Source organism: Flavobacterium sp. HNIBRBA15423 (genome assembly GCF_052655965.1).
This window is the reverse complement of record NZ_CP199751.1, coordinates 115,344-230,686: the sequence shown is the minus strand read 5'-3', so window position 1 is coordinate 230,686 and position 115,343 is coordinate 115,344. Positions and strand designations below refer to the sequence as shown.

102 protein-coding genes, 1 tRNA gene and 1 pseudogene (2 of these 104 cut by a window edge) are annotated in these 115,343 nt (G+C 29.9%); 49 read left to right on the top strand and 55 right to left on the bottom strand.

Translation table 11 applies throughout. The features are described 5' to 3' along the window. From ACULEV_RS00980 to ACULEV_RS00955, 6 genes are all read right to left on the bottom strand, one after another. Positions 1 to 295, bottom strand: partial view of a polymorphic toxin type 23 domain-containing protein gene (locus tag ACULEV_RS00980; RefSeq protein ID WP_445456826.1) — the 5' portion only. Its footprint begins 641 nt before the window's first position; only the first 295 of its 936 coding nucleotides appear in the window; the start codon lies at positions 293 to 295; its stop codon lies off the left edge, out of view. Positions 296 to 301: 6 nt separating this feature from the next. Then, a complete protein-coding gene (gene tssD, locus ACULEV_RS00975) occupies positions 302 to 697 on the bottom strand; it encodes a type VI secretion system tube protein TssD (RefSeq protein ID WP_445456825.1) in 396 nt (131 codons plus the stop codon). Positions 698 to 794: 97 nt separating this feature from the next. Continuing rightward, positions 795 to 1,181, bottom strand: coding sequence for a type VI secretion system tube protein TssD (tssD, locus tag ACULEV_RS00970; protein WP_445456824.1), 387 nt, complete (start codon positions 1,179 to 1,181; stop codon positions 795 to 797). Positions 1,182 to 1,323: 142 nt separating this feature from the next. Then, entirely contained in the window at positions 1,324 to 2,688 is a 1,365-nt protein-coding gene (locus tag ACULEV_RS00965; RefSeq protein WP_445456823.1) for a DUF5458 family protein, read from the bottom strand. A gap of 15 nt (positions 2,689 to 2,703) precedes the next feature. After that, a complete protein-coding gene (locus ACULEV_RS00960; RefSeq protein WP_445456822.1) occupies positions 2,704 to 3,168 on the bottom strand; it encodes a type VI secretion system contractile sheath small subunit in 465 nt (154 codons plus the stop codon). A gap of 25 nt (positions 3,169 to 3,193) precedes the next feature. After that, the gene (locus ACULEV_RS00955; protein WP_445456821.1) at positions 3,194 to 4,174 is read right to left on the bottom strand and encodes a PKD domain-containing protein; all 981 of its coding nucleotides are present in this window, start codon (positions 4,172 to 4,174) and stop codon (positions 3,194 to 3,196) included. 197 nt (positions 4,175 to 4,371) lie between these two features. Here ACULEV_RS00955 and ACULEV_RS00950 point away from each other — a divergent pair, with 197 nt between their 5' ends. The 12 genes from ACULEV_RS00950 (at position 4,372) to porT (ending at position 16,936) form a co-directional block, all read left to right on the top strand. Beyond that, a complete protein-coding gene (locus ACULEV_RS00950; RefSeq protein ID WP_445456820.1) occupies positions 4,372 to 5,118 on the top strand; it encodes an electron transfer flavoprotein subunit beta/FixA family protein in 747 nt (248 codons plus the stop codon). Positions 5,119 to 5,151: 33 nt separating this feature from the next. Further along, entirely contained in the window at positions 5,152 to 6,120 is a 969-nt protein-coding gene (locus ACULEV_RS00945) for an electron transfer flavoprotein subunit alpha/FixB family protein (RefSeq protein WP_445456819.1), read from the top strand. A 253-nt stretch (positions 6,121 to 6,373) separates the two neighbouring features. Beyond that, positions 6,374 to 7,003: a bifunctional nuclease domain-containing protein gene (locus tag ACULEV_RS00940; RefSeq protein WP_445456818.1), complete on the top strand. Its 630-nt coding sequence runs from the start codon at positions 6,374 to 6,376 to the stop codon at positions 7,001 to 7,003. Positions 7,004 to 7,016: 13 nt separating this feature from the next. After that, positions 7,017 to 8,675 (top strand): NupC/NupG family nucleoside CNT transporter, encoded by a 1,659-nt coding sequence (locus ACULEV_RS00935; RefSeq protein WP_445456817.1) that lies wholly within the window; start codon positions 7,017 to 7,019, stop codon positions 8,673 to 8,675. Positions 8,676 to 8,711: 36 nt separating this feature from the next. Beyond that, a complete protein-coding gene (locus ACULEV_RS00930; protein ID WP_445456816.1) occupies positions 8,712 to 9,536 on the top strand; it encodes a thymidylate synthase in 825 nt (274 codons plus the stop codon). Between the two features lie 10 nt (positions 9,537 to 9,546). Then, on the top strand, positions 9,547 to 9,987 hold the full coding sequence (locus ACULEV_RS00925) for an energy transducer TonB (RefSeq protein WP_445456815.1): 441 nt from the start codon (positions 9,547 to 9,549) through the stop codon (positions 9,985 to 9,987). A gap of 96 nt (positions 9,988 to 10,083) precedes the next feature. After that, a complete protein-coding gene (locus ACULEV_RS00920; RefSeq protein ID WP_445456814.1) occupies positions 10,084 to 12,531 on the top strand; it encodes a zinc-dependent metalloprotease in 2,448 nt (815 codons plus the stop codon). Positions 12,532 to 12,813: 282 nt separating this feature from the next. Further along, positions 12,814 to 13,509, top strand: a complete 696-nt coding sequence (locus ACULEV_RS00915; protein ID WP_445456813.1) for a DUF547 domain-containing protein — start codon at positions 12,814 to 12,816, stop codon at positions 13,507 to 13,509. Positions 13,510 to 13,597: 88 nt separating this feature from the next. Beyond that, positions 13,598 to 14,959: an aldehyde dehydrogenase gene (locus ACULEV_RS00910; RefSeq protein ID WP_445456812.1), complete on the top strand. Its 1,362-nt coding sequence runs from the start codon at positions 13,598 to 13,600 to the stop codon at positions 14,957 to 14,959. A 22-nt stretch (positions 14,960 to 14,981) separates the two neighbouring features. Then, positions 14,982 to 15,467, top strand: coding sequence for a dihydrofolate reductase (locus tag ACULEV_RS00905; protein ID WP_445456811.1), 486 nt, complete (start codon positions 14,982 to 14,984; stop codon positions 15,465 to 15,467). Between the two features lie 40 nt (positions 15,468 to 15,507). After that, positions 15,508 to 16,239, top strand: a complete 732-nt coding sequence (gene ubiE / locus ACULEV_RS00900) for a bifunctional demethylmenaquinone methyltransferase/2-methoxy-6-polyprenyl-1,4-benzoquinol methylase UbiE (protein ID WP_445456810.1) — start codon at positions 15,508 to 15,510, stop codon at positions 16,237 to 16,239. Position 16,240: 1 nt separating this feature from the next. Then, entirely contained in the window at positions 16,241 to 16,936 is a 696-nt protein-coding gene (gene porT, locus ACULEV_RS00895; protein ID WP_445456809.1) for a type IX secretion/gliding motility protein PorT/SprT, read from the top strand. A gap of 3 nt (positions 16,937 to 16,939) precedes the next feature. Here porT and ACULEV_RS00890 read toward each other — a convergent pair whose 3' ends face one another. Then, complete coding sequence (locus ACULEV_RS00890) at positions 16,940 to 17,662, bottom strand: TrmH family RNA methyltransferase (RefSeq protein WP_445456808.1); 723 nt, start codon at positions 17,660 to 17,662, stop codon at positions 16,940 to 16,942. 13 nt (positions 17,663 to 17,675) lie between these two features. Between ACULEV_RS00890 and tamL the strand changes: the two genes are divergently transcribed. From tamL to ACULEV_RS00870, 4 genes are all read left to right on the top strand, one after another. Then, a complete protein-coding gene (gene tamL / locus ACULEV_RS00885) occupies positions 17,676 to 20,252 on the top strand; it encodes a translocation and assembly module lipoprotein TamL (RefSeq protein WP_445456807.1) in 2,577 nt (858 codons plus the stop codon). Positions 20,253 to 20,297: 45 nt separating this feature from the next. Continuing rightward, positions 20,298 to 21,365, top strand: coding sequence for a class II fructose-bisphosphate aldolase (gene fbaA / locus ACULEV_RS00880; RefSeq protein ID WP_445456806.1), 1,068 nt, complete (start codon positions 20,298 to 20,300; stop codon positions 21,363 to 21,365). Between the two features lie 127 nt (positions 21,366 to 21,492). Next, entirely contained in the window at positions 21,493 to 22,347 is an 855-nt protein-coding gene (gene accD / locus ACULEV_RS00875) for an acetyl-CoA carboxylase, carboxyltransferase subunit beta (protein ID WP_445456805.1), read from the top strand. A 132-nt stretch (positions 22,348 to 22,479) separates the two neighbouring features. Further along, positions 22,480 to 22,561: transfer RNA gene (locus tag ACULEV_RS00870), tRNA-Leu, on the top strand. A gap of 425 nt (positions 22,562 to 22,986) precedes the next feature. On the opposite strand, the pseudogene ACULEV_RS00865 reads toward ACULEV_RS00870, so the two are convergent. From ACULEV_RS00865 to ACULEV_RS00835, 7 genes and pseudogenes are all read right to left on the bottom strand, one after another. Further along, positions 22,987 to 23,121, bottom strand: a pseudogene (locus tag ACULEV_RS00865) (RHS repeat-associated core domain-containing protein); the annotation flags it as partial. Between the two features lie 26 nt (positions 23,122 to 23,147). Next, positions 23,148 to 23,555 carry a hypothetical protein gene (locus ACULEV_RS00860; protein WP_445456804.1) on the bottom strand — a complete coding sequence of 136 codons (408 nt, stop codon included), beginning with the start codon at positions 23,553 to 23,555 and terminating at the stop codon, positions 23,148 to 23,150. Beyond that, positions 23,548 to 24,051: a hypothetical protein gene (locus ACULEV_RS00855; protein WP_445456803.1), complete on the bottom strand. Its 504-nt coding sequence runs from the start codon at positions 24,049 to 24,051 to the stop codon at positions 23,548 to 23,550. The genes ACULEV_RS00860 and ACULEV_RS00855 overlap by 8 nt, the downstream gene beginning before the upstream one ends. A gap of 4 nt (positions 24,052 to 24,055) precedes the next feature. Further along, positions 24,056 to 24,208, bottom strand: coding sequence for a hypothetical protein (locus tag ACULEV_RS00850; protein WP_445456802.1), 153 nt, complete (start codon positions 24,206 to 24,208; stop codon positions 24,056 to 24,058). 216 nt (positions 24,209 to 24,424) lie between these two features. Then, positions 24,425 to 24,937, bottom strand: coding sequence for a hypothetical protein (locus ACULEV_RS00845; RefSeq protein WP_445456801.1), 513 nt, complete (start codon positions 24,935 to 24,937; stop codon positions 24,425 to 24,427). Between the two features lie 11 nt (positions 24,938 to 24,948). Beyond that, positions 24,949 to 25,461 (bottom strand): hypothetical protein, encoded by a 513-nt coding sequence (locus ACULEV_RS00840; protein ID WP_445456800.1) that lies wholly within the window; start codon positions 25,459 to 25,461, stop codon positions 24,949 to 24,951. A gap of 12 nt (positions 25,462 to 25,473) precedes the next feature. Continuing rightward, positions 25,474 to 27,243 carry an RHS repeat domain-containing protein gene (locus ACULEV_RS00835; RefSeq protein WP_445456799.1) on the bottom strand — a complete coding sequence of 590 codons (1,770 nt, stop codon included), beginning with the start codon at positions 27,241 to 27,243 and terminating at the stop codon, positions 25,474 to 25,476. A 161-nt stretch (positions 27,244 to 27,404) separates the two neighbouring features. Between ACULEV_RS00835 and ACULEV_RS00830 the strand changes: the two genes are divergently transcribed. Continuing rightward, complete coding sequence (locus ACULEV_RS00830) at positions 27,405 to 27,734, top strand: helix-turn-helix domain-containing protein (protein WP_445456798.1); 330 nt, start codon at positions 27,405 to 27,407, stop codon at positions 27,732 to 27,734. Between the two features lies 1 nt (position 27,735). Then, on the top strand, positions 27,736 to 28,554 hold the full coding sequence (locus tag ACULEV_RS00825) for a lysostaphin resistance A-like protein (RefSeq protein WP_445456797.1): 819 nt from the start codon (positions 27,736 to 27,738) through the stop codon (positions 28,552 to 28,554). A 34-nt stretch (positions 28,555 to 28,588) separates the two neighbouring features. Here the strand turns inward: ACULEV_RS00825 and ACULEV_RS00820 are convergent, their stop codons facing one another. The 17 genes from ACULEV_RS00820 to ACULEV_RS00740 all read right to left on the bottom strand — a co-directional run bounded on the left by ACULEV_RS00820 (position 28,589) and on the right by ACULEV_RS00740 (position 53,331). Then, on the bottom strand, positions 28,589 to 29,725 hold the full coding sequence (locus ACULEV_RS00820) for an RHS repeat domain-containing protein (protein WP_445456796.1): 1,137 nt from the start codon (positions 29,723 to 29,725) through the stop codon (positions 28,589 to 28,591). A 264-nt stretch (positions 29,726 to 29,989) separates the two neighbouring features. Continuing rightward, on the bottom strand, positions 29,990 to 30,559 hold the full coding sequence (locus ACULEV_RS00815; RefSeq protein ID WP_445456795.1) for a hypothetical protein: 570 nt from the start codon (positions 30,557 to 30,559) through the stop codon (positions 29,990 to 29,992). 53 nt (positions 30,560 to 30,612) lie between these two features. Beyond that, positions 30,613 to 30,969, bottom strand: a complete 357-nt coding sequence (locus tag ACULEV_RS00810) for a hypothetical protein (protein WP_445456794.1) — start codon at positions 30,967 to 30,969, stop codon at positions 30,613 to 30,615. Positions 30,970 to 30,984: 15 nt separating this feature from the next. Continuing rightward, positions 30,985 to 31,248: a hypothetical protein gene (locus ACULEV_RS00805; RefSeq protein ID WP_445456793.1), complete on the bottom strand. Its 264-nt coding sequence runs from the start codon at positions 31,246 to 31,248 to the stop codon at positions 30,985 to 30,987. Positions 31,249 to 31,346: 98 nt separating this feature from the next. Then, positions 31,347 to 31,970, bottom strand: a complete 624-nt coding sequence (locus ACULEV_RS00800; RefSeq protein WP_445456792.1) for a hypothetical protein — start codon at positions 31,968 to 31,970, stop codon at positions 31,347 to 31,349. A gap of 5 nt (positions 31,971 to 31,975) precedes the next feature. Further along, entirely contained in the window at positions 31,976 to 32,359 is a 384-nt protein-coding gene (locus ACULEV_RS00795) for a hypothetical protein (RefSeq protein WP_445456791.1), read from the bottom strand. A 134-nt stretch (positions 32,360 to 32,493) separates the two neighbouring features. Beyond that, positions 32,494 to 33,030 carry a hypothetical protein gene (locus tag ACULEV_RS00790; protein ID WP_445456790.1) on the bottom strand — a complete coding sequence of 179 codons (537 nt, stop codon included), beginning with the start codon at positions 33,028 to 33,030 and terminating at the stop codon, positions 32,494 to 32,496. 12 nt (positions 33,031 to 33,042) lie between these two features. After that, positions 33,043 to 34,254 (bottom strand): RHS repeat domain-containing protein, encoded by a 1,212-nt coding sequence (locus tag ACULEV_RS00785; RefSeq protein ID WP_445456789.1) that lies wholly within the window; start codon positions 34,252 to 34,254, stop codon positions 33,043 to 33,045. Between the two features lie 384 nt (positions 34,255 to 34,638). Beyond that, complete coding sequence (locus ACULEV_RS00780; protein WP_445456788.1) at positions 34,639 to 34,965, bottom strand: hypothetical protein; 327 nt, start codon at positions 34,963 to 34,965, stop codon at positions 34,639 to 34,641. Position 34,966: 1 nt separating this feature from the next. After that, positions 34,967 to 38,413 carry a DUF6443 domain-containing protein gene (locus tag ACULEV_RS00775; RefSeq protein WP_445456787.1) on the bottom strand — a complete coding sequence of 1,149 codons (3,447 nt, stop codon included), beginning with the start codon at positions 38,411 to 38,413 and terminating at the stop codon, positions 34,967 to 34,969. 6 nt (positions 38,414 to 38,419) lie between these two features. Further along, entirely contained in the window at positions 38,420 to 41,836 is a 3,417-nt protein-coding gene (locus tag ACULEV_RS00770) for a hypothetical protein (protein WP_445456786.1), read from the bottom strand. A gap of 11 nt (positions 41,837 to 41,847) precedes the next feature. After that, the gene (locus ACULEV_RS00765; RefSeq protein WP_445456785.1) at positions 41,848 to 43,470 is read right to left on the bottom strand and encodes a T9SS type A sorting domain-containing protein; all 1,623 of its coding nucleotides are present in this window, start codon (positions 43,468 to 43,470) and stop codon (positions 41,848 to 41,850) included. A 729-nt stretch (positions 43,471 to 44,199) separates the two neighbouring features. After that, positions 44,200 to 44,670 carry a hypothetical protein gene (locus tag ACULEV_RS00760; protein WP_445456784.1) on the bottom strand — a complete coding sequence of 157 codons (471 nt, stop codon included), beginning with the start codon at positions 44,668 to 44,670 and terminating at the stop codon, positions 44,200 to 44,202. A 91-nt stretch (positions 44,671 to 44,761) separates the two neighbouring features. Then, positions 44,762 to 47,605, bottom strand: coding sequence for an alpha-amylase family glycosyl hydrolase (locus ACULEV_RS00755; protein ID WP_445456783.1), 2,844 nt, complete (start codon positions 47,603 to 47,605; stop codon positions 44,762 to 44,764). A 52-nt stretch (positions 47,606 to 47,657) separates the two neighbouring features. Beyond that, positions 47,658 to 48,752 (bottom strand): SusE domain-containing protein, encoded by a 1,095-nt coding sequence (locus ACULEV_RS00750; protein ID WP_445456782.1) that lies wholly within the window; start codon positions 48,750 to 48,752, stop codon positions 47,658 to 47,660. A 27-nt stretch (positions 48,753 to 48,779) separates the two neighbouring features. Continuing rightward, positions 48,780 to 50,375 carry a RagB/SusD family nutrient uptake outer membrane protein gene (locus tag ACULEV_RS00745; protein ID WP_445456781.1) on the bottom strand — a complete coding sequence of 532 codons (1,596 nt, stop codon included), beginning with the start codon at positions 50,373 to 50,375 and terminating at the stop codon, positions 48,780 to 48,782. Positions 50,376 to 50,385: 10 nt separating this feature from the next. After that, a complete protein-coding gene (locus ACULEV_RS00740) occupies positions 50,386 to 53,331 on the bottom strand; it encodes a SusC/RagA family TonB-linked outer membrane protein (RefSeq protein ID WP_445456780.1) in 2,946 nt (981 codons plus the stop codon). 226 nt (positions 53,332 to 53,557) lie between these two features. Between ACULEV_RS00740 and ACULEV_RS00735 the strand changes: the two genes are divergently transcribed. From ACULEV_RS00735 to ACULEV_RS00690, 10 genes are all read left to right on the top strand, one after another. Continuing rightward, on the top strand, positions 53,558 to 54,580 hold the full coding sequence (locus tag ACULEV_RS00735) for a LacI family DNA-binding transcriptional regulator (protein ID WP_445456779.1): 1,023 nt from the start codon (positions 53,558 to 53,560) through the stop codon (positions 54,578 to 54,580). Between the two features lie 203 nt (positions 54,581 to 54,783). Further along, positions 54,784 to 56,310 carry an MFS transporter gene (locus tag ACULEV_RS00730; protein WP_445456778.1) on the top strand — a complete coding sequence of 509 codons (1,527 nt, stop codon included), beginning with the start codon at positions 54,784 to 54,786 and terminating at the stop codon, positions 56,308 to 56,310. Then, positions 56,300 to 56,956 (top strand): beta-phosphoglucomutase, encoded by a 657-nt coding sequence (gene pgmB / locus ACULEV_RS00725; protein ID WP_445456777.1) that lies wholly within the window; start codon positions 56,300 to 56,302, stop codon positions 56,954 to 56,956. The genes ACULEV_RS00730 and pgmB overlap by 11 nt, the downstream gene beginning before the upstream one ends. Positions 56,957 to 56,958: 2 nt before the next feature. Beyond that, entirely contained in the window at positions 56,959 to 59,277 is a 2,319-nt protein-coding gene (locus tag ACULEV_RS00720) for a glycoside hydrolase family 65 protein (protein ID WP_445456776.1), read from the top strand. Positions 59,278 to 59,281: 4 nt separating this feature from the next. Then, the gene (locus ACULEV_RS00715; RefSeq protein ID WP_445456775.1) at positions 59,282 to 61,396 is read left to right on the top strand and encodes a glycoside hydrolase family 97 protein; all 2,115 of its coding nucleotides are present in this window, start codon (positions 59,282 to 59,284) and stop codon (positions 61,394 to 61,396) included. Positions 61,397 to 61,449: 53 nt separating this feature from the next. Next, on the top strand, positions 61,450 to 63,285 hold the full coding sequence (locus tag ACULEV_RS00710; RefSeq protein ID WP_445456774.1) for a glycoside hydrolase family 13 protein: 1,836 nt from the start codon (positions 61,450 to 61,452) through the stop codon (positions 63,283 to 63,285). A gap of 16 nt (positions 63,286 to 63,301) precedes the next feature. Continuing rightward, a complete protein-coding gene (locus ACULEV_RS00705) occupies positions 63,302 to 64,240 on the top strand; it encodes an alpha/beta hydrolase (RefSeq protein WP_445456773.1) in 939 nt (312 codons plus the stop codon). A 7-nt stretch (positions 64,241 to 64,247) separates the two neighbouring features. Then, positions 64,248 to 65,690, top strand: a complete 1,443-nt coding sequence (locus ACULEV_RS00700) for an alpha-amylase family glycosyl hydrolase (RefSeq protein WP_445456772.1) — start codon at positions 64,248 to 64,250, stop codon at positions 65,688 to 65,690. A gap of 80 nt (positions 65,691 to 65,770) precedes the next feature. After that, the gene (locus ACULEV_RS00695; RefSeq protein WP_445456771.1) at positions 65,771 to 66,448 is read left to right on the top strand and encodes a glycerophosphodiester phosphodiesterase; all 678 of its coding nucleotides are present in this window, start codon (positions 65,771 to 65,773) and stop codon (positions 66,446 to 66,448) included. Beyond that, complete coding sequence (locus ACULEV_RS00690; RefSeq protein WP_445456770.1) at positions 66,445 to 67,653, top strand: NAD(P)/FAD-dependent oxidoreductase; 1,209 nt, start codon at positions 66,445 to 66,447, stop codon at positions 67,651 to 67,653. Before ACULEV_RS00695 ends, ACULEV_RS00690 begins: the two co-directional genes overlap by 4 nt. A gap of 35 nt (positions 67,654 to 67,688) precedes the next feature. Here the strand turns inward: ACULEV_RS00690 and ACULEV_RS00685 are convergent, their stop codons facing one another. From ACULEV_RS00685 to ACULEV_RS00675, 3 genes are all read right to left on the bottom strand, one after another. Further along, positions 67,689 to 68,246, bottom strand: coding sequence for a hypothetical protein (locus ACULEV_RS00685; RefSeq protein ID WP_445456769.1), 558 nt, complete (start codon positions 68,244 to 68,246; stop codon positions 67,689 to 67,691). Positions 68,247 to 68,271: 25 nt separating this feature from the next. After that, positions 68,272 to 69,207, bottom strand: a complete 936-nt coding sequence (locus tag ACULEV_RS00680; RefSeq protein ID WP_445456768.1) for an OmpA family protein — start codon at positions 69,205 to 69,207, stop codon at positions 68,272 to 68,274. Between the two features lie 95 nt (positions 69,208 to 69,302). After that, on the bottom strand, positions 69,303 to 69,779 hold the full coding sequence (locus ACULEV_RS00675) for a TspO/MBR family protein (protein ID WP_445456767.1): 477 nt from the start codon (positions 69,777 to 69,779) through the stop codon (positions 69,303 to 69,305). A gap of 81 nt (positions 69,780 to 69,860) precedes the next feature. On the opposite strand from ACULEV_RS00675, the gene ACULEV_RS00670 reads away from it, so the two are divergent. The 5 genes from ACULEV_RS00670 (at position 69,861) to ACULEV_RS00650 (ending at position 74,318) form a co-directional block, all read left to right on the top strand. After that, complete coding sequence (locus ACULEV_RS00670; protein WP_445456766.1) at positions 69,861 to 70,937, top strand: diphosphomevalonate/mevalonate 3,5-bisphosphate decarboxylase family protein; 1,077 nt, start codon at positions 69,861 to 69,863, stop codon at positions 70,935 to 70,937. Between the two features lie 35 nt (positions 70,938 to 70,972). Beyond that, a complete protein-coding gene (locus tag ACULEV_RS00665) occupies positions 70,973 to 71,911 on the top strand; it encodes a mevalonate kinase family protein (RefSeq protein ID WP_445456765.1) in 939 nt (312 codons plus the stop codon). A gap of 62 nt (positions 71,912 to 71,973) precedes the next feature. Next, positions 71,974 to 72,921, top strand: coding sequence for a geranylgeranylglycerol-phosphate geranylgeranyltransferase (locus ACULEV_RS00660; RefSeq protein WP_445456764.1), 948 nt, complete (start codon positions 71,974 to 71,976; stop codon positions 72,919 to 72,921). Between the two features lie 87 nt (positions 72,922 to 73,008). Next, a complete protein-coding gene (locus tag ACULEV_RS00655) occupies positions 73,009 to 73,899 on the top strand; it encodes a pseudouridine synthase (RefSeq protein WP_445456763.1) in 891 nt (296 codons plus the stop codon). Positions 73,900 to 73,958: 59 nt separating this feature from the next. Continuing rightward, positions 73,959 to 74,318, top strand: coding sequence for a nuclear transport factor 2 family protein (locus tag ACULEV_RS00650; protein WP_445456762.1), 360 nt, complete (start codon positions 73,959 to 73,961; stop codon positions 74,316 to 74,318). A 148-nt stretch (positions 74,319 to 74,466) separates the two neighbouring features. Here ACULEV_RS00650 and dusB read toward each other — a convergent pair whose 3' ends face one another. Continuing rightward, positions 74,467 to 75,462, bottom strand: a complete 996-nt coding sequence (dusB, locus tag ACULEV_RS00645) for a tRNA dihydrouridine synthase DusB (protein ID WP_445456761.1) — start codon at positions 75,460 to 75,462, stop codon at positions 74,467 to 74,469. Positions 75,463 to 75,609: 147 nt separating this feature from the next. On the opposite strand from dusB, the gene lepA reads away from it, so the two are divergent. Together lepA and ACULEV_RS00635 are read left to right on the top strand one after the other, a co-directional pair. Next, positions 75,610 to 77,406, top strand: coding sequence for a translation elongation factor 4 (gene lepA / locus ACULEV_RS00640; protein ID WP_445456760.1), 1,797 nt, complete (start codon positions 75,610 to 75,612; stop codon positions 77,404 to 77,406). Between the two features lie 242 nt (positions 77,407 to 77,648). Continuing rightward, complete coding sequence (locus tag ACULEV_RS00635) at positions 77,649 to 81,824, top strand: choice-of-anchor L domain-containing protein (protein ID WP_445456759.1); 4,176 nt, start codon at positions 77,649 to 77,651, stop codon at positions 81,822 to 81,824. Positions 81,825 to 81,881: 57 nt separating this feature from the next. Here ACULEV_RS00635 and ACULEV_RS00630 read toward each other — a convergent pair whose 3' ends face one another. Further along, a complete protein-coding gene (locus ACULEV_RS00630; RefSeq protein ID WP_445456758.1) occupies positions 81,882 to 83,132 on the bottom strand; it encodes an ABC transporter permease in 1,251 nt (416 codons plus the stop codon). A 286-nt stretch (positions 83,133 to 83,418) separates the two neighbouring features. Between ACULEV_RS00630 and ACULEV_RS00625 the strand changes: the two genes are divergently transcribed. The 7 genes from ACULEV_RS00625 (at position 83,419) to rodA (ending at position 91,750) form a co-directional block, all read left to right on the top strand. Further along, complete coding sequence (locus ACULEV_RS00625; protein ID WP_445456757.1) at positions 83,419 to 84,441, top strand: OmpA family protein; 1,023 nt, start codon at positions 83,419 to 83,421, stop codon at positions 84,439 to 84,441. 193 nt (positions 84,442 to 84,634) lie between these two features. Beyond that, positions 84,635 to 86,161: a bifunctional phosphoribosylaminoimidazolecarboxamide formyltransferase/IMP cyclohydrolase gene (gene purH, locus ACULEV_RS00620; RefSeq protein WP_445456756.1), complete on the top strand. Its 1,527-nt coding sequence runs from the start codon at positions 84,635 to 84,637 to the stop codon at positions 86,159 to 86,161. A gap of 57 nt (positions 86,162 to 86,218) precedes the next feature. Further along, positions 86,219 to 87,247, top strand: coding sequence for a rod shape-determining protein (locus ACULEV_RS00615; protein WP_140962997.1), 1,029 nt, complete (start codon positions 86,219 to 86,221; stop codon positions 87,245 to 87,247). Positions 87,248 to 87,256: 9 nt separating this feature from the next. Beyond that, positions 87,257 to 88,081 (top strand): rod shape-determining protein MreC, encoded by an 825-nt coding sequence (gene mreC / locus ACULEV_RS00610; protein ID WP_445456755.1) that lies wholly within the window; start codon positions 87,257 to 87,259, stop codon positions 88,079 to 88,081. 1 nt (position 88,082) lies between these two features. After that, positions 88,083 to 88,586 (top strand): rod shape-determining protein MreD, encoded by a 504-nt coding sequence (mreD, locus tag ACULEV_RS00605; protein ID WP_445456754.1) that lies wholly within the window; start codon positions 88,083 to 88,085, stop codon positions 88,584 to 88,586. Continuing rightward, positions 88,583 to 90,496, top strand: coding sequence for a penicillin-binding protein 2 (gene mrdA, locus ACULEV_RS00600; RefSeq protein ID WP_445456753.1), 1,914 nt, complete (start codon positions 88,583 to 88,585; stop codon positions 90,494 to 90,496). Before mreD ends, mrdA begins: the two co-directional genes overlap by 4 nt. Continuing rightward, the gene (gene rodA / locus ACULEV_RS00595; protein WP_445456752.1) at positions 90,497 to 91,750 is read left to right on the top strand and encodes a rod shape-determining protein RodA; all 1,254 of its coding nucleotides are present in this window, start codon (positions 90,497 to 90,499) and stop codon (positions 91,748 to 91,750) included. 2 nt (positions 91,751 to 91,752) lie between these two features. Here rodA and ACULEV_RS00590 read toward each other — a convergent pair whose 3' ends face one another. From ACULEV_RS00590 to ACULEV_RS00570, 5 genes are all read right to left on the bottom strand, one after another. Continuing rightward, positions 91,753 to 93,060: an HlyD family secretion protein gene (locus tag ACULEV_RS00590; RefSeq protein WP_445456751.1), complete on the bottom strand. Its 1,308-nt coding sequence runs from the start codon at positions 93,058 to 93,060 to the stop codon at positions 91,753 to 91,755. Between the two features lie 116 nt (positions 93,061 to 93,176). After that, entirely contained in the window at positions 93,177 to 95,378 is a 2,202-nt protein-coding gene (locus ACULEV_RS00585) for a peptidase domain-containing ABC transporter (protein ID WP_445456750.1), read from the bottom strand. Positions 95,379 to 95,510: 132 nt separating this feature from the next. Next, the gene (locus ACULEV_RS00580) at positions 95,511 to 95,702 is read right to left on the bottom strand and encodes a hypothetical protein (RefSeq protein WP_445456749.1); all 192 of its coding nucleotides are present in this window, start codon (positions 95,700 to 95,702) and stop codon (positions 95,511 to 95,513) included. Between the two features lie 10 nt (positions 95,703 to 95,712). Then, entirely contained in the window at positions 95,713 to 95,910 is a 198-nt protein-coding gene (locus tag ACULEV_RS00575) for a hypothetical protein (RefSeq protein ID WP_445456748.1), read from the bottom strand. An 80-nt stretch (positions 95,911 to 95,990) separates the two neighbouring features. Beyond that, entirely contained in the window at positions 95,991 to 97,526 is a 1,536-nt protein-coding gene (locus tag ACULEV_RS00570; protein WP_445456747.1) for a vitamin K epoxide reductase family protein, read from the bottom strand. Between the two features lie 268 nt (positions 97,527 to 97,794). On the opposite strand from ACULEV_RS00570, the gene ACULEV_RS00565 reads away from it, so the two are divergent. Then, positions 97,795 to 97,971, top strand: coding sequence for a hypothetical protein (locus ACULEV_RS00565; RefSeq protein ID WP_445456746.1), 177 nt, complete (start codon positions 97,795 to 97,797; stop codon positions 97,969 to 97,971). Here ACULEV_RS00565 and ACULEV_RS00560 read toward each other — a convergent pair. The 7 genes from ACULEV_RS00560 to ACULEV_RS00530 form a co-directional block, all read right to left on the bottom strand. After that, entirely contained in the window at positions 97,968 to 99,689 is a 1,722-nt protein-coding gene (locus ACULEV_RS00560) for a helix-turn-helix domain-containing protein (protein ID WP_445456745.1), read from the bottom strand. The genes ACULEV_RS00565 and ACULEV_RS00560 overlap by 4 nt on opposite strands. A 485-nt stretch (positions 99,690 to 100,174) precedes the next feature. Further along, complete coding sequence (locus ACULEV_RS00555; protein ID WP_445456744.1) at positions 100,175 to 100,627, bottom strand: hypothetical protein; 453 nt, start codon at positions 100,625 to 100,627, stop codon at positions 100,175 to 100,177. A gap of 85 nt (positions 100,628 to 100,712) precedes the next feature. Further along, positions 100,713 to 100,844, bottom strand: coding sequence for a hypothetical protein (locus tag ACULEV_RS00550; protein ID WP_445456743.1), 132 nt, complete (start codon positions 100,842 to 100,844; stop codon positions 100,713 to 100,715). A gap of 113 nt (positions 100,845 to 100,957) precedes the next feature. Beyond that, positions 100,958 to 101,149 carry a hypothetical protein gene (locus ACULEV_RS00545; protein WP_445456742.1) on the bottom strand — a complete coding sequence of 64 codons (192 nt, stop codon included), beginning with the start codon at positions 101,147 to 101,149 and terminating at the stop codon, positions 100,958 to 100,960. An 80-nt stretch (positions 101,150 to 101,229) separates the two neighbouring features. Then, positions 101,230 to 102,762: a vitamin K epoxide reductase family protein gene (locus tag ACULEV_RS00540; RefSeq protein WP_445456741.1), complete on the bottom strand. Its 1,533-nt coding sequence runs from the start codon at positions 102,760 to 102,762 to the stop codon at positions 101,230 to 101,232. A 48-nt stretch (positions 102,763 to 102,810) separates the two neighbouring features. Next, positions 102,811 to 102,969 (bottom strand): hypothetical protein, encoded by a 159-nt coding sequence (locus ACULEV_RS00535; protein WP_445456740.1) that lies wholly within the window; start codon positions 102,967 to 102,969, stop codon positions 102,811 to 102,813. Positions 102,970 to 103,066: 97 nt separating this feature from the next. Further along, positions 103,067 to 103,858, bottom strand: a complete 792-nt coding sequence (locus ACULEV_RS00530; RefSeq protein ID WP_445456739.1) for a DNA/RNA non-specific endonuclease — start codon at positions 103,856 to 103,858, stop codon at positions 103,067 to 103,069. Between the two features lie 49 nt (positions 103,859 to 103,907). On the opposite strand from ACULEV_RS00530, the gene ACULEV_RS00525 reads away from it, so the two are divergent. Next, positions 103,908 to 104,423 carry a hypothetical protein gene (locus ACULEV_RS00525; protein WP_445456738.1) on the top strand — a complete coding sequence of 172 codons (516 nt, stop codon included), beginning with the start codon at positions 103,908 to 103,910 and terminating at the stop codon, positions 104,421 to 104,423. A gap of 175 nt (positions 104,424 to 104,598) precedes the next feature. On the opposite strand, the gene rpmA is transcribed toward ACULEV_RS00525, so the two are convergent. Both rpmA and rplU read right to left on the bottom strand, forming a co-directional pair. Then, positions 104,599 to 104,859, bottom strand: a complete 261-nt coding sequence (gene rpmA, locus ACULEV_RS00520; RefSeq protein WP_445456737.1) for a 50S ribosomal protein L27 — start codon at positions 104,857 to 104,859, stop codon at positions 104,599 to 104,601. Between the two features lie 32 nt (positions 104,860 to 104,891). After that, positions 104,892 to 105,554, bottom strand: coding sequence for a 50S ribosomal protein L21 (rplU, locus tag ACULEV_RS00515; RefSeq protein ID WP_445456736.1), 663 nt, complete (start codon positions 105,552 to 105,554; stop codon positions 104,892 to 104,894). A 178-nt stretch (positions 105,555 to 105,732) separates the two neighbouring features. Between rplU and ACULEV_RS00510 the strand changes: the two genes are divergently transcribed. Continuing rightward, the gene (locus ACULEV_RS00510; RefSeq protein WP_445456735.1) at positions 105,733 to 107,058 is read left to right on the top strand and encodes a M16 family metallopeptidase; all 1,326 of its coding nucleotides are present in this window, start codon (positions 105,733 to 105,735) and stop codon (positions 107,056 to 107,058) included. An 8-nt stretch (positions 107,059 to 107,066) separates the two neighbouring features. Then, on the top strand, positions 107,067 to 109,121 hold the full coding sequence (locus ACULEV_RS00505) for a M16 family metallopeptidase (RefSeq protein WP_445456734.1): 2,055 nt from the start codon (positions 107,067 to 107,069) through the stop codon (positions 109,119 to 109,121). Between the two features lie 50 nt (positions 109,122 to 109,171). Here ACULEV_RS00505 and ACULEV_RS00500 read toward each other — a convergent pair whose 3' ends face one another. After that, a complete protein-coding gene (locus ACULEV_RS00500; RefSeq protein WP_445456733.1) occupies positions 109,172 to 110,041 on the bottom strand; it encodes a DMT family transporter in 870 nt (289 codons plus the stop codon). 111 nt (positions 110,042 to 110,152) lie between these two features. On the opposite strand from ACULEV_RS00500, the gene ACULEV_RS00495 reads away from it, so the two are divergent. Next, positions 110,153 to 110,662, top strand: coding sequence for a heavy-metal-associated domain-containing protein (locus tag ACULEV_RS00495; RefSeq protein ID WP_445456732.1), 510 nt, complete (start codon positions 110,153 to 110,155; stop codon positions 110,660 to 110,662). 49 nt (positions 110,663 to 110,711) lie between these two features. Here the strand turns inward: ACULEV_RS00495 and gldD are convergent, their stop codons facing one another. Genes gldD through mutY form a run of 4 tightly spaced genes read right to left on the bottom strand, consistent with a single transcriptional unit; the run spans position 110,712 to position 114,110 of the window. Next, positions 110,712 to 111,263 carry a gliding motility lipoprotein GldD gene (gene gldD / locus ACULEV_RS00490; RefSeq protein WP_445456731.1) on the bottom strand — a complete coding sequence of 184 codons (552 nt, stop codon included), beginning with the start codon at positions 111,261 to 111,263 and terminating at the stop codon, positions 110,712 to 110,714. A 3-nt stretch (positions 111,264 to 111,266) separates the two neighbouring features. Beyond that, positions 111,267 to 112,559, bottom strand: coding sequence for a gliding motility-associated protein GldE (locus tag ACULEV_RS00485; protein ID WP_445456730.1), 1,293 nt, complete (start codon positions 112,557 to 112,559; stop codon positions 111,267 to 111,269). Between the two features lie 24 nt (positions 112,560 to 112,583). Then, the gene (locus ACULEV_RS00480) at positions 112,584 to 113,033 is read right to left on the bottom strand and encodes a single-stranded DNA-binding protein (RefSeq protein ID WP_445456729.1); all 450 of its coding nucleotides are present in this window, start codon (positions 113,031 to 113,033) and stop codon (positions 112,584 to 112,586) included. Between the two features lie 48 nt (positions 113,034 to 113,081). After that, on the bottom strand, positions 113,082 to 114,110 hold the full coding sequence (gene mutY, locus ACULEV_RS00475) for an A/G-specific adenine glycosylase (protein ID WP_445456728.1): 1,029 nt from the start codon (positions 114,108 to 114,110) through the stop codon (positions 113,082 to 113,084). 88 nt (positions 114,111 to 114,198) lie between these two features. Between mutY and ACULEV_RS00470 the strand changes: the two genes are divergently transcribed. Together ACULEV_RS00470 and ACULEV_RS00465 are read left to right on the top strand one after the other, a co-directional pair. After that, complete coding sequence (locus ACULEV_RS00470) at positions 114,199 to 114,537, top strand: HU family DNA-binding protein (RefSeq protein ID WP_255509229.1); 339 nt, start codon at positions 114,199 to 114,201, stop codon at positions 114,535 to 114,537. A gap of 253 nt (positions 114,538 to 114,790) precedes the next feature. Then, a protein-coding gene (locus tag ACULEV_RS00465) for an Rne/Rng family ribonuclease (protein ID WP_445458568.1) crosses the window boundary here: on the top strand, positions 114,791 to 115,343 show its start. It continues 989 nt past the right edge of the window; only the first 553 of its 1,542 coding nucleotides appear in the window; it begins with the start codon at positions 114,791 to 114,793; its stop codon lies beyond the right edge, outside the window.

Genomic DNA, 115,343 nt, shown 5'->3' with positions numbered 1-115,343 from the left:
ATCTATCTTCTAAACCAGTACCACTATTAAGATGAAGTGGATAAATATCCATAGGATTTCCATTTCCACTTCCAGCTGTAAGTTTAGCAGTTAAAACAGTATCAACATTGAATCCAGAATTATTAGAAAGAGAACCAATTCCTCCATTATAAAAATTAACCGCAAGATTAGCTCCTGGGTTAAAATTACCAAATCGTTTACTTATTCCTACACCAGCAGTTCCACTCATGTAATTTTTAGGACCTCCAAAATGATAACTTAATCCTATGAAAAAATTAGTTTCTAACTCATCCATTATTTTCTAGAATTTAAGTGGCCAGTTTCTTGTAAATTTAGAACCATTCATTATTACTTCTTTCGCTGAAACAACGATTTCAACACTCATAGAAGTATTACTTTGCGCTAAAAAGACTTCATCATAACCAATACAATAGCCGTCATTGAATTGAAGTTCTCTCATTTTTGAAACAGCATCTCTTCTAAAAAAGGTTACCTTACCATTTTTAGTTTGATTGTTACTTATCATCCAATCAAATAACATGGTACTTTTTGTAGATTCTAAGACTACCCTAAATCTCCCACCAGTAGGATCAGCGGATGGCTTTCCGCTTTTATCGATCTCTTGACCAATAGAAAACTGAAACTCCAACACATTCATTTCCTCGCCATCAATTTCTAGTTTTGCTAAAAAAGACATATCTATAAAGTTTTGGTTATTAAAATATAAAATACAAATAAATGATAAAGAGTATGTACTAAAACAAACTCTTTATCATTATTATAATCAAAGTGAGTTATACCCACTCGTTAATATGACCTCCAGAACCTATAGAAATCTCTTTAGCAGAAATTGTAAAAGTCTCTACTAATGGATTAGTGCCAGTAGCGTCAAATTCTTCTTTGTATTTTATCAAATAACCTTCGCTGAAGTTTAATTCTTTCAATTTAGCATCAGTATCACGCTTTACGTAAGTAACTGAACCATCTTTTCTTTCGAAATTATTAGTCATCCATTCAAAAAAGAATGAATCACCAGTAGATTCTATTGTAAGATTAATTGTTCCTCCTCTTGTAACAGAAGAAGGTCTTCCACTTGCATCAATTTCTTGATATAAATCATAAGAAACTTTTAAGATATTAAGTTCCTTTCCGCCAACTTTTAATTTTGATTTAAATGACATAATGTAATATTTAAAGATTAAAAAAAATGTTTGTTATTTGTTTTTGTTATTTGTTTGGTTGTCAGTAAATCTACTCGATATAAAAGTAATACAAATTTATTAAAATTAAAAAATTATAAGATATTTTATTGTTAATTTTTGATTATGATTCAGCATATTCTGTATCCCAATCATTTCCATCATCTCCTTTTTGCCCATCCATTTTAATTAAAAAGTTTTTTGCAGGAAAATAAGGTTTCAATCTAATGTCAAGAAAAATTCTATCTTTTTGATTAGGATCCTGTTCAAATCTTTTAATGTCAAAATCTTCAATTAATTTATCTGGACCAGTAACATTATCTAAAAATTTAACTATTTGATTTAGAATTTCTTTTCTAGTTTTTGCATTGAAGTTTTCAAATGCTCTTCTGTTTAAGAAATCCATTAATACTTTAGTTACATAATCAAAAACTCTTACTACAGAATACGTTTGCAATCCTAAATTATCACCGTTAAAAAGTGTTTTTCCTGAAAAAGCCATGACTTTTCCATATTCATTTACCATAGGAATAAGACCTAAACTTTCTAAATTAGCAATTTCACTTTTCTTTAAATCAAATTTAACTCCATCAACTTCATTAATTCCTCCAAATTTCTTACCTGCCGTAATTTGTGACATTAAAGTATTATATACTTTTCCTGCCAATGCCATAGATGGTGGCACATATAAATTATCTTCTTCTTCTATTTCGTCATGCTTTCCTCTTCCTACTAACCAGTTACAAGCCATCATAACATTCGATCTATAGACATCTCCTCCTGTTAAGTTAGCAGATTCAAACATTTCCATAACATCATCTGGCTCATCTAAATGCTGAAAATCTGTAATTAACATCACTTTATTTTCAAAAGCAATTTTTGCCCATTTTTCTAAGACCTTATTTGACCCTAAATAACCAGGAATTACCAATAATGAATAATTTTGTCTTAAATCTAAACGATCATATCCATTTACCAATTCCTCATGAATAGTATCAATGAATCTAGTATTATCTAAATCTTTTAACTGGTCTAACTCTGCATTTACAATAGAAATATTTTTCAACTTACTCTCTTCTGTATTTTTATAAAAAAGAGCAATACTTCTATAATTTTCTTCTAACTCTTTAGTCTCTTCTACAGCTAACTTAAGATTATTTTTTAATGTTTTTTCAGCTGCTTCTGATTTGCTAGTACAATCATTAACTAAATCAACTAAATTATCCGCAGACTTTAAAGATTCCGCCCAAATCTTCAAAACTTTTTTTAAGTTATCACGTTCTGCTTTTTTACTTGATTCTGTTAAAAAAATATTTTTTCTCGCTTTCCTACTTGGATTTAAATTTTGAACACCTTCAATAGAACCTTCTAATAAATCAAAACCTCCAAATTGAATAAATGATTCTAAAGTTTGATCTAATGAACGGGTTACTTCTTTATGTTGTTTGTCTGCACTTGAAGCAGCACTACTACTTTCATGGTTTGCCATAACTGTTTTTGTTTATTATTTATCTGATGCTTCAATTTCAGAAATTAAAGTCTCTAAACTTTCAATAATTGATTTTTTAGCTTCTGGATCTTGTAATGCTAATTTTAAAACTTTGTTTGTCTTTAATTGTTTAATTAATTTTTGATACTGTTCCTTTTTGGTTCTCAAATCAGACAAATAAGAACTTTGCTCAACAATACCATTAATGGAAAAATCACCCACATTTTTAAACTGGAGTTCTTCCCTATTTACTTGGCCATTTTCATCTTCAAAGGCTACATTTACCTTTGGGTTGAAATGTTCAAATATTTCATCCATATTTTTTAAACCTGTTACAATTTCAGGTTTCACTGGTGTATTTGGCGTTAATTTTTGAGCTATTAAAGTTCTATTTTGTGGAATCTCAAGAATACCTTCTTGACCTTCAACTCTAACTTCATTACCTCCAATTCCATAACTGCCTGAGAATCTGTCTGCCATAATATTAATTTTAGTCTATAGATTTTTAAAAAAATGTTTTATACTTGAAGTTAACATAAATGGTTTCAATACATTTATCTTTCTCTTTATAGATTTTAACTTCTCTTACTTTAATACCTTTATTCTTTATCGATTTATAAAATTGATCCAATGTCATATATCTACTATCAGAATTAACTCTAACTTTAGGAGCATTATCTAAACAAAACTGATTTTTAAAATTAATCAAAGAAATCTTATTATCTGAAACAGAATATAATAATTTCTCTAATTCAGTCTCGTTTATCGTTTTAATAACAATAGGAGTTGTTTCTGGTACAGAAAATACTTTTGGAATAGTATCGACAGAAATGACCTTATTTCTGTCAGGTTTTCTATTATTTGTTTTAATAGCTTTTGCAACAACAACAATATCCCTTAAAACTCTATTCTTTTTATCGCCATTCACAACTAAAGAAACAGTCTTTACGCCTAAAGTAGAAAACTTGTATTTTGGATTCTTTTCTCTACTATCTATTTTACTAGATTCTCCAAATTTCCATTCCCAAATTTCCGCTCCTTCTGTTTTATCTGTAAACTGAACAACATCTCCTTGAGTTACTCTTACAGGAGAATCAAAATCAACTAAAAGCTGCTCTTTTACCTCAACAACAGGCTTAGGCATTACTTTTATAGTTTTTTCCACTTCACAGGTCTTATTTACTAATAATTTTATTTTATAAGATCCTGGCTTAGAAAATGAATGTACTACTTTTGACTTGTAAGAAATATCAGTACCGTCTCCAAAATACCATCTCCAAGAATATGACTTTTCAGAATCTTCAGTAAAAGTTATTAAATCATCAACCATGTAAAAAGTTGTGTCGGTTTTAAAATCAAAAACCGAACAATCCATCTCATTAGACTTTTTAAAAGCTAATAAACCACAGGAAAGAATAAAGACCAACATGAAAGTTATAATAACTTTATTATCAAAATGTGTTTTTATTTGATTGTTTGCATTCATTTTTTTTGTAGACCACTTAAAAGATTTGTAACTATTCTCCAAATATATAAAAAAAAAATTCAGAGCATAAACAATAAACTCTAGTATTTTCCATATTACACAGAAAAAAGTAAAAAAATAAAAAATTTATTATGCATGCATAGTATTTTTAAACATTTTTTTGTAATTTCGTAACATTAAAACTCAAAAATTAAACAATGAAAATATTAGTTTGCATCAGTCATGTTCCTGATACTACATCAAAAATCAATTTTACAAATAATGATACTGAATTTGACACAAATGGTGTTCAGTTTGTTATTAACCCAAATGATGAATTCGGTTTAACTAGAGCTATATGGTTCAAAGAGAAACAAGGCGCAACAGTAACTGTGGTAAATGTAGGCGGAACTGATGCGGAAGCCACTTTAAGAAAAGCATTAGCAATCGGTGCAGATGAAGCAATTAGAATTAATGCAAACCCAAAAGACGGTATGTTTGTAGCTAAACAACTTGCTGAGGTTGTAAAACAAGGTGGTTATGATTTAGTGATTGCTGGTAAAGAATCATTAGACTATAATGGTGGAATGGTACCAGGAATGATCGCTGGTCTTTTAGGTTACAACTTCATTAATTCATGTACTGGTCTTGAAATAGACGGAACTACAGTAAAAGCTATTAGAGAAATAGATGGTGGAAAAGAAACTCTTTCAACTTCTTTACCATTAATTATTGGTGGCCAAAAAGGATTAGTCGAAGAAAAAGATTTACGTATTCCAAATATGAGAGGAATTATGATGGCTCGCTCTAAAGCCTTAACAGTTAACGAACCAACTGGAGACAATAATGCAACTCAAGCAGTTAAATTTGAAAAACCAGCTCCTAAGTCAGCTGTTAAATTAATAAGCTCTGATAATTTAGATGAATTAGTGAACTTACTTCACAACGAAGCAAAAGTAATCTAACAAACTACTGTTTAATTTTAAAAATACAAAATCATGTCTATCTTAATATATGCTGAATCAGCAGAAGGAAAATTTAAAAAAGTAGCTCTTGAACTTGCTTCATATGCAAAAAAAGTAGCTGACACTATGGGAACAACAGTTACAGCTTTAACTGTAAACAATACTAATGTTTCCGAACTAGCCAAATATGGTGTATCAAAAGTATTAAAAATAAACAACGATAAATTATCACCTTTTAACGCAAAAGCTTATGCAGATGCAATTAAACAGGCAGCCGAAAAAGAAAGCACTAAATTAGTTGTTTTATCATCTACTACTGATAGTTTATATTTAGCACCATTAGTTTCTGTAGGACTTAATGCAGGTTATGCTTCAAATGTAGTAGCTCTACCTGTTAGCACAAGTCCATTTCAAGTAAAAAGAACAGCTTTTTCAAACAAAGCTTTCAATATTACTGAAATAAATACAGATGTAAAAGTAATAGGAATTGCAAAAAATTCATTTGGTTTATTTGAATCAGAAACAGCACTAACAGAAGAAGATTTCGCACCAACATTAAACGATGCCGATTTTGGAATAAAAGTAGAAAACATTGAAAAAGTAACTGGAAAAGTAACTATTGCAGATGCTGAGATTGTTGTTTCTGCAGGTCGTGGATTAAAAGGACCCGAAAACTGGGGAATGATAGAAGAATTGGCATCTGTATTAGGAGCTGCAACTGCATGTTCAAAACCAGTTTCAGATATTGGATGGAGACCTCATAGTGAACACGTAGGGCAAACAGGGAAACCAGTTGCTGCAAACCTATATATTGCTGTTGGTATTTCAGGAGCAATTCAACATATTGCAGGAATTAATTCTTCAAAAGTAAAAGTAGTTATCAATACTGACGCAGATGCACCTTTCTTTAAAGTAGCAGATTATGGAGTTATTGGAGATGCTTTCGAAGTAGTACCTCAATTAATCGAAAAATTGAAAGCATTTAAAGCAAACAATGCCTAATTTTTAGTTGTTCAAAAATATATTATATTAAAATTAGAGTTATCTTTGTTTAGATAGCTCTTTTTTTTATTTTTGGAGCAAATGTGTTGACGTATATTTGTCAACCATTTTTCTGCTGTACGCTTTATTTTTTGTTTAGTTCAAACAAAACAAAAAAACATCGCTTTCATCAGGACTAGTTTGAATAGTAGTTTATTTTTAATAATCTTTAAGTATTGAACAAATTAAATCAATGCTTATTACGAATTACATAATGAGTTTAGTAAAATTAACAATAAAGGGCATTTCCTATAGCCAAACACAAAATGGAGCCTATGCTCTTATCTTAAATGAAGTTGACGGAGAACGAAAATTACCTATAGTTATTGGAGCTTTTGAAGCCCAATCCATTGCAATAGCTTTAGAGAAAGAGATAAAACCTCCTCGCCCTTTAACTCATGATTTATTCAAAAATTTTGCTGATCGATTTGATATCATTGTAAAACAAGTTATCATTCATAAGTTAGTAGATGGTGTTTTCTTTTCTAGTATTATTTGTGAAAGAGATAAAATAGAAGAAATTATAGACGCTAGAACTTCAGATGCAATTGCTCTTGCACTACGATTTAGCGCTCCTATTTTTACTTATAAAAATATTCTTGACAAAGCTGGTATTTATTTAAAAATTAATCCTTCAAAAGAGGATGAAAATAACGATGAATCAGACGATGTCCTTTCTTCACCAGAAACATTTGGCAGTAATGAGCCAACAGAAACACAAAAAGAAGATTATACAGCTTACACACTACAAGAACTGTATGACAAATTAGAAGAAGCAGTTCAAAACGAAGACTACGAAAAGGCAGCAAAAATAAGAGATGAAATCTCTAAAAAAGAATCTTAAACAAAACTCCAGAATGATAAAAAATATATTTTTATACCTTACATTTATATTTACTTTCCTAAATATAAATGCCCAAGAAATTGAAAAAAAGTGGCAATTAGAAACGTCAAATAATGATTTTCTTGAATTAAAAGAAGGAACTTACAATTTAAAATTATCTAAAGATAGCCTTTACCAAAAAGGAGATTATTTAGTACAAGACAAATTCTTATTCTTATTTGAAAATGGTTCAGATTCACCTACCAAACGTTTTGTAATTGAAACAAAAACCGACTCCACACTTACGCTTAAAAAAGGAGATAAAGCATATTCGTTTTTTTCATCAAATAAAATAAAAAAGCCAGCAACAAATGCTTCATTAATAAAAAGTTCAGGACTATCTGCAATAGGTGTTGGAAGAGGAATACTAGGAATGATTTCTTTATTAGCAATAGCCTTTTTATTTAGTGCTAACAAAAAGGCAATCAATTGGAAAACTGTTATAATAGGATTAGTAGCTCAGTTAGTCTTAGCAATTGGAGTTTTAAAAGTTTCATTTGTAAAATCTGCTTTTGAATTTGTTGGAAACTTATTCGTACTAGTTTTAGATTTCACAAGAGCTGGTAGTGAATTTCTACTTGGTGGCATGATGAATGTAGAAAGTTTTGGTTTTATTTTCTTATTTCAAGTATTACCAACAATTATCTTTTTCTCAGCACTAACTTCATTATTATTTTATTTAGGAATAATCCAAATTGTAGTAAAAGGTTTAGCCAAAGTATTAACCAAATTACTAAATATTTCAGGAGCAGAAAGTTTATCTGTAGCTGGTAATATTTTCTTAGGACAAACAGAAGCTCCCTTAATGATTAAAGCTTACCTAGAAAAAATGAACAAGTCAGAAATTCTGCTAGTTATGGTTGGTGGAATGGCTACAGTTGCTGGAGGAGTTCTTGCCGCCTACATAGGTTTCTTAGGAGGAAATGATCCTGTTTTAAGATTAGAATTTGCTAAACATCTTCTAGCTGCTTCTGTTATGGCTGCACCAGGAGCAATTGTTATTTCTAAGATTTTATATCCTCAAACGGAAAGTATTGACACTAATGTTGAAGTATCAAAAGAAAAAATAGGCTCAAATATCCTAGATGCAATTTCTACTGGAACCACAGAAGGCTTAAAATTAGCTGCAAATGTAGCAGCTATGCTTTTAGTTTTTATTGCGTTTATTGCAATGATTAATTATACATTAGGTTGGATTGGAGATTGGTCAGGACTAAACAATGTAATTGCCAGCAACACTCCTTATTCAAAATTCTCATTAGAAACCATTTTAGGATTAATATTTTCACCTTTAATGTGGCTAATTGGTGTTGCTAAAGAGGACATGATGCTTATGGGGCAATTATTAGGAATAAAATTAGCAGCTTCAGAATTTGTAGGTTATATTCAATTAGCTGAATTAAAAAACATAGCTAATGATATCCATTTTACTTATGAAAAATCAGTAATTATGGCAACTTATATGTTATGTGGATTTGCAAATTTTGCTTCAATTGGTATTCAAATTGGAGGAATTGGCTCATTAGCACCAAATCAAAGAAAAACATTATCCGAATTTGGTTTAAAGGCTGTAATTGGTGGAAGTATCGCTTCATTATTATCAGCTACAATAGCAGGAATGATTATAGGATAATGGATTTTATTTCTAACTTTAAATTTCTACTTTAAAATGCAACAATATCACGACTTAGTAAAACATGTATTAGCAAACGGAAACCAAAAAGGTGATCGCACAGGAACAGGAACTATAAGTGTATTTGGTTATCAAATGCGTTTTGATTTAAGTAAAGGTTTTCCAATGGTTACCACTAAAAAATTGCATCTAAAGTCCATAATTTATGAACTACTTTGGTTTTTAAAAGGAGATACAAATATTAGTTATTTACAAGAAAACGGAGTTAAGATTTGGGATGAATGGGCAGATGAAAATGGAGATTTAGGTCCCGTTTATGGACACCAATGGAGAAACTGGAACAGTGAAGAAATTGACCAAATTACCGAATTAATTGAAACCTTAAAAACCAATCCAAATAGTCGTAGAATGTTAGTTTCTGCATGGAACCCAAGTGTTTTACCCGACACTTCAATTTCATTTTCTGAAAATGTTGCCAACGGAAAAGCTGCACTTCCTCCTTGTCATGCTTTCTTTCAATTTTATGTAGCTGACGGAAAATTAAGTTGCCAATTATATCAACGTAGTGCTGACATTTTCCTTGGAGTTCCTTTTAACATAGCCTCGTATGCTTTGTTTACCATGATGGTAGCACAAGTGTGCAATTTACAAGTAGGTGATTTCATTCATACTTTTGGTGATGCACACATTTACAACAATCATATTGAACAATTAGAATTACAATTATCTCGTGATTGCAAACCTTTACCAACGATGAAATTAAATCCAGATATTAAAAACATTTTTGAGTTCAATTTTGAAGATTTTACGTTAGAAGGTTATGACCCTCATCCACATATTAAAGGAGCAGTTGCTGTTTAAAATTAGTTTTATGAAGAAAATTGTTTTATTATTTTTATTATTTTCTGCTCTTGCACAAGCACAAACTGAAATCCAAACAATTGACACCAATTCAAATGATGATGAATTAAAAATTACAGTAATTGAAAATATCCCTTTATTCAAAGAATGTGAAACGGTAGAAGAGAAAAAACGAATGGAATGCTTTAATGAAATGATGCAAAACCATATTAAAAGCAATTTCACATACCCTATTTTAGCTGCAAAATTTGGAGTTCAAGGAACTGTAAATATTACATTCATCATTGATAAAGAAGGTAAAATAACAAATATTGTAACCAAAGGACATCAATTATTAACTGATGAAGCTGAAAGAATTATCGGCTTATTACCTCAACTAAAACCAGGCACACAAAGAGGAAAAACAGTAAAAGTCATGTATGGTTTACCCATAACCTTTAAACTAAAGTAAAAGACCATAAACCATCGTTATTATTTTCTTAAAAAAACAATATCGTTTTTTCATTACTTGTAATTGTGCTATTTTAGCTAAAACAACACTAATCAAATGAAAAAAACTACACTTTTTTTATTAATCTTACTATCATTTAATTCTGCTTATTCACAATTTTGGAAAAAGAAACAGCCAAAAAAAACTGAAACAGTTACATCATTAGAAAAGAAAAAAGAAGCAAAAATAAAAGATTACCAAAGTGTCATTACAAAAGAAGCCAAAACTACTTCTGGTTTATTCAAAGTACACAAAGTAAACGATAAATACTTTTTCGAAATTCCAAACAACTTACTGAATAAAGACATGCTTTTAGTGAGTAAGTTTGCAAAAGTTCCAGAAGGATTAGGAGGTGGCTATGTAAATGCAGGAACGGAAATGAACAGTCAAATGATTATTTGGGATCGATTTGAAGATAAACTTTTAATTAAAGTAAAATCAGCAAATAGTATTGCTAATGATAGTTTACCTATTAATATATCGGTTAAAGCTAACAATAATGATCTTACTTTATATGCATTTGATATAAATGCTTTTTCAAAAGATTCTACAGCAATTGTTATTGATGTTACCAAATTCTTTTCAACTGATGTAAAAGCAATTAGTGGGCTTTCTCCTAGCATAAGAGAGGCTTACAAAGTTAAAAACCTTGATGAAAGTAGAAGTTTTATCAATTATATAAAAACCTTTCCTTTAAATATTGAAGTTTTACAAGATTTCACCTATAATGCTTCAAAACCATCGGTTTTAGAAAACACAGAAACTATAAGTGTTCAAATGAGTCAATCACTTATTTTACTTCCAGAAAACCCAATGAAACCTCGATTATTTGATTCACGAGTGGGTTGGTTTACTTTAAACAAATATGATTATAGTAGTAGTGAATTAAAATCAGATAAAAAAACGTTCATAAGAAGATGGAGATTAGAACCAAAAGACCCAGAAGCTTATGCAAGAGGAGAATTAGTAGAACCTATAAAACCAATTATTTATTATTTAGATCCTGCTACACCTGAAAAATTAAGACCTTACATTAAAAAAGGGGTTGAAGAATGGCAAAAAGCATTTGAAATAGCTGGCTTTAAAAATGCTATTATTGCCAAAGATCCACCTACCAAAGAAGAAAATCCAGATTTTAGTCCTGAAGACATTCGGTATTCAGTAATTCGTTATGTGGCAAGTACCACAAGAAATGCTATTGGTCCTAGTATTTCAGATCCAAGAACAGGAGAAATCATTGAAAGCGACATTATTTGGTATCACAATCACCTTCGTTCTTATAGGAATAGATATTTATTAGAAACTGGTGCAGCAAACCCATCTGCAAGGACATTACATACAAGTGATAAGGAAATGGGAGAAATGATGCAAATGGTAATTGCTCATGAAGTTGGTCATGCATTAGGGTTTCCTCATAATATGAGTGCAAGTTGTGCCTACAATATAGAAGATTATAGAAAACCAGGATTTACAAAATTAAATGGTATTTCCGCAAGTATTATGGACTATGCAAGGTTTAATTACATCGCTCAGCCTGGTGACACTGACATTCGTTTTATAAGACAAATGGGACCTTATGACTCATATGCTATAAATTGGGGTTATAGAATTATTCCAAACACAAATACTCCCGAAGAAGAAATCCCTACATTAGACCAATGGATATTAGAAAAAGTTGGTGATCCAAAATACGAATTTGGAAAACAATCTAGTAATTTTAATCCTTATTCACAAACAGAAGACATAGGTAATGATGCCGTTAAAGCTAGTAATTATGGTATTAAAAATTTAAAAATTGTTGCCAAAAATCTTCCCCATTGGACAAGTAATGAAACTAATAATTACGAAGACTTGGAAGAACTATATGGCGAACTTCTAAGTGTTTGGAGTAGATATGTTGGACATGTAGTAACGTATGTAGGTGGTGTAAATGAAATAGAGAAAAAACCAAATCAAGAAGGAGATGTTTATGAAGTAATTTCTAAAAGCAAACAAAAAGAAGCTACAGAATGGTTAATTGAAAATGCTTTTTCAGAACAAAAATGGCTAGTAGACATTACCATATTGAACAAATTTACACCAGATGGATATTCACAAAAATTATTAAATTATCAAAAAAGACATCTAGATAATTTAATCGGTATAGAGCGAATGGGAAGGTTGCTTGACGCAGAATTTATTGATTCAAACAACTACACAGTACTTGAATTATTAACTGATGTTAGAAATGGTATTTGGAAAATAAATCCAATAAAAGGCATTTCAATTTCTGAAAGAAATATTCAAAAAGCACATTTAGACAGATTAATTTCAATTTACAATAACAACAAAACAAATTATAGTTTTGATGTTTCCTTATCAGATATAAAATCAGTAGTATATGGTGAATTAATTCAACTTAAAACAAATTTATCTAACATCCAAAAAAGTATTACACATAAAGAAACTAAATATCATGTTTTAGAATGTATTTACAACATTGAAAAAACTATTGAGAACAATTAAAATACTTTGCTGTAAATCAATTTCTTAAATAGAATAAGACAAATTATTAAAAAATTAAAATTCAAAACTAATTAAAATTCAAAATAGTTTTGGCTCACTTTTTGTGTAATTGAATACTTAAGATTGTATTAGCACTTACTATAATGACTTATTATAATGATTTACAGTAATTTAATTTCAATGTAATAATGAAATTTAACTTATTTTTACTAAAATTATAAAATAGATTTATTACTTTTGCAATCGTTTTTTTAAATTATATCAAATTATTAAAAAAATCTTATGAAGAAAATTTTACTATTATTACTGGTTGTTACCCTAAACGGATTTAGTCAAGTTATTGATTTTTCAGAATATGACAATTTCTTAAAAAAGCATGCATCAAGCAAAGGAGTTGTGGATTATGACAAAGTATTGAAAGACATTAAAGAACTAAACAATATTGCGCATAATTTCTCTAAAATTTCACCAAATAAAAGTTGGACAGTTGCAGAAATTAAGACATACTGGATAAACGTTTACAATGCAAACATTATAAAATTACTTGTTGAAAACTACCCTATAAAAAGCATCAATTATATTAGAGATCCTTTCAAAATGCAATTTATAGATTTTGACGGAGAAAAAATTTCTTTAGACCATATTGAGCACGAAATTTTACGCCCCATGAATGATCCAAGAGTTCATTTTGCTTTATATTCTACTGCTATTTCTTCACCAGAATTAAGAAATACTGCTTATTCTGCAAATAGTATCGATTATGACTTAGATGTTGCTACTAGCAACTTTATAAACGATACAACTAAAAACACTATTGGAGTAGCAACTTGCCAATTGTCAAAAATTTTCGAATGGTATTTTGCAGATTTTATTGGACCTGTAAACATGGTAGGCTTCATTAATAAATATTCTGCAATAAAAATTAATGACAACACAAAATTAGAATTTAAAGAATACGATTGGAATTTACACAAATAAATAGAAAATAGTAACTACCTTAATGCCTGTTTGAAAACTAATCAAACAGGCATTTTTGGTTTAATTACAAATCTGAAAAAATAATTTCATGGAACAAATAATAAAGAATCAAAGGATATTTTTCAATAACAACAATACTAAACCTTTGTCTTTTAGAATTTCAGCATTAAAAAAACTCAAACAATTATTACAGGAAAATGAAGGAACATTAGACAATGCCATATATAAAGATTTCAAAAAATCATCTTTTGACAATTACACAAACGAATTAAGCTTACTTTATAAAGACATTGATGAAGCCACAAATAATTTAAAAAAATGGGCAGCAATAAAAAAAGCACCTACAAATTTGATTAATTTTCCTAGTAAAAGCTATATTATTCCAGAGCCACTAGGTGTAACTTTAATAATAGGTGCTTGGAATTATCCATACCAATTATCATTTGCTCCAGCAATAGCGTCAATAGCAGCAGGAAACACTGTAGTTTTAAAACCAAGTGAATTACCCATAAATACTAGCAACGCTATTGCAAATCTTGTCAATGAAAATTTTGATTCTAGTTTTTTTAAAGTTATTGAAGGAGGAATCCCTGAAACTACAGCTCTTTTAAATCAAAAATTCGATAAAATATTTTTTACTGGTAGTGTGCCTGTAGGTAAAATTGTATATCAAGCTGCAGCAAAAAATCTTACACCCGTAACTTTAGAATTAGGAGGAAAAAGTCCAACTATTATTACGGCAAATTGTAATCTAAAAATAACTGTAAAAAGACTTATTTGGGCAAAATACCTGAATGCTGGGCAAACCTGTATTGCTCCAGATTATGTTTATATTCACGAAACTATTAAAGAAGATTTTTTAAATGAATGCAAAAAAGAAATAGAATCTTCAAAATATAGCTTTGAAAACGAAAATTATGTTCAAATAATTGATGACAAAAACTACAATAGGCTAGTAAATTTAATTGATAAAGAAAAAATATTTCTAGGAGGAAAACACGACAGTCATACTCGATATATTGAACCTACAATCTTAGAAAATGTAAAAGATGATGATGAAATTATGAAAGATGAAATTTTTGGCCCAATTTTGCCTATTATATCATATACAGATTTATCTGTAATAATAACAAAAATCAAAGAAAGGCCAAAACCTTTATCTTGTTACGTTTTCACAAATGATGCCAAAACAAAAAAAAGAATCTTAAATGAAATTTCATTTGGAAGTGGAGGAATTAATGAGGCTATAATGCAAATTAGCAATAGCCATTTACCATTTGGAGGCGTTGGAGAAAGCGGAATAGGTTCTTATCATGGAGAAAGTGGTTTTAAAACCTTTTCCCATTATAAAAGCATTTTGGAAAAACCAAATTGGCTCGAATTAAGCCTAAAATATTTTCCACACACATTAAGAAAACTTAAATTAATAAAGTTTATAATGAAATTATAATTTCAAAATTCTAAAAAACAAAATGATTACAATAATTGCAGCTGCATCAGAAAACAATGCACTTGGTAAAGACAATGATTTAGTTTGGCACTTGCCTGATGATTTTAAACGATTTAAATCGCTAACCACTAGTCATTATATAATAATGGGAAGAAAAACCTTTGAAAGCTTTCCAAAACCATTACCAAACAGAACTCATATTATCATCACAAGGCAAAAAAACTACACAGTTCCAGAAAATTGTATTGTAGTAAGTAACTTAAGCGAAGCCATATCAATTTGCCCTAAAAATGAAGAAAATTTCATTATTGGTGGAGGCCAAATTTACAAACAATCTATTGAAATTGCCGATAAAATAGAACTCACAAGAGTTCATGCTTCAATTGAAGCAGATACTTTTTTTCCTGAAATCAATGCAAATGATTGGGAATTGATTGAAAAACAACATCATCCAAAAGACGAAAAACACATTTACGATTTCACATATCTCACTTACATTAGAAAATGAAAATTAAATTTGTATTTTTGCCTTCAATATAATTAAGACAATGTCAAAAAACATAACTCCATATAAAGATTCTGAACTAGGTAAAAAAGAACAGGTTGCCCAAATGTTTGATGCAATTGCCGGAAACTATGATGGTTTAAATCGTGTAATTTCTTTCGGAATTGATGTTTCATGGAGAAAAAAAGTATTACAACTTGTTGCTGACAAAAACCCAAACACCATATTAGATATTGCAACTGGAACTGGTGATTTAGCTATATTAATGACCAACACTTCTTCTGAAGAAATTATTGGTTTAGATATTTCTGCTGGAATGCTTGAGATAGGGAAACAGAAAATTAAGGAGAAAAAACTAGACACTAAAATCCAAATGGTATTAGGTGATAGCGAAAACATTCCTTATCCGGATAACTATTTTGATGCTATAACGGTTGCCTTTGGAGTTAGAAACTTCGAAAATCTAGAAAAAGGATTAACTGAAATACTAAGAGTTTTAAAACCAAATGGTATTTTTGTTATACTAGAAACCTCTGTCCCTACTAAATTTCCTTACAAACAAGGATATGCTTTTCATACTCGATTTATTTTACCAATAATTGGAAAATTATTTTCAAAAGACAAAGTAGCTTATAAATATTTATCAGATTCTGCTAATATTTTCCCTTTTGGAGAAGCTTTAAACAATATTTTGAGAAAAATTGGGTTTATAGATGTAAAGCATTTACCTCAAACATTTGGTGTTGCCACAATTTATCATGCATCTAAGAAATAGTATGAAAAGAATTTTTATTTTATTGCTACTAACCACCACTATGAGTTTTGCACAAGGTGGTTTATTCGGAAAAGACCCAATTATAAATCTCGAGAACTTTGACAAACAAAAAGTTCACTGGGGTTATTTTTTAGGCTTTAATAGTCTCGATTTTAAATTTGACTACTTAGCTCCTACTGAAGATGTAGTTTCTCAGAGTACTATTGGATTTAATGTAGGATTAGTAGGAAATTTAAGAATAATAGACCATGTCGATTTACGTTTCGAACCAGGTTTGTACATTACACAAAGAAATTTAACCTTTCCAGGCATTGATAATCCTGTCGATGCTTTAAGAGAAGTAAAATCAACTTATATCTATTTCCCTTTGCTATTAAAATTTTCAGCTAAACGAGCAGGAAATATAAGACCTTATTTACTAGGAGGACTTTCAACAGCATTAAATCTAGGAAGCAATTCACAAGCACCAGATGACAATTTCAACGATCGTTTTAGAATGAAAAAATGGTCAAACTTTTACGAAGTTGGTTTTGGTATTGATTTGTATCTAGAATACTTCAAATTTTCACCATCCATTCGAGGTGTTTTCAGTATGAATGATGAATTAATTAGAGATAATACTCCAGATAGTCCTTGGACAGGAAATGTACAGTCGATGAAAACCAGAGGAATCTTTATTAATTTCACTTTTCATTAATTTTTATCGTCTAAATTCACTTAGTATTATTGCTGTAGCTGTCGCCACATTTAAGCTCTCTGTTTGTTGCAATTTTCCAAATCTTGGTATAGTTATTCTTTGATTAATTATTTTTTCAATAGGATTAGAAATTCCATTGGCCTCATTACCCATCACAATAATTCCTTCTTTCAAAAGAGATTCTTTATAAATGTTTTTTCCATCCATAAAAGTTCCATAAATAGGCAATTTAGTTTCTAAAAGTTTAGCCTCTAAATCAGTATAAACTACATTTACCCTACTTAACGAACCCATTGTTGCTTGTACAACTTTAGGATTATATATATCAACCGTTTCTTCAGAGCACAATAAAGTTTCAATACCAAACCAATCACAAAGTCTTATTATTGTTCCTAAATTTCCTGGATCTCTAATAGTATCAAGAGCTAAAACCAAACCACTTAAAGTTACATTTTTCTCAATTGGAATTTTAAAAAGTGCCAAACAATTATTAGGTGTTGTTAAAGCGCTAATTTTTCTTAGTTCGTTCTCCGAAATGGTATGGATTTTGCTTTCATCAACTGACAGAAATAAATCATCCGTTACAAATAAACTTTGCAATTCATAATTAGCATCTAGGAACTCTTGTATTACTTTTTTACCTTCGGCAAAAAATAATTGATGTTGCTTCCTATATTTTTTTTGTTGCAAACTCGTTATAAGTTTAATTTGGTTTTTACTAACCATAAAAATTGTATTTTTGACTAACTATATTATCGAATTGAAAAAAATCTTTCCAAAAATAGCATTTATATTTCTAACTGGTACCATCTTTTACTCTTGTTCAATTGTAAAAAAAGTTCCAGACAACAAACAACTTTTAACAAAGAATGTAGTTATTACTAATGACACAGTTGTTAAAAATGAAAGAATTGAAAGCTTAATCAGCCAAAAACCTAATGGTAAGCTATTAGGTTTTCCATTACGTTTAGGATTATATAATATTGCAAAAGACAATCCTGATTCTTTATATTATGCTTGGTTAAGCAGAAAACCAAATAGAAGAGAAAATTTAGCTAAACTTGTATCCAACAAACAAGTAGATAGACTTAGCCAATCTTTCTTAGTATCTGGATTAAGTCGTTTTCTAAAAAAAACTGGAGAAGCTCCTGTTGTTATAGATTCTATAAAAATTAGTTCAACTAAAAATAAACTTCAAGGATTTTATAATAATCAAGGTTATTTTGATGCTAAAATAACATCTAAAATTGACTCTGTTGGCTTAAAAAGAGGAAAAGTAACTTACCTAGTTTCTACAGGAGAAGCTTCATTAATTGACAGCATTTCAAGAAGAATAGAAACTCCAGAACTAGACAGTTTATTTTTAAAAAATCAGCATAGTTTATTAATTAAAACTGGCGATCAATTTAATGATGAAAAATTTGATGCAGAAAGAACTAGACTAACTAACTATTTTAGAAACAATGGTGTTTATGATTTTCAAGTGAATCATGTAAGATATGATATAATTACAAATGAAAAAAACAAGAATATTGATGTTGTTTACGATATAGAAGATCGAAAAATAAAAAGAGGTGACACCCTTGTAAAAACGCCATTTAAAATATATAAAATTAGTCAAGTTAACATTTTTACTAATAGTGTTCTAAAAAAAGAAAGAAACAAAATAAGTGATAGTGTTACTTATAACAATTATAATATCTATTCTATTGACAAATTAAATTATAAACCAAAAGCGATAACAGATGCTGTTTTTATTGAGACAGGTAGTTATTTTAGTGACAAAGACAAAACTTTAACTTCAAGATCTTTAAGCAATTTAAAAGTATTTAACTTTCCAAATATCGAATACATTGTAGACACTACTTCTAGTAATAAAAATAGTTTAATTGCAAATATTTATTTAATACCATTAAAGAAAAAGAATCTAAATGCTTCTATTGACTTTAACCATTCAAATATTCAAGATTTTGGAATTACTGGAAACCTCTCACTTACCTTTAGAAATCTATTTAGGAGAGCTGAAACATTAGAAATTTCAACAAGAGGAAATATTGGTTCTTCAAGAGATTTACCAAATCCTAATGGAACCTTTTTCAATCTTTCTGAATATGGAGCAGATGTAAAATTGACATTCCCAAGAATATTCTTGCCTTTTAAAACCACAGCCCTTATTAAAAAAGAAATGTTACCAACAACTCAAATGAGTTTTGGTTTAACCAACCAAAAAAATATTGGACTAGACAAAGAAAATTTTACTAGTATAATTAATTATAATTGGTTACCAAAGGATGACACAACCATTCGCTTTGATTTACTAAATATTCAATTTGTAAGAAATTTAAATATCGATAATTATTTTAATGTATATAATTCTTCCTATAACAGATTAAATGACTTGGCACAAATTTATGACACATCAGGAAGCTACATAGATCCTGCAACAGGCAATCTTACATTTCCTAGTGCAGTTAATTTTATTGATGCCGTTTTAAACGGAACGATACCTATCAATAATCAATCTAATGATTACAACTCTATAAGAAGTATAGGCGAAAGAAGAAAACGTTTAATTGAGAACAATCTTATTGTATCTTCAGCTTTGACCTATAATAAAAATACCAAAAAAGGCTTTTTAGACAATACATTTTATGCTATTAAAGCAAAAATAGAAACAGCCGGTAATTTTGCTAGTCTTATAGCAAAACAAGTAGAAGAACCAGAAAGCAGCAATGGAAATCAAACCCTATTTGGCGTTGAATATGCCCAATATGCTAAAGGAGAAGTTGATTTAATCAAACACTGGGATTTAGGTAAGAAAAACATACTTGCTTTTAGAACATTTGGAGGAATTGCTATTCCTTATGGCAATGCCAATTCTATTCCATTTTCAAGAAGTTATTTCGCAGGAGGTTCAAATGACAATAGAGGTTGGCAAGCCTATAGTTTAGGACCAGGAAGTAGTGGTGGAATTAATGATTTTAATGAAGCCAATTTAAAAATCGCAGCAAGTGTAGAATATCGTTTTAATATTGTGGGAAAAATAAACGGAGGATTATTTGCAGATGCTGGAAATATATGGAATATTTTTGACAATGTGGAAGACAAATCCTATACTTTTAACGGATTAGAATCACTTAAAGACATCGCTTTAGGAACAGGAATAGGATTAAGATATGATTTTGACTTTTTTGTTTTTAGAATTGATTTTGGCTATAAGGCTTATAATCCAGCTAAAGAACAAAGTGAAAGATGGTTTAGAGATATTAACTTTAGTAGAACTGTTTTAAATTTTGGAATTAATTATCCATTCTAATTTTTTAAATTATTATTTTTGTAAACTATTTTAAACTAACAAACTATGAGTCATTCAATAAAACCTGGTGTAGCAACTGGAAATCAAGTTCAAGAAATATTTAAATATGCAAAAGAAAAAGGGTTTGCATTGCCAGCTGTTAATGTCACAGGTTCAAGCACAATAAATGGTGTCTTAGAAACCGCAGCAAAATTAAAAGCTCCAGTTATTATTCAATTTTCAAATGGTGGTGCTCAATTTAATGCTGGAAAAGGACTTTCTAATGAAAACCAAAAAGCAGCTATTTTAGGAGCAGTTGCAGGAGCCAAACATATTCATGAATTAGCCGAAGCTTATGGTGCAACTGTAATTTTACATACTGATCATTGTGCTAAAAACTTATTACCATGGATAGATGGTTTATTAGATGCTTCTGAAAAATTCTATAAAGAAACCGGAAAATCTTTATTTAGCTCACACATGATAGATTTATCTGAAGAGCCAATTGAAGAGAATATTGAAATTTCTAAAAAATATCTGGAACGTATGAGTAAAATGGATATGACTTTAGAAATAGAATTAGGAATTACAGGTGGTGAAGAAGACGGTGTAGACAATTCTGATGTAGATAGCTCTAAACTATATACGCAACCAGAAGAAGTAGCTTATGCTTATGAAGAATTAATGAAAGTAAGCCCTAGATTTACTATTGCTGCAGCTTTTGGAAACGTTCATGGTGTTTATAAACCAGGAAATGTAAAATTAACTCCAAAAATCTTGAAAAACTCACAAGAATATGTACAAAATAAATTTAGTACAGAAGCAAATCCTGTTGATTTTGTGTTTCATGGAGGAAGCGGTTCTACAGTAGAAGAAATCAGAGAAGGAATTTCATATGGTGTAATTAAAATGAATATCGATACCGATTTGCAATTTGCATTTACAGAAGGAATTCGCGACTATATGATTTCAAATATTGATTATTTAAAAACTCAAATTGGAAGCCCAGATGGACCGGAAAGTCCAAATAAAAAATATTATGATCCAAGAAAATGGATTAGAGAAGGTGAAGCTACTTTTAACAAAAGACTAGTGCAAGCCTTTGCAGATTTAAATAACGTAAATACTTTATAAGGTACTATACAAAGTTAAAAGTACGAAGTGTTAAGAGTGAAGTTGAAAATAAATTAATAAAAAGTTGAAAATGAAAAGTTAAAAATGAAAAAATTAACTTCTAATTTCCAACTTCTAACTTAAAATTATGGCTTGGTTTAAAAGAAAAGAAAAAGGAATTCAAACGGCTACAGAAGACAAAAAAGACGTTCCAAAAGGGTTATGGTATAAATCTCCAACTGGAAAAATCGTAGACACTGAAGAATTAGCTAAAAACTTATGGGTAAGCCCTGAAGATGATTTTCATGTAAGAATAGGAAGTGCAGAATACTTTGAAATATTGTTTGACAACAATAAATTTAAAGAATTAGATCCTAAAATGACTTCAAAAGACCCTCTTAAATTTGAAGATACAAAAAAATATGGTGACCGTTTAAAAGATGCCATGGAGAAAACGAAGTTAAAAGATGCAGTTCGCACAGCTGTAGGAAAATCTAAAGGAAAAGACTTAGTTGTTGCTTGTATGGATTTTGCCTTTATTGGTGGTTCTATGGGAGCTGTTGTAGGAGAAAAAATAGCCCGAGGGATTGATTATTCCATTAAAAACAAAGTCCCTTTTGTAATGATTTCAAAATCGGGTGGAGCTAGAATGATGGAAGCTGCTTATTCATTAATGCAGTTAGCCAAAACTTCAGCAAAACTAGCTCAACTAGCAGATGCAAAAATACCTTATATTTCACTTTGTACAGACCCTACCACTGGAGGAACAACGGCTTCCTATGCTATGCTTGGAGATATTAACATAGGAGAACCAGGAGCTTTAATTGGTTTTGCAGGACCTCGTGTTGTTAAAGACACCACTGGTAAAGACCTACCAGAAGGTTTCCAAACATCTGAGTTTTTATTAGAACATGGATTTCTAGATTTTATTTCACATCGAAAAGAATTAAAAAACAAAATTAACCTATATATAGATTTAATTTTAAATCAAGAAGTACGATAAAAAAATGCCAGCAAAATTGCTGGCATTTTTTTATCGTGATTTTGTCTTTTAAAACTGCTAAAAATTACATTTAAAAAATAGCTAAAAGTTTTTGATTATATGTAAAAATAATTATATTTGCACTCCAATTTAGCGGGTATGGTGAAATTGGTAGACACGCCAGACTTAGGATCTGGTGCCGCAAGGTGTGAAGGTTCGAGTCCTTTTACCCGCACAAAAAAGCTGAACATTAGTTCAGCTTTTTTTATTTGTCTATGTCATACTGCTACTTTTTAAAATCATAGACTTACAATTTGATTCTAAAAAACTGCAGACCATTCTACAAAGAGCAAAATTAAGGGCATCACAACTACGAATAAAATTCGAACAAACCCTTCACTAAACCTAAAAGGATATTTTGAAAGCATTGAAAGAGTTTAAACTATCAAATTAATTTACAGCCTATCATGTGCTTTTTGGTTATCACTAATTTTAATACACGAGGTCGACTTTTTTACCATTTTCTTCGTTTTAAGACATTATATAACACAAAAAGGAACGCCATATTGCGTTCCTTTTCAATATATTTTTTAAATTATTGTTTTATTTTCAAGTGATTAATTGTTTTTTAAATTGCTATCACTAACTTTGAAACATTACCCTTCTCATTTGCTCTGCTAATGGGTCGATATTCATCCATCTACCTATAGCAGGGTCATAATTTCTTGCACCATAATCGTAAAGGTCAAGTCCTAGTTCTGTTTGTAGTTCTTTCCCATTATATTTGTACTGATATAGGCTCCAAAGGAGCGATTATTTTTTCATTCTATAAATTCATATTCATTTTTGGATTGCTTAACTATTTCCTCATAATCAAAACCTTGATTAATTATATATTTCTTTCTACAAAAATTATTAAAACTAAAAGGTTTCTTTGATATTTTCAAATAGTAAATATCTTCTGGTTTAATAAAGAACACAATATTTTTGTTATTGTATCGAGCGAGTAATTTTAATTCTTTACCAGTAGCTTCTTTATAATCGATCTTTAATTTGGAATTTTCCAATCTCATTAAATATGCTTTATTTTCTTTTATTTGATAGTATTTGACATCTGTCACTATTTCTTTATTATCAAAAAATGTAACGTCAATATATTTACTCTTTTGAGAATAACACAAATTAGCTATAAGAAAGCATAGTGTTGAGAGATATAATATTTTAATCAAGATTTGACTTTTTAATAATATCAAATACTAAGTTGTTAAGTTGAACTTGTTTATTACTAGAATCATTAATTCTTTTGATATCAACTACTTTTTCTTTATATACTAAATGATATTTAACAAAACCTCCATCAATAAAGTCAGTTCCTTTTTTCGATTCATAATCATCTTGTTCAAAAGATTTAATTAAATCTAACAGAGCATTAATTTCTTGTTCTGTTAAATTTATTCTTTTTAACCCTTCATCAAAAATTTGCTCGTTTTTATTAGTTATATCATTTTTTTTAAAATAATCCTCGGGATCTTTAGGTATTATATTTTGCGTATAATATATCTTAAAAAGGTAAATGGCAGAAGAATTAAAATCGATATTAACTACAGTAGAATAATCATTTTTGGATTCATGATATTCTATAATTATTTTTTCTATCTTAAATTCTTCATCCTTTTTACATGAAAACAAAAATACAAGCATAAAAATAAATATTAACTTTCTCATCTTATTATCTTTTTAAATCATTTGCTTTATTAACATTAGTTGGGTTTAGCTTTTTGTCCCATGGAGTATATTGAAACATATAAGGTGTCTTTACATTAGGTCTAAATATGTAAAATTTAGGAAGATTCTCGGGCACATAAGGAATGTTATGATTCACTGTTCTATCATTAATTATACCCCAAGCATGACCTTGGTCTCCAATATCTCCAGAAGCCCTATCATCTGCTTCTGTATAATTTTTATTTGGATGTGTATGATAATCACTTTTTAATTAATTTCTTTGTAGAACAAAAACAAACCGCTTTTTTACTAAGCGGTTTGTTTTTTGTTATTCCTTAAAGTGAGGATCTTTGAGTAGCTAGGGTTATTTTTTTTAAATACCATTAGTATTATTACTTAAAAATTCCCAACTCATTTTATTACAATTATATTCAAATACAATAGTTGAACCACCCCCATTCGCAAAATTGTATTTACCATCCTTAAAGGTTATAATAAAATCTATTATAGAAACAGTTAGTCGATTTTTATTTAATGTTGAAGATATTTTCCAAGCATTAATTCCCTCTCTTAATAATTTTTTATTTTTTTTGTCGTATAAATTAATGTTTTTAAAACTATCTGAGGTAGATTTATCTCTATTTAAATGAAAAGAATTGTGATTACTATCAAGTAAATAAATATTCTCTAATCTGTTTTTATATTTAGATATATAACTCTTCCAATTTTCAGTTTTTATATCTTTTTTTAATTCTTCATTGTAATGTTCATAAGCCTCATTTAGTTTAATTACAACTGCTGAATCTAACATTTCTTTATAGTTATCAGTATTAGTTTGAGAGTACACATTCAGACTAATGACCAAAAAAAGAATATATTTTTTCATTCTAATTTTGATTATTCCGATTTTGAGACTGAATTTGTCTCCAATAAATCTCCTTTGTTATCTACTATCCAATATATACTATTATCAATTATAATTGACTTTCTTTTTAAACCATACAAATGGCTGTTTTTTTCCCTCTCTTCGATTGTAGGTATTGCAATATCCTTGTATACATTTTTGCTTTCTTCAAACGATACAATTGGCTTGTCATCTTTTAATTTAGTATAGAATAAATAATCTGTATAAAAAATTAAAGGATAAAACTCGTTGTTAACAAACAGTTTTCTGTTAGTTATCTGTAAGTCATTATTTTTAAAATTAATCAAATGTATTTTAAAAGTTTTATCAGATAAATTTTCTATTAAAAAAGATATATCTTCTTTTGGCTTATTTAAAATTTCTTTATATATAGATTTCTCTGTCTCCAAATTAACTAAATAAGGAATCGTATTTTGAGCACTAATCTTCAATAAACAAAAACTAGTAAGAAGAATTGCAATAATAATTTTATTGATGTATTTCATATGTTTAAATTTTTAGAGTCCACTCCATCTTTTTAATGCGTCTAAACCTAAATTTACAGTAGGAGCTCCTTGACCACCTGCATTTCCTTGAGTATAACCAATATTATTAGTTCGTGTTCCATCTGAACTAACTCTATGAATTTCAACTTGTCCACCCGCACTTTGACTATATGCATCAGTCGCATAAATTGTCATTCCACTACTTGAAGCTGTGTTTTTATCTGCATCTGAAGTCCCTGGAATATTCCTTTTGTTTTGGTCTTGTATTAAATTGTGTCCATGGACTTGACCCAAAAGAAGTTTACCATCAAGTGTATTATAAGAATCTCCACTAGTACTTGTTCTTTTAATATACTCAAACTCTGTATTCCCATCTGTACCTGGATTTCCTCGCACAGCTGAAACTTCACCAGAATCTCTATCTAAAGTTAAAAATGTTTGGTGCTCCAAATTTGTTGATAATTCTGTAATTTCTTGGACTTCATTTTGGATTTGAGAATCATTTACATGCACAATAGTACTATTGTTCTGTAAATCTTGAGTAGCATCAGCCGACATTGTTCCTCCATGTTTCTCAGAAATTTCCTGATAATTGACACGATTAATTAGCCTAATATTATTCGTTGAAGCCCCATCTTGACCCAGTTTTTTACCTGTTACAGAATCTATATACCAATCATCAGGAGCCATCCCGTCTGGATCAAGAAAGTAAATTGGGTTATCAAAAGCGTAGTTATAAGGAGAATGTCTTCTCATTTGTTCCGCTAGCGGGTCGATATTCATCCATCTACCTATAGCAGGATCATAATTTCTTGCACCATAATCGTAAAGGTCAAGTCCTAGCTCATTTTGTAATTCCTTCCCATTATACTTGTACTTATAAACAGCATCCACAGGACTAGCCATTTTAATTTTTATAGCATCTTCCAGTATTTGTTGATAGGTTTTGTAATCCATATTATAGCCTTCGTGTTTTAGACCAAAAGGATAATAGTGATTTTCTTCTAATATTTTTAGGGTTTGTGTATCTGGGTCAACTCCATAACTTACTCGTATGTTTCCTAAGTGATCGGTATAGTTAAAAACATAGTTATAGTTATTTATTCTATGGGAATCAACTACATTGACATAACCTTCTGGATGTGGAAAGAATTTTAAATAACTGTCTTTATACTGAAATCCTCCAGCTAAATAATCCGTTTTTGTTATGACACTATTTTCATTCACTACTTTAGTTACTTTTTGCCCTGTTGCATTGTAAATGTAGGAAATTTTGTCAGCACTCACAAAATTTATTTCGGTAGGTAGATTTAAATGATTATAGATTATATCTCTTATTCCTTTGTTGTTGTCTACCCTCATATTACCATTGGCATCATACTCATAATCGTTTCCTTCATTCACTCCGTCTTTAAATCCTTGTGGTGACTGGGTTTCATCGGTAACGGTTAGTAACTGATTTTTATTTACATTGTCATATTCATATATTAAATTATCAATATGAATCGCATAATCTGGATCGTCTATAACACCATAACGATTTAGGTTTTGTATGTTTCCATTTTTATCATAAGATAAAGATTCTCTGTAGGCATTAGGCGCTGTGGTTTCGTTTTTTCGAGTGTAACTTGCGTCTAATAATCTGTTTAAATGGTCATAGGTATAACTATACTTTCTTAGCTTGTTATCACTTGATGTTTTCCAAAAGGTTTCTGAAATATTCCCGTTGTATAAAGCTGTTGCGGTTTCTGCATCATTGTAATTTATTTTAAATGAAAACAAATCAGTTCCTATATTGTTGACATCGTTAAAATTATTCTTATTGTACTTTTAAATTTCAAACTTAGCTAATCAGTTTTAAAGAACATTTTTTATATTTGTTTAATACTTTCATATTCTGTAAATTTGCTTCATTGCTGTATTTACAGTATTAAATAGTACTTATGAGTTTTGGTAAACGATTAACAGAGGTAAGAAAAAATAAAAATTCATCACAAGAAGATTTAGCTAAACACTTGGGAACAAAATCCCCTGTGATTGGACGAGATGAACGTGACGAGATGAAGCCTTCTATTGATACCGCTAATAAATTAGCCGAGTTCTTAGAAGTCTCTTTAGATTACCTAACAGGTAATACCGATGTCTTATTAGACACAAATACTTTAAACCGAGTTTTAGAAGTTCAACAGTTACCTGATGATATAAAAGATAAACTTTTCTATTTTATTGATATGACTGTGAGAGATTATAAAGCTAAAAAAGCATACTCTTAAAATGTTAAAAAAGACAACTATTCTCAAAAATACCTTATTAATATTTATATGTTTTTATATAATTAATTTAATATTATCATACACTCTTTTCGTTTTAATAAAAAATCAAATTTTAAACAATATTACTTACTTAGATGAGTTATTAGAGATTATTCTATTGTTAATAGTCTTTGCTTTTTTATGTTATTTCATTAAGAAAGACAAAACAATTAGAGATGTTAAGATTAAAAAAATAAATATAAAGTTATACTCTTTTTTACCATTAGTTTTTATATCCGCTATATTTTTTAGAATATCAGTCGACCCTATTATTTGGGTAGATGAAACATTTAAATTTATTGAAATATCAGTTAATAGTGATTTTACCAGTAATAATAACTTTACTAAAAACATATTATTATTTTTTAGTACTGTAATTCTAACCCCAATTGTTGAGGAAATAATGTTTAGAGGAATAATAATAAAAGTACTCTGCGATTTCAAATTAAGTTATAAAATATTAATTTCTAGTGTGTTGTTTTCTTTAATGCATTTACCTATTGATATTAACTATTTTATAATAATATTCTTTTTAGGAATAACCTTAGGAATTATTGCTATCAAATTAAATTTAACTTTTGCAATCATTTTTCATTCGACTTATAATCTTATTTTTCATTTGTTAAGTATGTATCCAAATGATTATTGGCAATTAATAAATATTTTAGAGTTCAATTATATTTATTGGTTTATTGTATTGATAGCTTTTTTCTGCCTTATATTAATTCTAAAAAAAATATGGATTAATAAAAAAAATATTAATCCATATTATATTCCTTAATTTAAGTTGTTATGAAAATAAGGTTTTTCTATATTTAATTATTAACTCTGCTTTTCGCTTTTTTTAATACTCTTTCTCTAAATTGATTAAATCTTTTCATACTATCAATTTTACCTTTGTTTTCATTTATTTTATCTTCCGATTTACCAGCTTCCCTAAATTTAATACCGTCCATTATTGCTTGTTGACCTTTAGCATATTTACCTACTGGACCTATAGGAAGAGGTTTTAAAGATTTTTTAGGTAATACACCTTCAATAACACCTTCTAATGAATCATTTTGTGCTTGTAATTTAGTAATATTATTTTCAGTTTGTGCAATTACTGACTCAGTAGCTTCGATGGATTCATTTAATTCTTTTTGTGATTTTGTATCTTGAACAATTGCATTTACTTGTTCAGGAATAGCAACCGTATCTCCTACATCAACTTTAGACTTTTCAACTCCATCAGCATCAGTATATGTTCCCATGTTATTGCCTTCTGAATTTGACTTATAAGTATTAGCCATTACTTCTTTTGCTCTTTCAATGGTTATCCCTGCGTCTCTAGCTAATGTAGATGCGCTATCTCCTGCTTGAGCAGTATAAGTTCCATCTCCATTTCTTATCCAATCATTCCCTTCCGATTGCATTCCATCAGGATCAATAAAGTAAATAGGATTATTATAAGCATAATTATATGGTGTCCATCTTCTAGAATTCTCAGCTAGAGGGTCAACATTCATCCATCTACCTATAGCGGGGTCATAGTTTCTTGCACCATAGTCATAAAGGTCAAGTCCTAGCTCTGTTTGTAGTTCTTTTCCGTTGTACTTGTACTTGTAAACTGCATCTACAGGACTAGCCATTTTAATTTTTATGGACTCTTCCAGTATTTGTTGATAGGTTTTATAGTCCATATTATAACCTTCGTGTTTTAATCCAAAAGGATAATAGTGGTTTTCTTCTAATATTTTTAAGGTTTGTGTATCTGGGTCAACTCCATAACTTACTCGTATGTTTCCTAAGTGATCGGTATAGTTAAAAACATAGTTATAGTTATTTATTCCATGGGAATCAACTACATTGACATAACCTTCCGGATGTGGAAAGAATTTTAAATAGTTATCCTTATACTGAAATACTCCAGCTAAATAGTCGGTTTTTGTTATGACACTATTTTCATTCACTACTTTAGATACTTTTTGCCCTGTTGCATTGTAAAGATATTCAATTGTGTGGTTTTAAAAAATATTTTTTTCTCTAAAAGAAACTATCACTAATTTTAATACACGAGGGCGAATTTTTTACCATTTTCTTCGTTTTAAGACATTATATAACACAAAAAGGAACGCCATATTGCGTTCCTTTTCAATATATTTTTTAAATTATTGTTTTATTTTCAAGTGATTAATTGTTTTTTAAATTGCTATCACTAACTTTGAAACATTACCCTAATCTGTATTATTACCTTCAGAATCAATAGATATGCGATTTAGTAATTTAGTAACGAGATAGTAATAAACTTTTTTGTTTATTGGAGGAGGATCTATTATTACTGATAAACTAAATTCAGCATGTCTAATTTTAGATTTATCTGTTAGTACAAAATACGTTTTATTTCCTTGAGCTACATCAAATTTATATTTTTTAGAATGAAAATCCACTATATCTTTATTATATATATTTTTATTAAACGCTTTGTTCAAAATTTTAAATTCATTCGATGTTACTTCTAACTTTTCAATATAATCATTGTCTGATTCTTTTTTCACATAAAACGATTCAAATAAGGTCTTGTTTTTAGTTATAAACAGATACCACTTATCAGATATTGAAAATACTAGTATATTATCATATTTATAATTACTAAAATACTTTTCTGTTAAATTATTTACATCTTCTCTACTTTTAATAACGCTTGTATTATTATTATACTTTTCTATTGGTTGTTTCTTTTGTGCGGAACAACTTAAGAGAAAAAATATAGAGATAAAAATTATTACTTTATTTATGTATTTCATATGCAATTATTCAATTAAATATGTATTTATATCATTTTGAATATTAGTTAATTCTATCCTTTTTTTGGTTGTTTTGTACATTTAAATAATGAAGTATTAATATGTATATTTTTATCTACATTTATTAAAACCTTTAAAATATAAACAAACTCACCCTTCTTGTAAATATCCATATCATATTCATAAGTTTTGACATAATCATTATCACCAATGTTTATATCATCTAGCTTATACATATACTCGTAGGATATAATAATTTTGTTTTCTCTATTCTTAATTAACTCTCTTGCTTTAGCTAAAGATATATTAGTTGCTTCTTCAATGCTATGTATTTTTATTATTTGCCCTTCTTGACCAAACAAGTTTGTTAGACCTTGAAAAAATAATATAAAAAAAATTGTGTTTTTCATAATACTCATCTTCTTTTAGTTTTTAGGATTAACAAATCTATTTATAGGTACTGTTGCCACAACACCTTTATTATTATAAACATACACCGTCTTATTTCTCATAGCAAATGTATAATTTGTTCTGCTACCTGCGTTATTAATATCTCTATCAGAAGGTGCTTGGTGTACATTACTGGTAGTTATGTACCACTCACTTGATATTTTTAACCTATGACTAGTTCCTTGAGGTATTACTGAATAATTAAAATAAAGATGTTTGTGGAGGTAATGGTCTTTCAATCACCGTTACCTTATGCAATACATTCTTTCTTGTTGTATATCCCATTTCATGAATTTCGTTCAACTTTGTAGTGGCATCTGTATGATTCTTATGGTAGCTAAGGTCTCTCTAAAAATTTATTAATATCAATTTCACTAACAACAATCTCTTTATCTGCATTAAACCATTTTACAAAAAGAATATTATTATTTAAACTTATACTATCAATTGCTAATGTTTCTGGTCTAGTGGTCCTATCATAGTCTTCAATAAATTCTTCTTTATACCCAGTAAAAATATTTTGAATTGTCAAAAGACTTGATTTATTATCACTTTTATAGATAACAATATCTTTTTTAAAATCATACAACAAAGGATACAATTCAAAAAAATCTTTCCCATTTTCATCAAATGGCATAACATATATATAGTTACACCCACTACCACAAGCATCTTTAATATAAGCATACTTATCAGTAAACTTAATTTTTTCTTTATTGAGAACGCTAAATGGAATCGTATCAATTGAGGTTTTCATATATTTATTTCTAATACCCCAATTAAAAATTGAGGCATTGTTTGAAACCTTTTTTATACTTATTATAGTGTCATTTCTAAAAAATAAAGTGTCAACTTCATTTTTAAAATCAGAAGTATTCTTCTGAACAGGCAATGATTTATTATCCATTTTACATGAAATTAATAAGCCTAATAATAATCCTAATATGATTTTTTTTCGCATAATATCTAATATTTGTAAAATTTAAAATCCTTTTTATTTACACCTTCAATATTAATTTCTTGCATGCCTTTAGCCCAATATGGTGTTGCAATGTATGGCGAGAAGAAATGTGTAGCTCCTTGAGCCGTGTCTGTATTTTGAGTAGTAGCCTGAATTGATGCTCCCACACTATCGCTAAGAGCATTTGTCTCAAGAGAATTTTTTTTTGAATCTTCTTTTCCATCACCACCAGTTACTGATAAAGGGTCTGGAAAATCTATTGTATATTCTAATTCCTTTTTTATTTCATTAGTTTTTTGATTAACAATTTCTTTAGTACTATCTTTTTTACATGAGCAAAGGACTAAGAAAAAAGATATAATTAAAAAATTTATACTTTTTATATTCATTTTTTTTTCAGAATAAAAACAAACCACTTTATTACGAAGTGGTTTGTTTTTTGTTTTATTGTTTGTAAAACACTTATTCACTGATTTTGTAACATAACCAAATCATAGTAATCTCTGATTTATTACGTAAATAACTATCTTATTATAAAAACCTTTTTAATATTCTTTATTTCACTTATTGGATACTCAACTGAATTTTTCCTAAGGCAACTATTTTCTGAATCAATTAAGTCGATATTTAAATCTGGCAGTAACTCACTAACTTCAATTTGTATGATGTAGCTTTTATCTTCAAGTAAAAATTCAAACTTTTTGCTGGGTTCATATATCTTTTTTCCGAGCCAAGTTACGTTCTGATCATATAAACACCTACTAATATCGTTATAATTTCCTTCTAGATCCAAATTTGGTGTATAATGAAAATTTGAAAAGAAACTCTCTACAAAGGCTTTGATATTTTGATTTTCAAAATTTTTAATATCATCTCTTTTCCCAACTCCTGACATTGAAATCAAATTTTTATCATCATTAAATGCATAGAATGTAAATAGATGATAATTGTTCTCTTCAATATCATAAATTTTTGTCATGTCTTTTTCAACAAAAACTTCTTTTTTCGAAGAGCAACTTATTATAAAAAATAATCCAAAAAATAATATGTACTTTTTCATTCTAATTTTCATTTAATTTTTCAATATTACAACTGGTAAAAAACTATTATTGGCCAATTGATTAACCTCTTTTTGATTAAATTTTTCAGGTGGATAAGCCATTAATCCAGATTCATTTCCTTTGCCTTTAGGATGATCAAGTCCAAGCGTATGCCCAATTTCATGAATTTCGTTCAACTTTGTAGTGGCATCAGTATTCATTGTAATATTTTTATCATTCTCTGTAACACCTCCTGTTTGAGTTGACGTTTCTCCATCTGAAGAAACTAATTTCTCGAAGATATTAACATCTTTAGGAGACATCTTATCCATTGAGTTTCCTATATTTACTCCTTCTAAAGTTTCTGAATCTGCCTTTATTCTAGATTCATAATCGTGTCCTCCTTCTTTGAACGATAAATCAAATTTGACTGAATAGCCTTCATATTCACCTTCATCTGCTACTAATTTTTGTTTATTTAACCATTCATTTGTTCTTTTCTCAATTTTAGCAATTCGCTTGGCTGAATAACCCTTCTCTGTTCCTTTTCTAGTTTCCTTGTCTTTTGTTCTTAAAAAATATACTGCCTTAATGGTAATTGTTTTATTCTTAGTATCAACTACTCTTACGCCATCTTTGCCGTCTGGATCAATTAAATTAATAGGATTATCACTTACATAATTATAAGGTGTAAAATTAAGATACTTCTCTGCTAACGGGTCAATATTCAACCATCTACCTATAGCAGGGTCGTAGTTTCTTGCACCATAATCGTAAAGGTCAAGTCCTAGCTCTGTTTGTAGTTCCTTCCCATTGTACTTGTAATTGTAAACAGCATCCACAGGACTAGCCATTTTAATTTTTATAGCATCTTCCAGTATTTGTTGATAGGTTTTATAGTCCATATTATAACCTTCGTGTTTTAATCCAAAAGGATAATAATGGTTTTCTTCTAATATTTTTAGGGTTTGTGTATCTGGGTCAACTCCATAACTTACTCGTATGTTTCCTAAGTGGTCTGTGTAATTAAAAATATAGTTGTAATTATTCACTCCGTGAGAATCAACCACATTTACATAGCCTTCTGCATGTGGAAAAAATCGCAAATAATTATCCTTATACTGATACCCATCTAAATAATCAGTTTTTGTTATGACACTATTTTCATTCACTACTTTAGTTACTTTTTGCCCTGTTGCATTGTAAATGTAGGAAATTTTGTTGTTTCCATTATTAAAAACCACTCCTTTATAGAGTGGTTTTATTGTTATTAAAAAAATAGTTAAATATTTATATCAAAGAAAACAGATAATAAAAAAGATACAGTAAAATACAGCACCCATAACAATATAACTAATTGCGCTATCTTCCATTTACTAATATTATAATTATATCTTTTAAATAAATAAACTAAAATATAATAAACTAAGCATATTATTAAAATTTCTAGTAATGTTGACAGAAAACCATTCTTGATTAAATTCATATTCATCATTTTAAAAAAAGCTTTCAACCTATTTAAACAATTCTTGCCAACTTGTTGGATCTACTTACAAAGTGGTTTGTCTTTGGTTATTTACTTTGTGGGCACAAGCCAGATGCTTGCACCAGCGTGAGATATTATCATATTATTTTAATTCTAATCTTTGCTCAATTTCATTCCAATATAATTTATTCTTATTTTTTTTGTACCATCTTTTCCAATCTTTTAAGTTCTTAAAAGATGGAGAATAGAAAAAATCTCTTTGCTCAATTACATCACTTTTTATTTTAGAAATATTCTCTAAAAAAATTATAGATCTATTTAAGGATGAATCATCATCAATATAACTGTTTTTTAAATAATTTTCTACAACTCCAATGTGATAATTATAAACTCTACCTGCTAAATCTTTATCTATTAATTTAGATTTACATGATGAAAAAATTATTAAAAGTAAAAAAAGCTTTTTCATATTATTTTTTTTTGACAACATTTCCTTGTACAATAGTATAATTGTAATTTCTTGTTACTCCATTTCTAGTATGTGGCACAGTTACATTCCCTGAAATCACATTAGATGTTCTTGTTCCTATAGCTGTTCTTTCAGTAATTTTATCAACTTTCCTATTAGACATTGTTGCATTTCCTACAGTCCATCCACCATTTAAAGATTCCTCTATTGTATTAGCCTTTTGATGAGCACCAGTACCATCATTATTAACATAATCTGTGTTGCCATTTAATTGTTTTTCCGTAGTTTCTGCTATTTCATGACCCATTGTACTATAAGCATTTCTTAATTCTCCTGTTCCAAAAGCTATAATATCGTCTATATCAATTTTACCAGGTGCATCTGGTTTATTTGCTTGCATACTTCCTCCCATGATTGTTTTATCGCTTTCGTAAACATCTACACTCACATCTTTTTCCCCATTCATAGCAGTACTTAATACATCATAAAGCCCTTTTTGTTCATCAGTTTGCAACTCGTCTCTAGTTATGTTTAGTGAAAGCTTACCGTTTTTATCAATACTTGCATAATCACCTCCTAAGCCTCCATTTATAACATCTTGGGTTTTACTTATTGCAGATTGACTAGCAGGATTAGAACCAGATTTAGCTTTAAAAATTAAATCATCTGCCTGCATTCCATCAGGATCAACAAAACGTAAAGGGTTATTATAAACAGAATTATAAGGTGTCCATCTTCTAGAATTTTCCGCTAGCGGATCAATATTCATCCATCTACCTATAGCTGGGTCATAATTTCTTGCACCGTAGTCATACATGTTAAGCCCTAACTCGTCTTGTAGTTCTTTTCCGTTGTATTTATACTTGTAAACTGCATCTACAGGACTAGCCATTTTAATTTTTATGGACTCTTCCAATATTTGTTGATAGGTTTTATAGTCCATATTATAACCTTCGTGTTTTAATCCAAAAGGATAATAGTGATTTTCTTCTAATATTTTTAGGGTTTGTGTATCTGGGTCAACTCCATAACTTACTCGTATGTTTCCTAAGTGGTCAGTATAATTAAAAACATAGTTATAGTTATTTATTCCATGGGAATCAACTACATTGACATAACCTTCTGGATGTGGAAAGAATTTTAAATAACTGTCTTTATACTGAAATCCTCCAGCTAAATAATCAGTTTTTGTTATGTTACTATTTTCTGTCACTACTTTAGATACTTTTTGACCTGTTGCATTGTAAATGTAGGAAATTTTGTCAGCACTTGCAAAATTAATTTCTGTAGGTAGATTCAAATGATTATAGAGTATATCTCTTATTCCCTTGTTGTTATCTGCCTTCATATTTCCATTGGCATCATACTCATAATCGTTTCCTTCATTCTCTCCGTCTTTAAATCCTTGAGGTGACTCGGTTTCATCGGTAACGGTTAGTAACTGGTTTTTATTTACATTGTCATATTCATATAGTAAATTATCAATATGAATGGCATAATCAGGGTCATCTATAACACCGTAGCGATTTAGTCTTTGTATATTTCCATTTTTGTCATAATCTAACTGTTCACGGTAAGCATTAGGTGCTGTGGTTTCGTTTATTCGAGTGTAACTTGCGTCTAACAATCTATTTAGATTATCATAAGAAAACTGGTACTTTCTTAGCTTATTATCGCTATTTGTTTTCCAAAAGGTTTCTGAAATGTTTCCGTTGTACAAATCTGTTGCGGTTTCTGCATCATTGTAATTAATTTTAAATGAAAACAAATCAGTTCCTATGTTGTTGACATCGTTTATGTTTTTCAGCCAACCTCTTATGTTATAATTGTAATCTACGGTTTGTAAACCAGAAGCTCCTGTTACATCTAGACCTCCTACATTTTTGCTGATTAATTGTCCTAGTTCGTCGTAGGTGTTTTTGGCAATTAATTGTTCGTCTCCACTGCCAATTTGTTGTTTGTGCAGGCGTAAACGGTCTTGGTCGGTGTATTCAAAGGTGTCTCTTATGGTAATTATACTGGAATTATTGTCATACCTGTGTGTGGTCATGGTGTACTCCGTTTTTCCAGCCCAATCTAATTTGCTGTCTACTTGAGTATAACCTCCTAAATGGTTGCTGGTATAACTTCGAATGGGTCTGTATCTTTCATCATAAATGGTATATGATAATTCAGAAGCATTTGGATTGTTTATATCTAATACTTTTGTCCAGGAGCCTGTTGGTAATCCTCTTAACTTATTCGCTGTACTAACAGTATTTTGTCCTTCTATTTGTGCAGGAACTTGTGGAGCATTTGGAAAACTATAATCATCATAATAGTTTTTGGTCAGAATATCATTGGCACTTAACACAAAAGGATTGCTTCCAGCAGTAACGCTGTTCTGGTTCGTTGTTCTGCTTGTTGCAGTTACAGTCATTTGTTTCCAACCCGTTTGGGTTACTCTTCCAAATACATCATACTGGGTTATCATCCAGCCTTCGGCAGTACCTCCGTAAGGAGAAAATACTGGTCCTGTGGCTACTGGTCTATCTAGTTTGTCATAGATGATGAATTCCCATTGTTTGCCTGGTAACTTCTTTTCTACTAAACGATTACGGTAATCATATTTGTATTGGTAACCTAAATTATCAAGATTGGCTTGTGTTCCAATTCCTTCTGCTAAAGGTGGTAAAACGTAGGTTAAATTCCCATATTCATCATACACATAATAAGTGTCGTGTTTATCTCCATTGTTGTAGGTTCTTTTTAAAACTACCTTTCCTTGCTTATTTTTAAATTCTTCGGTAGTGTTGTTTACTCCTGAGGTCCAGTTTTCATCTTTGGTGATGGTTTTATATAATTTGCCAGCACCATAATAAGTTTGCGGACTGCTGATTTTAATGGTATATAGTTGCAAAGTAGCGTCCCAAGTAGCCAAAGCTTTGAAGCATTTTACTTCGGTAGCTGTATTGGTTTGGTAATCAAATTTTATTTCTTTGCCTTGTCCCATTACCCATGCATCACCAGGAGCAGCTTGCTTGAAAACTCTATTTAAAGGTGAAGCTTCTAGTTCTTTTTCACTATACGGATTGGTTGTTCCTCCATTGTGCGTGCTGTAAAAACTATTTAAATCGGTAGCTACTGTAGCTACATCAGTATAATTCAAAGAAGCAGATTGATTCACATAAGGTAAATAGTCTTTGGTTTGTCTACCAAAAGCATCATATTCTATGTGAGTAATTATATCCTTACCTGAATTGGATTGTTTGTGTGCTACTTGTTGGATGGGTCTTCCTAGTCCATCAAAGTAGGTTATCTGTACAGTTGCATCTGCTGGATTGGTAACATCTACAGTTACTTCAGTAGTTGGCTTTTTATAGGTTATGGTTCTTATATAATTCTGATCTTGACTTTGGGAAAAAGCAAGAATAGGGATTAGTACTAATATATATAATAATTTCTTCATCTTGCCTTAGTTTTTATAATGATAGTCGTTCTTACTTAAATTATTACCGTCTTGGTCTTTTACAAATTCCAAATGGTTGAAACTATCATAATGATAGGTTATTTTGTTTCCTTTTGAGTCGGTAACGGTGCTAATTCCTACTAGTGGTTTGTAAGTATACGTAGTTATCATAGCGTTAGGCAAGGCGGTTCTTAAAGCATCCAAAGCAGCAATTAAATTCCCTTCATCTGTTCCATTGGAAAGCGTTTGTAAGTTCGCTTCATAGGGTTGCACTTGAGCATAAGTGGCATTTTCTATTTTGGCAATAGGTTGAGTTTTGTTATAACCCCAGATGTAAGTGATAGGAATACCTGATTCTAGCTGTACTTCTAGTGGATTACCATTGGAATTATCCAGTATATTATATTTTACTCTTATTTCTGCTGTAGCATCTCCTTTTGAAGCTTTTATAACTTCTGGTGCTAATAAGCCATTGCCCCAGTCTTTATAAACGGTTTCTTTCTCAGATAGTTTTTTGTTATTTATAAAGGATTGTGTAATCAATGGAATACCAATCATGTTTTTGTCAATCAAGGCCTGATTGCCTTTTTCATGAGCATAAAAATATTTTGTTTCTATTTCTTCATCATTGGAATCAGCCACTTTTTGAGTAGTTAATTGCAAATGATTCGGACTATCATAATTACTTTGAACAATACTTTCCGATGTACCTGTTAAAGCATTGTTTGTGTCATAGAAATAATCCGTTGTTTTAGCATATTTTAAATAATACCTGTAGGATATATTTTTGTATTCAACAATATCTATATTATCCATTCTATTGTAAAAAGTAATTACGTCTCCAGGATTGAGACCATAACAGGCATGGTTGAGATATGTCGCAACATTATTTGCTCCAGATGCATAACATTTCCCTCCTATAGTAAGTCTAAAATGATTATGATTTGTTGTACAGCCTTTAATTTCATATCTAGTGTTGACATCCGTAGAACTACAGGTATAAGCCGCTGGTCCTTCTAAAATTTCATCGTACTTTTTTCTTGCTGAAAAATTAATTAACTCTTTCGTTTTTGTTTCATCAAGGAAATATTCATTCGTATTTTTTTTGAGTAAATAAAAACTACTCCCTTTCTTTGAAAAAGTTTTTGTTTCTATTTCAAAACCATTATTCCAACCAAAATTAGTAAAGGGAGCTCCTGAAATATCATCACTATTATATAGTGTCTTTCCAAAATAATCTTTGTTTACAACAAACTGTTTTTCTTCAGCTCCATTTTCAAAATTATCTCCGCCATAACTAATGGTTACATAAGGATAGAAAACACTCGATCCATTAACATACATGTTACTTAATGAACTTGAACTTACAATTAAATCAGAAAATTCTCTGTATGCTGTCCCTGCACCTGAACCTTCACTAAGAGCTATTTCTCTCCATTTTCTAAAGTTTGTATAGTGTGGATCAAAACCTTTTACCCCTGACGAAACGTTTAATTGGTTCAATTGAGAGTAATAATATCTTTTTTTATTTGAAAGCATATCGTTATTATTATAATCGATAATGCTTTTTACTCGGTTTCCTGCAATAGGGATATTAATTTCCTGATACGTTCTAGGATAGTCATCTTTATAATAAGTAATTGATGTATAGCCTCTAATACAATTAAAACTATTTGTCAATTTTACAATATAATTTTTCCCTTCTTCAGCCATAAAATAGCATGCTCCATTATTTAAATTTGACGATACTCCTATATCGATATAATTTCCAAATTGATCATATCTAAAAAGCCCAACTGCTTCATTATCTTCAACACAGAAAACAGATGTAATGGTTTTATGCTTGTTTGCACCTGTATCCATACTACTATCGCAATTATAAAAACTGGAGCTACCTGATAGTGTTACTTTATGAGTAAAATGAGCAAAAATTTGTGTACTCTCTGTTTTTGACATATCATCTTCATAAGAATCTATGGTTACCGTTTTTGTGAAACATGTTGGATTTCCAGTTCTCATATAACCTTTAAAATGGTAATCATTGGGTTCATATTCAATTACAGAATATCCTCTTGTAGGATATTTTACTTTTGACAAAAGACCTATTTTAGAATAGTTGCTATTAAAATCGAAATTAGAATGTGTATAATTTATATTTTGAAGACCATATCCGTCAATCTCAGGAATCAAGTTAGGATTTGTAGTTACACCATTATAGTAACCCCAAGCATCTCTACCTTTATCCAATCTACTTGGAAAACTATTAGGTTGAATGTATTCAAAACTATATTTTTGTTCAGGATTAAACATAACTACATCTTGTAGAAAAATTCGCTTATTGGTAGTCGCTAAATAGTTTAAATTAACTCTATCAATTACAACTTGTTCTTTATTTAGTTTTCTTATTTCACTAAGCACTACATCTGGTTCAGATGCTGAAGAGGGTATCATGTCCTGATAAGTAAAAACTAATTTTCCATCATTTGGGTTATTACTTTCGATACTTCCTATTTTCTTACCTATTACTCTCATATGGTGAGAGTTTATAGGAGAAATGGTAGGTGCTTTAACATATGGTTTCCCAACCGAATATTGATAACTAGGATAGGATAAAGACATTTGTTGACTTTGTGAAGAAATATAATACTCTCCATGGTTAGTATAATTTATATAAACTTCCCTACCTTCAATCGTTCTTATCTTACTTAAATACCAAGCAGAATAACTCAAACTCGGTTCTGGATGACCTTCTCCAGAAGTCCTAAGCATTGTTTGTTCTTTTACTTCAAAATAATAAATTGTACCCTGTAAATCCGTTATTTTAAAATTATAAATATCTGTTGACAATGGGTCTAAATAAACTTCAATTTTAAAATCTGATTGAGGTAAACTTATAATCGTTCCATCTCTATCATAGACAAACTGTCCAGAATTGCCATTGAAATTGTAACTGAATAAATCTCTTTCAGAATCCATTTCAGCATTTTCTCCAATAGTCTTTAAATACTGCATCAAAGTAGGTTCTAAATAATTATTATTAGAAGCCTCTTGAAGTACTAGCTGAGAATCTTCGTCCGGTTGGTCTCTTATCACCCTATTTATTACACCACCACCAATTAAATTCCAACCTAAACCTACTCTAGAATTAACATCGTCAACCTTTATTCCAATTGAAGAATAAGAGAGACTAAATGGAACACTTATGTTTTTAGAATTAAAGGCTAGTAATGGTATTTGTACACCAGGTGAACCAGTAAATAATCCAACAGGGACATTTCCATAATTTCCTAAAGCATAAGCTTCTGGAGAAGGTGGAATTATATTTGGTAAATACTCTTCTGGTTTTGGTTCTTCTTGTCCAAAAGCTGAAAAACTACATAAAAGGAGTAGCCCAATTGTTTTAATCTTGTATATATATTTCATGATACTATGTCTTATTTTTTAATCACTTTTACACTTCCTGTTTGGGTATTGGTTTTTATCTCAATTAGATAAATGCCTTGTGGTAGGTGGCTTACTTCCATAGGAATGGTGTGTTCTCCTTTTAGGGTTTGGGTTTGCAGGCTTCTTCCATTTAAATCATACAGGGTTGCCGTGCCATTTTGGTAGTCAAAATTTACAATGACATTGGTAAAACTAATGGCAGGATTGGGCATGGCTTCTACTGTGATTTTTAGCTTTTCTTCTTTTTCTTTGTCACGTAGTTTTACTACCCAAAAATCGGTACCTCCTTTTGTGGAATTCTTGTCTCTTGAGGCGTTTCCGTTTGAAGTTCCTGCTAATAAGTATCCGCCATCTCTGGTTTCTAGTAATTTTTTTAGTACTTCATCGCCTTTACTGCCTACGCTTTGCGTCCAGATTTCTTCTCCTTTAGCATTGATTTTTAAAGCAATGTAGTCGTTAATACCTTCTTTATCTGATTGCAAACTTTTCACTTTTGACTTTTGACTTTTCACTTGTGCCTCACTCTGTGCATAACCACCTATTAAATAACTACCATCAGGGTTTTCTACTATCGAAGTTAAGACGTCAATCTTACCATAATTATAGGTTTCTTGCCAATCTATGCCTCCTGTTTTATCCAATTTTAGTACCCAAAAATCAGTACCTTCTTTGTTGGATTTTGATTTGGAATTGGTAGCTCCAGAATTGGAATTTCCACCCACTATAAAGCCACCATCTTTGGTTTGTGAAAGGGCAAATAAATTGTCATCCTTATCACCACCAAGGGTTCTTTGCCATTCCATACTACCTTCTTCGTTTAGTTTTACAATCCAGTAATCGCCTAATCCGTAGTTGGCTTCTGTTTTGTCTCCTGATATGGGTGAATTGGAATAACCTCCTAAGATATAACCACCATCTGTAGTTTGTTGGATGCTTTTTAATTCGTCTTGGTATTGCCCTCCAATGGTTTTTTGCCATTGCATCGTGCCATCTGACTTTAATTTTACTACCCAATAATCTAAGTTCCCTCTGGAATTTTCATTTTTGGAGTATTTGTCTTTTTCAAGATCTTCGGAAGCATCTGAACTAGAAGTGCCTCCTAGAATATAACCACCATCTTTTGTAGGTGCTATGCTTAGTAGTTTTTCCATGCTACTGCCTCCTATGGTTTTTTGCCAGATTTCTTGTCCTTTGGCGTTGAGTTTAATGACCCAGAAGTCTTCTTGTCCTTTCGAGTCTTCTTTTTTGTCGATTCCTTTATCTGAAGTGGAAGTGCCTCCTAATATAAAACCGCCATCTTGTGTAATGGCAATGCTTTGTAGCAGATCTACTCTATTGCCTCCAAAGCTTTTTTGCCAATCCAGATTGCCTTTTTCGTCCATTTTCCAAAGCCAATAATCGAGGTCTCCTTTATTATTGTCTTCTTTATTGCCGTTTTTACCAGAAATCGAACTTCCAGCTAGAATAAATCCATAGTCTGGTGTGGCAATGGCATCGTATAAAAATTCGGCATGTTTACCTCCATAGGATTTCTCCCAAAGGATGTCTTGGGAATAGGTTAAACTGGTCGCAAATAGGAATGCAACCAAACATAAGTGGGTGTTTTTTATCATAAGAATAGCATATAATTTTTACTCGAGAACAAAACTAGGTCATTCTTCCTATACCAGTCAATACGTATTTATACGTATTTTTGCCCTTTTTTACTACGTATTTTTACGTAGTTTGCCTCTTTTTATACTATTAGAGGGTAAAAAACACGAAAAGGTTGGTTAAAAGACTTTTATTTTTTTCTGCAGCAAAATATGTAGGTTAGGTAGTTAAAAATAGTTTTATTTTGACTTTAACTTTTGAGGTAGAAAAACTGTAATTTTTGTTAAGGTTTTTTGAGAATAGTTTTTGACAAAAACTGAATGAGATTTACTATATTCTTTTAGGACGAGTCAGAACTACAATAAGTATTTTAGCTATGAAAAAACAGTTGTATAGTAAATTTAGGGTTAAGAATTATATTTGTATAACTATAATAGGATTTATTTAATAACTTGTATAGTTATTTTAGGACGGGTCATAGGACGGGTCATAGCTATTTTAGGACGGGTCATACTTCATGCTTACTCCATATTAAAGGCATATCAAAGCCATATCAAAGGTATGGATAGTGTATGAAGAGTGTATGGGAATAGAAACAACATTAAATCGCAATTATTAAAACCCATCTCAATATGTTCCCATTATCGTTAGGACTTTAAACTAACTAAAAATTAGCAACAGAAATTAATTGTCCTTAACAAGTTAAGGTATATTTTAATTGAGAAGCAAGGATTTTAAGCTAAAGCAGATTACTTCAAAGGTCTTAAGGTGTTACTATAAGTAATGGAATACTTTATATTCGAATCTTTGTATTCTTTCATTAAATAAATAAACTTATATTTTTTGGATTTATCAGAAGGTATTTGAATTTCTTTTTTTGTAAAGTTATCAAACACTATTACTTCATAAGCATTTGAAAAAGCGATATAATCCGCTATTTTTGTATTCAAATTAGTAATAGGATAAGAAGAATATATTGTTTTATCATTTTGCTTTATCATTATTTTTTCTCCTTTAAAACCTTGTGTTAACAACACAACACTTTTATTTTCTGAAGTAGCATTGTTTTCTTTTAAGAAAGATAACTTCTCTTTATCAGAGATACTTTTAAAATCATCTCTATATTGAATGGTTATATCACTAGATTTAATAGCGAAATCACTAGATTTACAACCTATTAATCCTAAAAACAAAAACATATATAAACTTTTTTTCATCATATAATACTAACTTAAAAATTGATTTTATAGTATAAAAAAAGCACCTTTTTTTTCAAAAAAGTGCTTTCTTAGAAAATTAACCTAAATCAAATTATTCCTTAATAAATTTTCTTTTAGCCATTCTATTATCTGCATTTATAATTTTAATAAAATAAATTCCCTTTTGAATCTCTTCTATATTCAAACTTTCATTAGCTTGTACCGATTTATAACTTTTCACCAATTGTCCTGTGATTGTATAAATTTCAATAGTTTTAGCCTCAGTTGAAACAAATAATGCATTTTTAGCAGGATTAGGATACACCTTTAAATCATCGTTGTTTTCAAATAGGGTCGTACTTAAAGTACTTGGTTGGTTACCAAATATTCTAAATTGACCCGAAGGAATAGCTATAGTTGTGGCTGTATTTGTTACATTATAAGGCGTATCATCCATTAAATCATACCAAGTTCCTGTGTAAGGGAAATCGGGAATTATATTTTGATTGTTCACAGAGAAATTAGCCAAAATCACTACATTTTTCAATTGTGATGTGGGTAAACTGTTATCATAAATATAAATTCTTTGTTTTAAATTATCTCCTGCATCTGGACTAATAGAGTACTCTCCATTAAAAACAGTTTCCGAAGTCTTTAAATTAATGAATCTAGCATATTTATCATAAATAGCTCCTCTTATTGGATCGTTTAGCCAATTTTCAGACCATTGTGGTTGTGGTTTAGTATCTAATTTACAATTTCCTGCAATGGCATCTGATTCTGTATTTACACTCCCATTATTACAGGTATAAATAGAATCATCCATCCCTAATTCTTGGAAATGCCAAATCATTTTTGGTCCTGGTACTAATATACTCGTTGCTCCTATTGAAGCCATTCTATTTAAAGCATTGTTTAAGTTTCCATTAACTGGAGCTGTTCCAGTTCCATCACCATAAGTGATTGCTTCATACATCAAACGGTCTTTATCATGACTTTCTGGGTAACCAATTAGTCTTTTTCCTATAAAACCTCTACTAACATGTCCCATACCAGTAATACTAGCATTTGACGCATAACCTAATGCTAGCTGCTTGTAAGAATTAAACATTTCTCCCCACATCATCACTCCTTTTCCTTCTGCAATTCTATAATTAGCCCACTGCTGCTCTTCTGTATTAGAACCTAAATGTTCAAAAATTGCATAATGATTAGTATCTAAACTCCATGTATAATCAACATATTCTTTTAATACATCTACCCTATCTTGTTGATAAGCATTCGTACAAGTTTCATTTCCACTGGTACAATTTTGGGTAAACCCTTTTGTTAAATCCCATCTAAAACCATCAATTTTAAAATCTATAATCCAATGTTTTAAAGTACGCTTCACATAATCCTTCGTATAAATAGAAGAATGGTCAAAATCTTCTCCTACACTATAACTATGAGTCGCAACGGTATTAAAATAGGGGTTTTCAGCGCTTGGAGCTCCCCAACCATCACCATCAGGATCATTCATCCACATTCTCACCATGGGATTTCTTCCAAAAGCATGGTTAAAAGCGATATCTAAAATTACAGCAATTCCATTTTGGTGACAAACATCAACCAACTCTTTAAACTTATCTTCCGTTCCATAAAATTTATCTAGAGCCATATGAAAAGAGGTATTATAACCCCAACTTTCATTTCCTTCAAATTCCATTACTGGCATCAATTGAATAGCATTAATTCCAAGATTTTTAAAATAGGAAACCTTATCTATTACATCTTGATAATTTCTGTTAGCATCAAAATCACGAACAAGCACTTCATATACCACCAAATTGTCTTTACTAGGTTTAGAAAAATTAGTTACTTGCCAATTGTAAGGTGTTTGCCCTGTTTGTAAAACTGTAACTTCTCGTTCTTGTCCCACTGGATAAGTGGGTAAATTAGGATAGGAAACAGCAGGAATATAAGGATCATCAAAAGGAGACAATACTACAGTAGAACAAGGATCAGCTACTTTTACTAAAGAAGGAGAATTAGCAATAGGAGTTTCATCCACCACCCAATATTGATAAGATTCCACTTGTCCTGCTGTTAAGCCTGTTAGTTCTAACCAAAACTTACTAGTAGAAGGGTCTTTCTTCATAGCATACACCGAAGAAGGTTGCCAATTATTAAAAGTACCAGCTACATAAACAAAATCTTTCCCTGGAGCTTCTAAAACTAAAGTAGCCTTAGTATTATCTGATCCATTATAATTAATACCATTTTCTAAACCACTAGGTAATGCTTCTGAAACTGTTCCTGGATTAATTACAACCGAGAAAGTTTTAGTTTGTGTAATTGCACCTTGTGAAATTTGAAGCTCATAACTTTTATTTGTCGTAATATTATTATCTATAAAATTATATGTGTTTCCTGTAAAAGTATTAATACTAGCTCCATTCGCTAATAAATTATAATCAGCGCTCCCATTTGTATTATTAGCTGTTATAGTTAAACTTTCATTGAAATTAATTACTGTTATACTATTTTCGTAAGGATTTGTTAGATTAGCCTGAAAAGCACCAATAGACAATTCTAAATCAGAAGTCTGTTGAGTGCCATCAGCACTTCTAAACACCACATTAATCTTAGTTATACTTCCTGTAGGATTATTATAAAAAGCTAAAATTGTTGGTGTTAAATCTAATTTATAGACATTACCAGAAACAACTGTTAGTACTGGTTGAGAAGTATTATTTCCCCAAGAACCTATAACATTTTGCCATTGTACACCATCTACTGTTATACCAGTATGAGCATAAATTAATCCAGAATAAGCCGATAAACCAGTTCCAGTTTTATCGAATAGAATAGTTGCTGATTGACTTGCTTCTGGAGTTACACCTCCTTGCCAACTCACTTGGCTAAAACATACATAAGAAATAAATAATAGTAATAATGTAAAATTCTTTTCCATTTTAATTCAATTTTAAAAAAGTAGGGCTACCATATAGTAGCCCTTATTAATACTATTGCAAAGTAAGAGTGTATGTATACTCACGAGGATTACTTAGATCAAGCTCTATTAAATAAGTACCTGCTGTAGCAACATTTAAATTTGGCCCACCATAATCCATAAATTCATCACCATTTGAATCACCTCCTAAATTTAAATCCCATCCATTGTTTGCTCTAAACTTAAATTCATTTACAGTAAGAGGTAAAATAATTTCCCATTTTTTTGTTGATGAATTATAAGTCATATCATGATCTAATGCTGGATCAGGCCATCCATTTGGAGTTGCAGCTCCAGTTATTGCCCAATTTGCTATTGCAATTGAATATTTTAACCCATTAGGATTAGCAGCTGTAACCTCACCTGTATTCGCTTTAACATAGTAGTAGCCTGAAGCAGCATTTATGTTAACTTCATTTTCTTCAACAAGAACACCTGAGAAAGTCCCATCATCTCCATAATCCGGACCTCCATTTGGAGGAAAATTAAATTCTCCATTTGGGCTTTGAGCAACAAACTTAAATTCTCCATCTAACCATACATAACCTTCAAAATCAGTTTTACCAAACTCCGAAGCCGCTAAAAGAGGGGCGGTTGGTGCATTCCAGCCTTGATGATTTCCTGGAACCGCTAATTTTGGCAAATCTGTTGAGTAAGTAGTAACTAAATAAGTAATAACATTTGAAAAAGATTCATTGGATGTTGCAGTGCCAACAGTTGCTTTAATTCTTATTTCCAATCCACCTTCTGAAAAAGGAGTTAAACCTACTCCAACAGATGCAGAATTTAAAACATCTGATGTTATAGTTACATAATTATTTGTTGTAGAAGTAATTACAGTAGGTGAATCAAAATTATCGCCACTCTTATCAATTTCAACTGAATAAGTTATTTCTGTTGGCGTTCCAAAATCAGCTTCAGACCAAGTTAATGAAACACCTGGATTTAATGGTGTATCAGGATTTAAAACTGCACCTTCACCAGAAATAGGTGACAAAATTTCGAAAGTTGCTTCAGGTTGTAAAAACAAAAGATCTTGTTCGTCTTCACATGAATTTAGACTAAAAATTAGTCCTAAAGCTAATAATGATTTATATATATTTTTCATTTCTTTAAATTTATAATTAATAGTAAACTAGTATCCAGAATTCTGGGTTAAATTAGGATTAGAAGCTAATGAAGCTGTAGGAAGTGGGAAAACTTTTAAGTGATTGGATAAAGCAATACCATTTGAACCATTGCCTTTCCAAACCCAATTATAACTTCCTCCTGTAAATTTCCCAAAACGTATTAAATCTTGTCTTCTATGAGACTCCATGTATAATTCTCTTACTCTTTCGTCAATAAGAAAATCTAAATCTAAATCTCCCATTGCTATGTTTGCAGAAGCTGAACCACTATTAGCTCTTTCTCGTAACATATTTACATAAGTTAACGCTTGAGTCATAGTTGCATTAGAAGCACCTCTAACTGCACATTCAGCATACATTAAATACACATCTGCTAAACGAAACAGAGGAAAATCTGTATCTACAAAAGTTGTATTTGACCCCACTACACCAGTGGAAGATATGTTTGAATATTTCCCAAAAACATATCCTTGATCTCTATCTGCAATATCTGTAATTTCTATGTTTCTATTTGCTGAAATAATTGTATTTCTTGCATCGTTGTTAAAAATAGGATTATCAAATAAAAGTGAAAATTGTTTTCTTAGCCTTATAGCTCCTCCCCATCCACCAACACCAAATGAACTTCCATTATTTTCAAGAGAACCAACTTGTCCATTACAAAAAACGGTTGTAGGACCATAGTTCTGTGTTGTAATAGCATCGGATTGAAGGGTGAAAATTAATTCAGATGAAGAATCATTATCCTTTTTAAAATTGTTTAAATAATTGGGATTTAAAGTATACCCACCAGCAATTATTTCATTACATTTTGTAACACAATCAGCATATCTATTTTGACCAATAAATACTTCTGCATTTAAATATAATTTTGCTAAAATCATATTTGCAACTCCTTGATCTAATCGACCATATTCATTTGTTCTAGGAGCTTTTAAACTAGAAAAAACAGCATTAATCTCAGATTCAACATAATCAAACAATTGTTGTCTATTATATTCTGGCCCTTGAAAATTAATTGGATTGTTTTCTGTAATAAATGGAGCTTTCCCAAATAAATCCATTAAGTTATAATAAGCAAGTGCTCTTAAAACTCTAGCTTCACTTCTATACAAACTTATATCTGCTAATTGACTTGCATCAGTTATTCCTCTTGAACTTAACTTCTCAGGAGTTGATTGTCTTAAAAACTCGTTTACTAAAGCTACTTCAACCATAGTTCTACTAAACATCCCTAAAAGAATTGGATTTTCAGCAGACCAAATATTACGTTGTAATTCTCTTGTTCCTGGATCGTTTTCATAACTCCATATAACCTGATCTGTAGTAAGATCTTGTAAATACCATAAACATCTACCATATTGACTTGTACCAGCATCTACCCCTTCCAAAAAAGAAGATTCAGATCCTCCTGTTCCTGTTAAAGATAAATTTCCATATACACCAGCTAATGCTTGTTTGTAAGCCCCTGGCTGAGAATAAAAATTATCTGCTGTAAAAACATCATCATCCTCAGGAGTAACATTCAAATCATCTGTACATGAGAGGAACATTGAAAGTATTCCAATGAATGCTAAAAGGTTAAACTTAAAATTTTTCATAATCATTTTTTTAAAATTTAATATTGGCACCAAATAATAAAGATCTTTGTCTAGGATAAATAGTGTTGTCAATTCCATTATTAGTAATTTCAGGATCTAAACCAGAATATTTAGTTATTACAAAAGCATTTTGAACCCCTGAATACAATCTAACGGAAGCTTTACCCTCTAACCATTTTGGAAAAGTATACCCCAAAGTAACATTGTCCAACCTAAGGAAAGAAGCGTTTTCAATATAGATATCTGACAACACAACATCGGATGTAGTATTAAAATTTGTATCTTGAACTGAAGAAGGTATGTTTCCTAAAACCCCCGAAGCCTGATTTAATAAATCATATTGAGCTCTACCAGCATCAACAGCATTATAAATTCTATTTCCAATACTTGCTCTTAAATTGAATGAAAAATCAATGTTTTTATAATTAAGATAAGAAGCAAATCCAAAAGTTGCATCTGGATCAGCGTTTTTATAAATATATCTATCATCTCCATTAACAATCCCATCTCCATTTAAATCCGCATAAGCCCCTTCTATGGGTTTACTGTTTGAATCATATAATTGTTTGTAAACATAGAATGAATAAGGTGTAAATCCTTCTCTAAGTATTTGAGCTGTTCCTCCTGTTCCTGTACCTGTTCCTCCAATGAAAATATCAGCATTTAATGCTAATTCATCTATTCTTCTCTCAAATTTTGTAGCATTAAAATTCACATTCCATTTCAAATTATCTTTCTCCACTAATTTAGCATCAATTGCAAACTCAATACCTTTTACGGTTAAATCTCCAATATTTTGAAACCCTCTATTGGAGAAATTTCCTCCATCTGGTAAAGCGGAGCGAACTAATAAATCTTCAGATTTTTTATAAAAAGCATCAATTGTTCCTGTTATTTTATCATCTAATAAACCATAATCAAATCCAACGTTATAGGTAGTAGTTTCCTCCCACTTTAAATTAGAATTATAAGCTGTAGAAACTGCAATTGGCGTTGCTGTTGTACCAAAAATATATTGTGATTGATTATTACCAGTAACATACTGTTGTAAATAAGAAAGACGATCTCCAATCTCTTGTTGACCAGTAATACCATAACCTAATCTTAATTTAAGATTAGAAATTAGTGTGGAATCTTCAAAAAACTCTTCTTTTAATTTCCATGCAAATGAGGCTGCTGGAAAATTACCCCATCTATTTTCTTCAGAAAAACGAGAAGATCCATCTCTTCTATAAGATAAAGTTAAAATATACTTATCATCATATGTGAAATTAGTTCTTGCAAAAAGACCTATTAAAACAATATCAGCAAATGTATCTACATCTGCAATTGCATCTGAGTAATTGGGTTGAAATACATTACCTGTACTAAAACTGTATCCTTCAAATTTCTGATAAGAATATCCAGCAGTAGCATCAACCTCTAATTTATTAAATAACTTTTTATAATTAAAATACCCATCCAAGGATCTATTCTTTCTTAAAGCTTCTGAATACTCATTAGTTCCATAAGGTCTATTGTCATTGCTAGGTGCTGATCCTGTAAAACGAGAAACACTTCTAGTTCTTTCTCCATTAGACTCATCAAATCCTAAATTTACTACTCCTCTTAACTCAGGTAGAAAATGAAATTTATAATCTATTTCAAAGTTTCCAAATAATCTATTATTAATTCCACTATCATTTGTTTGTAATAACTGAGACACAGGATTTCTTACAACACTTGGTGTTAATTGAGCTTGTGTTGGATTTAAATTACCGTTCCAATACTCAAAAAAGCCTCCATAATAAGAATTTGAATCATACACTGGTTGCGTTGGATCAAAACGTAGCGCTGCTCCTTCTACACCATCAGCAAATCTATTTCTTTCATTTGCATAGTTTGCAGATACTCTAAGTTTTAAATGATTATTTAAAAGGCTAGGATTTAAAGATATTCCAATTGTATTCCTATTAAACTTATTCGTTAATCTCAATCCTTCTTGATAAGTATTTCCTAAAGATAGTCTTGAAGGAATTACATTAAATAAGTTGCCTCTAATAGAAATATTATTATCGACTAAATCAGTTTTTCTATATATTTCCTCTTGCCAATCGGTATTTGCTGTGCCTAATTGACCTACACTACCTGGTAATTGTTCAGCAACAACATTTCTAAATTCAGCAGCAGAAAAAACATCCACTTTTTTAACTAATTTTCCAGAACCATACTGAAAATTATAGTCTACACTTAAGGTTTTACCTCCTTTTTTAGTGGTAATGATAATTACACCATTAGACGCTCTTGAACCATAAATAGCTGTAGCAGACGCATCTTTCAAAACCGTAAAAGATTCAATATCACTAGGGTTCAAAGCTGCTAAAATAGATGTTGAACCAGTATTGGTAGTATTCTCTATTGGCAATCCATCTATTACAATTAATGGATCATTCGAAGCAAAAAGGGACGAACCTCCTCTAATTCTAATTTCTGAACCAGAACCTGGTGCACCACTAGTATTAACTGTAAGACCAGCTACTCTACCATTTAATAAATTTTCAGCAGTTACTACTGCTCCTTTATTAAAATCATCTGAGTTAATTTGCGTAACAGCTCCCGTTGCGTCTTTTTTCTTAACTGAACCATAACCAATTACTACAACTCCTTCTAATTGGTTTGCATCTTCAATTAATAATATTGTAATCTCTTTTTGGTTATTATAAGTAAATGTTTGTTTTACAAATCCTACATAAGAGAAAACAATTTGATCTCCAACTGATAAATTTGAAAGCGTAAAGTTACCATCAAAATCTGTTGATGTACCTGTCGTATTATTTACTACTGATATATTTACACTTGGTAAAGGTGTTTGTGTGGCACTATCTAACACTTTACCTTTTAAAATGTTTTGCGCAAACATACCCAATGGTAATACTATCAGCATGAAAAATAATAGCTTTTTTTGTAATGTTTTCATACAATTTGTTTAGGGTTAAATCTTTAATTTTTTCGCTTATAATTCACTTCTAATGTTAAATCTATGTAAAAAAAGCGTAAAAAAAAATCAGGTTCAGATAATGGCTTCCCGAAAACGTTTTCGTGTTGAAAACTTTATTAAATTGGAGAGTTTTTTATATTAAAATTGCGATACTAAGAAAAATAAAAGTACTTTTATTAAAAATATTAAATTTACTACAAATTCAATGAAAAGAAAAGTAACTTTAAAACAAATTGCTAAAGAATTAGATGTTTCCATATCAACTGTCTCTAAATCTTTAAAAAATAGTTCAGAAATTAGTGAAGATACTCGCTTAAAAGTTCAAGCATTTGCAAAATTATACAACTACAAACCTAATAACATTGCTTTAAGTCTAAAAAACAAAAAAACAAAGACAATTGGAATAATCATTCCAGAAATTGTACACCACTTTTTTGCAACAGTCATTAGTGGAATTGAACAGGTCGCAAATGAACAAGGCTACAATGTTATTGTATGTCTTTCCGATGAATCTTTTGACAAGGAAGTTATCAACTTAGAAATGCTGGCTAATGGAAGTACAGATGGCTTTATAATGTCTCTCTCTAAGGAAACTCAGCAAAAGAAAGACTTTCATCACTTACAAGAAGTTATTAATCAAGGAATGCCAATTGTAATGTTTGACAGAGTTGCCAATGAAATATTAGCAGACAAAGTCATTATTGATGACTTATTAGCCGCTTATCAAGCTGTAAATTATTTAATCGAAGAAGGACGCAAAAAAATAGCTTTAATTACCACAGTAGATTATGTTAGTGTAGGAAAATTAAGAACAGAAGGATATATAAAAGCTTTAACCGATCACAACATTATTATTGATGAAAAAATAGTTCTTAAAATTGAAGATATTGACAATTGTTCAGATGTTATTCAAAAATTAATTATAGAAAATGAAATAGATGCTGTTTTTGCCGTTAATGAACTATTTGCAGTTGTTGCAATAAAAGAAGCGTTAAAAAAAGGAGTAAAAATCCCTGAAGAAATGTCTATTATAGCTTTCACTGATGGAATTATTTCAAAATTTTCTACCCCAACGATAACAACTGTTAGTCAAAATGGTGTAAAAATGGGAAGGAAAGCAGCTGAAATGCTAATTGAAAGATTAGAAACAGAAGACGAAGAAGAAGAAAGATATCGCACTGAAGTAATTGAGACAAATCTAATTTCTAGAGAATCTACGAAAACGTGATAGCTTGATTTAAACAATTGATTTTTAATTATTTAAATTTTTCATTTCCTATTTTACTCATGAAAAAAAACTATCAAAAAGTATTGTTAGATTAAAATAAAATATATATTTGTATTCAATCAAAGCTTATAATACACTTCTAAAAAAAATAAGTTTTGATAAGCAATAACGCTTATCGTAAATAAATTAACACATTACGATACATGGAAAAGCGTAAGTTAAGTTTCTGGGAAATTTGGAACATGAGTTTCGGTTTTTTAGGGATACAGTTTGGTTTTGCCCTGCAAAATGCAAATACTTCTAGAATTTTTGACACTCTTGGTGCTGAAGTTGATAAAATTGGGCTCTACTGGTTAGCAGCTCCATTAACTGGACTAATAGTTCAACCAATAGTAGGATATTTTTCAGATAGAACTTGGACAAAATTAGGAAGAAGAAGACCTTACTTTTTATTAGGTGCAATATTATCTTCTATTGCTTTATGTATAATGCCCAATTCTCCAACTTTATGGGTAGCAATAGGAACACTATGGATAATGGACTCTTCAATTAATATTTCAATGGAACCTTTTCGCGCATTCGTAGGTGATAATTTACCTGAAAGACAAAGAACTTTAGGATTCTCCATGCAAAGTTTTTTTATAGGAATAGGCGCTGTCGTTGGTTCTGCTTTACCTTATATTTTCACCAATTGGTTTGGAATTGAAAATACGGCTCCTGTAGGAATAATTCCTCCATCTGTAAAGTGGTCATTCTATATGGGAGGTATTGTTTTTCTTTTAACTGTATTATGGACAGTTTTTAATTCAAAAGAATATTCTCCCGAAGAATTAGAAAAGTTTGAAAAAACTAAAGAATCCAATTCTAATAAAATAGAAAACAGTCAGTCTCTTGTTCCATTGAAAAAACAATTAAACTATGGAATTAGTTTAACAGTAATTGGAACAATAGCTTTAGGATATGTCTACTATATAAATAGAATTGATAACAAACATAAAGAATTATACATCCTAGCTATAGGGCTATTTGTCACAGGAATACTTTTTATTATTGTTTCACAACTACGCAAATCACAAATAAGAAATGGTTTCACCATAATAATTACTGATTTATTAAACATGCCTAAGACTATGAAGCAATTAGCTTGGGTACAATTTTTCTCATGGTTTGCATTATTTGCAATGTGGATATATACCACAAAATCAGTAACGGGTCATGTTTTTAACACCTATGATGCAACTTCCAAAGTTTATAATGATGCTGCCGATTGGGTTAGTATTATGTTTACGGTTTATAATGGTGTAGCTGCAGCAGTAGCCTTTTTACTTCCTGTAATAGCAAAAAGAACCAGTAACAAATTCACTCATATGTTAGCTCTAGTTGCTGGTGGTTTAGGGTTAATTTCAATCTATTTTTTATCTGACAAAGTGGGACTTCTCTTAGCAATGGTGGGTGTCGGAATAGCTTGGGCAAGTATCCTTTCTATACCTTATGCCATGTTATCTGGATCGTTACCCTCAAATAAAATGGGATATTACATGGGCGTTTTTAATTTCTTCATCGTTATTCCTCAAATTGTTGCAGGAACTATTTTAGGATTTTTAGTCAATGCATTTTTTAATGACAAACCTATTTATGCTTTAATAATAGGAGGTTTTTCAATGATTTTTGCTGGGCTATTAACTCTAACTGTAAAAACAAAAAGAAAATTAAATAGTAATGAGCAATAAAACTTTCATATTTGACTTAGATGGAGTTATTGTTGACACGGCAAAATATCATTTTTTAGCTTGGCAACGATTAGCTTCACAATTAGGAATAGAATTTACTCCAGAACATAATGAACAACTAAAAGGAGTTAGTCGAGTAAGGTCATTAGACTTAATATTAAAATTAGGCAAAATTGAAGCTTTACAAGAAGATAAAAACAAATGGTTGATTCAAAAAAACACAGAATACCTTTCCTATATAGAGAAAGTAGATCAAACAGAAATTCTACCTGGTGTTTTATCTGTTTTAAACTATTTAAAAGAACACCAACAAAATATTGTGCTAGGTAGTGCAAGTAAAAACGCAAGACCAATATTAGAAAAAACGGGTATTATACATTATTTTGATGTTATTGTTGATGGTAACGATGTTACTAATGCGAAACCAGATCCAGAAGTATTTCTTCAAGGAGCAAAAAAAATGAATGTTACTCCAAATAACTGTATTGTATTTGAAGATTCTGTTGCAGGAATTCAAGCAGCAAATATTGCTAATATGATTAGTATAGGAATAGGTGAAAAAGAAGTATTGCATGAAGCACAATTTGTGTTTCCAAACTTTACTCATATAGATACAACTTTTTTAGAAAATTTATTGAAAAAATAAAAATGAATCAGGATTATATATTACCAAATAACTGGTCGATTATTGAAGAAGGTTTTAATGCAGAAAGCGTAAAATCATCAGAAAGTCTTTTTAGCCTTGGAAATGGTGCTATGGGGCAAAGAGCAAATTTCGAAGAACATTATTCTGGAGATACTTTTCAAGGAAGTTACATAGCTGGAGTTTATTATCCAGATAAAACAAAAGTAGGCTGGTGGAAAAATGGATATCCAAAATATTTTGCTAAAGTTTTAAATGCTCCCAATTGGATTGGAATTGATGTAGAAATAAACGGAGAAAATTTAGATTTAGCTTCCTGCAAAGAAATTAAGAACTTCCGTCGCGAATTAAACATGAAAGAAGGCTGGTATAGTCGTTCATTTGATGTTGTCCTTAAAAACGATACTGAAATTTCAGTAAAAACACTTCGATTTCTTTCTTTAGATATTGATGAACTAGGTGCTATTAAATACGAAGTTACTCCTATAAATACAGATGCAAAAGTTGTTTTCAGACCTTATCTAGACGCTGGTATTGAAAACGAAGATACTAATTGGGAAGAAAAATTTTGGGAAACGCTATCCATCAAAAATGATGAAAATAAAGCTTTCATAGTAGCTCGTACCTTAAAAACAAAATTTACTGTAGCAACCTTTATGCAAAATAGCATTTTAGTTAATAACACTACGGCAGATGTATTACCTGTTGAAGTTAAAAAAGGTACTTCCAGTATCTCTTTTTCTTACGAAATTGCCGCAACTAAAGGACAAACAGTTGCCATTCAAAAACTAGGTGGTTATACCGTATCTACAAATCATGAAGAAGATTATTTAATAATAGCAGCTAAAAAAGTTTTACAAGAAGCTCAATCATTAGGATTTGAAGAATTATTAAACAAACAAAAAGACGTTTGGTCTAAAATTTGGGAAATGAGCGATATCACTATTGAAGGTGATGTAAAAGCGCAACAAGGAATTCGTTTTAATATTTTCCACTTAAATCAAACCTATTTAGGAAAAGATTCTCGTTTAAATATTGGCCCGAAAGGATTTACAGGAGAAAAATATGGTGGTTCAACTTATTGGGATACAGAAGCATATTGTATTCCTTTTTACATGGCCACAAAAGACCAAAATGTAGCCAGAAGTTTACTAGAATATCGTTACAACCAATTAGATAAAGCCATCGAAAATGCTCAAAATAATCTAGGTTTCAAAAACGGTGCAGCCTTGTATCCTATGGTTACCATGAATGGTGAAGAATGTCACAACGAATGGGAAATTACTCACGAAGAAATTCATCGTAATGGAGCTATTGCTTTTGCTATTTACAATTATCATAGATACACAGGTGATTACTCTTATATTCCAGAAAAAGGATTAGAAGTTTTAATAGGAATAGCCCGTTTTTGGTTCCAAAGAGCCACTTTTTCAACACATAAAAATAAATTTGTAATTCTTGGTGTAACTGGTCCAAATGAATACGAAAACAATGTAAACAACAATTGGTATACCAATTATATCGCAAAATGGTGTATTGATTATACTATTGAACAAATCCATAAAATTGAAAAAGAATATCCATCCGATTACACTCGGATTTTAAATAAAGTTGGGTTATCTACCACTGAAATTTCAGAAATGAAAAAAGTAGCAGATAATATGTATTTTCCATATTCAGAAGAATATGGTGTTTATTTACAACAAGATGGTTTTTTAGATAAAGAATTAATTACAGTTGCTAATTTAGATAAAAGTCAAAGACCAATTAATCAAAAATGGAGTTGGGATAGAATTTTACGTTCTCCATACATCAAACAAGCAGATATTTTACAAGGATTCTATTTCTTTGAAGACCATTTTACTAAAGAACAACTAGAGAAACATTTTGATTTTTACGAGCCATTCACAGTACATGAAAGTTCACTTTCTCCATGTGTTCATTCTATTCAAGCGGCTGTTTTAGGTCGAATGGAACAAGCCTACACTTTTTATTTAAGAACCTCTCGTTTAGATTTAGATGATTACAACAAAGAAGTTCATGAAGGCTTACACATTACATCAATGGCTGGAACATGGATGAGCATTGTTGAAGGTTTTGGAGGAATGCGTGTTAAAAACGACAAACTTCACTTTAATCCAAAGATTCCAAAAGAATGGAATTCTTATTCTTTTAAAGTAAATTTCAGAAATACAATTGTCAAAGTAGAAGTAAATCATCAAGAAACAAAAGTAAGTGTTGAAGGAAATCAAGAAATGGATATAATAATAAACGGAAAAAAGTACAATTGTCATGCTGAACTTATTTCAGCATCTAAAAAATAATCGCATGAAAATAATCAAAGTAGTAATCTTTATTCTATTCGTTTCAATTTTTGAAACAAATGCACAAGAATTGAAATCACCTAATGGAAATTTTAGCATGAAATTCTCCTTGTTAAATGATGGAACACCCACATACCAACTTTCTTATTTAAACAAGGAAGTGATAAAAACCAGTAAACTAGGTTTAGAATTAAAAAACGACACCAAATCACTTCTAAACGATTTTAAAATTACAAGCTCAACTCCATCAACATTCAATGAAACATGGAATACGGTTTGGGGTGAAGAAACGCAAATTCAAAATCATTATAATGAATTAGCAGTTAAATTAGTTCAAAATCAAACAGAAAGAGAAATGATTATTCGTTTTCGTTTGTTCAACGATGGCTTGGGTTTTAGGTACGAATTTCCAGAACAAAAAAAGTTAACTTATTTTGTAATAAAAGAAGAACGTACTGAATTTGCAATGACAGGAGATCACACTGCTTTTTGGATTCCTGGAGATTATGACACACAAGAATATGATTATACAGAATCCAAACTTTCTGAAATCAGAAAATTATTTAAAGGAGCTGTGAGTTCAAATGCTTCTCAAGAACAATTTTCAGAAACTGGAGTTCAAACTTCTCTAATGATGAAAACAACAGACGGAATTTACATCAATATTCACGAAGCAGCTTTGATTAATTATTCCTGTATGAGTTTAGATTTAAATGATAAAACATTTGTATTTCAATCACACTTAACTCCAGATGCAGTTGGAGATAAAGGCTACATGCAAGCTCCTTGTGTTTCACCATGGAGAACAATGGTAATTAGCAACGATGCAAGAACTATTTTAGCATCAAGAATGACATTAAATTTAAACGAACCATGTAAAATTGAAGATACTTCTTGGATAAAACCCGTAAAATATGTTGGTGTTTGGTGGGAAATGATTACAGGGAAAAGTTCATGGGCATATACAAATGATTTTCCAGCCATCCAATTAGGCTTTACAGATTATTCCAAAGCAAAACCAAATGGAACTCACGGGGCAAACAACAAACACGTAAAAGAATTAATCGATTTTGCTGCACTTCACGGATTTGATGCTGTTTTGGTTGAAGGTTGGAATGAAGGTTGGGAAGATTGGTTCGGACAATCAAAAGATTATGTGTTTGATTTTGTAACACCTTATCCAGATTTTGATGTACAAGGCATTCACGCTTACGCAAAATTAAAAGGAATAAAAATGATTATGCACCATGAAACTTCAGGTTCAGCCAGAAACTACGAACGCCACATGGATAAAGCCTATCAATTCATGAAAGACAATGGTTATGACGCAGTAAAAAGTGGTTATGTTGGAAATATGTTACCAAGAGGAGAACATCATTACAGTCAATGGATTTTAAATCACTATCAATATGCCATAGAAAAAGCAGCAGACTATAAAATTATGGTAAATGCACACGAAGCGGTTCGTCCAACAGGAATTTGCAGAACATATCCAAATTTAATCGGAAATGAGTCAGCTCGTGGAACGGAATTTCAAGCGTTTGGAGGTTCAAAACCAAATCATACCACAATTTTACCTTTCACAAGATTGATGGGTGGACCAATGGACTATACACCAGGAATTTTCGAAATGGACATCTCAAAATTAAATCCAGATAACAATTCTCATGTAAATACAACTTTAGCCAATCAATTAGGATTATATGTTGTAATGTATTCGCCTCTTCAAATGGCTGCTGATTTACCAGAAAATTACAATAGATTTTTAGATGCATTCCAATTCATTAAAGATGTTCCTGTTGAATGGTCAGAATCAAAATATTTAGAAGCTGAACCAGGTTATTACATCACAATTGCAAGAAAGGATAAAAATTCAAACAATTGGTTTGTGGGAAATAACAACGGAGTCAATGCAAGAACTGCAACAATTAGTTTAGATTTTCTTGAAAAAGGCAAAAAATATGAAGCAACAATTTATGCTGATGCAAAAGATGCAGATTATAAAACCAATCCGCAAGCTTATCAAATCACTAAACAAAAAGTAAATAGTAAGTCAAAATTAAAAATGGCTTCAGCGGCTGCTGGTGGTTACGGAATTAGTATTGTAGAAATAAAATAAATAATGAACCCTTTCAGAGTTTAAAACTCTGAAAGGGTTTTTAAAAGTATATTATGAAAAAACAAATCATAGTTTTATTCCTTTTAATAACAACTTTTACCTTTGCTCAAATCGACAAGATGGAACCACCATTTTGGTACGAAGGCATGAATAAAAGTGAAATACAAGTGTTGTTCTACGGAAAAAACATAGCTGATAATTTAGTTTCAGTTTCCAATAATGTTGTAATTACAAATGTTACTAAAACAGAAAATTCAAATTATCTTTTTGTAACGATAGACACAAAAAACACTATAGCTCAAACCTTAAAATTTACATTCAAGAATGGGGAAAAAACATTTTCAAAAGATTTTGAAATTAAAAAGCGTAAGGAAAATTCAGCTAACAGGAAAAGTTTTGATGCCTCAGATGTGATTTATTTGTTAATGCCAGATCGTTTTGCAAATGGAAATGAATCCAACGATTCATCAGAAAAATTACAAGAAAAAGCAAACAGAAATTTACCTGGAGGAAGACACGGTGGAGATATAGAAGGAATTATAAAAAATTTAGATTACATACAAGAATTAGGTGCAACTGCTATTTGGAGTACACCCATGTGTGAAGATAATGACAAAGGATATTCCTATCATACTTACGGACAATCAGATGTGTATCAAATCGATGCACGTTATGGAACTAATGAAGATTACAAACAATTAGCTTCAGAAATGCACAAACGTGATTTAAAATTAATCAAAGATTATGTAACCAATCATTGGGGTGCAGAACATTGGATGTTCAAAGATATGCCAACATACGATTGGTTCCATCAATTTCCAGGCTATGCACAAAGCAATTATCGCATGACGACTCAATACGATATAAATGGTTCAAAAAGAGATGCCAAATATTGTATGGATGGTTGGTTTGTACCAAGTATGCCCGATTTAAATCAGTCTAACCCTTTAGTTTTAAATTATTTAATTCAAAATGCCATTTGGTGGATTGAATATGCAGATTTGGATGGTTACAGAGTAGATACTTATTCTTACAATGACAAAGACGGAATTGCAAAATGGACAAAAGCCATCACAGATGAATATCCTTATTTTAATATTGTTGGAGAAGTTTGGATGCACGATCAAGCCCAAATTTCGTATTGGCAAAAAGATAGTCCTATTGCTAAAATTCAAAGTTATAATTCCTATTTGCCAAGTGTTATGGATTTTACGTTACATGATGCCTTTGGAAATGTTTTTAATGAAGATAATGCTTCGTGGAATGACGGAATGATTAAGTTTTACGACAATTTAGCTAATGATTTCTTATACGATAACACCAATAATTTATTGATATTTTTAGAAAATCATGATACAAGTAGATTCAATGAAATTTATAAAAATGATTTCAAAAAGTATCAATTAGGAATGACGATTTTAGCAACAATGCGTGGAATTCCACAAATTTATTATGGTACAGAAATAGGAATGGCTGGAGACAAAGGTAAAGGTGATGCCGATATTCGTCAAGATTTTCCGGGTGGTTGGAAAAATGATACAAACAATGCATTTACAAGTTCAGGAAGAACTGCTATTCAAAAACAATATTTTGATTTCTCTAAAAAATTATTGAATTGGAGAAAAGATAAAGAAGTAATTCACACAGGTAAACTAACACATTACATTCCTGAGAATAATGTGTATGTGTATTTCAGGCATAATGATAAGGAAAGTGTTATGATTATTCTAAATAATTCAAACGAAAAACAAACATTAAATTTAGATAGATTTCAAGAAAACATTCATAATTATACTAGCAGTAAAGATGTTTTAACAAATAAAACATTCGACCTAAACAAAGAAATTGCAATAGAAAGTAAATCAGTTTTAATTTTAGAATTAAATTAGCTATCAAAAAAAACAAATGAAAAAACTAATTTTATTACTATTACTATCCAGTTTATCATTCGCTCAAAACAAAATCAAACCAAGAATACTACCAAAATCTGATAAAGTAGTAGGAAATGTGATTCGATTAGATAGTTTCCCAACGAAACTAATTAAACCAAGAGCAGTTGATGTTTGGATTCCTGTGGGGTATTCTCCAAAGAAAAAATACAGCGTTATTTATATGCACGATGGACAAAATCTATTTGATTCAAACACTACTTGGAACAAACAAGAATGGATGGCCGATAATATTGCTTATAAATTAATGGATGAGCAAAAAGTAAAAGATTTCATAATCGTTGGTATTCATAATATTCCAGAAATTCGTTTTTTAGATTTATACCCAAAAAAGACTTTAAACTATTTATCTAAAAAAGTAAAAGATTCCATTTTTGAAGACTCGAAAAAGAAAGGAGTAAATATTACTGAAGAAAGTTTCAAAGGAGATAATTATCTAAAATTCATAGTAGAAGAATTAAAACCTTATATCGATGCTAATTTTTTTACCTTAAAAGATGCAGAAAACACATTTATTGGTGGTTCGAGCATGGGTGGTTTAATGTCTATGTATGGCATTTGTGAATATCCAGATGTTTTTAGTGGAGCAATATGCATTTCAACACATTGGCCTGGAATGTATCCACAAGAAAACAATCCTATTCCAAATTCTTTTTTTGAGTATTTAAAAACCAACATACCTTCTCCAGAAACTCACAAATTCTATTTTGATTTTGGAACTGAAACCTTAGATCAATATTATCCTCAATATGAAGAAATAGTAAATAAACTTTTCTATGATAAAGGATACTCCACCGAAAACTATAAAAACTTGCGATTTGAAGGAGAAAATCATTCTGAATTATCATGGCAAAAACGTTTTGATATTCCTTTATTATTCCTATTAGAAAAATAAATATAAAATGAAAAAACCAATTCTAGCCCTACTCTTCTTAGTCACTTTATTTAGCTGTAAACAAGAGAAAAAAGAAGTAACAGAAATACCTATAGTTGAAACGCAAGAAATTGAACCATTTACTTCAGAAATAACTGAAAATGCTATTATTTATGAAGCAAATATTCGTCAATATTCACCAGAAGGAACTTTCAATGCGTTTACCAAAGATATTCCACAATTAAAAGAACTTGGAGTAAAAATTATTTGGGTTATGCCAATTTTTCCAATTTCTCAAACTAAAAGGAAAGCAACTGGTGGTGATGATAGCAAATTTGCATCAGAAATGCCAAAAGAAGAACAATCTAAATATTTAGGAAGTTATTATGCTATTTCTGATTTCAAAAAAATAAATCCAGAATTTGGAACTATTGAAGATTTTAGAAAAATGGTAAAAACAGCTCATGAAAACGGAATTTATGTAATTCTAGATTGGGTGCCTAATCACACAGGTTGGGATCATATTTGGATAAAAGAACATCCAGAGTTTTATACCCAAAATGAAAAAGGTGAGATTGTTGATCCAACAAATCCTGAAACAGGCAAATCTTGGGGTTGGACAGATGTTGCCGATTTAAATTATGACAATCAAGAACTTCGTAAAACAATGACAGCGGATATGTTGCATTGGATAAAAAATGAAAATATTGATGGTTTCAGATGCGATGTAGCAAGTAATGTCCCAACCGATTTTTGGCAACAAGCTATTTCAACATTAAGAAAAGAGAAAAATATTTTCATGTTAGCGGAAGCTTGGCAACCAGAATTATTGAAAGACAATTTATTTGACATGTATTATTCATGGGATGGTCATCACACAATGAATGATATTGCAAAAGGTAAAAAAACTGTTGCTGACTGGGATACTTACATGGAAAAATCGGTTAAACAATATGAAGCCAATGATATTGCAATGAACTTTGTAGACAATCATGATGAAAATTCATGGAATGGAACAATTAAGGAACGAATGGGTGATGCATCCGAAATAATGATGGCTCTATCTTACATGACTCCTGGAATACCATTAATTTATAGTGGAGATGAATATGATTTAAATCATCGCTTGAAATTCTTCGAAAAAGACTCCATTCCAAAAATAAAAGGGAAAAATTGGGATATTTTTAAAACATTAGGCAAACTAAAAGAAGAAAATATTGCTTTAAATGGTGGAAAAAACAAAGCTACTTATAAAAAAATAAAAACTTCATTAAATGATAAAATTTTAGCCTTTGAAAGAGAAAAAGAAGGTAAAAAAATAATCTTTATAGGTAATTTATCAAAAGATAATCAAGATTTCACAATAGAATTAGAAGGAAATTTTAAAAATGTTTATACAAATGCGGATTTTTCGTTAAATAAAAACCAAAAAATCCAAATGGAATCTTGGAAATTTGTAATTTTGCAATAGTACAGGTTCATGTTTACCTGTTTGTTTGTTTGAATTGCGCGAATCTTATTTTAGATTCGCGCTTTTTTATAGCTTTGAATATGCAAAAAATTGGTCATAGAGGTGCAAAAGGATATAGCATTGAAAACACACTTGAGTCTTTTCAAAAAGCAATCGAACTAAATGTTGACGCTATAGAATTAGATGTTCATGTTTGCAAAAGCGGTGAACTTATTGTCTTTCACGATTTTACTTTGGAACGATTAACAAATGGTGAAGGAGAAGTTGCAAAATTCACTTTGGAGCAACTTAAAAAATTAAAAATTTCTGGAAAACACAAAATACCTACGCTAATTGAAATTTTAGAACTAATTGACAAAAGATGTAATATTAACATTGAATTAAAAGGGCACAATACGGCTAAACCAGTTTCAAAAATAATTGAAGATTATGTACAAAATAAGAATTGGAAATATTCCAACTTTATTATTTCTAGTTTTCAATATGAAGAACTCTCACATTTTAGCCAATTAAATTCTAATATTCCTCTAGCTGTTTTAACACAAGCAAGCGTAGAACAGGCTATTGAATGGGCTATCGAATTTAAAGCTACTCATATTCATCCTCATTTTTCATTATTAACCACAGATAATTGTAATTTTGCAAAAGAAAAAGGATTAAAAATCAATACATGGACAGTCAATGACACAATAGACATTGAACACGTAAAAAAATTTAGTATTGATGGTATCATTTCCGATTTTCCAGATAGAATATGAATTCAAAATACGATATAATAGTTGTGGGTGGTGGTGCAGCTGGTTTTTTTACTGCAATTAATATTGCTGAAAAAAATAAAAAGTATAAAATAGCCATTTTAGAACGTGGAAAAGAAGTTTTATCTAAAGTTCGAGTTTCTGGTGGTGGTCGTTGCAATGTAACACATGCTTGTTTTATACCTAATGACTTAGTAAAATTTTATCCTAGAGGAGAACGCGAATTAAAAGGTCCTTTTAACCAATTTTGTTCTGGTGATACCATTGAATGGTTTTCCAAACATGGAGTAGAATTAAAAATTGAAGATGATGGAAGAATGTTCCCCACAACAGATTCCTCTCAAACTATTATTGATTGTTTCATAAAAGCTACCGAAAAACTCAAAATTGACATCCTAACCTTACAAAGTGTTCAATCCATTTTTAAAAAAGAAGACAGTTGGAAAATTGATACAAATGTGGACTCATTTCAATGTCAAAAAATGATACTAACTACTGGAAGCAATCCAAAAATATGGGAGATGCTAGCTCATTTAGGGCATACAATTATCCCACCTGTTCCTTCCTTATTCACTTTTAACATTAAAGATTCTAGAATAAAGGATTTAATGGGTGTTTCCGCACTAGCTTCAGTAAAAGTTAAAGGAAGTAACCTAAAAGCTTCTGGACCTTTATTAATTACACATTGGGGAATGAGTGGTCCAGGAATTTTACGATTATCAGCTTGGGGTGCAAGAGAATTATTCGATAAAAATTATCACTTTACACTTCAAGTAAATTGGTTAAACGAAATTACTTTTGAAGAATGTTTAGATGAATTAAAAGAACTAAAAGAGGTTAATAATAAAAAGTTAATTTCAAAATTTTGTCCTTTTGATTTTCCAAAACGTTTATGGGAAAGTCTCACTTTTGCTTCTACTATTTCAAATGAATTAAAATGGGCAGATGTTTCAAAAAAACAATTGATTGTGCTCGCAGAACAATTAACAAATGGTCAATTTCAAGTAAACGGAAAAAGTACGTTTAAAGAAGAATTTGTTACTGCTGGAGGAATAGACTTGAAAGAAATAAATTTTAAAACTATGGAAAGTAAAGTCTTGCCTAATCTTTATTTTGCTGGTGAGATAGTTAATATTGATGCTATTACTGGCGGTTTCAATTTTCAAAATGCTTGGACAACAGGATTTATAATTAGTAAATCAATTTAATAAAAAAACCAGCAAATACTGGTCTTTATTATTATTTATCGTTCTCTTCCTCCATCTAAAATTCCTTGCCAATCTTTTAATTCTTGCCATTTTCCTTCATAGCATAATTTAGCTTGTCTTGGCCAAGTGCTAGGGTCATGAATTTGAAAACGTTCTCCAGCTTTATTTAGAATTTCTTTACATCTATCAACTGACATTTCAGATAAGGATTTCCAAGTTAGAATTCCAGAAGTTTTAAACAACTCTTCAATTTTTGGTCCAATTCCCTCAATAATTTTTAAATCATTTTCATTTACTTTTTTTCCAAAAACGGCTTTTGCTGTTACTCCATCAAACGGTAAAACGATAGGTGTTTCTGGAACATCAATAACAAAATTAGATTTATTTGCACTATTTTGATCTTTTAATTGAGAACGTAATTTATCAATATCAAGTCTTAATTGTGAATTCCTTCTATTACAACTATCTAAATCGTCCTGTAAAGAATCTGTATCTACAGTTGATGAACTTGAAGTCATTTTTCCAAGTAAATAGCCTAATATTCCACAAATAAGACCTACCAAGGCTGGAATTAAAAAACAAGGTAAATTCATAAGTATATAGTTTAGTTAGTTGTTGTTATTTTACAGTAATTTCTGTGCGTCTATTTTTTGCTCTTCCTTCCTCAGTTGAGTTATCAGCAATAGGTCGTGTTTCTCCTTTTCCAGCAGCTTCAATTTTAGCTGCAGGGATACCATTAGAAACAAAATATTTTTTTGCAAACGTAGCTCGCTCCTCAGAATAATATTGATTTGTATGTCTCACTCCTGGATCATTATCAGTATGACCTGTTATATTTATTTTTGAACCTTCAACATGATTCACATACTCTACAATAGCAGCAATTTTTTGTTTTTGACTTTGTGTTAAACTAATAGTAGATTGACCCGTATTAAAATACAAAGTTAATGGTGTAGCATTTATAGTTCTCTTTACAGCATTCCAATCTTTACCTTCAGATGCAACAACATCTTCTTTTAACCATCCAAAATAAACTGGCCCAAACAAGGTGTCATTTTTAACTATCAAATCTTCATGAAGTTCATCTGAAATTTCAATATTATTTTCTAAAATTCCTTTTTGTACTAAATAATTTTTCACAGCATTAGCTCTTGCCAATCCTAGATTTAGAAAAATTGAATTATTTTTTTCATCCGATTTATAAAAGCCTGTAACCTTGAACTTAGAATTACTTTTTTCAAGCGCTGCCTTTAATTTAGAAATTCCCAATTCAATAGAATCTGAAATAGGTAATAACAAATTAAAACTAGAAGAAGAAAAGTTAAAATTATCATTACAATTATAATTCAGATTTGGTAAAGAAAAGCTAAATCCATTCGCTTTAATGAGAGGAGTTGAAGTGGTTTCAGATTTTGATTTTGTATTACCCTTTTTGTCCTCCTCAGCAGTAATACCTTCTACTGTACAACAATTGCAACAAAAAGTAACATATAACCATGTTCCAATAAGAATTGTAGCTAAAATTCCAAATAGATAAAGTAATTTTTTGGACATAATCTTATAGTTTTGATTACTTTCAAAAATATAAAAAATTAACAAAAAAACAACTATAAAAATCTAAAAAATAACTATTTAATAAAATATAAATGCTAAAAATTAAGAATATAGATAAAAATTGTTAAAATAGTCGCAAAAGAAATCCACAAAATATAAGGAATAAAGAGTTTGGCAGCTGTTTTATCTATCTTCTTAAAAATCAGATACGTTTCAAACACAATAAGCCACAAAAGTATAATTTCTATTACTGCTAATAAAATATTATGTAATCCAAAAAACAGATAAGACCACAGAGCATTTAACAGCAATTGAACCGTAAAAAAGAACAATCCTTTTTTAACTAATTCTCTATTATTTTCTAGTTGATTCCAAACTAATCCACCAGCAATTCCCATTAAAACATACAGCAAACTCCATACAGGTGCAAAAATCCAATTAGGCGGATTAAAGAAAGGTTTTTTTAACGTAGGATACCAAGTTTTAACGCTTTCTGCTGTTACTAAACTAGATAAATAACCAACTGCTAAACAAATAGCCACTACATATACAATTCTCAAATACTTTTGCATCTACTAAATTTTGTAACAAAATAACGAATAAACTCACAAACAAGTGAATCTAAAATGGTATTTTTGCAAAAATTTTCAATTATGATATCTGAAAAGGACTTTATTACTTCAAATTATTCAAGAATTGAAACTGCTACTTTTCAATGGAGTGCACCTAGCAATATTGCATTAGTAAAATACTGGGGAAAAAAAGCAAATCAAATTCCTGCAAATCCTTCTATAAGTTTTACCTTAAATAATTGCAAAACGATTACAAAACTTTTAGTTTCAAAAAAAGAAAGTAACAAACATTTTTCTTTTGATTTATTATTTGAGGGCAAACCCAAAGAAGATTTTAAACCAAAAATTCAAAAATTCCTTGAAAGAATTGAAATCTATTGTCCGTTTTTAAAAGAATATCATTTAACAATTGATACCAAAAACACTTTCCCTCATAGCTCAGGAATAGCTTCTTCTGCCTCAGGAATGGCAGCTTTGGCTATGACTATTATGAGTTTAGAAAAAGAATTAAACCCATTTATTTCTGATGACTTTTTTTACCAAAAAGCTTCTTTTTTAGCAAGATTAGGTAGCGGAAGCGCTTGCAGAAGTATAAAAGGTGAAGTTGTAATTTGGGGAAATCATTTAGAAACAAAAAACAGTTCAGATTTATTTGGAATAGAATTTTCTGATATTCATCCTAATTTTAAAAACTATCAAGACACTATTCTACTAGTTGACAAAGGAGAAAAACAAGTTTCAAGTACAGTAGGACACGAATTGATGCACAATCATCCTTATGCTGAAAAAAGATTCAATCAAGCCCATGAAAATTTATCCAAAATAAAAACAATTCTTAGTAATGGCAATATAACTGAATTCATCAAAATAGTAGAAAGTGAAGCCTTAACCCTTCATGCTATGATGATGACATCTATGCCTTATTTTATTCTAATGAAACCCAACACTTTGGAAATCATAAATAAAATTTGGAAATTCAGAAGTGAAACAGAAATTCCAGTTTGTTTTACCCTAGATGCTGGTGCCAATGTTCATGTTTTATATCCTGAAAATGGTAAAGAAAAAGTTTTAGAATTTATTAAGAATGAATTAGTTGGCAATTGTCAAAATGGTCAGTATATTTGCGATCAAATTGGAACAGGAGCAAAATCAATTTAATTTTGTATATTTAACTTACCAATATTAAAAACCCTATGAAAGGACCCTTATTTTACTCAAAAATATTACTCTTTGGAGAATATGGAATTATCCAAGACTCTAAAGGACTTTCAATTCCTTATAATTTCTATAAAGGAGCTTTAAAAACAGATGAAAACCCTTCAGCAGAAGCTATAAAATCTAATGAAAGTTTATTAAAATTTTCAGTTTATTTGAATGAATTGCAATCTAATAATCCTGAATTAGTTACCTTTAACATTACAGCATTACAACAAGATATTGCTAACGGAATGTATTTCGATTCTAGTATTCCGCAAGGTTATGGTGTAGGAAGCAGTGGTGCGTTAGTAGCAGCTATTTATGATAAATATGCTTCTAACAAAATTACCGTTTTAGAAAACTTAACCAGAGATAAATTATTACAACTAAAAGGGATTTTTGCACAAATGGAATCTTTTTTTCATGGTAAAAGTTCTGGTTTAGATCCTTTGAATAGCTATTTAAGTTTACCAATATTAATTAACTCAAAAGACAATATTGAACCAACAGGAATTCCTAGCCAAAGTACACGAGGCAAAGGAGCCGTTTTCCTAATTGATTCTGGCATTGTTGGAGAAACTGCTCCAATGGTTAATATTTTTATGGAAAATTTAAAAGATAATGGTTTTAGAAGAATGCTAAAATCACAATTTATAAAGCACACAGATGCTTGTGTGGAAAATTTTTTACATGGAGATATTAAGTCTTTGTTTGCCAATACAAAAAAGCTTTCAAAAGTAGTTTTAAACCACTTCAAACCAATGATTCCTGAGCAATTTCACAAAGTTTGGCAAAATGGAATTGAAACAAACGATTACTACTTAAAATTATGTGGTTCTGGTGGTGGTGGTTACATTCTTGGCTTTACTGAAGACCTTGAAAAAGCAAAGGCATCATTGAAAGACTACAAACTTGAAGTCGTTTATAATTTTTAAAAGAATCCTATTTCAATGTTTCGAATTTTCGGAATAAAGAAATGTCTATTTATTGATAAAAAATGCTGAGTCGTAAATCCAAATTATTTCTAACCAAAATATTCAGTTTCTTTTCTGTTGTTAGAGGTTATAATATTTGGGTAATTGTTTTAGCACAATATTTATCTGCCATTTTTATTTTAGCTCCAGAAAGAAGAGCTTTAGATATTTTATTCGATTGGAATTTATTTCTTATTGTTTTTGCATCTTCCTTAACTATTGCTTCTGGTTATATTATTAATAATTTTTATGATGCAAAAAAAGATCTAATTAATAGACCTAGAAAAGCTATGATTGATCGATTGGTAAGTCAATCTACCAAATTGAAAGTTTATTTTGCTGTTAATTTTTTTATCGTAACTCTTGTTAGCTTTATTTCTTGGAAAGCTGTCTTATTTTTCTCTAGTTATATATTTTTAATTTGGTATTATTCTCATAAATTGAAAAAATACCCTATGATAGGTAACTTAACAGCTGCTGTATTAGCCATTTTACCTTTTTTTGGCATCTTAATGTACTATAAGAACTTTTATCATGTAATTTTTGCACATGCAACCTTTTTATTTTTATTAATTCTTATTCGTGAACTAATTAAAGATTTGGAAAACATTGAAGGTGATTTGGTAAACGAATACAAAACAATTCCTGTTCTATTTAATGAAAAAACAGCAAAAACAATTATTTCTATATTAACAATAGCAACTTTAATACCTGTTTATTTCTTAATAGATATCTATGATGTAGGCTATATGGACATCTATTTTTATTTTAGTCTCTTATTACTACTCTACTTTTTCATCCAACTTTGGAAATCCAAACAAAAGTCCGATTTCCTTAAATTGCATTTTCTATTAAAATTCATCATTGTAGCTGGTGTTTTCTGTATAATTTTAATAGATCCATCTGTGTTACTACATGGACAAAAATTATTATCACAACATTACAACTATTTTGCAACTGCTTTTATTTAAGTTCTTCTAAACAAACTAATTGTAATTTATAATAAAAATATGTGATTCAACTTATTAGTTATATCTTTGCAAAAAATACAATAGAATATGTCACGTCACCAAGGAAATGATAAAAGTAGACCAGGTTCAGGAAGACAAGGTGGTTTTAAGAAAACAAGTAACTCAAGAGGAAATGCTCCTATAAGAAAAACACCTTCAAAATTTTCAGTTAAACCAGAAGAAAACAAAGTATCGAAAACTCCAAAAGCACCAAAAACGCCTTCTAATCCAGATGAAATGCGTTTGAATAAATATATTTCAAATTCTGGTATGTGTAGCCGACGAGAAGCTGATATTTACATACAAAGCGGTAATGTTAAAGTAAATGGAGAAGTTATTACCGAAATGGGACACAAAGTAAAATTAAATGATGTAGTTGTTTTTGATGGTTCTACTATTACACCAGAAAAAAAAGAATATATTTTACTAAACAAGCCTAAAAACTTCTCTACTGTAGGTGATGATGAAAAAGGAGATGGAAATGTTTTGGATTTAGTTAGAGGTGCTACTAAGGCAAAAATTCAACCTGTTGGAAGAATGGATAAAACAACTACTGGATTATTATTGTTTACCAACGATACTGACATGGCTCGTAAATTTACCACTCCTAATCAACGTTCTTCTAAGCTATATCAAGTAACTTTAGATAAAAACTTAAAATACGAAGATTTAGAAAAAATTGCTAGCGGTATAACTATTGATGAATATAAAATATATGTAGAAGAAATAACCTATATTGAAAACGAACCTAAAAGCGAAATAGGCATCAAAATGAAAACGGCTAATGTAAAAATTGTTCGTAAGATTTTTGAACATTTAAATTACAATGTTATCAAATTAGACCGTGTTACTTTTGCTGGTTTAACCAAAAAAAATCTACCACGTGGTAATTGGAGATTTCTTACTGAACAAGAAATTATCAATTTAAAAAATTCTTAAAAAACAATCTAAAAACCACGAATAGCATAATGAAATTCGTGGTTATTTTTCACCTATATATGTCCAATCAATCACAACAAATTGCCATTCGCTGGTTTGAAGCTTTTAATACCAAAAATTTAGAGAATTTATTGGCCCTTTATGATGATGAAGCCCAACATTACAGTCCAAAACTAAAAATCCATCAACCAGAAACCAAAGGTTTAATTACAGGTAAAGAAGCCCTGAGAGCTTGGTGGCAAGATGCTTTTGACAAACTACCAACATTACATTATAAAGTTACTTCTTTAACAGCTAATACCGATAGAGTATTTATGGAATACATCCGTCAAGTTAAAAATGAAGAAGATATATTAGTTGCTGAAGTTTTAGAAATCAAAGAGGAAAAAATAATTAGTTCTCGTGTTTATCATGGATAGAGAAGCTGTCCAACAAGTATTTTTCTGTCAATCTGAACTTGTTTCAGATTCTAAATCCAGATTCAAAATCAATTATATAAGATTCTAATTCGCCTAAGTGAATAGAATGACTGTCTCCTGACTTTTCGGACAACCTCTTTATATTTTCCTATTCTACAAATTGATAATCTCCAAAAACTTGCTCAATTTCAGTAAAAACATCTAATAGTTGATGTAAACCATCTGTAGTAACTAATTTTTGTTTGTATTCTTTAAATCCATGAATTCCTTTAAAATAATTAGTATAATGCCTACGCATTTCCACTACTCCTACTCGCTCATTTTTCCATTCTACAGACCAAATCAAATGATTTCTTGCTGCTTCAATACGATCTTTCATAGTAGGCGGAGCCAAATGTTCACCAGTAGCAAAAAAATGTTTAATTTCATTAAAAATCCAAGGATAACCTATAGCTGCACGACCAATCATCATACCATCTAAACCAAATTTATTCTTATACTCCAATGCTTTTTCAGGAGAATCAATATCACCATTTCCAAAAATAGGCATACTAATTCTAGGATTGTTTTTCACCCGAGCAATATGTGTCCAATCGGAATGACCCTTATACATTTGCGCTCTTGTCCTTGCATGAACGGTTAATGCTTGCACACCTATATCTTGCAAACGTTCGGCAACCTCATCAATATTAATCGAATCATCATCCCAACCCAAACGTGTTTTTACGGTAACAGGAAGATTGGTTCCTTTGATTACTGCTTTTGTTAAGCGAACCATTAAATCTACATCTTTTAAAACACCAGCCCCAGCACCTTTGCAAACCACTTTTTTTACAGGACAACCAAAATTAATATCTACCAAATCAGGTTGCACTGTATCTACAATTCTTGAAGACATTTCCATTGCTTCTTCATCACCACCAAAAATTTGAATCCCAACAGGCCGTTCATAATCAAAGATATCTAGCTTTTGTCGGCTTTTTATAGCATCACGAATTAATCCTTCCGAAGAAATAAACTCCGAATACATTAAATCAGCTCCATGCAGTTTACACAAACGACGAAAAGGAGGATCACTCACATCTTCCATAGGTGCAAGTAAAAGCGGAAATTCTGGTAATTCGATGTTGCCAATTTTGGGCATTGTATTCAAGTATTTTTTGCAAAAATACTACTTTTTTTTATTTCTACTTCGAGCTTTCCATTTTAGTCCTTTTTAAGTCAAAACTTTACTTTATATTTGCAGATTGAATACGATAGTATTTTAAAGGAAATTTGATAGAATCAGAAGATGAAGAACATTAGAAATTTTTGCATTATTGCGCATATCGATCATGGTAAAAGTACTTTGGCCGATAGATTATTAGGAGCTACTCAAACTGTTACAGCTAGAGAAGAGAAAGCGCAATTGCTAGACAATATGGATTTGGAACGTGAGCGTGGAATAACCATTAAGAGTCATGCGATTCAAATGAATTACACACATAATGGAGAAGATTATATTTTAAATTTAATCGACACTCCAGGTCACGTAGATTTCTCTTACGAAGTTTCTCGTTCTATTGCAGCTTGTGAAGGAGCTTTGTTAATTGTTGATGCTGCTCAAAGTATTCAAGCACAAACGATTTCAAATTTATATTTAGCCTTAGAAAATGATTTAGAAATTATCCCTGTTTTAAATAAAGTTGATTTACCAAGTGCTAATCCAGAAGAAGTAAGTGATGATATCATTGACTTATTAGGCTGTAAATTAGAAGACATTATTCATGCTTCTGGTAAAACAGGTTTTGGAGTAGATAAAATTTTGGAAGCTATCATAAACAAAGTACCTGCTCCAAAAGGAAATCCTGATGAACCATTACAAGCTTTAATTTTTGATTCTCATTATAATCCTTTTAGAGGAATTGAAGTTATTTTCCGAGTTATTAATGGAGAAATAACAAAAGGACAAAAAATTAAGTTCATGGCTACTGGTAAAGAGTATTTTGCTGATGAAGTAGGAACTTTAAAATTAAATCAGGTTCCAAAAAATAAAATTTCAAGTGGTGATGTAGGATATCTAGTTTCTGGAATTAAAGAAGCTAAAGAAGTAAAAGTAGGTGATACTATTACTGATGCAAAAACACCTACTACTAATATGATTACTGGTTTTGAAAATGTAAAACCAATGGTTTTTGCTGGAATTTATCCAGTTGACACAGAAGATTTTGAAGACTTACGTGCTTCTATGGAAAAACTGCAACTTAATGATGCTTCTTTGGTTTTTGCACCAGAAAGTTCAGCCGCTTTAGGGTTTGGTTTCCGTTGTGGATTCTTAGGAATGTTACACTTGGAAATCATTCAAGAGCGTTTAGAACGTGAATTTGACATGACAGTCATTACAACTGTTCCAAACGTTTCGTATTTGGCTTATACCAAAAAAGAACCCGAAACTGCTCTTATTGTAAACAACCCATCTGATTTACCAGAACCTTCAAAATTAGATCGTGTTGAGGAACCTTACATTAAGGCAACTATCATTACAAAATCAGATTTTGTAGGAAACGTAATGAGTTTATGTATCGAAAAAAGAGGAGTTATTACCAATCAAACCTATTTAACTACTGAAAGAGTCGAATTAAATTTTGATATGCCTTTAGCAGAAATTGTATTTGATTTTTATGACCGATTAAAAACGGTTTCTAAAGGATATGCTTCTTTTGATTATCATCCAATAGGAATGCGTACTTCAAAATTAGTAAAACTTGATGTTTTATTAAACGCACAATCTGTAGATGCTTTATCTGCATTAATACATGAAGACAATGCCTATTACATTGGTAAAAAAATGTGTGAAAAATTACGTGAATTAATTCCAAGACAACAATTTGATATTCCAATTCAAGCTGCAATAGGTGCTAAAATTATTGCTCGTGAAACCATAAAAGCACTTCGTAAAGATGTAACAGCTAAATGTTATGGTGGTGATATTTCTCGTAAAAGAAAGCTTCTTGAAAAACAGAAAAAAGGAAAAAAACGTATGCGACAAGTAGGAAATGTAGAAATTCCTCAAGAAGCATTTATGGCTGTCTTAAAATTGAATGACTAAGTTTTTTTAAGAATATAAAACAAACCCAATAATTAAAAGTTATTGGGTTTGTTTTATTATTACATTTTTACTGATATCCAATTTATTAATCAATTTTCACCTTTGATAAGAATATAAAACTAATATTATTATCCCAATAAGTTAATAATATTAACTTTTTAAATCAAAAGAAGCTTTCTCTACTAAAAAAATACTTAATTTTGTAATTATCAAAATGATTTTCAACCCCCAAAGATATCATAATGAAAAAACTACTAATTTTAATTTGGCTAATGCCAATGTTATGTTATTCTCAATCTATAACGGTTGATGATACTAGTAATTCACCTAGTCAGCTAGTTGATTTACTCTTAGGTAATTCTTGTACAGATGTTTCCAATGTAACTATTTCATCCAGTCAATCAGTTGCTTCCTTTAACAATAATGGCTCTGCTTTTCCAATCAATGAAGGTATTATTATTAGAAGTGGTATAGCCAAACATTCTGAAGGTATCTATACTGGTAATAATCTTGATAGTCAAATGAATAACACAGGTGACACTGGATTGCAAAACATAGTAAGTAGCACAGGTCAATCTGGAAATATTACCGATGTAGCTTTCCTTCAATTTGACTTTGTACCTTTATCTTCAAACTTTAGTTTTGATTTCTTATTTGCTTCTAATGAGTATGGCCAATGGCAATGTGCTTCGTTTGATACTTTTGCTTTTTTCTTAACAGACTTAACCACTAATACGACTACTAACTTAGCTGTAATTCCTACTACAACTACTCCTGTTTCGGTATTAAATATAAGAGATCAAGCTTATAATAGCAATTGTACTTCTGCAAATGCTAGTTTATTTAGTACATACAATGTAAACAACCCTAGCGCTTCAACAGTGAACATGAGAGGTTTTACAACTGTAATGAATGCTTCATCTGCAGTTACTCCGAACAATTCATATAGAATTCGTTTAGTAATAGGAGATTACCAAGATTATAGATATGATTCTGCTGTATTTCTAGCTTCTGGTAGTTTTATTACAACAATAGACTTAGGACCAGATGCAACTATTTGTAGTGGTGACAGTACTACTATAACTAGTGGTTTAAGCGACACAGAATTTAACCATAGTTGGACATTAAACGGAGGACCTTTATCTGAAACAAGTAATACCTTAACAGTTACACAAAGTGGATTGTATGAAGTAACCTTAACTAAGCCTAATACCAATTGTGTGATTTCTGACCAAATAGTATTTTATGATTTAGCTGTAAATAATCCTTCAAATCTAACAGCTTGTAATAATGGAAGTACAAATTATAATTATGATTTAACACAAAATAATGAAACCACATTAGCCATTGATGATGCTATTTATGATGTTTTTTATTATACTTCATTAGCTGATGCGAATTCAAATACAAACCCAATTCCTCAAGCGCAAATTACAAATTATACTAGCTCTGGAAACGAAACAGTTTATTTGGCTTTATTCAACACTAACACATCCAATTTCTGTGATGCAGTCTATACATTTGATTTATTAGTTAGTGCACCAATAACTGTTAATGCAATTGATAATTTTGAAAACTGCGATTCAACATCTTCTTCTGGGCAAACAGTAAATTTAATTAATCAAACTTTATTAAATAACCCTCAACTTTCACCAAATTATAATTTCTCGTTCTACCCTTCTCAGAATGAAGCACAAATTGGTGGAACAGGAAGTTATACAAACCCAACTAATTATGCAGTAGCATCAGGTGCTTCAACACAAACAGTATGGGTTAGAATTGAATCTATTGCAAATCCACAATGTTTTGCAGTTAGTAATTTTGATATTATCATAAATCCATTACCTATAGTTGATACAATTGCTAATGTAATTGAATGCCATGATTATACCTTACCAAATATTTCAAATGGAAATTATTTTTCTGGACCTAATGGTACCGGAATAGCTTATAATGCAGGGGATGTAATTGACAATAGTGGTCTATATTATATCTTCAATGGTCCCGACACAAATGGCTGTACTAATCAATCTAGTTTTGAAATTACACTTATTGATGAATATGGAATTCCTCTTGAGCATTGTGGACAATTTATCGTTCCAAATCCTATAGTTGGTAATTTTTACGAACAAACTGGTGGACCAAACACTATTTCCAATGTTCTTATTCCAAGCGGAACAATAATCACAACTAATCAAACAATATATTATTATGCTGAAGTTAATGGAACATTTTGTAAAGAAGAAGCCTTCCCTTTAATTATCCATCCATTACCTCCTGTAGATTCTTTAAGTGATGTTACTACTTGTGTAAGTTATACGTTGCAACCTTTGACTAATGGGAGCTATTTTAACGCCCAAGGAAGTCCTTTAAATGCAGGAGATGCTATTACAACTACACAAACCATAACAATTACAAACGGACCAGATGTAAATGGCTGTAGCGATAGTACGAATTTTACCATTTATATTATAAACAATGTTGGTAATCAAACTGCTTGTGGTAGTTATACTTTACCTGTTTTAGATGCAGGTAATTATTATACAGGTCCAATGGGAACTGGAACAATAATTCCAGCACAAACTTCTATTACAACCTCACAAACTATTTATATTTATGCCAATACAAGTACAGCTCCCAATTGTACTGATAATATGTCTTTTGATGTAACTATATTACCTGTTCCTCCAGTAGATAATCCAAACGATGTAACAGCTTGTGACTATTATATTTTACCAGCACTTACTAATGGAAATTATTTTACTGCACCAAATGGCACTGGAACGATGTTAAATGCTGGAACTATAATCGATTTGACTGGCAATAATTATCCACCAGGCACTTATTATGTTTACACGCCTGCAAATTCTGCTGGTTGTGATAATGAGAATTCGTTTACTATAACTATTAATCCATTACCGCCAGTTGATACAGTTGGAGATTTATACTATTGTAACTCTTATTCCTTAGCAAATCCAATAAATGGAGCTTTTTATACTGGTCCTAATGCTACTGGAACTTTAGTAAACCCTACGATGATTTTTGAAGAAACAAAAACATTTTACATTTACAACATAGATCCAAATACGGGTTGTTTTCGAGACATTCCATTTACTGTTTACTACAATTACATTGGTTTACCCGATTATAATAATATTGCAAACTGTGATTCTTACACTTTGGAAACACTTACACATAATCCGTCATTTCCTGACAATTATACAATTAATTATTATTCACAACCTGGTGGAAACCCAGCAGATTTGATTAGTCCAAGTAATTACACAATCACTTCTACACAAACCATTTATGTTTTTGCTAGTAATGGTGATCGTTTCCCTTGTACAGAAGAAAAAAGTTTTATTGTAACTATTTCACAAACACCCGATTTAAACACATACTCAATTGATTTTTCAGCTATTAACGGTACTAATTATTGTGGTGAATTCACATTACCAACATTAACAGCCACAACTTACAACGTTAATTACTTTAGTCAACCAGGAGGAAATCCTACGGATTTAATTAATCCAAATGATTATACATTTTCAGTTGAAGCATTATCACCTAATCAAACTTTTGATATTTGGGTATATGCGGAAGCAACTGATAATGTAAATTGTAATGACGAAACACATTTTCAGTTTACAGTTTATCCAAGAGCTATCTTTTCTGTAGAAGATGGTATCATTTGTGTTAATCCTGAAACTGGAACAGTAGAACAAACCACCGTTTTAGAAGTAATACAAGATAGTAATCTTAATAGTAGTAATTATAATATCGAATGGTATTTGAACGGAACGCTTATGGGAACTGGCTTTCAATATGTAGCAGAAGCAATAGGCATTTATGATGTTGTTCCAATTAAATTAATACCAGAAAATGCGCCCGATTGTTCTTATAACCCTACAACAGTTGAAGTTACTCAATCTAGTACAGCTATAGCTGAAGTAATCGTAACAGATACTTTTGAAGAAGTTGCAGTTGCGACTGTGAATATCATAAATGGATTCGGAAATTATGAATATCAATTAGACGATGGTGCTTTTCAAGAAAGTAACATTTTTGCTGATGTAAGTTCTGGAGACCACACAATAACAGTCAATGATGTTTATGGAAATTGTGGAGACAGAACACTAACATTTACTGTAATTAAATATCCTAAATTTTTTACTCCTAATGGAGATGGCTATAATGACCGATGGAATATTTATGATTTAAAAGATAATCCAGAGGCTTTAATTTCTATTTTTGATCGCTATGGTAAATTAATCAAACAAATAGCACCAAACGGAATAGGTTGGGACGGAACATATAATGGAACACCTTTGCCTTCTACCGATTATTGGTTTGTTGTTGATTATAAATACAAAGATCAAAACAGAACGTTTAAAGCTCACTTTACAATGAAGAGATAAAACAAAGAAACGCTTGGAAATCCAAGCGTTTCTTTGTTAATTAAATTCTATATTTTTTTATATTCCTGTTCGTATTGCCTCAACAGGATCTAATTTGGACGCTGAAATCGCTGGAATAATACCTGAAACTAAACCAATAAATGTAGCTAAGCCACTACCTATTAATAAATTTTTAGTACTTAAAACAAATTCGAAATCTAAAGCTGCACTTAATCCTAAAGCACATAACCAAACGAGAAGCATTCCTACTATACCACCTATTAAAGATAAAATAACAGCTTCAAATAAAAATTGAAATAGTATGAATTTATTTTTTGCTCCTAATGCTTTTTGAATTCCTATAAGATTGGTTCTCTCTTTCACAGAAACAAACATAATATTTGCTATTCCAAAACCACCTACTAAAAGTGAAAAGAAGCTTATTCCCCAACCTACCATATTCATTTGTCCAATAATACTATCTATAAAATCGGTAAACCCCGATAGCACATTGATAAAGAAATTATTAATTTCTCCAGGTTTGATACTTCTAAAAGTGCGTAATTTTTGAGTTAATTCTGCTTTAAACTCATCCATATCAATCCCTTTTTGAGGTTTAATTAAAATAGCTGGAGTAATTGCTTTATTATTATCCCCATACATTCTTCTTAAAAAATTAACTGGAAAAAAAACTGCTACATCGCCACTATCTCCAAAAGTAGACTGTCCTTGCTTTTTTAACACTCCTATAACGGTTAATTTTTGACCATATAATCTAATTTTTTTACCTAATGGATCTAAATCTCCAAAAAGACCTGTTGCTACTTCACTCCCAATTACAATTACTGGAGCACCAGAATTAGATTCGGATTCATTAAAAAAACGACCCGACTGTACTTTTATAGGCTCAATATCTATAAACTCATTTGTTGAAGGTTTTACACGAATGGAATTGACCGTTTTGTCTTCATATTTAATATTTTCATTTCGTGTAAAAAGATTAAAAGACATTTTATCAATATTATTTACCGAACGTCTAATGTATTCATATTCCTCATAAGTTACATCAGGAAATTGTTCTCTTTTCCATCGAGGTACTTCTGAAGGACCAAAAGAAAAACGAATTAAGTAAACGGTATTTAAATCCATATCACTTAAATCTTCTTTAATTTTTTTATCCATAGAGTCTACAGCAGCTAAAACAGCTATAATAGAGAAAATCCCAATTGTCACTCCTAAAAGCGACAATAAGGTTCGTAATTTGTTATTCCGCAATGCATTGAGCGCAAAGCTTAAACTTTCTTTTAGTAATCGAAGATATAATAACATAATACAGTTTGATTATCTTATTAGTAGAGTGAATGGAAAAAATGTTACAAAATAAATGGAGAAAGATTATTTTGGTTTTCATACTATTTGTTCCTAGTATCCTAACCTTTGATTAACCTTTGATTGGAAGTAAGAAGCAAGTAAGGATGAAGTAATGATTGATGATTAATGGTTGTGACCCGTCCTAAAATAATTATTCTTTTTTTCTGAATTTTATCTATTTTTGTAATGCTTTATGCATTTTTTTAGCTTTAAAACGTTGACAACTAATTAAAAAACAAACAACATGAAAAAAGGATATTTATTTGTATTAATCATTGGTTTCTCTTTAATTTCTTGCAAAGATACTAAAGACACAAACGATACTAAAGACGTTAAAACTAACATTAATACCGAAATTATAGAAGAAAATATAACTTCTGATACTGAAAATTCTAATTTTGACATTACTAAAATTCCTCTTAGTAATTTTAAAATTACAGAAATTCCCTTTTATAGTCTTCCAACTGGATATGAATATTCACATAAGGAGAATAGAGATTATGAATCTATTCGTTTTTGGGTTGAAAATAGTTTTGTGCTTCCAGAAGGCAATTTATTCTTTGGGAGAATTATTCCTAGTATAAACAAATCTTTTTCTGCACTTGAACTAACTAAAAATTTAGATAAAGTTTTTACTGATGCTGGTGCCGTTAAAGTTTTTGAAGGTAAAGTGCCTTTGGAAGCTATCAATAAAAATGAAGATTTGCATCCAATTACTGATTATGGTTTAAAAGCTAATGCATATGGTTTTCAAGGCTTTTCTAAAACTTGGACCTATGTCATTAGACAAAATAATCAGAATTTCTGGATTCAGTTAAACGAATCTGATGATAATGCAAGTTTACATGTCGCTATTCTTAAAACCAAAGCTATTGAGATAACATCACAACTAATTAAAGCAGATGATATGAAGCTTTCTCTTGATGAAAATGGTATGATTGCTTTATATATTAATTATGACACAAACAAAACTGAAATAAAGCCAGAGTCTAAACCAATATTAGATGAGATTTTCAAACTATTAACAGAAAATCCAAAATTAAAAATTAGCATAGAAGGACATACTGACAATACTGGAGACAAACAATATAACATACAACTCTCTGAATTAAGAGCTAAGAGCATCCTTGATTATTTAGTTAATAAAGGTATAAGTAGTACTCGATTAAAAAGCAAAGGATTTGGTGATACTAAACCTATTAAAGAGAACAATACAGAAGAAAATAGAGCTTTAAACAGAAGAGTAGAATTGCGAAAAATCGAATAGTTCTTACTAGATTTTCACTAAATAATATTGAAATTAGCGTTATAATCTATTTTATTAATAAAATCTTTTTTTCTGTGTTCATAATTGTTGAAAGTTTTAATAAGTATAACTACTTTTGCAAAACGAAAAACCATATCCAAATAAATTCGATTAAAAAATTGATTTTATTAACAATAACAACACGACACACACTATGAGCACAACAAAAAAAATTACTTCTGCCTTAATTTCAGTATTTGATAAAACTGGATTAGAGCCAATTGTAAAAGCACTTCACCAAAATCAGGTTACAATTTATTCAACAGGTGGAACAGAAGCTTTCATTAAAGAATTAGGAATTCCAGTTGTTCCAGTAGAAGAAGTAACTGATTATCCTTCTATTCTAGGAGGAAGAGTAAAAACATTGCATCCTAAAGTATTTGGTGGAATTTTAAACCGTCAAGATAATACTACAGATGTGGCTCAAATGGAAGAATATAACATTCCACAAATAGATTTAGTAATAGTTGACTTATATCCTTTTGAAAAAACAGTTGCTTCTGGAGCAAGTGAAGCGGATATTATTGAGAAAATAGACATTGGAGGAATTTCATTAATTAGAGCTGCTGCAAAAAACTTCAAAGACACTGTAATAGTTCCTTCTGTAGAAGAATATGCATCTTTTTTAGATTTTTACACACAAGGAAATGGTGCTACTACTATAGAACAACGCAGAGTATTAGCTACAAAAGCATTTCATGTTTCCTCTCATTATGATACCGCTATTTTTAATTATTTTAATACAGACGAAACGTATTTTAAAACAAGTGTTACAAATGGTGAGACTTTACGTTATGGCGAAAATCCACATCAAAAAGGGTTCTTCTTTGGGGAATTTGACAAAATGTTTACTAAATTAAATGGAAAAGAACTATCATATAACAACTTATTAGATGTTGATGCTGCAGTAAATTTAATGAACGAATTCAAAAATGACGCTCCTACATTTGCCATTTTAAAGCACAATAACGCTTGTGGAATTGCAACACGAAGCACGATGAAAGAAGCTTATTTAGATGCCTTAGCTGGTGATCCAACTTCAGCATTTGGTGGTGTTCTAATTGCAAATGGAAATATTGATTTAGCAACTGCTGAAGAAATTCATAATTTATTTTGCGAAGTAGTTATTGCTCCTTCTTTCGATAAAAATGCTATTGACTTATTAGAAGAAAAGAAAAATAGAATTTTATTAGTAATAAATGATGTTGAATTACCAACAAAACAAGTAAGAACTTGCCTAAATGGAATACTTGTACAAGATAAAGACAATATTACAGATACTAAACAACACTTAAAAAACGTTACCCATACAAATCCAACAGAAGAAGAAATTGACGATTTAATTTTTGCCTCTAAAATTTGCAAACACACTAAATCAAACACTATTGTTTTAGCAAAAAACAAACAATTATGTGCTTCAGGAACTGGTCAGACTTCAAGAGTAGATGCTTTAAAACAAGCTATTGAAAAAGCAACTTCATTTGAATTTGATTTAACAGGAGCTGTTATGGCTAGTGATGCCTTTTTCCCTTTTCCAGATTGTGTAGAAATTGCAAACAAGGCAGGTATTACATCTGTTATTCAACCTGGTGGATCAATTAAAGACGAATTAAGTATAACATATTGTAATGAAAATAATGTGTCGATGGTATTTACTGGAACACGTCATTTTAAACATTAATTTTATTACATTTGTAGAACACGAATATTTTACTAACACAAAACCCTAAAAAAGCATATGGGATTTTTTGATTTCATGACTGAGGACATCGCAATTGACCTTGGTACAGCAAATACCTTAATCATTCACAACGACAAAGTAGTCATAGACAGTCCTTCTATCGTTGCTAGAGACCGAATAACTGGAAAAATTATAGCCGTTGGTAAAGAGGCCAATATGATGCAAGGTAAAACTCATGAAAACATAAAAACCATACGTCCGCTTAAGGATGGTGTAATTGCTGATTTTGATGCTTCTGAAAAAATGATAAGCATGCTTATTAAAAGTATTCCAGCATTAAAGAAAAGACTCTTTACACCTGCTCTGAGAATGGTTGTGTGTATTCCTTCTGGTATTACTGAAGTTGAAATGAGAGCAGTAAAGGAATCATGTGAAAGAGTAAATGGAAAAGAAGTTTATTTAATACATGAGCCTATGGCTGCTGCGATAGGTATTGGTGTAGACATCATGCAGCCAAAAGGAAATATGATTGTTGATATTGGTGGAGGAACTACCGAAATTGCTGTTATAGCATTAGGAGGTATAGTTTGTGATAAATCAGTTAAAATTGCTGGTGATGTGTTTACCAATGATATTATCTATTATATGAGAACCCAACACAATTTATTTGTTGGAGAAACTACTGCTGAAAAAATTAAAATTCAAATAGGTGCAGCTACTGAAGATTTAGATAGCCCACCAGAAGAAATGCAAGTACAAGGTAGAGATTTATTAACAGGAAAGCCAAAACAAGTTGACATCTCTTATCGTGAAATTGCTAAAGCACTTGACAAATCTATACAACGAATTGAAGATGCTGTAATGGAAACATTATCACAAACTCCTCCAGAATTAGCAGCTGATATTTACAATACAGGTATTTATCTTGCTGGTGGTGGTTCCATGTTAAGAGGCCTTGATAAACGTATTTCCATAAAGACTGATTTACCTGTTTATATTGCAGAAGATCCTTTAAGAGCTGTAGTAAGAGGAACAGGAATAGCATTAAAAAATCTAAATAAATACAAAAGCATCCTTATAAAATAAAAATAATTCATGCAGCAAATACTCTATTTCTTTATAAAAAACAGCTACAAATTGCTGTTTTTGCTGCTTTTGGGTATTTCATTTGCGCTAATTATTAAATCACACTCTTTTCATAGAAGTGAATATATAAATAGCGCTAATAATTTAACAGGAGGAGTTTATAAAAATATTAATTCTATAAATGAATATTTAAGCTTAAAAGAGAAAAATGAAATTTTAGCAGAAGAAAATGCAAGACTAAAAGAGCTATTATTCAATAAGAAAGATACTGTTCTTAAGTTTAAAAAACTTAAGTTTAATGAAGCCTTATTTTATACAGTTAAAAAAGCTAAAGTAATTAAAAACTCCTATAATACTAAAGAAAATTATTTAACGATAAATGCAGGTGAAAAAGACAGTATAAGAAGTAGTATGGGCGTTGTAAATGAAAAAGGAATTGTTGGTATTATTGAAAAAACATCAAAAAATTATGCTACAATAATTAGCATTTTAAATACAAGATTAAAAATCAATGCTAAAATAAAAAATTCCGATCATTTTGGTTCCTTAAATTGGGATGGAAAAAATGTAGGTTATATTCAATTAATTGATGTACCAAGATTGGCTAATATCAAAAAGGGAGATTCTATCGTTACTGGAGCAGATTCAGATATCTTCCCAGAAAACATACCAATAGGAAAAATAGATAAGGTGTTTATTGATACAAAAACCAACTATTATACCATAAATGTAAGATTATTTAACGATATGACAGCATTAGGTTATGTATATATAATTAGCAATTCTCACAAAGAAGAAAAACAAAAATTAGAAAAAGAAACATTAGCTAAATAAATTGAATAACAACATTCTAAATATAATTCGTTTTGTATTACTTATCTTTTTGCAAGTAATCCTTTTCAACAACATCAATATGTATGGATATGCAAACCCATATCCTTATGTTTTATTTATACTATTATTTCCTGTAAATGGAAATAAAAACATTTTATTAATAAGTAGTTTTCTTTTAGGATTAATTATTGATATGTTTAGCAATTCTGGAGGAATTCATGCTATGGCATGTACTGTTCTTGCTTTTATAAGACCTAATTTATTTCGCTTTGCATTTGGAATAAGTTATGAATACCAAACTGTTAAAATAGCTGATAAAATTTCATCTGAAAGAGTCTCTTATATTTTACTCGCTATTTTCATTCATCATTTTATATTGTTTTCCTTTGAGTACTTTAGATTTACTTTAATTTTTACAATAATAACAAGGGCTCTATTTTCAACTTTGCTTTCATTTATTGTTTGTTTGCTGATAATTTACCTTATTAAACCTAGTAAACGATGAGAAAAATTGTTTTACCATCTGTTATAATTGTTGTGGCAATAATTTTGATTGCACGCATATTCTATTTGCAAATAATTGATGATTCTCTAAAATTACAATCTGAAAATAATGCCATAAAAAAGGTTTTTGATTTTCCTGAAAGAGGTTATATATATGATCGAAATGGAAAATTATTAGTGGCCAATCAACCTTCTTATGACATCATGGTAATCCCTAGAGAAATAAAGAATTTTGACACACTAGACTTTTGTAATTTATTAAAAATAGATAAGGAAGAATTTATTAAAAAAATACAAAAAGCAACTGTTTATAGTCCAAGATTACCTTCTGTTTTTCTTTCTCAATTAAACAAAAAAGAATATGCTGCATTTCAAGAAAAAGAAAGAAAATTTGAAGGATTTTATACTCAGAAAAGAGCTTTAAGAGATTATCAAGTAACATTTGGAGCTAATATCTTTGGTTTTATCACTCAAGTTAATGAAGCTATTATCAAAAAAAATCCTTACTATAATAGTGGAGATTTGATAGGCAAACAAGGTGTCGAACAAGAATATGAAGACATATTAAGAGGTGTAAAAGGAGTAAAATACTTATTGAGAAATAAATATAATAAAGTTATTGGTCCTTATAAAGAAGGTAAGTTTGACACTTTATCACAACAAGGAAAAGACTTGACACTAACTATTGATTATGAGTTACAAAAATATGGAACTGAATTAATGGTTAACAAACGTGGTGGAATAGTTGCCATAGAACCTAGAACGGGTGAAATTTTAGCACTTGTATCTGCTCCTACATACGATCCAGCATTGCTTGTAGGTAGACAACGATCAAAAAACTATACCGCTTTATATTATGATTCCATTGCTAATCCTTTATTTGACAGAGGTCTTCTAGCTCAATATCCTCCTGGTTCTCCTTTTAAAATTTTAACGGGATTAATTGGACTTCAAGAAGAAGTAATCAATACAGAAACAGGGTTTATTTGCCATCACGGATTTTCTTATGGAGGTGGTCGCTTTATGAAATGTCATGATTCTGGTTTGTCGAAATTAAATAATGGAATTTATCAATCCTGTAATACTTATTTTTGTAGTGTTTATAGAAATACTATTGATAAATTTAAAAATTCATCAAAAGGTGTTGATGTTTGGGCTGACCATGTTAAAAGTTTTGGTCTTGGTAATTATATGGGTACTGACTTACCTATTGGAAAAAAAGGAAACATTCCTACTTCTAAAACATATGAGAGAATTTATCCTAATGGTGGTTGGAGAGGTTCTACAATAATTTCTAATGGTATTGGCCAAGGAGAAGTTTTAACTACTCCACTTCAATTGGCTAACATGATGGCAGTTGTTGCAAATAAAGGTTATTTTTTTACTCCACATATTGTAAAAAAAATAAAAGATAAGCCACTAGATAAAAAATATACTACTAAGAATATCTCAACTGTTGATTCTAAACATTTTGAACCTGTTATAGAGGGCTTGGCAGATGTTTACAATAAAGGTACCGCATCTAGTTTAAAAGTGAAAGACATGCAAATTTGTGGGAAAACGGGAACTTCTGAAAACAAAATCAGAGTAGCTGGAAAAACGTATCAATTAAAAGATCATTCTATATTTGTAGCCTTTGCTCCTAAAGAAAATCCTACTATTGCAATAGCAGTTTTTGTTGAAAATGGGTATTGGGGAAATCGATGGGCTGGCCCAATAGCTACATTAATGATTGAAAAATATGTTAATGGAGAAATCACAAGAACTGATTTAGAAACTAGAATGTTAAATGGATCATTAGAGGATGAATACAAGAAAATCGAAAATATCATTTATCAACGATTTACTGAAACCATAACATTAGACAATACTAAAGCGAGTTTAACATTAAAAGAAGAAGAAACGAATTAAATGAGAGGGAAAAGCATAGGGAACATAGATTGGCTTACAATTTTATTATATCTCACTTTGGTAATTATGGGTTGGCTAACCATTTATTCAGCTTCTTTACCTCCAGAGGTTACTTCCATTTTTGATACCAAACAAATATACGGAAGACAAATGCTCTTTATCATATTGAGTATACCCTTAATTTTTATTTTACTTTTTTTAGACGCCAAAATTTTTGAACGATTTTCCTTTGTTTTTTATGGTTTAGGAATCTTTTTATTATTAGGTCTCTTCGCGTTTGGTTCTACTATTAAAGGACAAACTAATTGGTATAAATTGGGTGGATTTGGATTTCAACCTTCAGAATTTGTTAAAACAGGAGTTGCTTTATTACTAGCCAAGTATTTGAGTTTTCCACAAATTAATTTAAAGAATGTCAAACACCAATTAATTGGTTTTGGTATCATTCTTTTACCTGTACTTTTAATATTATTACAACCTGATGCTGGTAGTGCGATGATATTTTTATCATTAATTTTTGTCTTAAATAGAGAAGGTTTACCAGGATGGTATTTGTTTTCGGGTTTTAGTGCCATTATACTTTTCTTTGTTGCGCTTAAAATAGATCCTAAGTACATTATGATTTGCATAGCAATAATTATGTTAATTTATTACTTAAGAAGCCGAAGAATGAGCCGAAATCCAATTCTTTATACCTTTGTTTTTATCATTATTTCTGGTTTCGTTTTTTCAGTAAACTATGTTTACAATACAGTTTTAGAATCGCATCAAAAAGATAGAATTGATGTTCTATTAGGCGAAGATGTTGATATAAAAAAAGAAGGCTACAATTTAAACCAATCAATGATTGCTATAGGTTCAGGTGGATTAACTGGAAAAGGTTTTTTAGAAGGCACACAAACCAAAGGTGGTTTTGTTCCTGAACAACATACTGATTATATTTTTACTACAGTTGGTGAAGAATGGGGTTTTATAGGTAGCACGCTGGTAATCATTATTTTTGTAACGCTGTTTTTAAGAATCATAGCTCTTGCCGAAAAACAAAAAACAAAATTTAGTAGAGTTTATGGGTATTGTGTCGCGACATACTTGTTTGCCCATTTTTTTGTAAACATTGCTATGCTAATTAAACTTTTCCCAACAATAGGTGTACCTCTTCCCTTTTTCTCTTATGGAGGTTCTAGTTTATGGGCATTTACAATAATGCTATTTATCTTCGTAAAACTTGATGCTAATAAAGTAAATGAGTGGTAGAGTTACCTCTTAAACATATCTCTAAACTGATACAACAATCGTTCTATTAACCTTAAATCTTCAGTAACAATATCTGCTGTTCCTGTCATTTCTTGTTGGAAAACAATTTTCTTATCGTATGAAGTTTCTAGTCCATTAGGCAAGGCTACATCTATCAATAAATTACCCTCTATATCAGGTGTCGCAGAAATATTATTTACTATTCCTTTTACAATTCCATACTCACTATCTGGAAAATTGGCCAATCTAATATTTACTGTTTGCCCTTTTTTAATCTTTCCTGAATTTTGTGCTAAAGCTTTTAATTTACCTATATATACTTTTTCATTAATAGGCACTACTGAAAAAACTTGATCTCCTGTTGAAACTGTTTGATTTGCTGCCCATAACTGTAAGAAAGAAACTCTTCCTTCCATAGAAGTTCTTAATACATAATTCAATTCCCAATCTTTAATCGCTTTTTTCAATTGAAAAAAGGATTGTAATACATTTCTCTCTAAGTTAACTGCATCTTTGGTAGAATTTATTTTAGTAGTTTTACTACTTCTATTTAATTCGTTTAAAGAAGATTTTAATTGAGAAATAGAACTTAATAGATTTTTATAATTCTTTTGGGATTGTAAATAGGTAAGCTTAAATTTTTCAAATTCTTGAGCTGCAATAACCCCTTTCCTAAACAAATTTTCTTGTCTATCTAATTGACTTTTTTCGAGATCTAGTTCAGCTTGATTGATACTTTTCTGAGATTCTAATAAAGTAAGTCTTTCTTTTAACTGACTAGCTTCAAAACCTTGAGCACTAGATTCTACTTGGTAAGGCTTTAAAAGTTTCTGCAAATCATTGGCACTATATTCTTTTTGAAAAAGTGCATATGCGTTTTCCACATCTCCTAATTGTGTAAATTGCAATTTTTGAAAAGGAAAAGGTGTTCTGTTAATTTGAATAGTATCTGTGATACTTTTTAATAAAAAAACATCCTCATAATTTGCTGAATTTTCAATAACAGCTAAAGGGGTGCCTTTTTGCACAACACTATTGTCATTTACTAAAATTGATTCAATTCTTCCAGATGTTCGAGCCATTAATTTTTCAGGTGGAATTGCAGTAGTAACTATAATTTGAGCCGTATTAATATCTGGATATTTAATAAAGTAAGAAAACAATAGCACTAACATCAAAATAATTAGAATAACTAAGTTTCCCCATCTTATCATCCAATGTGGAACTTTTGTAAGTATCTCTTGTACTTGCTCGCTTCTAAGTTCTATATCAGAAGCTGGAAGTCGATTATCTTGTGTTTCGTTTGGCATTATATCTTTTTATCTTAAAATAACATTTATAGTATTGGAACACAGACTTTACATGTTTTAAAAATTTTCACTTATTTAAATCTACGTTCTATTTTTCTTTTATTTATTTTCTTTATCTAATTTCCTAATTGCAACTGATTTTTAACCAATTTAAAGTAACTTCCATTTTGAGCTACCAATTCATCATGAGTTCCTGTTTCAATAATTTTTCCCTTTTCTAAAACTACAATTTTATCAGCATTCATAACTGTACTTAATCTATGTGCAATAACTAATACTGTTTTATCTTTGAAAAAAATATTTAGTTTTTCCATTATTTCTTTTTCGTTATTCGCATCTAATGCGCTTGTAGCTTCATCAAAAAATAGCATTTCTGGGTTTTTATAAACGGCTCTTGCAATTAACATACGTTGCTTTTGACCTGTACTCATACCTACTCCTTCTGATCCTATTTTTGTATTGTATCGCAAAGGATAGTCATCTATAAACTCTTTAATATTAGCAACGTCTGCAGCATACTGCAATCGTTCTTTATCAATAATATCTACTCCAACTGCAATATTGTTAGCAATTGTATCACTAAAAATATAACCTTCTTGCATTACAGAACCTATATGATTCCTCCATGCTTTTTGTGAGATATTTTTCAATGAAGTTTTGTTAATTAGCACGTCTCCTTCTTGAGGCTCATAGAATTTTAACAAAAGTTTCATTAAGGTTGTCTTTCCACTACCACTTGTTCCTACAATGGCAGTAATTTTTTTAGCAGGAATAGTTAAATTTAATTGATCTAACACATATACATCTGAACCTGGATAACGAAATGACAAGTCCTTTATAATAATATCATTTTCTGGAATATCTTTAGTTTTTTCATGTTCATCTTCAACTTCATCTTTCATTTCATGTATTTCAGATAATCTAGCTAATGAAATTTTAGCATCTTGCAATTCTCTAATAAATCCAATTAATTGAATAATTGGTCCGTTCAAATTACCTACAATACTTGTGATGGCCATCATCATACCTAGAGTAATTGAACCATCTATAACCAATTTAGCTGATAAAAATATGATAACAATATTTTTAAGTTCGTTAATAAAATTAGACCCTATTCCTTGTGTTTGTTCTAAAACAAGACTCTTTAAAGAAACTCGAAACAACCTTGCCTGAATGTATTCCCAACCCCAACGCTTCTGCTTTTCCGCATTGTGAAGTTTTATTTCTTGCATTCCGTTAATTAATTCAATAACCTTACTTTGCTCTTGAGAAACTTCTGCAAAACGTTTATAATCTAATTTTTCTCTTCGCTTTAAAAATAAAATAACCCATAAAAAATACAAAACACTTCCTGCAAAGAAAACCATGAAAATAATTAAATTAAAATAGGCTAAAATTCCACCCATTATAATCATATTAAAAAAAGAAAAAAGGACGTTCAGAGAAGAAGTTGTTAAAATTCTTTCAATTCTATGGTGGTCATTTATTCTTTGCATAATATCTCCTGTCATTTTTACATCAAAATAAGAAATAGGAAGATTCATTAATTTGATAAAAAAATCGGAAATTAAAGCAATATTAATTCGTGTAGATAAGTGTAATAAAATCCAACTTCTTATTAACTCCAGTGCAGTTTTTCCAAAAAACAAAAACAATTGAGCTAATAACATTAAATAGACAAAGTGAATATTTTGATTTTTTATACCAATATCAACAACATTTAACGTTAAAAAAGGTGTTATTAACTGTAATAAACTCCCAGCAAGCAAACCAATAGCTAGCTGAATAACAAAAGATTTATAACGATAGATATATTTGGACAATAAATTAAAACCAAACTTAGTTTTTCCATCTTCATCTTTATTACTATCAAACTCCGATTCGTAAAACTTAGGAGTTGGTTCTAATAATAAAGCTATACCTTCTTCGGTGGTTTCATCTGCATTATTACCAATCCAAAACTTTAAGAATTCTTTTTCAGTATATTCAATTAAACCAATAGCAGGATCAGATATATAATATTTACCTTTTTTAATTTTATATAAAACTACATAATGGTTTTTGTTCCAATGCAGAATACAAGGAAGCGGTGCCTCTTCTAATTTCTCTAAAGAAATCTTTATACCTAATGATCGAAAACCTATGCTTTCTGCTGCATCACTTAAAGTAAGAAGATTACTCCCTTCTCTAGTAGTTTCAGAAAGTTCGCGAAGCATTTGTGTATTTAGTACCTTGCCATTATGTTTGGCAATAATCTTTAAGCAAGTGGGCCCGCAGTCTTTACTTTCTGTTTGTATGTAATAAGGAAATTTTTTCAAAAGTTTGTTTAGATTTTATTCAAAAATAATAAAAAGAAAGGTTTAAATCTTTCTTTTTAGATTGTCTTTTTATAAATTGTAGATAATATAAAAACTGTCTAGAATAAAATTTCTAGACAGTAAAATGTTAAATTAAAATATTAGACATGGTTCACAAACACCTTTGTCTGAAAAAGCCCCATTTCTCATACAACATGTACCAGTTGGACATGAAGCATATCCATCAAATGTTGGTCCACAATATTGTTTTCCACCATTAACGTTTTTTTGCTCATTTTTAGATAATTCTTGAGCACCTACTAAATTTAAAATTGATTTTTTCATAATTTAATTATTATATTTCTGGATAATAAGTACATAAATGCCCTGGAGTACCATATGGATAACAAATTCCTTTAGAACAACATTCATTTGATCCACAACCTGCATTTGGTAAATTCAAATTACAAGCTCTTCTACCTCCATTAACACTTTTTTGCTCTTTTTTAGATAGCTCTTGTGCACCTTGAAGGTTTAAAATTGATTTTTTCATAATTTAATATTATAATTTGTTTATAAACTACATCCATTTAAAGTCAAATGTAGCTTTTGACTATCGTTGCAACAATATCTTTAAACCATTTGTGGTTTTAGTTCATCTTCTAATTCTGACAGAAAATATTTCAATTCCTCTATAGTATATTCACTAGGAAACAATTTATTATTAATTAACTTAATAGGTGTGTAATTAAGCTCATTGATTAAACACCACTCATATTGTCTTCTCAAGGCTTTTTCAATAGTATATTCAATGTCTTTTTGCTTCCACTTTAATTTCCATTGATATAAGTCCATATTTTTAATATGCCAATCCGAAAGAGCTTCCTCTATCTTTTCTGGGTAATCTTTATTTATTTGTAATAGATTTTCTGCTATTGAAAAATATGGATTTTCTCCGTTATCTGGATTTAAGTTAAAAAAGACTTCTAACTTCAACTTAATTGGGTTTAATTTCTGTAATTGTAATCCGTCTTTAAAAGCCGTATGACAATGTCCACAGCTTGGACTTAATATTAAACCAAGCGTTACAGCTGCGTCATTATTCCCTATTTCTATCTTTTGTAAAGAATTTAATTTTTCTTCATCAATAACATCTTTGCATAAGGAATTAAATATGGAAAAATTTCGCTTAAATTTAATTAAATCTAGGTTATTCTTTTTTAATATAACCGTACTAAATACTATAGGTCTTATAAAAATCCACAAAGATATTACCAACAAAATTGGAATTATAATTGAACTGTAATCAAACAGGATTTGTTTTCCAAAAACAAAAAAGAGAACTGATTGTGAAATAAGAACAAAAGACACACCTAAACAAAGTATACACCATTTCTTCAGTTTTACTTTTTGCAACCATATGGAATAAGCAATAATAGGTAAAGAGAAAACACTAGCAAGATTAATGACTAAAAAAGAATTTAGATTAAATACTATCATTAAAATACTAATTGCAAAAAAAACGATGGGTAAATCTGAAAAGTCTAGCCAATTTGTAATCTTTGCATCATTAGACTTAATTACTGAATCACAAGAAGTTTTTTCACTGAACGAACATATTTTAGATACAACTCCATCTGTTTTATTTATTTTCTCATCTATTATAAATACACTCAAAAGAAAGCCAATTAAACTGAAACTAAAATTTAAAAGAAATAACCAATCTAATTTTTCAAATTGTAGCATTACTAGTAATAATAAAAACACTACTAATACTATGTATTTGTTTTTAAAAAAGTTTATTGCTGTTTTATTCTTAGGAATGTTTTTTGTATCTATTGCAATAACAATTCCGTTCCAGTCATTTAAAAAGTCGTTGATTAAAACTTTCTTTTTTCCTACTTTCTCCTTTTCGATAGTCATACTGGTATTTTCTTTAGCAACCAAAACTATATCATCACTCACTATCGCTAAAAATGAATTAGGCAATTCAGTAAATTGTTCTTTTGGAACTTTAGCAGCTACATTTTCTATTTGTAATAAATCAAATGTATCGGTTACAGCATATAAGCTAGGATAATTTGGATGAGATAAAAAAAGATTCTCAAAATCATTACACTCATTTTTATAATTATTAATTTCTAAATATTTTTTGATAATTGCTTTCATACAAATAGTATTCTATTTATTTGAAACAAATATGTTATAAAAAATGAGACAGAAAAAGAGCATATAATTACAATTTATAAATTATAACATAAATAATTTATAAATTATTTATGCTATTTTACCGCATAACTAATTAAAAACAAATACATTAAACTAAATAAAAGATGTTTTATAACTACTTCAAATAAAAAGAGTAATAAATATAAAATTAAAAAGTAAATTTGAATAACAAATAAACTTTTATATTATGATAATAAAAAAATCACCTATGGAATTTTTTTTTGAAAACAAAATTTCAAAAAAACAGCTGAATAAAATCTATGGAAAAGGGGATCCAAAAAGAAAGTTGGAAATTGAGTCAAATACTAATCCTAATGAACCTGATGGAGAGGGAGGAACTGGTCCATTACCGGTTGACCCACCTATAGAAACTTCAGATTATTAATCTATTTCAGATATTTTTTTAATAAATTGAGCAGGTGTAACACCTGTTCTTTTATTAAAGGATTTAGAAAAAGAAACTGCATTTTTAAAACCAACACTTTCAGCTATAGCTTGAGTTGAATATTTTCTATAGGTTACATTATGAATTAACTCATCAATTACATAATTGATTTTTAATTCATTAGAATACTCACTAAATGATTTTCCAATTCTTTTATTAACAACATATGATAAATAAGTTGTATTTGTTTTTATTTTCTTAGCAACTTTTTGTAAATTAAAATCTGCATTTAAAAAATACTTTAAGTCTTCCAATTTCTTTAATTTATCAATAATCTCATTTTCTTTTTCCTCATCAATTGAAAGTGAATTATTAAGAATAACTTCCTCATTACCATCAATTGAAGATTTTTTTATTTCAAGTTTATTCTTAAATTCTTCAATAAGTTTAATAATCCTCTCATTTGCAGATTTTTTTTCTTTTCGAATTTTATACAAAAAGAACAAGAGGATTAAAACAACAATTATGACTATAAGAACGTATAAATACTTAACATATCTTTTTAAATTAATTTCCTCTTGAAGTTCTAAAATCTCCTTTTTTACAATTTCTGAAGCTAATTTAGAATTTATATCTGTTTGCTGTTTTAATAGTGTACTGATGTTTTTCTTTAGCGAAGAGTTATATAAGGATAGGTATTTTTCAGAATTATTTATATCATTATAAAAATTATAAATTTTAGCCATACTAAACATACAATCAATATGATCCATTCTGTTTAAGTCATAAAGTTGACAAAGTGAATCAACTTTTTTAAAATGGATTAAGGCTTTATCATAATTACTTTGATTATAATAAAGATCACCTAAGTTATAATTTACACTAATATATGATTCTAGATTATTTTCTTTAGCTAAAATCAAAGTGCTTAAATAGAGATTTTCAGCCTTCTTTGGGTTTCTTTTTAATATGTAAATATTAGATAAATTTATTTGGCATTTGATTTTAATATTAACAAGATCTTTACTATATATCAAGGCTCTATTATAATAATACTCAGAAGAATCTAATAAATTCAAACGTGATTTGTTTTGATAAAAAAAACTTTCGTAAAAATATCCAAGATTTATATATGTGTTAGCTTTTTTTAGATTGAGCTTATCATTTGTAAATAAACTCTCATTAGAATTTATAAAATTTTCACATTCTTTTGCACTGTTAATTGCTAAAACATAGTTTCCTACTTTACCATAAATTAGAGCTATATTCCCAGTAATTTTAACGAACTGTACGTTATCATTTATCTCTAAAGCAATCTGTTTTGCCTCTAAATACTTTTCAATAGCTAAATTTAACTTTCCTTGCTTAGAATAAGTGAGCCCTTGGTAATTTAAAATATCAATTTTTAGACTCTTTATACCTTTTCTATTCTTAATATTATTGAAGTAAAAATAAGCTTTATCAAAAGAGGTGGTAGATTTTAAAGTATCTGCATTTTTTAATTGATGAAGATAAGCTTCTGCTGCATGTGCAAATGCTAAATGAGAATAATTATCTGAAACTTTAATTTTATCAACATACACAAATGCACTGTCATGATTTGAGCTCATGTAAAACCTAACAAAGTCTTGATATATTAAAAAATCTTTATCATTTAATTTTTGTGTGTAACCTAATTGAATTGTAAAAACAAATAATAGAGAGAAAAATTTATACATATGTAAATTTTAAGTTTTCAAAGATACATATATTTTAAAACACTAAATTTTATAATCATAAATGATTCTAATTATTCTTAAAAACAAGTTTAACGAAAATTATAATTTTTTTAATAAAAAAAATAAAAAAAAGTATTAGTTAAAAATGTTGAAAGTTTCAAAAACTATCAATTGAAGTTAAAGACATCAAGAAACATCCTTGGTGGAGCTGGACCTGGAAGTGCTACAACTTCCTCTAGTACAAGTTACAGTACTTAGTATACAAGATAAGCTATTCAAAAGAACCGCTTATCTTTTTTTAGATTCTTAAAGGCACATTCAGAAGTAAGTGTCCTTTTGAGTAAAACATAAAAAAATGACCAATCTTGAAAATCAAAATCGGTCATTTTCGTTTTTGGATATTTTTCAAAGATCCGTTTGGGTTAAAAAATGGTTTTTTGCTTCCAACAAGGCATAGTTATCCCATCAAGGCTGTTTTTTATTTTTTAAGCCGCCTTTTCTAGTGCTATTTTAAAAATTCTTCCTATTTCCAGAGCATTGGCTGCATGGATTCCAAAGAAAATCCAAAGTATCTCACTCTTTTGTGTTTTGGCTTTAATTTTTTTCAGGTTGTAATACTCCTTTTTTTTGCCAAAACTTCCTTCTAATCTGGTAGCGTGTTCTTTTTTGATTTCTTTAGCCAAAATTTTACGCTGTTCTTCGTTTTTGCCTGCTTTGCCCTTTCGGACAAAATCGGTTTGGATATTGTTTGAAGTGGTAAACGTTCGGTTTTTATTGGTGGCATAAATGGCAATTTTCACTTTCGCCTTAGTGAGGTTTTGGGCGCAAAACACACTGCTCTGCAAGCGGGTTCCCTCATTGAAGGCACGGTATTGGATATGTTCAATAAAATTGATTCCATCTATTTGGATTTTGTTGACTTTGGCTCCAAACTCCACCTGTTTGGTTTCCTTGCCACGAACTATCGGACGAATGTAACTCTTGCAGATGCTTGCAATTCTATCGGGAACACTTTTCCCTGTTCTAAATATTTGTAGCCGTTAAAATTCTTAATTTGTCTTGAAGTGTCTCATATTCTTTAATTGATAATTGTGTTTCTTGTGCATTTACAAATAGCGTAAAAAGAAAAAAGAAGCCAATCAATAAATATTTCATGAAAAATTAAATTCAGCTTCAAAGTTAAGATTTAATTTAAGAAGTGAAATTTAAAAATTTTAGCCAGTCTATAATTATAAACTGGCTAAAATCTTATACCTTCTTAAAAAAATTTAAACTAAAATATTACAGCATCCTTTATAGCAAACGGGATTTCCGCTTCCAGTACAATCACTATGAGTTGAACACATTTGACCTGTTTCGCCTAACCCGCGACAAGCCCCAGCAACACTGCCATTAACATTCTTTTTTTCATTTTTAGATAATTCTTGAACGCCTTGCAAATTTAAAATTGATTTTTTCATAATTAAAATGTTATAATTTGTTTGTAAACCACTTACTTTTAAAGTCAAAATAGCTTTTGGCTATCATTACTATAATCTCTTTAAACCATTTCTGGTTCTTTTAATCCTTCTAATTCTGAAATAAAATACCTTAATTCTTTTAACTCATATTCAACTGGAAATAAATTTGAGTTTATTAATTTTACTGGTGTATAATTAAAATTATTAGCTAAACACCATTCATATTGTGCCCTAATCTTTTCATTAACTTCAAAATCAATTTTATTTTGACTCCATTTATTAGTCCATTCCGCTAAATTCATTTTTTCGATATGCCAATCTGATAAGGCTTCTTCAATTTTTTCTGGATAATCTTTATGAATTTGTAATAGATTTTTAGCTACAGATAAATAAGGATTATCGACATTATCTAGGTTCAAATTAAAGAAAATAGCTAATTTAAGTTTCTCAGAATAATTACTTATCAACTCCATTCCTTCTTTAAAAGCAGTATGACAATGACCACAACTTGGACTAAGTATTAAATTAACCTCTACATTTGCTTCTTTATTACCTAACTCTATTCTGTGCATTTTTTTTAACTGTTCTGGCTCTTCAACTGGTTTTTGTAAAGAAGAAAAAATAGAAAAGTTTCGCTTGAACTTTAAAAGCTCTAAATTGTCTTTCTCTAATCTTATTTTACTGAATAAAAAAGGTTTGGTAAAAAACCAAATTGGCAAAACCAATAATGCAGCTTGTACTAATGTTAAATAATTAAAATTAAAATCTTTTGTAAAGAAAACAAACAAAACTGATTGTAATACTAATAAACTAGAAATCCCCAAACATAAAACACACCACTTTTCTAGCTTAATTTTTTGTAACCATATCGAATAACCAATGACTGGCAATGACAACATACTAAGAAAATTTATGACTGAAAACGCAGACTGATTAATGAGTAGTACTAACAAACTTGTTCCAAAGAAAATAATAGGTAAATCTGAAAAATCCAACCATTTAGTAATTTTTGCACTATCCGATTTAATGACAGAATCACAAGAAGTATTTTCACTAAAAGAACATATTTTTGAGATAACTCCTTCTGATTTATTTAACTTTTCATCTATAATAACAATACTTAAGAACAAGCCAATTATTGTTATTCCAAAATTTAAAATAGAAAATAAATCAAATTTTTGAAATTGCAATAAAAGAAACAGCAACAATAAAAAACCTAGTAGTACATATTTGCTTTCAAACAAACTTGATTTATTCTTTTCAATTATACTATTAGGCTCAATAGCAACAACAATTCCATTCCATTGTATTAGAAAATCCTCTTTAGAAATCTTTTTTTTACCTTCATTTTCTTTCTCAATAATGATATTGTTATTTAGTTGTTTGACTAAAACTATATCATCATTCACCACAGCTAGAAAAGAATCTGGTAATTGTTCAAATTGTTCTTTTGGGACTTTAGCTGCAACATTTTCTACCTGCAATAAATCAAAAGTATCGGTTATTGCATAAAGGCTAGGATAATTAGGATGAGATAGAAAAAGATTCTCAAATTCATCACTCTCCTTTTTGTAATTATTTATCTGTAAAAGTATTTGAGCAGTATTTATCATATTTGTATTATGTAAGAATATTAATCTAAAATAATAAATATTTCGAAATTAATATTCTACTCTACAAGGAAAAGCACATAATAAACTATAATACTTACATTGATTAGTTGTCGGATCAATACAATCTTTCAAACCTCCTTTTATTCCTTTTTGCTCTCTTTTTGATAATTGGCTTGCACCATCTAAACTTAAAATTGATTTTTTCATGTCTATTGTTTTTAATTTTTAATTAAAGAATCTATATTAACAATACTACAAAATAAAACCATTTCACTATTACAAGAAAACTACCAAAAATGTTAAATTAAAAATCCCAATTATCATAATTTGTATCGGATTCTAATTTACTTTCTAAATCATCTTCAAGGGAAGGAAAAAAATCAACACCAGTCATCTTTTCTATTTCATCAACTGGCTTAATAAAACTATATAAAGGTTTTTTTGAATCTTGGTGAGGAAGTAAAAAACCAATCATTTTCTTATGATCTTTAGACAGTAAAACTTTATAAAAATATTTTGGAACAGCAACATTTTCAAAACCTATAGTTTCTAAATCATCTGTCAAAACTCCACCAGTAACAACATAAATACTTTCTTGCTTTTTTGCCCAATACCTTACTTTTTGTTCTAATCTATTCCAAATACCAGCATTAAAATCATATTTTTGAGGAGTAATATTTGAAGTCAAAAATGTTTCTTCATAATCTTTAAAATTTGACCTTCTATCTCCAGCAGGACACAAATGTCCTTTATTATAACCCGATTTCTTATAGTTTTTCCAATGTGCAGCTCCAGTTAGAATGTTATTGTCAATTTCAAAATATGGCCTTTTAAAATCCACCTCTTTTATATCTGAAGCTTTTAATATATAGGCAATCCACTCAGCTTGTTCATGTTCTTCTGAATAAGATAAAGTATAAGTTCTTTTTCTATAAACAGCACCAGTTGTATTAGAAGGTAGAAAATCAAACTCTCCTACTGAATTTACAACATCATTATTGATTATTTCTGGCAAAGTTTGCACTACTCCATTATCACGACAAGAAAACAAACCAACCAATAAGACTATTAAAATCGAAATCTTAACGTTATACATCTTTATTTACTTTTATCTATCTTTGTAAAGATAAAAGTAAATAAAATATATGAAAACTAAAATTACAGTATTATTGCTATTAATTCTTGGTTTACAATTCTCATTTGGACAAGAAATCGTAGATAGCATTTCGACAACAAAAGTAAAAACAGAAAAAGAACTAGAATTAGAAAAAAAGCAAATTAAAGAGGAAAGAGAACGTCTTAAAGCTGATGAAAAAGCTAAAAAAGAACTTGAAAAAAAGGAAAAAGATAAAGAAAAGGCAGAAAAAAAAAGAGAAAAAGCTGAGAAAGAAAGAGAAAAAGAATTAAAGCAGAATGAAAAAGCTAAAGAGAAAAGAAAAGATGCAAAAAAAGATATAAAGAAAAGGAAAGAAAGAATAGCAGATCAAAGAAAAGACATCGACAAGGAAAAGATGAAATTTGAAAAGAGTCAAATGAAAGGAAAATTAAGTCCTAACGATGAATTGAAATGGAAAGAAAAGATTCACAAAAAAGAAGAAAAGCTTCGCAAACAACAATTGGATTTAGAAAAAGCTGAAAAAAAAGCATCAAAACTGGATTAAAAAATACTTTCTAAAATAATACAAATAGATTTAGCTTTAAAAAGTTAAATCTATTTGTATTATATCTTACTTTTTAAAACATAAGATATTTTATAAAAAAAGCATAGAACTTAATATCTATAAAATAAAAAAACCAGCATAATGCTGGTTTTTAATTAATGACATATAAAAATTATTATGCTTCAAAAGGAACTATTGAAACGTAAGATTTATTATCTTTTTTCTTTTGAAATTTTACAACACCTTCAACTTTAGCATGTAAAGTATGATCTTTACCCATGTAAACATTTTCACCTGGATTGTGTTTAGAACCTCTTTGTCTAACAATGATGTTACCAGCAATTGCTGCCTGACCACCATAAATCTTAACGCCTAGACGTTTCGATTCTGATTCTCTACCATTCTTAGAACTACCGACACCTTTCTTGTGAGCCATGACGTTTTAAGTTTTATTAGTTAATATTATGATTAAACAGCTTTACCACCGTTTAATTCGTCTTGTAATTTTTGCAATTCATCCCATTTCCCATCAGCAGCTAATTGAGCTTGTTGTCCCCATGTTGTTGGGTCTAAATGAGAAAGTTTTGAAGTTGAAGCATCTAAAATCTCTTTTACAGATTCTGCACTAGCTTTAGCTAATTTTGCAAATGTATCGATTCCAGAAGCAACTAAAGCTTCAGCCGCTTTAGGACCAATTCCTTCGATTTTTTTCAAATCATCACCTTTTTTAGAAGCTTTTGCTTTTGGAGCAGCTTTTTCAGCAACAGGAGCATCAGCAACTTTTTCTGCTTTTGGAGCAGCTTTCTTCGGAGTACTTCCTGAAGCAACTATTCCTTCGATAATAATTTGAGTCAATGATTGTCTATGACCATTTTTCTTTTTGAATCCTTTTCTTCTTTTCTTTTTGAAAACGATTACTTTGTCACCTTTAAGGTGCTTTAAGATTTTTGCTTCAACAGAAGCTCCATCTATAGCTGGGGCGCCTAGAGTTACAGTACCATTATCGTCTAATAAAAGAACTTTGTCAAAAGAAATTTTATTTCCTTCTTCTTCTCCTAAACGGTGTACATAAACCTTTTGGTCTTTGCTTACTTTAAATTGTTGCCCTGCTATCTCTACGATTGCATACATACGAATATGAATTTAGTTAATTTTTCAAGTGTGCAAATATACAACAATTTATTATTCAAGCAACAAGTGTGAATATTTTTTTACCTTGTTAAGATATAAAACAATAATTTTTAATCAAAAATGTAACATAATTAGAAAATCCACGACTTATAGAAAAAAATAACTCAAATATTAACATATGAAAAAATCTTTAATGGCTTTGAGTACTGCGCTTCTTATAGGTGGATTAACTTATGCCCAAAAAGTAACATTTGATGAATATGATTTAGCAAACGGACTTCATGTTGTGCTTCATCAGGATAATTCTGCTCCAGTAGTTATTACATCTGTGATGTATCACGTTGGAGCTAAAGACGAACAACCTAACAGAACAGGTTTTGCTCACTTCTTTGAGCATTTATTATTTGAAGGAACTAAAAACATTGAACGTGGTGAGTGGTTTAAATTAGTAACTGCAAATGGAGGTAACAACAATGCAAATACTACGGATGACAGAACTTACTATTATGAAGTTTTCCCATCAAATAATTTAGAATTAGCTTTATGGATGGAATCAGAAAGATTAATGCATCCTGTAATTAACCAAATTGGAGTTGATACTCAAAATGAGGTTGTAAAAGAAGAAAAACGTTTAAGAGTTGACAATCAACCTTATGGAAACATCTTCAAAGCTGTAAAACAAAACATGTTTAAAGTACACCCATACCGTTGGACAACGATAGGAGAAATGGAACATTTAGACGCAGCTACACTAGAGGAATTTCAAGCTTTTAATAAAAAATTCTACATTCCAAACAATGCAGTTCTTGTAGTTGCTGGACAATTTGAAAAAGAAAATGCAAAAAAATGGATAGAGCAATATTTTGGTGCCATTAAAAAAGGACCAGCTATCGATCGTAAAACTTTTACAGAAGAACCAATTACTAAAGAATTTAGAACTACTTGGGAAGATCCAAATGTTCAATTACCAATGGTGTTGGCTACTTACAGAACTCCATCAATGAAAACCAGAGAAGCAAGAGTTTTAGATATGATTTCTTCCTATTTATCTGACGGAAAAAGTTCAAAACTGTATAAAAAAATAGTTGACGATAAAAAAATGGCTTTACAAGTAGGAGCTTTTAACAACAGTCAAGAAGATTATGGTATGTATTTAATATATGGTATACCAATGCAAGGAAAAACTTCAGATGATTTAATCAAAGAAATTGATGAAGAAATTGTAAAAGTTCAAACGGATTTAATTTCTGAAAAAGATTATGAAAAATTACAAAATAAATTTGAAAATCAATATGTAAATAGCAATGCAAGTGTAGAAGGAATAGCTAGTAACCTAGCTACTTATTACTTATTGTATGGTGATATTAATTTAATTAATACAGAAATTGACATTTATCGCTCGATTACTAGAGAGGAAATTAGAGATGTAGCTAAAAAATATTTAAATCCAAATCAACGAATGATTTTAGATTATATTCCTGCTAAAGATAAAACTCAAAACTAAAATTGAAGATGAAAAAAATACTATATATCGCAGCAAGTTTATTTCTAACAATAACAATGCAAGCACAAGATAGACCACAACCTAAATCAGGACCTGCTCCATCGATTAACATTAAAAAACCAGAAAGTTTTACACTAAAAAATGGTTTAAAAGTATTAATCGTTGAAAATCATAAATTACCTAGAGTTTCATATACTTTAACTATGGATAACACTCCATATGCAGAAGGAAACAAAAAAGGAGTTTCAGATATTTTAAGTGCTATGATAGGTAATGGAACTACTACCACTTCAAAAGACGCCTTTAATGAAGAAATAGATTTCCTAGGAGCTAATATTAATTTTTGGAGCGAAGGAGCATCTGCAAATGGTCTTTCAAGATATTCTAAAAGACTATTAGAATTAATGGCAGACGGAGCTTTGAATCCTATTTTTGTTCAAGAAGAATTTGATAAAGAAGTTTCTAAAGCTATTGAAGGATTAAAAGCAGATGAAAAAAGTGTTACCTCTATTGCAAATAGAGTTGAAGGGGCTTTAACTTATGGAAAAAATCATTATAATGGTGAGTTCACAACAGAAGAGACACTTAAAAATATTACTTTAGACGATGTTAAATTAAACTATAACACTTATTTCGTTCCAGGTAATGCTTATTTAGTTATCGTTGGAGATGTTAACATAAAAGAAACTAAAAAAGAAGTTGAAAAACTATTTGGGAAATGGAAAAAAGCTACTGCTCCTGCATTAGCATATTCAGATCCAGTAGATGTTCAATACAGTCAAATTAATTTTATTGATGTTCCTAATGCAGTTCAATCTGAAATTTCTGTAGTTAATCTTTCTAAATTAAAAATGACAGATAAAGACTATTTCGCTACTATTTTGGCTAACCAAATTCTTGGTGGAGGTGGTGAAGGAAGATTATTTTTAAACTTACGTGAAGCTCATGGTTGGACGTATGGTTCTTACTCTAACATAGGATCAGGAAAATATATAAATAAATTCCGTTCTGGTGCAGCTGTAAGAAATGCAGTTACAGATAGTGCTGTAGTTGAGATTTTTAACGAATTAAAAAGAATTAGAACCGATTTAGTTTCTGCTGAAGAACTAAAAAATGCGAAAGCAAAATACGTGGGTAACTTTGTAATGCAAATTGAAAAACCAGCAACAGTTGCTCGTTATGCATTAAATAAAGAGACACAAGGTCTTCCAGATGATTTTTACGAAAATTACATCAAAAACATTAATGCAGTTACAGCTGAAGACATTAGAAATGCAGCTCAAAAATACTTTTTAGCTGACAATTCTAGAGTTGTAATTGTTGGTAAAGCTTCAGAAGTATTACCTGCTTTAGAAGCAATGAGTAAAAGAGAAAAATTGCCTATTTTTTATTTTGATAAATTTGGTAACAAAGCTGAAAAACCAGTTATTAAAAAAGAGATTCCTGCTGGTGTAACAGCTCAATCAGTAATTAAAAAGCATATTGAAGCTATTGGAGGAGAAAAAGCTTTAAATGGAGTAAAATCTATTGTAACTATTTCAAGTGGTACTGTTCAAGGTACACCCTTAGAACTTGTTGTAAAAAGCACTTCGAGCAACAAAATGGCAATGGAAATGAAAGCTATGGGCATGACCATGATGAAACAAGTTATTAATGAAAAAGGAGCTTATATGGTTCAACAAGGACAAAGAAAAGATATTACTGGTGATGACTTAAAAGAAATGCAAGAATCTGCAGGAACATTTAAAGAATTAAATCTTTTAAATAATAAAGATTTAGTTTTATCTGGAATTGAAGCTATAAATGGAGAAGATGCTTATGCAATTCAAAATGGCAAAACAACTTATTTTTACGATGTAAAATCAGGATTAAAAGTTGGTGAAGCAAGAGAACTAGAACAAGCTGGTCAAAAAATGACTCAAACAACCTATTTCCAAGATTATAAAGATGTAAAAGGAATTAAATTCCCTTACAAAACAATCTTAAATGTAGGAATGGAAATTGAGTTAACAACTTCTGAAGTAAAAATCAATGAAGGAGTTACTGATGTAGATTTTGAATAATTAAATTCTATAATTTCATAGTAAAGCTCTCAATTTCTTGAGAGCTTTTTTTATTTCCTGCTCGAAAAATAAACTCCAAGTAAAACAATACTAGCGCCTATTATTTGTAAAATATTCAAACTTTCTTTCATAAAAAAGTAACCCAAAAAGATAGCCACAACAGGAATAATATAAGTAACTGAAGCTGCAAAAACAGGAGAAGACAATTGGATTAATTTAAAAAATAAAATATTTGATAGACCTGTTCCTACAATTCCTAAAATGGCAATATAACCTAAAGAAGTAATTACTTTTCCTTGAGAAGCAATTTCAAAAAAATCAGAAAAATAAAGCACTAATAATGCTGGAATAAACATGATAATAAAATTCCCAGTACTTATAGTTAAAGGTTTCAAATCAGATAAATACTTCTTAATTAAATTCACATTTATACCATAAAACAAAGAAGCCAACAATATTAATAAAGCATAATAATAATTTTCTGTTGTATTATCTCCATCACCAAATAAAACTAATAACAAACAGCCTAAAAATCCTATTATCACTCCAAAAACTTGTCTTCTTTGAACACTAGTTCCAAAAAACAAAAGACCTACAACTAAAGTATTCAAAGGCGTTAATGAATTTAAAATAGAACTAACCGAACCATCTATTTTAGATAAAGCCAAAGCAAATAAATAAACAGGCAGAAAAGTTCCAAATAAAGAAGTAAGGGCTATATACTTCCATTTATATAAAGGAATTTTTGGAATTTCTTTAAATCCAATGACTATTAAAAACAAACCTGCAAATAATATTCTTAGACTACCCATTTGAACAGAATTTACTCCTTTTAAACCAAGTTGCATTAAAATAAAAGAACTTCCCCAAACACAGCCTAAAAAGGCCAATAAATACCATTTTGTATTATTATTTTCCATAAAAAAAGTTTATCACCTCAAAATTCACATTTTATTTTAACTTAACCATTCTTTTTTTATATAAATTTGTATTAATTAACACAATAACTTTTTTATAAAATAATCATAGATATGAAGAATCTTAAATTAATAACCCTATTTGCATTTACTGCAATTTTATTTATGAGCTGCAAGAAAGAAAATACTAACACAGAAGCAGCAAACAACACTAAAGAAATAGCTCCTGAAAACCTTGCAACTGCATCCTTTACAATAGACGGAATGACCTGTCCAGATGGTTGTGCTAAAGTAATCGAAAATAAACTTGCTGGATTAAACGGTGTTAGTGAAGCTAAAGTTGACTTTGAAAACAAAAAAGCAACAATAACCTTTGACAACGAAAAACAAACTCCTGAAGCTTTAGCAGAAATAGTAGAAAAAGTTGGTGGAGGTGAACTTTACAAAGTATCTGATGTAAAATCATCAACTGACAAAGCTTATTATAACGGAAAAGACAAGAAGAAAAAGAAAAAATCTAAAAAAGGTAAAGAAGAAGCTTCAACTGAGAAAAACAGTGAAAAGAAATCTTGTTGTGCAGGAAAATCATCTTGTGGTGAGAAAAAAGAAGCTGGAACTTTATAGTTTCTAATATATGAGAAATAAAAAAGAACGAATTTTCATTCGTTCTTTTTTATTTCCATTCTATAGTTTCCATTATTTTTCGGATATCATTTTTCACATAACTAGCCGCTGGAAGTATAGAATCATAATTAGGCTTTGCATAAAAATATAAACTTCCTACAACAAAATTCTTTGTACTATCTGTTACATAAAATTGTGCATTTGTAGCTGCATTACCTCCTACTTCATAAAACATCCCATATACCTTTTTATCTTTATTTACAAAAGGTTGTTCCAAAATATCATCAGCTTTAATAACATGGTCGTAAGTTAGCTTTTGCGCATCTCTTAATAAGTCTTCAATATTATTATCCACTGGCTTATAAGTAAGATATATGGTTGCTTTCATCTTTGGATAATGTAATTCAAACGAACACACATCTTTAGATTTTACTTTCACAACATCATTTATATCAAAAGAATAGGAACAACTTCCTTTAAGCAAACCATAAGTTGGCTCAAGATATTCTAAACGTAATTGTCCTTTTGGCTTTGGAACAGTATCTTCTCCACATGAAGCAAATAAAAGAGACAATATTACTGTAAAAACTATATGTTTCATTTTTTAATTTATCGTAATTTTTATTTGTTTAATTCTGCGATTATCTACATTCTCAACAGTAAACAGATAAGTGTTAAAAGAAATTTTCTGGTTCTTTTTAGGAAAATTTCCAGATATTTCAAGCAGAAAACCAGCTAATGTTTCGGCTTCGCCTTTTTTATCTTCAAAATCAGAACCATTAACATCTATAATTCTATAAAAATCTTTAAGACTTATTTTTCCTTCAAAAAGATAATTCTTATCATCAATCTGAGAGTAGATAATGTTTTCATCATCAAACTCATCACTTATATCACCCACAATTTCCTCTAAAATATCTTCTAAAGAAACCAAACCTGAAGTTCCACCATATTCATCTACTACAATAGCTAAATGATTTTTCATGCCTTGAAACTCTTTTAATAAATTATCTAGCTTCTTATTTTCAGGAATAAAAAAAGGCTCTCTTATAAGTGATTGCCATTCGAAATTCTTTTCGTCTATATAAGGAATTAAATCTTTAATAAACAAAACGCCTTCAATCTGATCGATATTTTCATCATAAACAGGAATTCTAGAATACCCTTTCTCTACAATTTTTATCATTATTTCAGAAAAAGTTTCTTCTTTATCTAAGGCAAATATATCAATTCTAGGACTCATTACTTGCCTTACTTCTGTGTTACCAAAAGTCACAATTCCTTCTAATATTTTTTGCTCTTCTTGAGTAGTTTCTGAATAATTAGTCAACTCTAAAGCTTGAGATAATTGGTCTACAGAGAAACTAGTCCTTTGAACACTAAATTTCTTTTCGACATATAAAATTATATTTCGCATTGGAATAGTAATAGGAGTAAGAACTTTGTCTAAAATTGAAATTGGCAAAAAAACCTTTTTAGCAAAATTAATATTGTTTCTATTCGCGTAAATTTTTGGCAAAACCTCTCCAAACAACAAGATTAAAAAGGTAACTACAACTACTTCTAATACAAATCGTATAAGATTTGAACTTATCGAATTAAAGAGTTTTTCGCTAATTGATGAAAATAAGATTACAACAGCAATATTTATAAAGTTATTTGCAACTAATATAGTAGCTAATAATTTTTTAGGTTTTTCTAGTAAATGACTAATAATATTGCCTTTATTTTCATCTTCTTCCTTTAAATCATCAAGGTCTTTTTGAGAGAGAGAGAAAAGAGCTACTTCAGAACCAGAAATAAATGCCGAACAAAAAAGCAGAAAAAAAACCGCTATTAATGCTATTAGTAGCTCAAAATCAATAGTATTTATAAAACTGGAAGGATCTGGATCCAATGTAATTATCGTATTAATTAAACATTAAAATGGTAAATCATCATTATGAGAACCATCATTTGTGCTGTCAAAATTAGTGTTTTTTGGTGACTCAGAAACATCGGTTTTAAAATTTTGTTTAGTTGCCTCAGAATCTTTTTTGGTAGTTAGAAAAGTAAATTCAGTTACTTGAATCTCTGTAGTATATTTTGTACTACCGTCCTCAGCTTGCCATTGACGTGATTTTATTCTTCCTTCAATATAAATCTTATCTCCTTTTGAAAGATATTTTTCACAAATTTCAGCTGCTTTATTTCTAACTACTATATTATGCCATTCTGTAGACGTAATTTTTTCACCAGTTGTTTTGTTAATGTAAACCTCGTTTGTTGCTAATGGAAACCTCCCTATACAATTTCCTCCTTCAAAATAATGCATTTTTATCTCATCTCCTAAGTGACCTATTAAAAGTACTTTGTTTAAAGTTCCATTCATGGCGTATATTAATTTTATAAATCAAATATAGTGTTTTTTTTGAAATTTTTATAAATAATTTGAAGCTATAAAGTTATGAATAACGATAGGAAAAGGTAATTTTACTACTTCTTCAATTGACAAGGCGTTTTCAATTTTATGATTAAGTTTTAATTCAAAAAAATGAATATGCAAATGTTGATGAGATAATTTGTGAACCAATTCTTTTTCGTTTTTTAAAATAATTTCTTTGGGATTAAATTTTATTTGAATTTCTTCAACAATTTCTTCTAGATTCTTTTTTTGAAGATTTTCGAGTAAAGTAAATTCATATAAATTAAACCATATTCCTTTATCTTCTCTTTTTAATACAACAAAATCATCATTACTATCTCTTATAATTAAGTAATTAAAATATCGATTTGTAACTTTTGTTTTCTTAGATTTAACGGGTAATTCGTCGATACATTTTTTTTCAAGAGCAAAACAACTATCATTAAAAACACAAGTAGAACAATCTGGACTTTTAGGCACACATTGAAGCGCACCAAACTCCATAATAGCTTGATTAAATATTGCAGGATTACTTTCTGGCAATAATTCTTGTGCTACTTGTTGAAACTCTTTTTTAGTATTTGTAATAGCAATATCAGAAGTAATTCCAAAAACTCTTGAAAGCACTCGAAAAACATTCCCATCAACAACAGCAATTGGCTCATTATATGAAAAAGATGCTATAGCTGCTGCAGTATATTCACCCACACCTTTTAATGAAAGTAAATCTTTATATGTTAAAGGAAACACTCCTTTTAATTCATTTACAACATATTTAGCAGTAGTATGTAAATTTCTGGCTCTAGAATAATATCCAAGTCCTTGCCACAATTTTAGCACTTGCTCTTCGTTTGCTGAAGCTAAGTCAAAAACCGTTGGAAAATGACTTAAAAAAGCTTCATAATAAGGTTTCCCTTGCGCTACTCTCGTTTGTTGCAATATAATTTCTGATAACCAAATTTGATAAGGATCATTGGTTTGTCTCCAAGGCAAATTTCGTTTATTTTGTAAATACCAATCAATTAAGGTTTTAGAAAAATTCATTTTTTTATATTGGGCAACAAAAATAAAAATATTAAGGCTTAAAAATTAATTAATTATGATTGATTTATTATTTTTTTAATTCATATATTTGCAAACTCAAAAAAAGAACATAAAAATATTAATACGAAAGAAAATGACGAAAGCAGACATTGTAGCTAAAATTTCTGAAAAACTAGGTCTTGAAAAATCTGATGTTCAAGCAACTGTAGAGACTTTTATGGAAGAAGTAAAAAACTCATTAGAAACAGGTGATAATGTATATTTAAGAGGTTTCGGAAGCTTCATTATTAAAACAAGAGCTGAAAAAACTGGAAGAAACATTTCAAAAAACACAACGATTAAAATTCCTGCTCACAATATTCCAGCATTTAAGCCTGCTAAAGTGTTTGTTGAGAGTGTAAAAACGAAAACTGAAATAGCAGTATAAATCATTTATTAATCTAAACCAACAACGTTATGCCAAGTGGTAAAAAGAGAAAAAGACATAAGGTAGCGACTCACAAACGTAAAAAGAGAGCGAGAGCTAACCGTCACAAAAAGAAAAAGTAGTTTAAACTACTTTTTCTTTTTTTAAAGTTCTTTGAAATTAATCAGTTAATTACTGATTATCGGGTAAAAATACCTGTAAAATATTGTTTAATCCATCTGTTCGCCTAGGCGAATGGATAAAAATGTACAGCGTGAACAAAGAGTTAATTATTAGATCAGGTTCAGATGCAGTAGATTTTGCCTTATTAAAAGATGGAAAACTAATTGAATTACACAAAGAAGAAGAAAAAGGAACAAATTTTAGTGTTGGTGATATATTTATTGCCAAAATAAGAAAACCAGTTGCTGGTTTAAATGCAGCTTTTGTTAACTTAGGTTATGAAAAAGATGCTTTTTTACACTATCATGATTTAGGTCCTAACCTTCCTTCTTTGATGAAATTTATTAAACTTGTAAGCGCAGGTAAACTAAAAGATTATTCACTCAAAAATTTTCCTTTTGAATCTGAAATCAATAAAGATGGAGTTATTACTGATATTCTCAGTGCCAATCAATCGGTTTTAGTACAAGTAGTTAAAGAGCCCATTTCTACAAAAGGTCCCAGAATAAGTTCTGAGATTTCATTAGCAGGAAGATATGTCGTTTTAGTCCCTTTTTCAGACAGAGTGTCAATTTCACAAAAAATTGACTCTAAAGAAGAGAAAGATAGATTAAAAAGATTGGTTCAATCTATTCGACCAAAAG

Excerpts from the sequence above, each read along its gene's own strand:
- tssD (WP_445456825.1), bottom strand. The coding sequence starts at position 697 with ATGTCTTTTTTAGCAAAACTAGAAATTGATGGCGAGGAAATGAATGTG.
- tssD (WP_445456824.1), bottom strand. The coding sequence starts at position 1,181 with ATGTCATTTAAATCAAAATTAAAAGTTGGCGGAAAGGAACTTAATATC.
- ACULEV_RS00965 (WP_445456823.1), bottom strand. The coding sequence starts at position 2,688 with ATGGCAAACCATGAAAGTAGTAGTGCTGCTTCAAGTGCAGACAAACAA.
- ACULEV_RS00960 (WP_445456822.1), bottom strand. The coding sequence starts at position 3,168 with ATGGCAGACAGATTCTCAGGCAGTTATGGAATTGGAGGTAATGAAGTT.
- ACULEV_RS00955 (WP_445456821.1), bottom strand. The coding sequence starts at position 4,174 with ATGAATGCAAACAATCAAATAAAAACACATTTTGATAATAAAGTTATT.
- ACULEV_RS00950 (WP_445456820.1), top strand. The coding sequence starts at position 4,372 with ATGAAAATATTAGTTTGCATCAGTCATGTTCCTGATACTACATCAAAA.
- ACULEV_RS00945 (WP_445456819.1), top strand. The coding sequence starts at position 5,152 with ATGTCTATCTTAATATATGCTGAATCAGCAGAAGGAAAATTTAAAAAA.
- ACULEV_RS00940 (WP_445456818.1), top strand. The coding sequence starts at position 6,374 with ATGAGTTTAGTAAAATTAACAATAAAGGGCATTTCCTATAGCCAAACA.
- ACULEV_RS00935 (WP_445456817.1), top strand. The coding sequence starts at position 7,017 with ATGATAAAAAATATATTTTTATACCTTACATTTATATTTACTTTCCTA.
- ACULEV_RS00930 (WP_445456816.1), top strand. The coding sequence starts at position 8,712 with ATGCAACAATATCACGACTTAGTAAAACATGTATTAGCAAACGGAAAC.
- ACULEV_RS00925 (WP_445456815.1), top strand. The coding sequence starts at position 9,547 with ATGAAGAAAATTGTTTTATTATTTTTATTATTTTCTGCTCTTGCACAA.
- ACULEV_RS00920 (WP_445456814.1), top strand. The coding sequence starts at position 10,084 with ATGAAAAAAACTACACTTTTTTTATTAATCTTACTATCATTTAATTCT.
- ACULEV_RS00915 (WP_445456813.1), top strand. The coding sequence starts at position 12,814 with ATGAAGAAAATTTTACTATTATTACTGGTTGTTACCCTAAACGGATTT.
- ACULEV_RS00910 (WP_445456812.1), top strand. The coding sequence starts at position 13,598 with ATGGAACAAATAATAAAGAATCAAAGGATATTTTTCAATAACAACAAT.
- ACULEV_RS00905 (WP_445456811.1), top strand. The coding sequence starts at position 14,982 with ATGATTACAATAATTGCAGCTGCATCAGAAAACAATGCACTTGGTAAA.
- ubiE (WP_445456810.1), top strand. The coding sequence starts at position 15,508 with ATGTCAAAAAACATAACTCCATATAAAGATTCTGAACTAGGTAAAAAA.
- porT (WP_445456809.1), top strand. The coding sequence starts at position 16,241 with ATGAAAAGAATTTTTATTTTATTGCTACTAACCACCACTATGAGTTTT.
- ACULEV_RS00890 (WP_445456808.1), bottom strand. The coding sequence starts at position 17,662 with ATGGTTAGTAAAAACCAAATTAAACTTATAACGAGTTTGCAACAAAAA.
- fbaA (WP_445456806.1), top strand. The coding sequence starts at position 20,298 with ATGAGTCATTCAATAAAACCTGGTGTAGCAACTGGAAATCAAGTTCAA.
- accD (WP_445456805.1), top strand. The coding sequence starts at position 21,493 with ATGGCTTGGTTTAAAAGAAAAGAAAAAGGAATTCAAACGGCTACAGAA.
- ACULEV_RS00855 (WP_445456803.1), bottom strand. The coding sequence starts at position 24,051 with ATGAGAAAGTTAATATTTATTTTTATGCTTGTATTTTTGTTTTCATGT.
- ACULEV_RS00845 (WP_445456801.1), bottom strand. The coding sequence starts at position 24,937 with ATGAAAAAATATATTCTTTTTTTGGTCATTAGTCTGAATGTGTACTCT.
- ACULEV_RS00840 (WP_445456800.1), bottom strand. The coding sequence starts at position 25,461 with ATGAAATACATCAATAAAATTATTATTGCAATTCTTCTTACTAGTTTT.
- ACULEV_RS00830 (WP_445456798.1), top strand. The coding sequence starts at position 27,405 with ATGAGTTTTGGTAAACGATTAACAGAGGTAAGAAAAAATAAAAATTCA.
- ACULEV_RS00825 (WP_445456797.1), top strand. The coding sequence starts at position 27,736 with ATGTTAAAAAAGACAACTATTCTCAAAAATACCTTATTAATATTTATA.
- ACULEV_RS00815 (WP_445456795.1), bottom strand. The coding sequence starts at position 30,559 with ATGAAATACATAAATAAAGTAATAATTTTTATCTCTATATTTTTTCTC.
- ACULEV_RS00810 (WP_445456794.1), bottom strand. The coding sequence starts at position 30,969 with ATGAAAAACACAATTTTTTTTATATTATTTTTTCAAGGTCTAACAAAC.
- ACULEV_RS00800 (WP_445456792.1), bottom strand. The coding sequence starts at position 31,970 with ATGCGAAAAAAAATCATATTAGGATTATTATTAGGCTTATTAATTTCA.
- ACULEV_RS00795 (WP_445456791.1), bottom strand. The coding sequence starts at position 32,359 with ATGAATATAAAAAGTATAAATTTTTTAATTATATCTTTTTTCTTAGTC.
- ACULEV_RS00790 (WP_445456790.1), bottom strand. The coding sequence starts at position 33,030 with ATGAAAAAGTACATATTATTTTTTGGATTATTTTTTATAATAAGTTGC.
- ACULEV_RS00780 (WP_445456788.1), bottom strand. The coding sequence starts at position 34,965 with ATGAAAAAGCTTTTTTTACTTTTAATAATTTTTTCATCATGTAAATCT.
- ACULEV_RS00775 (WP_445456787.1), bottom strand. The coding sequence starts at position 38,413 with ATGAAGAAATTATTATATATATTAGTACTAATCCCTATTCTTGCTTTT.
- ACULEV_RS00770 (WP_445456786.1), bottom strand. The coding sequence starts at position 41,836 with ATGAAATATATATACAAGATTAAAACAATTGGGCTACTCCTTTTATGT.
- ACULEV_RS00765 (WP_445456785.1), bottom strand. The coding sequence starts at position 43,470 with ATGATAAAAAACACCCACTTATGTTTGGTTGCATTCCTATTTGCGACC.
- ACULEV_RS00760 (WP_445456784.1), bottom strand. The coding sequence starts at position 44,670 with ATGATGAAAAAAAGTTTATATATGTTTTTGTTTTTAGGATTAATAGGT.
- ACULEV_RS00755 (WP_445456783.1), bottom strand. The coding sequence starts at position 47,605 with ATGGAAAAGAATTTTACATTATTACTATTATTTATTTCTTATGTATGT.
- ACULEV_RS00750 (WP_445456782.1), bottom strand. The coding sequence starts at position 48,752 with ATGAAAAATATATATAAATCATTATTAGCTTTAGGACTAATTTTTAGT.
- ACULEV_RS00745 (WP_445456781.1), bottom strand. The coding sequence starts at position 50,375 with ATGAAAAATTTTAAGTTTAACCTTTTAGCATTCATTGGAATACTTTCA.
- ACULEV_RS00740 (WP_445456780.1), bottom strand. The coding sequence starts at position 53,331 with ATGAAAACATTACAAAAAAAGCTATTATTTTTCATGCTGATAGTATTA.
- ACULEV_RS00735 (WP_445456779.1), top strand. The coding sequence starts at position 53,558 with ATGAAAAGAAAAGTAACTTTAAAACAAATTGCTAAAGAATTAGATGTT.
- ACULEV_RS00730 (WP_445456778.1), top strand. The coding sequence starts at position 54,784 with ATGGAAAAGCGTAAGTTAAGTTTCTGGGAAATTTGGAACATGAGTTTC.
- pgmB (WP_445456777.1), top strand. The coding sequence starts at position 56,300 with ATGAGCAATAAAACTTTCATATTTGACTTAGATGGAGTTATTGTTGAC.
- ACULEV_RS00720 (WP_445456776.1), top strand. The coding sequence starts at position 56,959 with ATGAATCAGGATTATATATTACCAAATAACTGGTCGATTATTGAAGAA.
- ACULEV_RS00715 (WP_445456775.1), top strand. The coding sequence starts at position 59,282 with ATGAAAATAATCAAAGTAGTAATCTTTATTCTATTCGTTTCAATTTTT.
- ACULEV_RS00710 (WP_445456774.1), top strand. The coding sequence starts at position 61,450 with ATGAAAAAACAAATCATAGTTTTATTCCTTTTAATAACAACTTTTACC.
- ACULEV_RS00705 (WP_445456773.1), top strand. The coding sequence starts at position 63,302 with ATGAAAAAACTAATTTTATTACTATTACTATCCAGTTTATCATTCGCT.
- ACULEV_RS00700 (WP_445456772.1), top strand. The coding sequence starts at position 64,248 with ATGAAAAAACCAATTCTAGCCCTACTCTTCTTAGTCACTTTATTTAGC.
- ACULEV_RS00695 (WP_445456771.1), top strand. The coding sequence starts at position 65,771 with ATGCAAAAAATTGGTCATAGAGGTGCAAAAGGATATAGCATTGAAAAC.
- ACULEV_RS00690 (WP_445456770.1), top strand. The coding sequence starts at position 66,445 with ATGAATTCAAAATACGATATAATAGTTGTGGGTGGTGGTGCAGCTGGT.
- ACULEV_RS00685 (WP_445456769.1), bottom strand. The coding sequence starts at position 68,246 with ATGAATTTACCTTGTTTTTTAATTCCAGCCTTGGTAGGTCTTATTTGT.
- ACULEV_RS00680 (WP_445456768.1), bottom strand. The coding sequence starts at position 69,207 with ATGTCCAAAAAATTACTTTATCTATTTGGAATTTTAGCTACAATTCTT.
- ACULEV_RS00675 (WP_445456767.1), bottom strand. The coding sequence starts at position 69,779 with ATGCAAAAGTATTTGAGAATTGTATATGTAGTGGCTATTTGTTTAGCA.
- ACULEV_RS00670 (WP_445456766.1), top strand. The coding sequence starts at position 69,861 with ATGATATCTGAAAAGGACTTTATTACTTCAAATTATTCAAGAATTGAA.
- ACULEV_RS00665 (WP_445456765.1), top strand. The coding sequence starts at position 70,973 with ATGAAAGGACCCTTATTTTACTCAAAAATATTACTCTTTGGAGAATAT.
- ACULEV_RS00660 (WP_445456764.1), top strand. The coding sequence starts at position 71,974 with ATGCTGAGTCGTAAATCCAAATTATTTCTAACCAAAATATTCAGTTTC.
- ACULEV_RS00655 (WP_445456763.1), top strand. The coding sequence starts at position 73,009 with ATGTCACGTCACCAAGGAAATGATAAAAGTAGACCAGGTTCAGGAAGA.
- ACULEV_RS00650 (WP_445456762.1), top strand. The coding sequence starts at position 73,959 with ATGTCCAATCAATCACAACAAATTGCCATTCGCTGGTTTGAAGCTTTT.
- dusB (WP_445456761.1), bottom strand. The coding sequence starts at position 75,462 with ATGCCCAAAATTGGCAACATCGAATTACCAGAATTTCCGCTTTTACTT.
- lepA (WP_445456760.1), top strand. The coding sequence starts at position 75,610 with ATGAAGAACATTAGAAATTTTTGCATTATTGCGCATATCGATCATGGT.
- ACULEV_RS00635 (WP_445456759.1), top strand. The coding sequence starts at position 77,649 with ATGAAAAAACTACTAATTTTAATTTGGCTAATGCCAATGTTATGTTAT.
- ACULEV_RS00630 (WP_445456758.1), bottom strand. The coding sequence starts at position 83,132 with ATGTTATTATATCTTCGATTACTAAAAGAAAGTTTAAGCTTTGCGCTC.
- ACULEV_RS00625 (WP_445456757.1), top strand. The coding sequence starts at position 83,419 with ATGAAAAAAGGATATTTATTTGTATTAATCATTGGTTTCTCTTTAATT.
- purH (WP_445456756.1), top strand. The coding sequence starts at position 84,635 with ATGAGCACAACAAAAAAAATTACTTCTGCCTTAATTTCAGTATTTGAT.
- ACULEV_RS00615 (WP_140962997.1), top strand. The coding sequence starts at position 86,219 with ATGGGATTTTTTGATTTCATGACTGAGGACATCGCAATTGACCTTGGT.
- mreC (WP_445456755.1), top strand. The coding sequence starts at position 87,257 with ATGCAGCAAATACTCTATTTCTTTATAAAAAACAGCTACAAATTGCTG.
- mrdA (WP_445456753.1), top strand. The coding sequence starts at position 88,583 with ATGAGAAAAATTGTTTTACCATCTGTTATAATTGTTGTGGCAATAATT.
- rodA (WP_445456752.1), top strand. The coding sequence starts at position 90,497 with ATGAGAGGGAAAAGCATAGGGAACATAGATTGGCTTACAATTTTATTA.
- ACULEV_RS00590 (WP_445456751.1), bottom strand. The coding sequence starts at position 93,060 with ATGCCAAACGAAACACAAGATAATCGACTTCCAGCTTCTGATATAGAA.
- ACULEV_RS00580 (WP_445456749.1), bottom strand. The coding sequence starts at position 95,702 with ATGAAAAAATCAATTTTAAATTTAGTAGGTGCTCAAGAATTATCTAAA.
- ACULEV_RS00575 (WP_445456748.1), bottom strand. The coding sequence starts at position 95,910 with ATGAAAAAATCAATTTTAAACCTTCAAGGTGCACAAGAGCTATCTAAA.
- ACULEV_RS00570 (WP_445456747.1), bottom strand. The coding sequence starts at position 97,526 with ATGAAAGCAATTATCAAAAAATATTTAGAAATTAATAATTATAAAAAT.
- ACULEV_RS00565 (WP_445456746.1), top strand. The coding sequence starts at position 97,795 with ATGGAATTTTTTTTTGAAAACAAAATTTCAAAAAAACAGCTGAATAAA.
- ACULEV_RS00560 (WP_445456745.1), bottom strand. The coding sequence starts at position 99,689 with ATGTATAAATTTTTCTCTCTATTATTTGTTTTTACAATTCAATTAGGT.
- ACULEV_RS00550 (WP_445456743.1), bottom strand. The coding sequence starts at position 100,844 with ATGAAATATTTATTGATTGGCTTCTTTTTTCTTTTTACGCTATTTGTA.
- ACULEV_RS00545 (WP_445456742.1), bottom strand. The coding sequence starts at position 101,149 with ATGAAAAAATCAATTTTAAATTTGCAAGGCGTTCAAGAATTATCTAAA.
- ACULEV_RS00540 (WP_445456741.1), bottom strand. The coding sequence starts at position 102,762 with ATGATAAATACTGCTCAAATACTTTTACAGATAAATAATTACAAAAAG.
- ACULEV_RS00535 (WP_445456740.1), bottom strand. The coding sequence starts at position 102,969 with ATGAAAAAATCAATTTTAAGTTTAGATGGTGCAAGCCAATTATCAAAA.
- ACULEV_RS00530 (WP_445456739.1), bottom strand. The coding sequence starts at position 103,858 with ATGTATAACGTTAAGATTTCGATTTTAATAGTCTTATTGGTTGGTTTG.
- ACULEV_RS00525 (WP_445456738.1), top strand. The coding sequence starts at position 103,908 with ATGAAAACTAAAATTACAGTATTATTGCTATTAATTCTTGGTTTACAA.
- rpmA (WP_445456737.1), bottom strand. The coding sequence starts at position 104,859 with ATGGCTCACAAGAAAGGTGTCGGTAGTTCTAAGAATGGTAGAGAATCA.
- rplU (WP_445456736.1), bottom strand. The coding sequence starts at position 105,554 with ATGTATGCAATCGTAGAGATAGCAGGGCAACAATTTAAAGTAAGCAAA.
- ACULEV_RS00510 (WP_445456735.1), top strand. The coding sequence starts at position 105,733 with ATGAAAAAATCTTTAATGGCTTTGAGTACTGCGCTTCTTATAGGTGGA.
- ACULEV_RS00505 (WP_445456734.1), top strand. The coding sequence starts at position 107,067 with ATGAAAAAAATACTATATATCGCAGCAAGTTTATTTCTAACAATAACA.
- ACULEV_RS00500 (WP_445456733.1), bottom strand. The coding sequence starts at position 110,041 with ATGGAAAATAATAATACAAAATGGTATTTATTGGCCTTTTTAGGCTGT.
- ACULEV_RS00495 (WP_445456732.1), top strand. The coding sequence starts at position 110,153 with ATGAAGAATCTTAAATTAATAACCCTATTTGCATTTACTGCAATTTTA.
- gldD (WP_445456731.1), bottom strand. The coding sequence starts at position 111,263 with ATGAAACATATAGTTTTTACAGTAATATTGTCTCTTTTATTTGCTTCA.
- ACULEV_RS00480 (WP_445456729.1), bottom strand. The coding sequence starts at position 113,033 with ATGAATGGAACTTTAAACAAAGTACTTTTAATAGGTCACTTAGGAGAT.
- mutY (WP_445456728.1), bottom strand. The coding sequence starts at position 114,110 with ATGAATTTTTCTAAAACCTTAATTGATTGGTATTTACAAAATAAACGA.